Genomic DNA, 115,343 nt, shown 5'->3' on the forward strand with positions numbered 1-115,343 from the left:
TCAAACCTGATTTATGCTTACGGAAGAAACTACAGAGGTGCTGCAGATAATGGCAACTATCGTTTGCCCGATGGATCTCAGAATAAATTCCCCGGATTCCCCTGGGCTGGTAATGGTAGTGCGCAATATTTATACTGGAACACTTACGCCAATAATGAGACTGTTACAAGAAGAAAGCTGATTGGTTCGGCACAGTTAAACTACGAAGCAACAAGTTTTCTTAACCTGATGTTCCGTGCAAGTTTGGATGCGAACAACAATGAAGATAAAGCCATTAACGATCCAACTGATCCCACAGGAACATTGGGCGGAAAATATGCTAACGGCATGACAAGAGATAACGCAACTAACTTTGATTATCTCGCAACATTACACAAGGATAATATCTTTAGAAGCGATATCAATGCTAAGTTTTCTGCCGGTGGTACATTTTACAAAAGATCTTCTTACGGTATTTCCGGAACAACTAACGGTTCCACATATGCAACACCTTACCTCACCTATTTCGGTAACTACAGCGGAACAGTTCAGCCAGGACAGGTTCCTACAGAAAGCTGGTATGATAAAGAGCTGAACTCCGTTTATGGCTTCCTTAACTTGTCTTACAAGAATTTTCTTTACCTCGATGTAACAGGAAGAAATGACTGGTCTTCAACATTACCTAAAACGCAATGGTCCTATTTCTTCCCCTCATTTGCGGCAAGCTTCATATTTACGGATGCATTTCATATTGATCCGTCAGTGTTAAGCTTTGGTAAGTTAAGAGTAGCCTGGGCTGAAGGTGCCGTTGATGTACCGCCATATGCTATTAATACTATCTATAATCCGGGCAGCTTTGCAGGTGTTCCTACATCAAGCCTGCCAGGTGCATTGCCTGCATTTAATTATAAACCGCAGATTAATAAAACCGCAGATTTCGGTATTAATTTAGGCTTCCTTAAAAACAGGATTAATTTAGACTTCCGTTATTATCATGGCCGTTCTATTCAACAATTGCTGAACTCTCCGCTGCCAATTACATCAGGCGTTTCAAGCATTATCGTAAATACCGGTGTGCTGGAAAATTCGGGAACAGAAATGATTGTCAGAGCGAAAGTATTGGACAATCCTTCCTTTGGTTGGGATGTTAGCTTCAATATGTCAAACAACCAAAACAGGTTGTTATCACTTACACCTGGTGCAGACCGCGTAGACCTGAACAATCTTTGGGGCGGAAGTGGTGTGTATATCTCAGCGGTTGTGGGTAAACAGTTCGGAGCCATTTTATCATACGATTATTTGTATGATGCCAATCACCAGAAATTGTTGCAGGATGAAGCAATGATCCAGAAAAATTTTGGTGTTGACGCAGCTACTGCCGCAGCCATGAAAGGAACCATGTACCAGGCAACAACCGCAATTGTACCTATCGGAAATGCAACGCCAAAGTTCAGAGGCGGTATAACCAATACATTTACATTTAAAGGAGGTTTTTCTCTTAGCGCATTGATCGATTGTAAGATTGGTGGCGATATGTGGTCTGGTACTTATGCTGCTACAATGCAACAAGGTACCGCACCGCAAACACTCACCGAAAGAAATGGTGGCGGATTGCCTTACACTTCACCCGACGGTAATACTTCTAATGTTGGTGTAATTCTGCCCGGCGTTTATGCTGATGGCAAGGAGAACAGCACTGTTGTTCATTACTACTACAAATACATGCAGTATGGTGTATGGAGCAGCGGCCCCAATAACAGCCAATGGATACACAGCACAGGCGTGATGAAAGACACGTGGTATAAATTAAGAGAAGTTTCCGTTAACTATAATATTCCCGACAGAATTGTAAAGAAGACAAAAGCATTCCAGGCTGCATCTGTTTCACTGGTTGGTCGTGATTTATTTTACCTGTACAGTTCATTACCAAACAACATTAATCCCGAAGGTTCTAATGGTGCCGGTAATGCACAAGGTATTGAGTTTGCATCCTTACCTGGTGTACGTTCATTTGGTGCACAGTTAAGGCTGTCATTCTAAAAGTTACTTAACTCAATTGTTAACAGAAAAATTGATCATTATATGAATTCTTCTAAAAGAATATTCGCATACATACTGGCAGGGACTTTTTTTGCAAGTTCCTGTACAAAAGACTTCCAGGAACTAAACACAACACACGACAAACCAACTTCAACAACGGTGCAACCGTTAGTGAACCAGGTGATCAGTACATTATTTCTGCGAGGTCAGGAGCAGGCATCTATACACAACGACTATTACTACGTAGCTACGCAGTTGGGTGCAACAACAAGTGTTTCGGGTTATGTACTGTCTAACGGCGTTAACGATATATGGAACGATTACTATAGTACGCTTCAAAACCTGAACCTTGGCATTGACAAAACAAATGAAGTTGATGACAAGGAGACGATGAACAACATAAAGGCTGTGTTGTATATACTCAGAGCATATAAAACATTTCGCGTTACGGATCAGTTTGGTGATATCCCCTATTTTAATGCCGGCAAGGCATATGCTGGCAATGTGGCCAACTTCAGGGTTGGATACGACCCACAACAGCAGATCTATGATTCATTGTTAAATGACCTTAGCTGGGCCGTTAACAACATCAACACAAATGCAGATGCCGTTAGTTCCGGGGGTAATCCTTATATCGTGCTGGGATCATTCGACACATTCTTTAAAGGTGACATGAGCAAATGGTTGGAGTTCGGAAATTCATTGCGTCTTCGTTATGCCATGCAGATGGTGGAAAAGGATCAGGCAAAGGCAACACCGGTTATACAGGATGCCTTAACCAAACCATTGATTGCCGACGGAGAAGATGTAGGTATGTGGCCAGCATCTTTGGGTGGATATGATCTTTGGGTAAGATGGTGGAGCTTTTCTTCCGGCGGTGCGGGCTTTGTACGTATGAGCTCAACCATGTGGAACATGGTTTCTGACGGAACCACAGATGAATCCATTTTTGATCCCAGGGCCAAACTGTTTGTTGAGCCTAACCAGGCCGGCAAATGGGCGCCATATGTAATAGGAAAAAGTAGCGGAGACAATGTGAATGCATATTTCTCCGGTACAGACCCTTCTCAGAAAAATGATTGTCTCTTCTCTCCTTTCAACTGGTACTTGGTTAGAGATGAATGGTATTTACCTGAAGTGATATTTGCGGCATCTGAAGTACATTTCCTAAAAGCTGAAGCATACGCTCGCGGATTGGGTGCAGCGCAAAATATCAACGATGCCCAAACAGAATATAAAGCAGGGATTACATCGTCTGTAAACTTCTGGTATAATATGGTTAAAGGTGCAAACAATGTAAGTGGGCTTACCTGGGCTTCCGCGGCGCCACCACCGCCAACCAGTGCGCAAATGGATGCCTTATTTGCGAACAAAAAAGTGGCATTTACAGGCGCGGCTGCAGATGCTGTAACAAAGATCTACGCACAGGAATGGTTATCTTATTTCAGGCAACCATGGCTTGCTTACAATTTGTGGAGGAGAACCGGTAACACCCCTGTTGATCCGAACAGTGCTCCTTCAGCTACATATAAAACATTCTATCGTTTGCCATACGCCCAGGATGAGGCGGTAAACAATGCCGATAACTACAACGCCCAAATTTCTAAAATGGGCGGAAATAATTCGGATATTAAAGTTTGGTGGATGAAATAATAAGCTTAGTTGTTTTTTTTCTTCGAGGTCGTCTTATTGTTATAAGGCGGCCTTTTTTTTTATAGTTAACGACTAAGTTTTGGAGAAGTACGATTTACGAAGTACGAAGTACCTGGATTTAAGCTGGCTTTATTTTTTGCGCGTTCGTAGGGGGCATTGAGGCATATCATTCAATGCAGTTTTCTTTGAAGTTCGAAGATCTTCTCTGTGCAAGTCTGTGACTTCTCCGTGAAACTCTGTGTAACTGTATTTTCGTTATTAACTGAACGATGATAGCTCCAGCGGTATTTTTTCAAACCAGACTTCTATTTCATAGCCGTCAGGGTCACTTACAAAAGCAAAAGGTTCACCCGACACAAATTCTCCTTTCTCCTTTATTGTTCCTCCTGCTGTTGACACTTCATCTTCCAATTGTTCTATATCCTTCGGATCAACCAGTCTGAAGCCAAAATGGATAATGCTGCCACCGTTGGGTTGAACAAATTCAGATTGTTCAAAAACAATGATATCTTTCGAGCCTGGTGTTTGAACCTGTGCAAAATCTGCTTTTTGATACATGACTCTCACACCAAACACTTGCTGGTAAAAGGAAAGAGATCTGGCGATGTCTTTTACTTTGAGCGCTATATGGGTAAGGCCGTAAGTGGAAATCATAGGGTACAAAGGTAATTTGAAATGGATGATGGTAGCGAGAATGCGTTTTCTACTGCATCTCACAAATGTTCAGGATCCATACCGGATTTCCTAACAGATGCCGCGGTAAATTCCAGAGAACTGCATTTTCACTTTAACATGTTCGCCAGAAAGGTATTTATGTCACTGTCTCTCTGCTGAAGCATCTCTTTTGTTGCAGACACTAAGTATTCCATTGTTTCCGGGCTAGAGTTCGTTGTTTCTGAATGCTCGTCAGTATCTATTGCAAATTTTAACCGTAAATAATTTCCTTCCTCCATGATTTCCTCCATTTCATAGTCGGTTGCCCGATTAACGCCGCGCATCATGATTTCACTTATCTGTTGAGCCCAATAAATTTCTCCTTTGTTTTGCGTATCTGAGTCGCTTACTTTGCCGGTATAACTTCCGGTACCCAGTGAAAGCACAAATACGTTCTTGTAGTCAATCTCTAACCCATCAGGAAAAGATGGCATGTAGTCGTGATGATACTTCGAGAATTCAACCAGGGCAGCCATTGAAGGATTGTTAACGAAAACCCCTCCATCAATACAATTTCTCTTGGGATCCTCAGTGTCATTTGGGTAAACAAATTCATAAGATGGCAGATAGCTTGGGCCGGCGGAAGTTGCCCGACAAACATCAAATAGCAATGCATTTTGCTCGGGATTTTTCCTTGCAGCCCGGGATTTAAAGAATAATGGCAAATTGTTATTTAGGTCGTATGAGCATACCATAATATCATTAAGGCAGTCCAACATTCTGTAATTTTTCAAAACATCTGTAAACACTGCATTTATACCGGAATCGCTAAATTTGGGCTTAAAAAGGTCTTCAGCATCATGAAACAACTTACCCAATCTGGTACGTTCGGGGAATATTTCATGACCTCTGTGAACATACACATCCATGATGTCATCCAATGTGTACAAAGGATTAGCCGGATCAACCGGGTTCTTAATTGACATGGCGGCTGTGATGAGTCCACCCGTTGAAGTGCCCGCAACAAAATTAAATAGCTCGTGTATACGCTTGCCTGTTTTGGCTTCGATCGCTTTCAACATTGTGAGAGGCACCACACCTCTTAGTCCACCGCCATCGATGGAAAGAATGCAATACTTTGCCATAGATTTTTAGTTTGGATAATATGATTTAAGTTGATTTAATTTTTGGAGGTTAACAGACCAGTATTTAATGATATAGACGACCTTGTTTTTCGTGAATAAAAGTTTTTAAAAAGACGTACGGCCTGGAAATAACTGGGATGTAAACCAGCATAATAAGGTATTTCATTCCGATGCCAACTCTTTTTAAAAGATATATGGCATAGCATGATTGGTTCATTTTTTTTTACAAAACAAATTGCTTTAGCAGCATGAAATCAATTTTGAACGCAGCTAATAGGAGAAAGTCAAGACAGGCAAAGGACTCTCACATCAATCTTTATACAGCTTCTTCTATGTTTAAGGTTAAACTGATACTAATTTATTTTTTGTTTTTGAAAATTGCAATTTATTCAAAAAAATAAATTAGCACTTACGTAATATTTAATTTCGCTTTAACATCGAGTAGCCGTGTATGGTTATTGTTTTTCCTTTGGATTATTCAATTGTTGAAATGCGAAAATGAAATAGAATATCAATCTTGACAACCGGAAAAACACTGTATTAGACAGATCGTTTTCCTGTATCTGCAAGAGAAAAACAACCTTTAAGCTTTAAGCTGTTGCAGCAATTAAAAATGTACGCTAGTTTGTGGGTATTATAAACCTTTAAATCTTTTTTATGGACCCTATTAAGAAAATTCCGGGCAAGGATTTTGTCGGCAACAATGTTGTTGATACAGATCTTAATCTTCCTATTCAGGACAATAGCGCAGTTGCCGGCTATGGCTTGCCGATTACCCTTCCTTTATGCAGGCAGATTTTTTCCGACTACGATGCCAACCAACAGCAGATTTCCAGTTTTTTATCGCAGCTGCCGCCCAGCCCACCATTAGATAATATTATCGCAGGTTTAGATCCGTCAAAACAAGTTGCTGCCGGGATCTACGGACGAGAAGCCCTCCTTGATATCCTTAGCCAGGCAGGATGCGAAGGCATTATGTATATCAACTGCATTTATGACCAGCAGGATTCCATTATTCTGTTAGGTGTCGATAGCAATGGGAATCCAATTGGCGGCGCAGCGGCCTTCGCTGCTCCAACCAGAGCGGCTACAGATCCTGTTATTTACGAAGTAAAAGGAGGAGCTCAAACCCGTGATCAGGTTAAAACCTTGCTTGGCATATAAATCCCAAAGTAAAAAATCATTTAAATTATCGCCTCCTAAACCCGATAATACATTACGTAAAATGCCTGCAGTTTTAGACATCATATATTACGTGCTTTTTTTTACTGCATTTTATTTCAGCTTTAAGGCCTCGCCAAAAAATTTGCGGGGCCTTAAAGTTCTTCGTATATTACTAGGAGTAGGAATTTCTTTTGAGTTGCTTCATGATCTTCTTACTTTTTTACCGATGCTAAAAAACAAGCTATACTACCTTTATATGCCGGTTGAATATGCTTTACTTTCTGCTTTTTTTTATGTGTCAGTTAGTAAAAATGGCCTTAAGCGCGCCATCCTGTTTTTTTTCCCGGTTTACCTTGCCCTTGTTACATACTTTTCATTTCACTATTATCATTTTAACGAGTTTCCCTCCCTTGTATACAATCTTGGAGGCTTTTTAAACATCATTTGGGCGACACTGGCATTGTTTAATATTGAAATTGAGATTGAAAGACCAATTTACGAATTGCCAAATTTTTGGGTGTATTCAGCAATTTTGATTTTATACATGGGCATCTTTTTTTATAACGGCGTTTATAATTATTTTTTACAAAGAGAAACTGAATTGGCAAAGTCGCTTCGAAACGTTATTAACTTAAACTTTAATTACCTGTTTTATATTATCCTGATCTATGCATTCATATGTTCGATTCGACTGAAGAAATATATTATTCGCTGATTGCAGGCGTGGCCCTGATGTTTTTTGTCGCGGTCATTTTTGTATTGACCATCATAAAATATCAGAACAGCTTGAACCGGCATCAGCGGGATAAGCTTAAACTCCAGGCACAATTTGCTCAAACCCTGCTACAATCCCAACTGGAAATCCAGGAACAAACACTCCAACAATTAAGCCGTGAGTTGCACGACAATCTGGGGCAAGTCGCCAGTCTTATTAAAATAAATTTGCATACTTTACAACTAAATGATTCTGCTAAAGCAAACCGGAAACTTGAAGACACACGCGAATTGACCAGGCGTTTAATTGGCGACATCAAATCCTTATCAGTAAGTTTAAGTAGCGATAATGTGATGCAGAGCGGCCTTGTTAAAGCCCTCGAAATGGAAATGGAACGGATTAACAGAACAGAATTATTTACGGCAAGGTTTGAAATGAATGAGACTATTCCGGAGATTGACAACAATAAAGCAATCATTCTTTACCGGATGATGCAGGAAACGCTGAACAATGCTGTTAAACACAGCATGGCGCAAAATATACATCTGCACATTTTTACAAGGGGAAATTTTGTTATATTTACTCTGACAGATGATGGCAAAGGATTTAACGTGGAGGAAAGGATGACAGGCGGCGGTGCCGGCTTGTACAACCTTAAAAAACGAGCCACACTGATTGACGCAAACCTGTCCATAAAAAGTACTCCTGGCACAGGGACAAATATAACCATTGAATTTCCTAACATATATGCCCCAAACACCTCAAGTGAAGCTAGCCCTGGTGGATGACCATACCCTTTTCCGCAAAGGCCTTATCAGCCTGATTGAAATGGTTGGCGATAATTACTGTATTTTATTTGAAGCAGATGATGGCAAAGATCTGCAGACCAAGATCAGCAAAGACAATGAACCGGACATTATACTAATGGACATTCATATGCCTAACATGAATGGCTTTGAAACGGTTGAATGGCTCAATGCAAATTACCCCCTCGTTAAAGTTCTGGTAGTGAGTATGATTGAAAAGGAAGATACCATTGTAAAAATGCTGCGACTTGGCGTAAAGGGCTATTTATGTAAAGATGTAGAACCAAAAGAAATGGGTGAAGCGCTTCGTTCGGTTATGAACAAAGGATTTTATTACACGGATTTTATCACAGGCAAACTTGTGCATTCGCTTCAGTTTGAAAATAGTGGAAGTCAGCAAAAAAAGCTACCAGTAGTATTGAACGAAAGGGAAACTGAATTTTTAAAACACGCTTGCAGCGAGCTGACCTATAACGAAATTGCATCTTTAATGTATCTCAGTCCTAAAACCATCGATGGCTATCGCAACACGCTGTTTGAAAAGCTGAATGTAAAGAGCCGCGTTGGTCTTGCTTTGTTCGCTGTTAGAAACGGACTGGTTGAATTGTAAAATGAACTTCATCGCTAAATTCACTTTGATTACTTTCGCATGACAACAACAAATATCTCTAACAGAACGCTTCATAAAAAGGGTTTAGGATCAATTTTTATGTGATTGAAAGTTATTCGGATCACCATATCAGGTTAGGGTTTCTGCCTTTGATATGATAAAGATACTTCTCATAAAAGCGTTTTGTAACAGGAAAAACCCCTGATTTTGCAGAGGAAAACACCTTTAAATTTATGCTATGGTAAACTTTCTGTCGCATCTGGATAGAACCGGATGCGGTTTGCACTTTTAAATGGAGATACGTAAAATGCTTAAACCTCCTTATCCCTCACATTATCAAATTCCAACCCGCTATCCGCTTCGCCCCTTCCAGTATACTTTCTTCTTCCCAACCATGTTATCACACAACCATCTAACCAACGCGTGCGTTGCCAGGTGCGTTCTATGATCGCTCCGCTGCGCGGCACTTCTTCTTCGAAGATGGTGTAGGCGCCCCAGGTGTTTGTAGTGGCATTGTAACCGGTACGCAAAAGTTCAGTACGTGGCCGTACTCTTTCTATTGTTCTGCCTGGAATGATGCGTGGCATGGCTGCGCGGCGAAGTTGTATTTCGCGGCTTGTAACGCTATCTATTCTTTGCGGGATAAAGGGAATCCAGTTTTCGGGAACTGTTGTGCCTAACTGGTATTCGATCGCTGCTGTATTATTTGCAGGCGGCGCAGCGGGTGGCGCTATGGTAATGCTTTGCAGGTATTTGAGCAGGCGTCTTGCGGCATCCCAGCCTTCGATGCCAATACCTTTGCCGTTTGGTATGATGTTTTCTATGCCCCAGACAAGATTGGCCATCTCGTCACGCATCAGGCTGACGGATTCAAGCGGATCGCCTTCCATCACTTTTATTGTTGATGGCGGAATAAATAATCTTGTATCAGCAATGCCGCCTCCGTAATTGCGGCGGAATAAATTAAACATGGTCCAGCGTTGCCAGTCCGTGCTGTCGCCAGCCCCAGCAGGTTGTATGCTGGTGTATTGTCCAAAAACATCTTTTACAGTTATGCTTTGCGTAGAGCAGATGTTTCCTGCGTCAACAGCAAAAGGAAGCAGCATCCAATCGTTGCTATAGATCAGTGCAAACTCTGCCAGTAATAGTTTGGCAGGTTCGGTTGTATCGGGTTTAATTCCACCAAGATCAACTTTGTAATCTTCAAATTTCCACCATCTTCTGTTGGGCATTCCGGGAAATTGAAGATCGCCGGGCAAGACGGTGATCACTTTGCGGCTGATCAGATCCGGCGTATAACCGGTCAACAAGCCTGCGTCGTAATTGCTGCTTTTTGTTTCTATATCAAAATTGTACCAGTCAAGGTGACCAGATGCATATTCATCTGCGGTTAACACTGTCACCGCGGAGTTGCTATCCGGAGCTGATGTATGGAACTGGTATTCCAGTTGTGAAGCATTCCATGCTGAATCAGTCGCGATTGCAGGCTGACTGTAAATACTCTCAAACCATTGCACAAATTCAGTTGCTGTGTTATTGATCAACGTTGTAATAGCCGGCGATGGAGATGTTATAAAAGAATCGGCCGTGGTTCCTGTCTTCAATGCTTTGTAGAGTACATTTCCGTCGATGGCACGTCCGTTAGCCAACGCCGCATACCAATGCAGCATGGAGTTATCGCTGTAAATTTCAGGAAAATTAGTGTTAGGCGTAGGCAGTACAAAATGTAACGAAGCATTTGCTTTAAATCCATTTAAGACAGCTGTTATCATAGCAGGTGCAATGGGTGTTGGATCTGCAGTGAGTTTTGCCTCTAACAGTCTTAGCCAGTGCTTGCCCATTTCTAGTCGTAAAGTAAGGTCAGGCTGTACAACTTCCCGCTCAACAATTGTTTCGAGCGGCTGTTGATTGGTTAAGGGTTTTGCAGGATTTTTATGTAAGGAATATTTGCCGACCGGCGAAGTTTGCATATCCACCCTCATTTCAACCGGTGTGCCTGTATCTTCTGCAGCAAATTCTCCCATCTGCCACTGGCGGCTCAAGATCCACAGTGCATCTCTCATTTCGGCTCGCAATACACGCTTGAAGTTATTTGTTCTTGGCCGAGGCTCAAGTCTGTTCCAGCTCAATACGGCAGGCACATGAAATTCCATACTAGCGCCGGTAGCAACAACATCTACAAACTTCGTGTACATATAATCTGCTGATGCAGTATACGTGGCATATAGAGGATTCTTGGTGCCTTCTCTGAGCATCACGTCTACATCAGTTTTTTTACCGCTGTCCAGGTTGTACAGCATTGATGCACCAAGTATATTATTAACCTGTTTGCTCCGGAAGTCTGCGTTATTGTTATCAAAGCCACCGTCTTTATAATTTCCCAACCCAATGCGTTTCGCAAAACTGTTGTAACTGTTAGCGATAGCTCCTTTGGTATTTGTATAATAATTCAGCAGGTTGTTGCTTATCGTATCCTGCATATTGTAACTCATGCTTAGCACATCAACAAAAGCGGTTATTTTATCTGTGCCGGAATATTGCGCGTAAAAAGTATCTAGTAATGCCGGATTGAGCTTGGGAGGAGGCGCTCCGGGAATTGTCGGAATGGTTGCTTTCTGCGCGAATTGAAAGATTGCCTGCGCAAGTGTTCCCTGGAAAGAGACCAGTTCAAGACTGGAACCTAGCTTTAACCTGGCGTCTGGCGAAGTAATTTCCGGTTTGCTAAACCTTGCTTCAATACAGGTTAGCAAATAGCTGATGTTAACGATTCGATAGCCGATTCTTAAACTTGATGATTTGCGAATTGTACCGGCAGCCTGCGACAATGCGGGATCCGTTAGCCATTCCGGTGGACTTACCACATTTGCAGTTCCGGGAAGTATTCTATCCAAATCTAATTTACCGGATAGTGGTGATGGAACACGCTTATCCATCAGCAACTTTCTTATTGCGGCAATAACGTCAATGCCTTTCAGTCCTCTTTTTGCAGCATCTGCTTCTAATGTAGCAAGCGCCTGGATAAAGGCGTCAAACTCTTTTCCAATTCCTGTCGGAAAGGAATTCTTTTGAAAAGTATCGTTGCGCGTAATATCGTTTTCCATCTTTATTTAATTGAAAAGTGACAATTGACAATTGAAAATGATTGACGCGATTAAAGTGGCCGAAGCTCCATGTACCTTTTTGTTACACAGAGGAATACAGGAGAAGACACAGAGTCGCACAGAGCTTCTCTCCTTGCAATCCATTGTCAATTTTCAAATATCAATTGTCAATTTATAATCGTCCAATTTGATCAAATCCAATCTTCCCGGTTGTGGTTTGGGTACAGCATTGCGTCCGAAATCAAGCGTTGGCGTATCATCAGAACCTGACAATGCAGCCATAATTGTAGGCAGCAATTGCGCAAACGGTGAATTGTTGAGCAGATCGGGATCTACGGCACGTTTCTTCGCCCATGCCAATGTTTCGTCCAGCGTAGACATTAAATCATCCCAAGACCAGGAACCATTCAAATCAGGTGAAACTGCAAGCAGGCAAACATTCGGTGTTTCAGCATTCGGACTGTTATAGTTTACTGCCAGGCCGGTATCAACTCTTGCTATCGGTATTTCTTCCACCCATTCATCTATGATCATTCCTGAATGTGTTGCGTTTGCGTCAAATGATGCAGGATAAGAAAATAATAACGACAAATTATTATCAGGTACATCATAACCGTCTGGTAGTTTCATGCCAACCCATTTTGATTGTACGTTTCCATTTTCATCAACAGGTGTTAACGGAAACTGTGTAACCTTAAACGGATCTTTCTTTTCAACACCAGTCAACACTTCTGCAAATAATTGCCATTGCTGCAATGCATGCATTCTTTTACGCACGGGTGCTAATCCCTGTATCCATTCTTCCACAGCATGCGGACCTGCATTTGTTAACAGACCGGTGTAGGCATTGGCTGCAATAACTGCTGCAGGAGTGTAAAAATTAAAGTCAGGATACAATTTGAATCCGCGGCCAAATATTGCTTCACCGGCTTGCAATAATATCTTCAGCTTTGCATCTTCTGAGGTTTGCGCAGCAACGGACGACAATAACTGCGTTGCGGTCTGATTTTTTTTGCTGAGTATTGTCAATGCCTGGCCTGCCTCTGCCAATAAAACCCTGGCGTCTTCAACACTGTAGCTCAGCGCCGTGGTGGGAATACTTCTAACCACGCCAAAATAGTTTGCATTGAGCATAGCATTTCGTAGCCGGATGTATTGATTCTCATCAAACGTATTCGCAAAGGCTGGTACGTTAGCAGCAAGCGCATTAATGGCGTCGGTTAATTCTGTCACCAATCCTCCCAGACCTTTCTGACCGTTACTCATTGCGGCTCCGGCGACATTCTGCAATCTTGCAAGAAGGCTTGCTGTTTTTAAACCTGCAGTCGGGTTGGCAGCTATTTCAGTATCGGCATCCGTTTCAAGCATAAAATCTCTCGCATCAAGCGGCTTGCCATTTTGCACTACCATCAAAAGTGCACTGGAAAGCGGTTTCAATTCGGCCAATGTAATTTCACTAATGTCTAATCCCGTACGGTCAGCATTTTTAATCCTGATGGTAATTTCGTCCGAATGTGCAACAGCTAACCTGATGTGATAACTGATCAATTCATACAAGTCAGATTCAAGATCATCTTCCAATGAAATATCCATCAGGTAAAGAAGATCTATTGGTTCAATATTCAGTTCTCCGGCATTTAAATTAAAGTCGGTAACAATGCCGGATGTATTGGTGAAGCTGCAATTGATGACGATTTTTTCTTTCGCCGGTAATTCTCCTGCCAGCCATTTGTTTAATTTTGGTTCTGCCCATGATCGCGCTGTACCTATGGTAGTCCAGTTAATTTCTCCGCCAGCAGCAGGATCAAAGATCACTCCTATCCTGTTTGTCAGTGCATGAAAATTGCGGGGAGTTTGTACTACATGCGGTTCAGGCGGAACTGAAGTTCCGGATATGGCATTAAATGCGGCGTTGCTCCGTGCTGTGTTTCCCTGAACTGCCTGGTGGATACATTCAGTCAACAACAGGTCATGAATGGCATCCATGGTGTCCATCAACCGTTGTATGGACTGTTCTACAATTTGTTGATCTGTCGCCGGATTGAACACAACACCATCAGCCCAATGCGGTTGATTGTCGCGGTATGCTTCCATCAATTTCAATCCGTCTACAACATTGTAAGCCTCTGCTTCATTAATATCCTGTGCACCGGTAGATTCGGTTACTCTTGCAGCCACAAATGGATATTTTAATCTTATATCGCGGATGTACTGATCCAGATTTAAATTGAGATCATGCAACTCTCTTTCAAACTGGTAACCAAGTAGCGCCGCCAATTCCTGTCCGTTACGGATCCCTTCAAGGAAGGTCAATGCTCTTCGAACCCGGTCAGAAGACAGATTTACGGCAAATGCATCAGCATTAGAGCCCGGATTAACTTTATGTGATTCGTAGCCTGAGCGCAACAATGCAGCAGTTGATGCGTGGTTGACGGAGGGTGCATGTATGTAGCCCTGGTTAGATGGATCGATACGGGGATTGCTGATAAACTTATCCATTGCACTATCATACGTTACACTACCCGGATCTGCCGAACCAAGATAAATAAAGCCGGGGCCAACGTTCACTATTTCCGGTACATCGAATAAATCCGGAAAGTTTACCAATACAGTGTCCCGCGTTGTATCCAGCACCATGCTGACTCCACCGGAATCTACGATGGGGTTAGTTGCAGCGACCTCACCTTTTTGAAAAGTCATGGCTTTCCCTTTTACAACAGACGGCGGTGCAGCAGCTCTTGCGACTGCTGCGGTATTCTTTTTATAAACAAAGAATGGCGGAACAGGACCCGGCGCCACTGCAGCGGGAAGCTCAATATTTTGCAAAGTAACTTCCTGAATACCCGGGATGGTAAATATGGTTGGCTGAATATCTACTTCACGATATGCAACACCGGGAAATACGCCGGGTACAACATTTTCAAGCCATGAATAAGATCCGATATAAATACCTGTTTGCCGTTGCGTGCCGCTATTCCGTAAGTTTTCAAGACGTTGAGCGGCCAGGCTAAAGAACCATGCATCTAACCTGTAAGACGCAAGATCAACATGTTCACTGAACAAACGTTCCAGGCTGGCTGTGGACAGTTTGCTCAGGCAAGTGAGAGCGTTGCGTAATTCAAGCATATCCTGCAACTCATTATCAACAACAGGCTTTTTAATACCAAGGTCAATATATTGAGCCAGGTTAACAGCATCACCAATAAAGTCATATTTAGTGGCAAGCGTTCCGGTTTTGGAAGTAGTGAACTGAATGGTGTTAATCTCATTTTGCACCAGGGTATTTACGTAGGTATTAAACGCAGGAACAGCCGCAGTTTTCAACTGATTATAATAATTGGTTCTGGCCGTTTGTATAGCTTTCGCATTCATGCCTGCAAGGCTACCTGCATTTGCGCGTTTGATAAACTCTGCCTCTACGTCTGCATTCAGGCGATTATGCAGATCTGTTCCTTCCTTCATTTCTATTCTTGTACGAACGAGACTTTGTATTTCGGGCGAAAGTGTTTTTGTCGCGATATTACCCAGTTCAATATCCAGTATCGCATCGGGAGAAAGCAGCTTTCTGTTAATGAGTGTATTAATGCCGGTATGCACATATTCCAGCAGACAGGAATGACGAAGCATTAAGTACAGCAGTGCTTTCGGCGGAATTATGCCGGCTGCTCCAATATTGCTAAAATCTTCGTTAGAGATTGTTGTGAAATCACTTTTATTTAGCCAGTCAATATAGTTTTCTCCATTGCTCCCGATCATGTTCAGTGTTCGTTTTTCCGAAAAAGGATAGATATCTATAATTGGCCCATCCAGGTGCTTTTCTTTTTCAGAATATACAAAGTTGAATACCCGAGGCGGTGTGGTAAACAGGAAGTTGAGACTATGAAACATGCCCGTGAAATCAAGTATGTTGGCATAGCTAACACTGGTTGGAATGGTAGCAGCCTTTTGTATAAGAAGGCTGTATGAATATAAGTTCCACAGAAAATACGGACCTGTTACATAACGCTGATAAAACTCCACGCTTGCAGGATGTAAACCAAGTATTTCCAAAAATGCTTTATCAGTATTCGAAGTAAATCCCTGGTCAGCATGCTTTACCTGCAACGAAAGGGTGTCCCATGTTACTTCCATTTTTTTCAATACATTGTTCAGCATATTGCCGAGAAATATATTGTTGCCTGTTGCTGCTACAGAGGTGTACGTAAGTTTTGAAAAAGCTGTTGTAGGGAGAATGCCATAAGGCTGATCGTCCACCCTTATTGCCGGCAAACGTCCTCTTCCCAGAACAAAACGGCTAAAATGACTTTTGGTATTCAAAATATCCTGATCAGAAAATAGCGGCTGCATCAGCTGTGATAAATAATAGCCAAGTGTTGTTGGCCATAAAGCCTTATTCATGCAGATGGCTTCTTTAATATCTGTTATGCCTGCATAACGTGTATGCTGCAGTTTTTCATAACCAATACCCAGTGCTTCGGCAAGGCGCTGTCCGTCAGTTTTGTCTTCGTCAGCGGTTAGCTGGGTAAACTGCGGTGCACCCAGCTCTATATTGAACAAGGCATCGTCATCTGCATTATTTGCTGTATAACCAGAAAGGCTATCTTCTGTATTGTTCGTAGGCGTGCCCTGCGGAACGACTGACAGACCACCCGGTTTGTAATGATGATTGTCTACCAGCTCTTCAACCAATTTTTGTGTGGCGTCTTTGTCTGCAGAAGTCTTTACACCAAGCACCAGCAATTTTGTAAACCCTTTTGTTCTTTCGGCAAGGGACAACGGTACCCGGATTGCCATACCAATTTTTTCAGCCTCATCAAAATCCTGCACCCACCACAGATTTTCAGGCAACACCAATTTACCGTCTGTGTTGTCCAGGCCCGAGCCATCATCCTGCGGGTCAAGGCTTACGGGCAATTGATCAGGTATTGATTTACCTGCAACTTCACGGAATGTAGCTCCTGTATATAAGCGCACAATAAAACGATCGGGCATAACCCTTGAATGGGGCGCTTGTGACCATGATGTTGCTTTTTGTGCAGGTGTAGGAAATTGCGGTTGAACTGGCAATGGTTTTGCCCGGTCAACTGGTGCTGTGGGTGCGGATGCCTGGTTAACCGGCGTCATTTGTTTACTGATCCATGCTGCGCGTTCGGGTGTTCTGCCATTTATCAAAACGCGCCAGGCACTTAATCCAAGGTTGTTGTCATTTCCCGCATACCACATTTGTGTCCAGAAAGATTGCCCTGCACTAATTTCTATCTCTGTTAGTTCTTCTTCATGCGTGTGAATGGCAATATCGTCAGGAAAGATGCGGATCCACAATTCGTTGATGTCTTCTACAACAGGTAATGCTGAATAGTTGGGATACAATTCTTTTACGCCGAAGTTTACCGGCTTCTCTACATTCCTCCCTTTAATAACAGTCAGCTTGCCGGGTGTTTTCGGTAGCTTGTCCCTGCCAATCCTGGCTATATGTTTGATTATCATAAAGCGGGTTTCCACTCTAACAGGTAGCAGCAGTACAGGAAACTGATCATCCATAAGGCTCACCTGCGAACGCGGATCTGTATCAATAACAATTTTGCCCAGCAAGTCACCCAGTGAATTCTTGAGCTGGGAAATGCTGTCTTTTATAGCGTCAACTTTAGCATTGACATCTTTTAAGTTACTGGCTTGAGCAGCTAGTTTCTGTTTATCAATTGCCAATGCAGTATCTTTCTTCAACTGTTTTTCAAGCGCTGTTTTTTGCGCAATAGTTTCCTGGAACAACCTGGACTGTTCCTGCAAGGCCGCACGCTGTTTGGAGATCTCCTGTTGAAGATTTGTAAGATTTTTCCTGTTATTGCTTTCCTTGGTATCCATCTTTCAACGAATTATGGTAATACATCATGGCAGCATATCATCCGCATGCACTGCAAGCAACACCGGATTCTGATATAATATTTCCGCCATGTTTGTTGAATTGAAACCCCAGGGTATATGCTTTCCGTTTATTGTATCATCAGTTGGTACAACTGCATTATTGGTTGCATTCAGGTAAGAAAGTCTGAACGCTGCGTTGCCCTGGCTCAGATCATTCCAGGTTCGCGGTGCTGTTGCACTTGTATCAGTATCTAAACCAAATCGTATTTCGCCAGGTCTCTCCTGTATGACAAAGAACCAACCGGGATCAGGTGGCGTGCCATCACGGTTGCCCCTTGCCGCTGCAGCCGTCAGGTCGAATCCGATAAACGTAAGATCTGGTGAGATGTGCGCGCTGAATAACGGATACTTTAAGTCTGTGCCTAACAGTCGCTGGGCTTGCGTATCCGACCCATTGAATGCTGCGCGTTGTGCATAGATAACGGTATCCGGAAAACGATTCAATAACTCGCCCCTTATAACCAGTATCAGTGGGTTAGGCGTACTCATGCCAACCCTTGCAGAATGTGTTCCAAGCGTGGAGTTGGTAGGCCATTCATGAATCTTCTTTATGTCAAGATTTTGCTCAGCCTGCGCAACATCACTCAAACCTCCCGTATTTACTGCATCAGACGAATCCCAGAATTGACGAAAATAACTACCACGCTGATCCGTCGGAAATTCGCGCCACAACAATTCTCTTCCTGTTTCATGATTTAAGCCAACCATAAAGGCTTCTATAAAGCGCTGGTTGCTTTCAACAAGTGTAATCGTATCTTTTGGAATAAGCCCAAGATTCGGACAGAAATAGTCAACACCAAGATCAACTACAGACTGGTAAGTGGGTGTATTAAATACCGGGTAAGCCATTACTGGTACAATCTTATCGGCGGGCGGCATTGTATAACCAGGCATAAACTGTAACTGTCCATACACTTTTGCAGCAATCGTAAATATAGGATTGATTGCTGCAATCACATCGGTAGACAACGCATTTACATCCAATGACGCAACAGCCGGAATCCCTTGCCAATTGGTTGATTCAAAATAATCATTGTATTTCATCACAGCGGTCTGGAAGCGGGATTCACTTTCGAAATCCGCTACTTCTTTAAAGCTAATATTTCCAGGGTTTGTGGGAGCGAACATAGCACTTGCCACTTTATAGTTGCTTACGATCTCTACGTCCACGCTTATTTTATCAACCGTCAAAACAGACTGAAGTGAAGAAACTGTTTTAGGCGCCACCGCAGGAAATACATTGTTGGCAAGATTTATTCTTAATGAATTTTGTTTGAAGATAGTTTTTGCAGGATCCAGCCTCTTCATCACAGGTCCATTCGGCCTTTCTACTTTGCGATAAGCATAAGAGTACAATGCGTCGGGGACGGCGCTGTCTTCCATTTTTTTGAAAGCAGTAACGGAGCCGGACTTTACTTTGCGGAACATTTTATTACCTATTGCTGCTTTCTGCTCTGCCGGTTGATTTTTCAGGTGTTTGTTGTAGCCCGCATTAGACACTTGCTGTGCATGTTGCCCCCATTTTAATTTCCGGTTTGCTTCAATCACTTCACCTAATTGACCCCACGCTTTATCCATTATTTCCTCCTGGCGCTTCTTTACATATTTTACGCCAACACCGGCAACTGCACGGCTTCTTGGATCAAGGTTCAGTTCATATAACCATGAATTGTTGTTATTAAGTGCAGTGTCTGATGCATCCAGTTTTCTTGTGAGCGCATGCCATCTGCCATATAAATCCGGAACAATTAACGGATCATCCTTTATGTCGGGAAGCGGATCGGTATAGCCATACGGATTGGTGGTATATGGTTGCACAAGTGCCGGTGGAAATGTCGCTTCCATCATGTCTTCTCCCAGGTTAACCAATCCCGCAAGCTTCTTACGGTATGCTGTTGATGAGGCTGCAACGCTCCACGGATAAGGTAATCTTGTGTTGTAAGTGCCGGGAGGCAACACCGCTCCCTCCAGCATCAGTATGCCATTATTGAATACAGGACCAGCGCCAAAGTTTACATTCATGCCCGGCTGCTGAATATCCATTTCCCGCGTACCTACTTTCGGATCAACTTCTCTTGGTTTTAGTTTGCGTACGAGTGTTTCAAAATCGCCTTCCTTACCCGTCATGAACTGCCATTGAAAGTAGACCGGGAAATGATCAACATAAGGCAGGTGGCCTTCATCATTTAAATGCGCAATACCGAATGATGGTTCTTGTGCCTTGTGTGTTTGTATAACCGATTCTTCCGCACCCAGACCAGCCAATCTGCCTGTTTCATAGGTTGGCACAAGAAAGCAATAATAAGTAGTGAATGGCTCTAGTTTTCGCGGACAAATAATGCGTGAGTATGCTCTGTCAGGATTTGAATCTACCAGTTGTCTGAATCTGTCCAGCGCTGTATTTACATCGTTAGCGTTATCAGGACTTAAAAGATCAGTTGAATCAAGATCACCGTTTAAATGTACATGTGCCCATGCCCATAATTCAGCAACTGTTGGCAGTGCACCGCTTTGCGCGCCGGTAGTTCCCGAAGGGTCGGTTGCTAAAGGCAATATTTGTATGGAGGGCAATGCGCCCATAATGCCGGTATCATTCTTAAACTCATCTTCCTTCAGCGCCAACAACATGATCCATGGCCTTAGCTGGTGATTGTTTGCCTTGGCCGGACTATACTTCCACGGAAGGTCTTCCTCATAAAATTCTATGTATGGAAAATAGTTGGGAAGGAAATTTGTAATACCATTTTTAGGTTCTGTTTTGACAATAACAGCGGTATTTAAACTGGTTATATCTCCCGGGGCAACGAGCGAAACCTGCTGCGTAACGCTGTCTGCAAAATTTGTGGCCCCCTTGCTGGCAGAGATGTTTGCAACTACATCTACTACCGCACGTTCTATTGTCCAGCCGCCCGCAGGTGGTGTTGCAAAGTTGCCGAGGTTCTCCAGCTCTTCTATTTTTGCAGCAATGCCACGTCTTGCCCATGGAAGAAATGCATACCTGGAAAGTGGATCGCTCATAACAGACAATTAAAAAGATGATACAATATCAAGTTTACCTTCCAATGCAGGATTTGCAGCTATGGCCCGTTTTTGCATGCCCACTGCTTCCGCAACAGAGCCTGCTGTCATACTTCCAAATACAGAAAGATCATCTGTATTTACTACGGAATATTTTTTACCACCAACCTTAACTTTTGGTGGTGACAATGGTGAATCCATTTTTGCTTTTGTTCCGAATTTATTCTTAGCCGCCGCTCCGTTCTTTAAAAATGCATTGAAACGGATGTTGTCAAAAATGCGTTTGGGTAATGTGTTCTTTGGCTTGTCAAAATCATCAATAATGATCTCTTCAAATTCTACATCTCTTTCGCGGAAGTAGTCCGATGTTAAAATGTTAGAGCCATTTGCACTCAGGCCACTGTTGTATTTTTCAAAAGAAGGACGGCTTAATTTTTCAGTCTCTGTAATATCAAAGAATTGAGCAGGAGCAAATTCTTCCTGCAAATCGTTCTTACCCATGTCCGCCAACGCAACCGAGAATTTTGTATAATCAGCAGGCTTCGCAGTGCCAAACAAACTTATTTCTATATCTAACGGTACTACCTTTTGTGAAACGGACAAACTCTTATCAGGATGTGCTATAATTGAATCTGCAGTGTTGGTAATGGTACGTAAGGTTACCATACTGTCGGAAGTAACGGATCCATCTTCAACAGGTGTGATCCAGTTCTCTTTATTACTCAGCGCTTCTTTCAGTTTTGGCAGAACCGGAACATCCGGTATTGCTGTTGTATCGCTATCGCCCCATGTTGTTTCTACGCTTGCACTGATGTTGATGATGAAGATGATCTTGATCTTAACCTTGCCGGCGATATGCCATGGTGTTGGTCCTTCAAGTGAACCGTTGAAGGAAATAGTCATCAACTCTCCACCCCACGCGTAGACAGTTAATCCCGCAGACAAAGTGATCTTGAAATAGAATGGATTAAACTGGAAGAGTGCATCAAAATTAAACCAGCCTTTTATTTCACATGGACCTGCTTTAAAATGAAAATCAACGCCCGCGCCGAATTGTACAGTGTTTGATGTTACCGCAAAATAAGTTGTGATAACGAGCCGCGGATTGCCGGTAAGTAGATTGATGGTAAGCCTTTTCAATTGCGGCAAATCCAGTGGTGGCGGTGCATAATCAGGATGGAAGCCGCCAAGCGTAAACAGGAAGTTGCTGTTGTCACCCCACTTTATACGCAGCGCCATATCCCCTTCCAATGTGAACGTAAGCAGCCTTGAATCGAAAATGGCCGCATCAAAAGTGATGTATTCCGCTTCAAAATCTATCGTACCTACAAAGGCAACTTTTAAACTAAGAATTGCTGCTTCTTCTGTTGGGAGCACCATTTTTATAATACCAATAATGGCAAGACGGATTGGGTTTGGCACTTCCAGCATTAAGCCTATTTCAAGCGAGATCAATGTTGGCGTTCCCCATCCGATAATGCCCATCAGCCCGAATGCATATCTATCCTGCTGCTGCGGAAAAATGCTTTCCAGTGATGAAATAATCTGTGTGGCGTTAGCGATCGGATTGCTGGGAAACATGATATTGTCGATAGCATTGTTTCTTACGCCGTCTCTCAATGCATTCAGTATCATCGTCCGGTTTACACCAATCAAACCTCCCACTCCATTCAATGTAAAACCAAAGCTTAACTGTATCGGCGTAAACTCAGCAGTAATCATCAGTAACATGCTAAAGCCAGGCGAACCATCCGGCGCTTTAGTAGTGATGATAATTACAGCTACTACATTTACTACTTCTTGTATAGACAGTTGGGCAATACCTTCATACCTGCCCTTATCAAACATGAAATTCAGGTATCCGCCGCCTTTAACGATGCCCGCATCAAGTGATAAGCCAATTCCTGATGGCGGCTTAAAGTCGATACCAACATTCATGAAGCTAAGATTGCCCGAGTTGTCTGACGGAAAACTAAAGTTGGCCTGCATGCCCATGTCCTTCACCACCGCCTGGAACGGTCCTAATGACAATCCTATATCAGCGCCGATACCAATTGGAATTGTATCATCCTGAGCCTTGATGGTAAGCGTGAGTGCTGATATTAAAATCGGGCCAATTTGTATGTGCAGCGGGAACTGAATTTCCAAACCTCCTGAACCATCAAAATAAAATCCACGCGCGCTGTCATAACCCATGATCAGTTCAAGGTCTATCACAAAGCCATTTGCAGGAAGTACTGACGCGAGAAAGCCATCAGGGTTACCGGGTTTGATAACGATCTTACCACCTTGCAGCTTGCCTTCGATACCGAATCTGCCTGATGCTTTTCCTCCATCCCAGGTAAGGCCTACTGTTCCTGTAATGCTTAGATCGGTGAACTCAAACCTGCTTGCGTTTGCAGTTCCTATTGCGATAAAAGGTTGACCTGCACCAGCTGTTCCGGGAATACTGAATGTTACGCCAAGATCACCGGTAATGGGAGAAGGATTGCTCAAGGGAATAATGCTTACCTGTAAACCTGGTTGCAGCGTAAGCCCAAATTCCAACGGCAACACGGCATTTGCGGTAACTGTTACTTTGAAATTTGGTGTATTTAAAGCATAGCCTCCATTCAGCCGGAATGATTCAGTGAACAGAAAGTCAATACCGCGCGGAGTAACAGTGGTGTTTGATTTAATCCTGAACATGAACAGTTCCAGCTCCTGCGGCGTATTTAATATCGCGGGAAGGTTAAGGCTTAAAGCAATCTTTTGTAGCTTTTGCAACAATACAATTCCATCAAATGCAGGTGTATCCCATCCATACAATGTCTCCATCAACGCTCCGGGATCTTTAAAAAGTTGAGGGATATTATTAAACTGAACGCGCTTCTTTACATACGGTGTTGGAGGCCCCTGGGTATTGATAGTTGTGGAATCTGTTTTCTCAATAATACCTGCGAACTCAAGTCCCGCGGCCAGTATTGAACTGGCACGTTCAAGATAAACTACTGTAAGATGTTGTAATAAGTTGCTGACAAAATTGGTAAGAAAGGTCTGGACTTCGGCCTGATTAGGCAGCGACATACCTGATAAAAAAGCATTTAATGCCGTTTTTATATTGAGGCAGTCGTCGATGATCTGCGCAACTTTCTCTATCAGTTGCGTTACAATATTTCCACTTGTGTTCCAGTCTTCCGCATTAACAGCATCGATGAGTTGCGAGATTAATGGTGGCAGTTCATATAGCTGATCTACCACATCAGACACTGCATGATTGAACTGGGAATTATTTTCAAGGGAATCAGGAGGATCAATACCTAATTCTGCAAGAAGCAGCATCACTTCTCCCTGCTCAATCCTCTCCTTCAGCGGGTCAAAAACTTTGACCAACTCCATTGAAATTACTTCAAGCGTTCCTGGTGTTTGATTAGTCGGCATGAGCTTCCTGATGAATTGGTTTACCACATTTGGCACAAAGCGGAACTTTCTGCAATGCATCTTTCAAAGAATCAAACCCTTTGAACCGGTCGGCGAAAGTGAAAGCAAATCCACTATAATCGTCCACTGCTTTGGCCAGTTTTATGCTACCATTACGCTCCAGCACTTCGCTCATTTTGATGAGCAGGTTTTGCAGTGAGTATCCGTTGATCTCACCTGGAACTACATGCTGAGGGTCTGTGAAATTCTTAAGTATATGCCCAATATATTCCGGACCATTCATTCTATGCCACGCCACTTTTACTTCCCTGTTATCATTGATAAGATCCATTACTTCATTGCGATGATCCAGGAGTATTTGCAGAAACATTTCTCCCTGGGGTATTGACCTGATCTGTTTTTCAACAACGTTAACATAGCTGCCGGCGCGTATTGGCTTTGCGATAGCTTCGCTGATACCACTCAGCGGGATGGAATTTGGGGTTCCGCTGCTCATCACAGATATGCCAAGGCGATTCTGCACATTTTGAATGGGAAATACGCTCGCCTGTCCACTGGGAACGATCTTTCCATCAGCACCTCTTGTCGCGGGTACTGCAAAAAGCAATGCCACAACCTGGTTTCTACTGTTTACAACCACAGAGCCGGAATCGCCCTCATTTGCCATTAACGGACTTTCCGCAAGTGGTGAGATCCTGGTAATGCAGTTGGCATAGACAATTGTGCCGGACGCAGGATTGGACTTATCCGCTGTAACATTTGCGGTGGAACCAACTGCCTCCACTTTACCGAAAGTTAATCCCGTTGTTCTGCCTCTTTTTCTTACCCTGTCGTTCAGTGCAATGCCGGGTGAGGAACCAAACACGGGACCTATCTCTTCTATTGAGTTGGAAAAGAAAACAGTCTTCGGATCTGTAGCATCCTGTCCCAACAACTTTGCAATAGCTGCGTCAACCAGGTTGGTTGTTCCTTGTCCTGGAGGCAAGGTACCCAGGCTGGAAGCTGTTCCGCTAACATCTCCGGCTTGCCCGCAAAACACTTCGGCTATATCATAACACAAACAGCAACTGCAACCGCTTGGAGATGATGGCTGCCCTACTCTTTGTCCCACCGTGCCTGTTTTACCTATAATGACGTGGTGATTGGATAGCAGGTAGATCTTTTTGCTGCCCTCTGCTTCTGCATCCCTGGTTACAAAACACCCCAGTGTTCCGTTTCCAATGCCGGTATTGATTTGTATGCCGCCTGTTAGCAGGTCATAACCGGATTCATCCGTGGCGTGAAATTCCATTATTTCAACAAGCACATCGGTTGGAACACCTTTTATTTCAGACGGAATAATTTCTTCTGGTTTCAATGCAGACTTGTCAACCTTGGTTTTCACGATCACCCGGAAACAAATGATATCTGTAAGCTCGCCGTTCTTTCTTTTCAGGCCCACCTCCACGCTGGAAACATTCGGATAATTACGCTGCAATTCAGCCTGCACTTCGGGCAACATTGCCAGAAGCCGGTCCGTTGTTGCAATTATTTCTTGTCTTGACTGTTCCATAATACACACTTAACTAAGTGAAGTTTCAGGAGGTAATGCTTTAATCGATTTTAGCTTTTCCAGCACATCATTCAAACTCCCGCATTCATTTATCCATTGCATGATCAGGCTGATATGATCGCTGATGGCTTTTCTTAACGGCGGACTTCCTGCATCCTGTAACGCAGCAGCCATGCGACGTATAAGTGCCGTCTGGGTAACTCCGTTAATTTCCCTTTTCCATTTAATGCCCGGCTCCATTCCACTTTCAAGAAAAGCTGACACAAATGCGGGTCCGTTATTTCTCTGCCATGCCACAATAACCTGCCGGTGATGACCTACCAAAAAGAACACTTCATCTACATGCGCGTTAAATACTTTCAGTAGTTCCGTGCCAGCTGCAGTTTTCCTCAGCGCAATGTCTATCAAGTCAATATCATACGTCATACAGGCTGTGGTGTTGTGTCAGAAAAAAGCCATTCTCCCGTTGCTGCGTCAATAATATGCCGCATATGATTGCGCGCATCGATTGGAATACCGCCGCGTCGCGCCGCATATCCTTCCCCTTCAAGATCAATTCCTCTTGTTTGTATGATCCACACTGCCCTGTCAGAATATCTTATTGTTGAGTGAACAACATAGTAGGCCATTACCTGCCTGGCTTTTTTAGGCGATACCGGCCCGGCAAGATCAAGCTTCTTTAATGCCGTATAAAAATCAACAGACGGTGTGACCGCTGGCAATGCAATAAATTTTTCACCTTTCATCCTCAACTGCTTTTCTTCTTCCGCGGCATTGGGGAATGGTGCAATAGCTGCTTCGTTTTCCGGCCATGCAGAGGCAATTTTTAATATTTGCTGCGTATGCGGATTGGTCACTACGGATAACGCCTTTATGTTCGGAAATCTCGCTCTGCCATTGCGTTGCGTTATGTTTTGCAAATCGTTGAATTGCATGGCAACGGCCATCTCTTCATTTTTAAAGGTCGACTGATCCTCCAGCGATATATTAAAGAACGGCATGAACTGTGAAGCAATGGTTGTCTCTTCAGCCTTTACCGAAGCGTCTTTTACTTCAAAACCCAGATTGGTAGAAACTTTTTGTACTATTGTTTGTTCAACCGCCATAACATAATCTGTTTATGCATTTTTATCCCAGATATCAATCGCACTACCGCTAACCAGGTCAACAGCATCGGCTGTAGCATCATCGATGTCAATATTTCCTGCGGCAAGGCCTGCTGCGACATAAGGACCAGGTGTGCCGACGGGCCTTGATGAAGAGCTGCTCGATGACCTTCCTGAAGAGCCAGAACTGCTACTGGAGTTATACGTTACTACTTTATACATGCAGTTTGTAAAGCTGCATTTGTTGGCAGAGCTTCCCGCCATTCTTGAATCCGGACTTCCGAATACTTCGCCCGTATAGTCAACACGCTGCCCCACATCGAATGCCCAACCTGCATTTGTAAAATGATGAATCACCGCACCGTCATAGGAATAGTCCCATCTTCCCGTCGCCTGATCCAGCGCACATTCAAAATCATGTGTAGTCCCAACTGCGGGAAATGCAGGAAATCCTGCAGGTGGCGTGATGGTATTATCATAATCCGCTGCCGCCGGTCCCGCCTTTGTTTCACACTTAATATATTCTGATATTGCTGCACTTCCGGCGGACCGTCTGCGTGTTAAACCCATTTGGGCCCACTTGCTTATGTCATTTTTTGTTATGCCTGTCCATACAGTACTAAACGTAGAAAATGTGGCATTGGGTTCGCATGCAAGCGTCATCGGATGCCTTTGTATAGTGGCTTTACATGCTATCAGGTTAGCTACTGTTTTTATGGCGCCGGCATGCCGGTAAATAGCAGTTGCTGTACATGAGGCAGAACTCGAACTGGAGCTGGAACTCAATGATGATGATGATGAACTTGAAAGAGCGCTACTATCTGATGATGAACTTAAGCCTGATCCGGAGGATGCACCACTAACTGAACTGGATGAAAGACGGCTGGAGGATGATTGCGGTACTTCCGGCGCGCAATTGGCTGATGGAATGGCCAGTCCACTCGAGTTCTGACCTGCAATTGTAATGCCCAGTGCGCCCATTACCGCACCGATGTGGTTAGCCACGCCTTCCTTTCTGAAAAACGTTCCTGATGAAGAGCTATTCGGGAAATCCATCACATTGCGGTTAGCAGCCCAAATCAATCCAATTACTTTATTCGCAGCATTTAGCAGTACTGCGCCGGAGTCACCAAAATCTGCAAATACATTTGCTCCCGCATCAGGTCTAACAAGTATCTGGCTACCATCAAACACAACTTCTACAACTATTCCTTCAGTTAATTCTGTTGCGGCACCACGTTTCTTTACGTGTTCAAAACACACAGCCTGCGCCACTCCATTTACGCCACCAATGCCTTCAATAAAGTTCTGCATGGAGCTGCTGGAGATATCATCAATAAGATTTTGTTTAAGATCAATCAATGCACAATCAACATTGGCATCTTTCTGTACTTTAAATACTGTACCTATATCTCCGCAAACACAACAACAACAAGTACTGTAAGTTGGTTGCCCAACCTTCATCCCGATTACTGCATTAGGATTTGCAGGAGCAAATACACCTTCAGAGACGACGTGTTGGCAAGTGAGCGCCATTAGTTTACCTGAACTTGAACTGATAGATGTAACCAATGCCCCAATTGTTCCTGCAAGTCTCGGCCTTGATCCATCAACCCTTTCTGTTCTTAGTTGAATGCCTCCTCTTAATGGTCTGTGACGGCCTCTGTCTGAAATATCCAGTATTTCAGATCTGCGAATGACATCTGTTTTGGCGCCGAAAATTTCTGTGGGAATAATATCTGAGGGTTGTAAAGACTGTTTAGCTTTTTTTTCTCTTACATAAACGCGAAAACAAAGATCGTCAGAAAGTTCATTGTTGATCTCCTTTACACCTACGCCTACATGATCTACATTCGCAAGTTGCTTCAGTTGCGATTCGACCATTGGGCGAAGCCTGATAAGCCTTTCCTGTTCCAGCAATATGTCTTCTCTTGTTTGGCGCATACAAAAAGTTTGCGGGGAGAATGCTGCTAAGACCAGGCAATTAGATTCAGAAAATTACATTGAGTGTATAAACTGTTGCCAGAGAATTTATTCCGGGATGGAGAACAAAATAGAAAACTTTTATTTAAGATGCAATAAGAAAAAGTTCGATTTTTTTTATAACTTCTTGCGCAGAAATAATGTCCATACATTTAGGTAAAAATCCAACGGGGTTTAAGCATAGCTGATCTTCATTATCTTTTTCATCGCCATCACCCAACGGCAATACACGTGAACGCCAGCAACCTCCTGTTGCACAGCATGGTAACGCGCCGATTGTATGTATAAACTGATGATTGGGATAAGCCTCCCAATGAACAGGTTCTCTTCCTCCCGCAATAACAACACATGGTCTTAATCTTTGTAGCCCTGGATTTAATTGAACTGCCGCGGCTAAATGCATAGGTAATGAAACGGGTGTAAGTATGCCCACGCTGTGATATACCAATCTTAATAACTGTCGCAGATCTGTTTTGCCACGCAGGTCTATCACATTTTTTAACGGTGGATGATTGTGTAAAGCTTCTCCTACCTGTACAAATTGAATAGTTCCGGCAAAATGATCTACTACTTCCTGATATCGTTTTACATCCCACCATTTGCAGGTGAAATCAAATTTTCCGCCCGCGACAATAATCCAGAATGGATCATCATTGCCTGTGATCTCATGTACCTGCGACATCCAGCTTGTTTCTTCCGGAGTTAAATGTATGTCTCCTTTAAAAGCTGTGGGATAGATGGCCGTGCCCAATTCAAAGTTGAGGTATTGTATAAAACCGTGAATGAAATGGTAAGGCAACGTATTGCTTTGATGGATAAGGGGATAATTCATTTGAATATACTGCACTTCAGGATCGTTATCGTCAAGCGGCGTAATATAAGGATTGTTTTCCCAAAGCATGGGACAATGTGTTCTTACATCTGTAATGTATTGCCCGGGGTATAACAAATGAAGATCCCGCACCGCTGCCGTAAGCATCACAGTATCGCCGGGCGATTGATAATTTTCTAGTATGAGCTTCTTCAAAGTTGTACGTTATGAGTTGTACGTTATAGGAGCCACAAATCATTTTCAAATTTCAACTGTCAATTATCAATTAAATTAACCACAGAGGAAAGGAGTTTTTTCACGGAGTAACACAGGGGTTGCTTCTGTGTAACTCCGTGAAAAAAACTCAGTGTTCTCTGTGGTTTGTATTACGATAATAACTTTCTTTCGCAATCATTTTGAATTCCTTTTCCAAATTTTAACCTTTGTACTCAACAGGCCTTGCGGGAACTTTATGCTTGTTAAATTATGAAATCGTTTTTTATTATTTTATTGATGATGATAAAAATATATTTTAACGATGGTGAAAACGCCGCTTCGGGTGAAATGCAAGCTATAACCGGAAAGTACGAGATTATAGAAACGAGCAATCCGGACTTATGGAGTAAACGGACTTTCTTAATTTCTTCAGATACAGTAACAAACGAAAAAAATACCTATATACTTACAGGATTTACCAATCAGGGGGTTAGTGTGCGCGGAGTTTTATTATACCCGGAAATAACCTTCCAACGTCAATCCGTGTCCGTTATCCCCGAAGGTGGCGGCGGGAAAGTGCAATGGAACATTGATATGGATGGCAAAGGAAATTTTGGCAAAAACTCTTTTACATTAGAATATAAGATTTATCAAAAAGATTCAACAGTTATATCCGGAAAAATATCGGCGGAAAAAATGTGAAAGAATTTAAACCATATAAGGCATATAAGGGATTTAAGGATTATATACGAAAACTCCTTGTATCCATGCTAACCTCAAATCCTGCAATGAATTTTACAGCCCTTATATTTCCTTATATGCCTTCTATACAACTAGTGAATAGTCAATAGTCAATGGTGAAAGTCCGGTCTGGCTAAGTAAATATAAAGTCGTTTAACTGCAATTATTATTGTAGGCAAAATTCTTATATGCTCTTATATGCCTTATATGGTTTAAAAAACTTTGCTTCGGTCAGCTTTGGGCTTTAAGCTTTTCAGTTGTTTACAAAGAAACGTTGGCGCAGCCAACACCTTACTTATATGGTTCAAAAAAAATCTTACTTGTTTAAAAACGGTATTTAGTACTTTATGCAGAGCGGCTATGGTATATATACGGTTGGTGATGATAACTTTTTTGCCGGAATTGTTGCGGCAATTAATGCATTAAAATATTATGGTTACGCCGGGCCTATTGCTGTTATTGACATTGGCTTTGAACCATGGATGAAAAAATATCTCAGGGGGTTCGCAAATGTAACCGTGTTGGATATCGAACCAATAAAAAAACAGGTCCGTTTTACAGATGTCGATTCCGATGAGAGTCCGGTAATGAAAGGTTGGGCTTATAAGGCGTTCGGCATTGTTTATTATGACTTGTTTGAAAAATGGACGTTCATTGACGGAGACTACTTACCACTTTGCAATCTTGAAAAAGAGTTGCTTCCGCTGATAGATGAAGGCTTTGTTATCTCAACTGAAGATGGTACAAATTATTGGGGAAGCGACCATGAATCAGCCACCGGCGTAATTCCTGGAAACTATATGAATATCAATGCAGGATTTCTTAGTCTCGATATGAATGTGCATGGCGCTTTGGTACATGAATGGCGAAATTTGATGACGCGAAGAAAACCATTTGATCTTTGGTATGGTGATCAGGGGGCGTTAAATATTGTGCTGGACAAATATCAAACAGAAAAATTTACACTGGACAAAGTGCTATGGAATCAAACCTGGTTGAATAACGAAATGGCACGTGAAAATCGCTGCCTGTTAATCCGCGAGCCTGATGATATGCATGCATGGTATGAACCAAAGAATGCGCGGATAATGGGCTGGCATGGTGCAGGTTGGTATAAGCTTTGGCACCAGGTGGGTGTCGATCATTACAGAAAGGACAATAGTGAGGAACGGGAAAAGTTTTATAAAGAAAGCCAGGAGAAATCGCCATGGCCGATTGTTGAATTGTTCAGGTACTTTTTATTCCTTGACAAATTTCACACGCCCCTGAAAAAAAATGAATACTTATTAACCCTGTAGTTATGCGAAAAGTTTTTATTGATTGCGGCGTTAGAGAAGGCGATGCAATAGCTGCATTTCTCGGAGATAAAGAAGTTGGCGGCGGCGAATATTATAATCGCCTTTTGCCGCGTGAAGACGCGCATGAATTTTCTTTCATCGGATTTGAGTCTCCCGACTTTAAGTTTAAAGAAGAAACAAAAAAACGCTTTACACATGTTCCCTTTGAATTAAAGGAACAGCTCGTGTGGATCTTTGATGGAGCTGTTGAGTTTGATACTGACGGTGAGTCATACGACTGTCGACTATTGGAAGTAAGTCGCACCGGGGATGCAGAGCCCTGGCGTCATCCGAACCCTCTTTCTGAAATTAAATTGCTGCCTTGTATTGATCTTGCTGCATTTGTGATGAATAACTTCAACCCTGATGATTACCTGATTCTCAAGCTTGATATTGAAGGCGCCGAATATGATGTATTACAGCGCATAATTGAAACCAAGGCCATTAGCTGGCTGAATGAATTGTATGCTGAATATCATTGGTGGGGACGGGCAGAGCTGCGACCACAACTGGAAGATGATATTAAAAAAATAGAAGGGTTGTATTACAGGAATGACTGGCCGTGAGAAGACATCTAAGACCGTAAGACGTGTAAGACAGTAAGAGAGTAAGAGGTGAGAAAGTCAATAAAAGAGTTGTCGTTTTTTGAAAGTATAGAGTTGATGTTTGAGAAGGGTAAGAATAGAACTATTTGGAGTATTAATAGAAAATGAACCGGCCCGCCGTTATTGGTATGGCGTAGGGGGATTATTGGGTAGGGTATCAACAACAGATTAAGAAGTAAAATAGCACTAATGAGTCTGCTTCGAGATGAAGTTTTTGAGTAAGTAATATTCTGTCGAATTGAGTTTCAATTTTACCTGTATTTGATTTCCATCAATATCCACGGACTTGAGTTGAAATCGTTGCAGCTTTAACGCTGGAGATGGCATCACCGTTATGATCCACCCTAAAAAAGATGAAACTAATAAAGGTGCATTTTCGTCGGAAATCATTTCAGTTTCAAAAGATTGTAAAGTGATCTCGTGTGATGGATTGAAAGTCCAGGTAAATGACAATAGTCCAAAAAGATAATATTTCTTTACAACCATGTCTTCTTGTCCTATCGCTATAAATGGAATCGGTAAAAGGGAAAGTACAATTAAAATAATTGCACTCAGAATTACATAATCCGTCAACGAAAATTTTGTCAATAAATAAAACATAGGCAAAATGATGGTAAAGGTTAATCTTACCAACGCGAGTTTTAGTTTTATATTTCGACGGTAAAAGTGCATTTGAGATTGTTCATGAAAAATAATGAAAATTTTAGTTGCTAAGTAAAATAAGCAACATCCACATTACTTTTCCCAAACCGCTCCACTCACTTCTTTTCTTTGCGATAAATTATCGTCGGGGTAAACTACGACCACCCATGGTACTTGCTTGTTTTCGGTTTTATATTTCCATTCAAGTGTTGTTGTTGCGTTTGTTTGAAGTGTGGCTTCTTTAACGTTGTTTGCAGGTGTCAAGTTATTTGTACGCAGCGTAAATTTATGTTTGCCGGATCCGCTTGCTTTAACCGTGATGGTTATTTCTCCATTGGTGGATGTTGTTTTTGATACTTCAAAGTTTACGGCAAGGCCAGTCCGTAATTCAAGTTGATATGTTGTTCCCGGCAGAAAACTTTGAGATTGTTGATTACCATTGCTGCTTACAACATATTTTCCTTCGGGCAACATGATCCTGAAATGCCCGTCAGCGCCGGGCTCAACTGGCGTTTTTTCAGCGGTAGAAACTTCCTTAAATTCAACGGAGCTATTAGCCATACCCTGCACAAGCGCATTTCCACTTACGTCTTTCAATAACCAAACCCAGCGCGCAACCGGGTGTACCCATATCTCTTTGTACGTCCAGGTGTTTTGTACAGGCCAATACGGAGCGTCATCATCTCCCCTGCTTTGGATACCTACCGGCAATGCACCGACCATGTCACCGGACGATGGTGTATATAGTGGAACAAAATCATGTCCCTCTCCCCACATGGTACTTTGTGAGAAAGGATTTTTTCCGATAATCCATTCCAGCTGGTGTTCTGAAAGCTGTGCTGAGGCCAAGTCACCGCGCAACTTTGCTGCGTTTGCCAATGCCTGCGCTTGCGGCAATATGGTACCAAAATGCCCGCGATAATCCATCCATACAGGAAACAAACGCAGGTAATGGCCCTTGCCTAATGGTACGCCGTTTAACACCTGGTTCTTAAAAAAAGGTTTCCTGCTTTCGGGAACGTGCAAATATTCTGTGTCTGAATAAACTGATGCCGGCATTACATTATAGGGTGCAGTATAAGATGATATATTTTTCAGATATTCTGAATAGAGTGTGATGGATGAGTACCATTTCATCCAGTCTGCGTGGTCGGGAAAGGCATTGCAAAGCATCGTAAGCGCCAGCGTTGGCCCTTGTTCCCTGCCGCGATGGCAATAATGCAGCAGGCGATCCTTTTCTGATGTTGTATAATAAAAGCCCGTCATTGGAATATCCCAATCCGTGCGCTCCCTTTGCTGAGCAGCCATGATCTTCTTCGCAAATGCTGCTGCGTTATCTGCATATGCTGCATCGCCCGTTGCACGCCAAAGATCAACGGCAGCGATAACTGCCTGTGACAGTAATTCATGTTCTACATTATCCGAATCAAAAGAACCTCTCCATATCTCTTTTGATTTTTTTATTGAAGGCATTCCTGCTATTGCAAACTTCCAGTCCTGTTTAGCCATCTGCAACGCCTGCGCGGCAAGGCGGGGATCGTTATCTTTTAAAACACGCCAGGCCAAAGCTTCAATCGCAGCGCATTCAAAATTCGTCATTGGGTTGTTGCGTGCAGTAGCTGTAATATCATCATCGTCGCCCATTATATTATTTGTTCTGCGACTGCTGATAGAACCCTGGTTACGAAAACCATCCCCAAAACTTGTTTTCATCACCCAATCCAGTCCCCAGCAAGCTTCTTCAACAACACGCTTATATAAGGCCTCATCTTCTTCTCTCGCGTGAAGCTTTTCTGCTGTACTGAATAAAGCATAAGTGATTTCTCCTGTATTTTCTAATCCCTGGGTAAGATCCCCTGCGTCATGCCAACCACCGTTAATGATCATTCTTTTGTTGTCGTGCACTGCCGTCCAATCGCGGTGACAAGGACCATGCACACCGGGAATATCCATGCCACATCTTTCTGCATAAAAGAAATTCAATGCTTTCCACAGGCTGCTGTTCCAAACATCTCCATCCACTTTAAATGGCGCTGTACTAATCTCTCCCGCTTTCAACACGTACGTTCCGGGTTTCCTTATTTCCGTGAAATCCATCACCTGGAAATTGCCTATATGCGAGCTAACTGATTCAATCGGTTTCGACAAAACAACCTCGCCATTCTCCTGGTTGACCAGCTCGAAATTCTTAGCGTTGATGTTATTGGCTATAGCTGTCTTGTTTGAGCCTGTTTGGTATCCTGCATGACTGTATGAAATGCGTCCCTGCCATACGTCCCAGCCTTCAATTTTATCCGGATCAACCAGTTCAAGATCCATTTGATCAAAATAGAACTTTATAGAATCGGATTCGCCAGCCATATTGCCAGACAACCCGTACGACATTTCAAACGCAGTGATCTTGTCTCTTGCCACATTACTTATTTCCCATACAACGTGGTTCCATTGATGGTTTCTCAGGATGAGTGAAGTCTCTCCTTCCTGCCCAAAAAGCCCCGGCAATTTTTCAACGCCGTCATTATACAAGCGGCAATCCAGAGCGGTTGTGTAAAAACCAGGCAGATCCGGATATATCCAGATTGAAATGCGGTTAAAATGCGTCCAGTCTTCTCCGTCAAAATGCCTTCTTACGCCGGAGCGTCCCCATCCCCGTCCGCTTGACGGAGCAATTCCTGCAAGTCTTACAGGCGTTTTCATTAACAGACTGTGTGTTCCCTTATGCACCTGGTCTTTACTTAATTCCAAAGCAGCAACAGAACCGCTTGAGTCCACAATTTTAGTAACCACCCTCGCGTCTACAACAGCACCTCCGGCAGTAGTAAAACCATGCCAGGTCTCAAGATGCTCCATATCATCTAATACCCGGGTTTCATTAACTTTCTTATTCAACCAGCGATAGGAAGCAGACTGTTTAAAATCCACACTGAGCGGATTTCTTTCGTTTTTAAACTTAAATGCAAGTAAACAGAGACCCGTAACAAGCAGGAAAAGCAGGTATTTCATTTTGGTTTGTTTGAGTGGTTGCGGCTTGCTTAAAATTAAGCAATTATCTGCTATGTTGAGGTCAACTTGAATTGAATGATAAATCAATACGGCCGTCGCAGCATGCCATGATTGGCCCAGCCTTCAACCAGGACGAATTTATTCAGTTGGATTGAAGATGGTATTGTGATGTCGCATGTTCCACGCCACCTTGCGCGGATACAAAGCAATAGGCAATAAATTGCTCATGATGAGAAAAGGATAAGGGCATGCCGGATTTATTATCGTCAATTAGTATATCTGGAATACCGTTCTGGTTTTTGTTGATTTGCAGATTGGCTGAAGGAAAAAGTTCTTTTAATTGCTTTAGCGTAAGTTCTCTTACTTCCAGATGCTGAAAAGCATAATCATAGCTTTTAATACGAGAGATACCCCATTGAATATGCATAAAACCATCTCCGTTGGTGACAACTGAATGAATGAATTCATTACTTACCAATGATCTGCTGCGGAAAGAAATTTCATCATACACAGCAATGCATTCGAATGAATGATTTGGATTAAATCCCTTTGCACTGATCTTGTTTGTGGTAAAAGTAACAACAGGCTGACCTTTTGGAAGATCAACCTGCTCAATGATTATTTTTTTTGGAGAAAAAATGAGTTCTGTATTATTTCTCTTATGACATTTGTAAACCGATTCCTTTACTGACCATAGCAGCCATGCAAAGTGTTCAAAAGGAAGAATTGCAGCAAACGTTTCATCGTAAAGATCAACTTCTTCCTGTGTAAGAAATTTAGAGTAAAACCTTGCCTGCTTTGTCCGCGTGGCGTCTATGCTTTTTAAGCTAATAATATCATTCCCGACACTTATCAACTTTTCTCTTTCATTTTTTCCAGGATGACATCAATGCAGCTTCCCACATTGTGAATTTTTTCTGCAGAGTCCATGTCAATTTCAATATCATATTTGTTTTCGGCATCAATAATAATGTCAACAAGGTTGGCAGAGTTAATTTTCAGGTCTTTTATCAAATCAGTTTCATCAGTAATTGAATTGAGAGCCTCTTTGTTAACCATATAGGGCGATAATACTTTCTTAAGTTCATCCAGGATTACTTGTCTATCCATTTTATTATTTAAATTTTGAAAAAATTAAACATGTGTTCACATCTCCAAAGCCAAAATTAGCTTTCGCCGCAATATTAATCTCTTTATTTATACGCTGGGTAGGCAAAGAATTAACACTTACAATATTTGTAATATCCGGGTTGGGATCTTCTAAATTGATATTTGGGTGAACAAATTTGTGCATGATCTGCAAAATTACGGCAACAATTTCAATAGACCCAGCTGCACTAAGGCAATGTCCGATCATTGATTTTAACGAATTGGTCAATGGAAATTCGTCACCTCTTCTGTTTAATGTGGACGCCCAGCTCTCTATTTCCATTTTGTCAGCAGCTGTCGCGGTTAAATGGCCGCTGATCAGGTCAATCTCCTGAGGCAATACACCAGAATTATGCAGGGCATTTGTTATACAACTCGCTATTCCTTTGGGATTGGGCGCGGTCATTGTACCGCCGTCTCTTTGTCCGCCGGAATTGGTGTCACCACCAAGAATTTCTGCATAAATCGTTGCGTTGCGGGCAAGCGCAAATTCAAGATCTTCAATAACCAAAGCGCCGGCGCCAGATCCGGGAATAAAGCCATTGGCTGTGGCACTCATTGGTCTGGAGGCTTTTTCAGGTTCATCATTGAACTTTCTTGCGAGTACACGCATTGAATCAAAAGCACCGAAAATATAGGGGTCTATATATTCATTGCTACCCACCACCATCCGTTTGGCTATGCCATGTTTAATATATTCGTAGCCCATTAAAACAGCCTGAGAGCCCGTTGCACAGGCAGCGGAATTGGTAATTACCCGGTTTCCAAGGCCTAAAAGACCGGAAATGTAAGCTGTTGCGCCGCTGTTCATGAGTTGTTCCACCATGCGGGAACCAAGTTTTCTCGCCTGTTTTGCATCTACATACGAGATAACCCTTTTCATTGCCTCGGTATCAGCCACACTGTTGCCGAAAACACAGCCGGTTTCCCAACGTATTTCATTCGATTCAAGCGTATTACCTGCATCCAGCCAGGCATCAGCGGCAGCTTTAATGGCATATCCGATTGTACTTGCTTTTAAGCCATACATCGCCACATCTGAAAGATAACCTTTCAGATCCTCCAGTTCAAATGGTGGCACACCGCAAACCTGGGAATTAAAATTCAGCTCTTTGTATTGAGGTACGAATTTTAAACCGGATATGCCGTTTTGTATCGCATGCAAGAAGGCGGGAATGCCCACTCCGTTCGGAGAAACAACGCCTAAACCCGTTACAACCACGCGCCGACTCATATAATATATTTCACTTTTAAACTAACTTTTTTATAATTCCCGCAAACATCCCTCTGGCTATCAATTCCTTGTCTTCGTTATGCATTTCAACATAGCATTTAAGCTTTCCGAAACGAAAATATTCTTTTTTAGAGATTACTGTCACTTTTTGCCCCGGCAATACCATTTTAAAAAAAGAAACATCTGTAGATGTCAGGAGCGGGATCACCTGTTCATTTTCGCTTTTCAGCTCTTTTTGAATAAAGAAAATGCCCAGGACCACCAAGCCAATTTGTGCCATTATTTCAGTTATGATCACACCCGGCGTTACCGGATTGCCTACAAAATGATCCTCATAAAAGAAAGCATCGGGTCGCAGTGTATAGTTGCCAGTAACGCCGTTTTCATCAATAGCCAAAATGTTGTCAACAAATCTGAATGACGACTTATAAGGCAGATAATTTAAAAGGTCATTATGCATGGAAATCAATTATTGAAGACTGAAATTTGAGATTTGAAATTTTATTTAGTGTTTAAAACATTTGATTTTGGCATTCGTATGATATCTAATTTGAAATTTCCAATCTCAAATCCAATAAATTCATTTGCAATGTTCTCCACCGTCAACATGTATCAGTGCCCCATTTATCCATAACGCTTCCGGTAAACATAAAAGATAAATAACGTTTGCAACATCTTGCGGCGTAGTGATCCTTCCTAACGGATTGCGGCTTGACGTAAACTCAGCCAGTTGTTTACTTCCGGGAATCTTTTTAAAAGATGGCGTTTCGGTCACTCCTGCCTGAATAATATTTGTCCTTAGTCCGAAACGTGCAAACTCAACTGCCATATAAGTGGCCAGGCTTTCCAGCGAAGCCTTGGCAACCGAAACCGCAGCATAACTTTCCCAGTATTTATGAGCACCTTCACTGGTTAAACCGATGACTCTGGCGTCATCACTAAAAAGATCTTCTGCGAGGAGTATTCTTGTCCAGTCCAGCAGACTATTACTCATTGCATATGTGGTGAGCTGGAGATCTTCAATAGAGAGCGTTTCACCAGGGTTTCTTTCTTCTGCTGCCAACGGTTTCAGATTACCGCGGGCTATTGAATGCAACAACAGTTTAACTGATTTCTTTGGGAAACCTACATTCTGTAATCCTTTGATAAATGATGTACGCCCATCTTCTGTAAGCGCATTAATGTTATAAGGCAGAACCTTTACATCATTTTTTCCGGCAATATCTGACAGCTGAAGTTTTATTTGTTTTTCGGCAGCATGCGTTTCCCTGTACAATAAAGCAATGTTCATTCCATTGGCAGCAAGTTTTTCAATGGCCGCATAACCAAAGCCGCTGGAGCCACCAAGTATTATTGCCCACTGGTCGGGAAATTGTTTATTCACGTGAACTATTTAAAGTTGTTAGATAATGCGTTCTGCCAAAACAGGCTGCAAGTAAATGAATTTCTTAATATAAAGCTAAAAGAGCTGTGAGCTATCAGCTATGAGCTGTCAGCTTTTCTTCGCACCAGTAGGATAGGTAAGCAATTAAATTGTCATTTCCCCGAAGGTTTTGATAACGTTTGTATTCCCTCTGCGCCTTTGCTTCTTTGCGTGAATTAGCTGTAAGCTATCAGCTATGAGCTATTAGCTGTTCTTCTCACCAATAGGCCTCAACAACTATTGAAAATTATCATTTACCCAGGGGGTTTGATGACATTTGTATTCTCTCTGCGCCTTTGCTTCTTTGCGTAAATCAGCTGTGAGCTATCAGCTTTTCTTCGCATCTGTAGGGATCAGTAAGTAATTAAATTGTCGTCCCTCCTAAGGTTTTGATGACGTTTGTATTCCTTCTCCGCCTTTGCTTCTTTGCGTTCTTTGCGTGAAACTAGCTACGAGCTATCAGCTTTCAGCGATCAGCTATACCACATGTCGAAAGAAACTTGTCAACCATGAGGTAGCCGTCATTCCTGAAGTCGTTTTGATCTCTCCAGTAATTTCGCTGCGTCGCCGCCTCTTCGCGTCCGCTGCGTGAAACAAACTGTGAGCTATCAGCTTTAAGCATTGAGCTTTAGGCTTTAAGCTTCTCTAAAACCTTATATTTGCCACCGATATGAAATGGAAAATAGTTTTATGTTTTTTGCTGGCAGCAGTTTTTTCGTTTAATGCACTTCAGGCTCTTCCGTTGTCACAGGGTTTTGATAAGGCTGCATTTTATCGCACAATGAAAGATGGCAACGTTGATGATATTGACAATGAATTATCACGCGTAGACGCTTCTTCGTTTAGCGAGAAAGATGCTTACAAAGGAACCTTACAGATGAAAAAAGCTGGCATGATAAAAAAGGCAAAGGATAAGATGGACCTGTTTAAAAGCGGCCGTATTAAACTGGAAACCGCGCTGCATGGCGATCCCAATAATACCGAATACCGTTTTTTAAGACTGATGATACAGGAGCATGCTCCAAAGGTTACGAAGTACAAATCCCAGTTAGATGAAGACAGCGAATACATCAAGAAAAACTATAACAAGCTAAGTCCGGATGTTCAGGAAATAGTCAAAGACTACAGCAAGAGCTCAGCTATTTTACATCCTGAAGATTTTTAACCTGCCGCAGATATGCAAAAAAAAGTATTGGCTGTTTACTATTCACAATCCGGACAGTTAGGAGAAATTATTGATAATTTTTGCGAACCGCTTATTCAAGCCGGCGCATCGGTGGAAAAAGTGAGAATCAGGCTAAAGAATGATTATCCTTTTCCCTGGACAGGTAAACGATTTTTTAGCGTAATGCCCGATTGCGTTTTGGGGACCATTGCAGAACTGGAACCTTTTCAACTCCAATCAGCATCCTATGATCTTGTAATCCTCGGCTACCAGGCATGGTTTTTATCGCCAAGTATTCCGTTCAATTCAATGATGCATCATCCTGCGTTACTAAACGTGCTAAAAGATGCTCCGGTTATTACGGTAACTGGTGCCAGAAACATGTGGGTGAACGCATTCGAAAAAATTAAAAAGCTTATCAATAATGCGGGAGCAAAACACGTGGGAACAATAGCCCTGGTAGATAAGCATCTTAATCTTGTGAGTATTTTCACTATTTTTCATTGGATGATTGGTGGAAGGAAAACAAAATATTTGGGCTTTTTTCCCAGGCCCGGGGTTTCTCCAGAAGATATAGCAAACACTAAAATATTCGGCGAAACAACATTGTCTTATCTTCAAAAAAATGAATGGAATGGCCTGAAGGAAGAGCTGATTGAGAAAAAAGCGGTGGTTCCAAAATTCCATTTATTGTTTATGGAATCGAAGGCTGGAGTAATGTTTAAGATATGGGCCAACATTATTGCAAAAAGCAAAAAAAGGGATATATTGCTTGTAGCATTTAAATATTATCTTTTAATTGCGCTCTTTATATTTGCGCCCATTGTATTTATTATCGACCTGCTGTTCTTTAAGCCATTTCTGTCAAGATATGTCAGAAGAAAAAAAGAAGCTTGTCTAAAATTGAATTAATTAGAAATACTATGTCTCTTAACGAGGTTTATATCACAAACACTTCCATTTTTCTACCCAATGATCCGGTCTCCAATGATGACATGGAATTATATCTCGGTTACATAAATGGCAAGCCATCCAAATCCAAAAAGATTGTATTGCGCAATAATGGCATTCAGACCAGGTATTATGCATTAACAAAAGAAGGCAAGGCTACACACACCAACGCTGAAATGACGGCGCAGGCTGTGCGTAATCTTTTTGATAATGATCCGGAGAAGTTGAAAGAAATTGAGCTGCTGTCTTGCGGTACTTCCTCTCCTGATCAGATGATGCCTTCACATGGTGTAATGGTGCATGGCAATCTTCCTGAGACAAGTGCGATGGAAGTAGTGTCACCAGCAGGTGTTTGTTGTGCCGGCATGCATGCTTTCAAATATGCATATATGGCCGTTAAGACGGGCGATGTAAAAAATGCTGTGGCTACCGGGTCTGAAAGATTTTCCGGATCGCTTGTCGCCAATGCATTTGACGAAGAAGCACATAAACTGGAGGCTTTAAATGAAAATCCTTTTATCAGTTTTGATAAAGAATTTTTGCGTTGGATGCTTTCAGACGGCGCCGCTGCATTCGCTATGAGTGATAAACCAAATGAAGAAGGTTTGAGCTTGCGTGTTGACTGGGTTGAAGGTGTTTCCTATGCAAACGAAATGGAAACCTGTATGTACATGGCCGGTGAAAAGCAGGCAGACGGCTCACTCAAAGGCTATCTTGATTTTACGCCCGAGGAAATTATGACCAAGTCCATCTTCAGCATAAAACAGGATATTTCTTTGTTAAGCAACAATATCGTTCCGTTAGGTGGCAAAAAAATAAAAGAAATAGCTGAACGCAGAGGTTTTGATACTGACGATATAGATTATTTTCTGCCACATATGTCGAGCGAATTTTTCCGAAGCAAGATCTTCGACATCATGAGCGTGTTAGGCAAAACAGTTCCCTTTGAAAGATGGTTTGTCAACCTTACTAAAATGGGTAACGTCGGCGCCGCATCTGTCTACTTCATGGTGCATGAGCTTTTCAAAAGCGGCCAGTTGAAAAAAGGACAAAGACTTTTGTTATTGGTGCCGGAGAGTGCGAGGTTCTCTTATATGTATGCGATGCTGACCGTTGTGTAAGATCGTAAGATAGTAAGACCGTAAGATAGTAAGACGCGTAAGACCGTAAGATAGTAAGATGGGTAAGAGAATGATTTGAAATGTGTAGAAAGATGGAGATTGAAGAGTTTTGGTTTTGGGTTTTAAGCTTTGGGCTTTACGCTTCCTTCGTGTTTCTCAGTGCCGCCGTGCCCCCGTGGTTTAAAAACTTGTTATGAAAAAAGAAGATGTTCCGCAAAACGTGAGTTCATTGGGTAAGATAACAACCGAAGTTTGTTATGCTACCGATGCGAGTGGAAACTACACCACGCAGCAAAGCCGTGGTTGGGAGGTTAAGATTGATGCGCTGAACGTAACCTGGGAAGACATACAAAAGAAAGTAGAAGCCGCCAAGCAGCGCGTATTGAATAATGAAGTTAGTCCCATCGCATTCTTTATTGAAAGAAGTGTAATGGATATTAATATTCTCTCAGGATATACAGGGTTTTGGAAATGGCAGATTAAAAGACATCTTAAGCCTGCTGTATTTAAAAAACTGTCGCAAAAAAAATTAGCTAAATACGCCGAGGTTTTCAATGTTTCGGTAGATGAACTAAAAAGCATGGATGTGCATGAACAATAATTTTGAACATATACAGGCTGCACATTGTGAGAGTGGCGTAACAAGAAATTTATTAAAGAACATAGGGATTAATAAAATGACCGAGCCGCTTGCTTTTGGTATAGGCTCAGGACTGTTTTTTGTTTATATTCCTTTTATCAAGATCAACAACGGACCCGCCATTGCTTTCAGGTCTATGCCGGGAATTATTTTTAAGCAAACCTGTCATTCATTAGGGATTCACGTTGAGCGGAAGAAGTTTTCTTCCCGTGAAAAGGCCCAGCAGTTCTTAGATGATCGCCTTGCTGAAGGCAAAGCAGTAGGTTGCCAGGTTGGTGTATACTATCTCCCCTACTTTCCGAAGGAATACCGCTTCCATTTTAATGCACATAATTTAATTGTATTTGATAAGGAAGGTGATAACTATATTGTAAGTGATCCTATTATGGACCAGGTAACTTCAATGACAAGTTACCAGTTGGAGCGTGTTAGATTTGCGAAAGGAGCATTGGCTCCAAGAGGGCAGCTTTACTATGCAGAGACAAATCATGAAGTTACCGACGAGCAAATGAAGAAAGCCATTCAGCATGGCATCAAAAAGAATGTATTTAATATGCTTCGCATCCCCGGGCCTATTGCAGGCGTAAAGGGCATACGTTTTACTGCAAATAAAATAAAACACTGGCGCGACAAATTCGGACTTGAAAAAGCAGGTTTGTACCTGGCGCAACTGGTGCGCATGCAGGAAGAGATTGGAACCGGTGGTGGTGGCTTTCGCTATATATATGCCGCGTTTTTGCAAGAGGCACATGCCTATCATAACAACGACGAATTGCTGAAGATCTCAGAAGAGTTCACCAAATCAGGTGATCTGTGGCGCACATCCGCGGTACAGGCTGCCGGTATTTACAAAGGCAGATTGGGAACTCAGCAGGATTTTAATGTGATGGGCGACTATCTTCTCGAGATAGCAGAAATTGAAAAGCAGGCTTTTGAAGCTTTATCCAAACTAAAATGGCAGTAATGAGCGACTATCCTGCTGTTAAAATATCCGGCCTTGGGTTTACCTATCCTTCTCAATCAGGATCGCTTTTTACTGATCTGAATCTTGAAATTCAACAGGGAGAAAGGTTTGGCTTGTTCGGACCTAACGGTGCGGGCAAAACAACTTTGATGAGCCTGATGACCGGCTTGCTTCCTTTTAATGAAGGTATAATTGAACTAAACGGTCAATCTATTCAAACAAAAGATAAAAAGATCAACCAGCTCTTTGGCTATGTTCCGCAGGATTTTTCTTTCTATGATGAATTAACGCCTGTTGAAAACCTGGAGTTCTTTGGCGCATGGTCCGGATTAAATACAAAACAAATTAAACAACGAACAGCTGAACTTCTCGATGTGATGAACCTTACATCAGTTGCAAACAAGGCCGTCACTAAATTTTCAGGCGGAATGAAACGTCGCGTTAATCTTGCCATTGGCGTTATTCATCAACCTAAAATATTGTTCCTGGATGAACCCACAGTTGGTGTGGATGTGCAAACGAGACATGACATTCTGAATTATTTACTTCAACTAAATAAAAACGGCACAACGCTTATCTATACTTCTCATCAACTAAGTGAAGCGGAAGAATTGTGCAAACGTGTGGCAATGATCGATAATGGAAAAATTGTGGCACACGATGATTTGGATAAATTACTCGTTGATCACGAGCAGGATGGTTTGGAAGGACTTTTCTTAAACCTAACCGGCAAAAATTTTAGTCAGTCATGAAGCTTTGGGCAACCATAAAAAAAGATGTGCGCATTTTGTTGCGGGATAAGGTTGGCCTCACCTTCATGTTTGCCATGCCAATACTATTGGTGCTGGTTGTTACTGCCATCCAGAACAACACATTTGATCTGCTGAGTAAGAATAATATATCCCTATTGGTCAGCAATAAAGATACCGGCAGGTTTAGTAAAGAATTTATGCAGACCGTTGATAAACTGGGTATGTTTAAAGTTGTAGAACTACCCGGCAAATCAAATGATGAAGAAGTGACCACGCAGCTTCGCAATAAAGATGCAGTTGTTGCAGTTATTATTCCGGCGGACTTTTCGGTGCAATTAAATGAGAGAGCAAAAAGCATCACTGATAAGGCATTAAGCTCATTCGGACTGGAAGGAGATTCTACAGCGGCTAAGGTAAACAGCACAAGTGCTTTGTTAATGTACTATAAGCCGGAGATACAATCATCCTTCAAACTATCCATACAAAGCGCGTTAACCAGTGCATTGCAGATGGTGCAAAGCAGGCAGGTGTTGAAGACCTTATATTTTTCGATTAACGAGAAGCCTTTGCCTGATTCACTGGAAGATGAAATGCTGAACAACAGGATGGCTATTGATGAAAAACCACTTACGCGATCTGACAGCAAAGAGATTCCAAATGCATCGCAGCACAACGTTCCGGCATGGACCATTTTTGCCATGTTTTTCATTGTGATCTCACTGGGCGGAAGTATCGTAAGAGAAAAGTCAAGCGGTAGTTTTATCAGGCTTAAAACATTGCCTACAAGTTTTCTTACGGCGCTTTTGTCAAAACAGATCACTTACCTTGTTGTCACAGTATTACAAGCCATATTAATTTTTTTAATTGGCGTCTGGATCTTTCCCTACCTCAGCTTACCTAAATTGAATATGCCTTCCGATATATTGGGATTGTTTATTGTAACGCTGGTCTGTGGCCTGTGTGCGGTTAACTATGCTATATGTATTGGTGTGCTGGCAAAAACACAGGAGCAGGCAAATGGGTTCGGGGCGGTATCTATTGTAATACTTTCAGTCATTGGTGGTCTAATGGTACCATCCTTTGCTATGCCCGCATCTTTTAAAGGTGTTATGATGTTATCGCCTTTACATTGGTGCCTCAAGAGCTATTATGTGCTCTTCCTGGAAGGCGGAAAACTAAAGGATGTTATTATAAATATCCTACCTTTAATTTTGATTACGCTTGTATTTCAGCTAATAACAAGCATCGCACTGCAAAAGAAAAATCTTATTTGAATTTTTATATAATGGAAACAGTAGAATTAAAGCAGCAATTAAAACAGCAGATCATAGAGTTTTTGAATCTTACATCTCTTACGCCTGAAGACATAAAAGATGATGCACCTTTTTTTGGTGCGGATGGACTGGAACTGGATTCAATTGACTCACTTGAACTGATCGTATTGCTGCAGAGAGTGTATGGCATTTCTATAAAAGATCCAAAAGAAGGTCGTAAAGTATTGGTTGATGTTAATACCATGGCTGACTACATTGAAAAACACAGAACCAAATAAATTCATTTTTATTGAGCAGGATTTTTGTTACGGGTGTCGGAATCATCAGCGCCATTGGCAATTCATTGAATGAAAACCATGCTTCATTGTTAAATGGCAAGTGTGGCATTTCATACGTAAACAACTTTCCTTCCAAATATGCATCCGAATTACCGTTTGGAGCAATTCAGACGGGCAATGATGCTTTGAAAGATAAACTCGGGATAAGTAATCCTTCTGTTACACGCACAACTTTACTGGCAATACATGCAGCAAATGATGCTGTTGAGGATGCTGCACTTACAAAGGATGAATTAACTTCTGCTGATACTGCTTTTATTGGCGCTACAACAGTTGGCGGTATGTGTCTGACAGATGAATTATATCGCGATGCAAATGAAAACTATAAGGAGTCTCCTTACCTGTCATCTTACGATTGCGCATCTGTATTTCTTTATTTACAGGAATACTATCATTTAAATGGCATAATCGATACAATCAACACCGCTTGCTCATCTTCTGCAAATGCAATCATGTATGGAGCGAGGCTGATCAAAAATGGATTGGCGAAAAGAGCCATTGTTGGCGGTGCGGATAGTCTTTCAAAATTCACGATTAACGGATTTAATGCACTTCATATTCTTTCAGACGAAGTCTGTACTCCGTTTGATGAGGGGCGCAAAGGCCTGAATCTTGGCGAAGGAGCAGCTTTTCTTGTGCTTGAAAAAGAAGAAGATGTTGCCGGGAAAAAAATCTATGCAGAAGTAACGGGATATCATAACACAAGCGATGCATTTCATCCGTCATCATTGTCAGATAATGGTGAAGGCCCGTTTCTATCAATGCAGGGCGCTTTAAGAAGTGCACAACTGCAACCCAATGATATTGATTTTATTAATGCGCATGGAACAGGAACGGAAAACAATGATGAAGCAGAAAGCCGTGCTATGATCAGGATCTTTAATACGCCACCACCCTTTGCTTCAACCAAATCGAATACAGGTCATACTTTGGGTGCAGCGGGAGCCATTGAATCTGTCTATAGTATTTTGAGTATAGTAAACCAGGAGATCTATCCCGGACTTCATTTTACAAAACCAATACAGGCTACGGGACTTGAGCCCGTTGTTGTTGCCAAACAAATACCTGTAAACCATGTAATGTCCAACTCATTTGGTTTTGGTGGAAATTGTACTTCACTCATCTTTTCTAAAGCCTGATCAACATGTTGTATATCCACGAAGCAAGTTGCATATCACCCCAGCAAACATTCTCAACGATAGATCTTGAGCATGTAACAGACCCGGTGGACAATAAGCTGCATGTTGCAGAACCAGCATACGGAGGCATTCCCAAAAACATGCTGCGTAGAATGGGCAAAGCCGTGCGTATTGGTGTTGGGGCATCTTTGCCGCTGCTGGATAAAATTTCTTCGCTTAATGGTTTTATTATCGGCACTGCAAATGGTGGCATGGAGGAAAGCATTTTGTTTTTAAAACAGATCATTGCTTATGATGAAGGCGTTTTAACTCCCGGAAGTTTTGTACAAAGTACAGCAAATGCTACCGCTGCGCAGCTAAGTCTCTTAACGGGAAACCGAGGTTACAATATTACACACGTCCATCGTGGCCTGGCATTTGAAAATGCGGTGATCGATGCAGCAATGATGGTGAATGAAAACAAAGGCACGAGCTATTTGCTTGGGGGAATTGATGATATATCCAACTATAACTACAAGCTCGACTACATGGATGGCTGGTATAAAGAAGAGGAAATTGACGGGCAATCATTCTATAGCACAAACTCAGCCGGTAGCATTGCGGGTGAAGGTGCGGCTATTTTCCTCGTAAATGATCATGCTCAAAATGCGTTGGCAAAAGTTAAAGCAATAAAGACATTACATTCGGCTGATCCTGATTTGATAAAACGGGCATTTGAAGGCTTTATTAAAGAACAACAAGTTGACCTATCATCCTGCATCTTTTTAAGTGGTGAAAACGGAGACAGCCGTCTTCTTCCTTTTTATACATCCTGCGAGGAAATTCTTGGGACTGATATAACAATCGCCCGCTTTAAGCATCTTTGCGGAGAATATCCAACGGCGTCCGCCTTTGCGTTGTGGCTCTCCTGCCAGTTGCTAAATAGGTTGCAAATGCCGGAGCATATGATTAAGAAGCACGGCTCTGCTAAACAGCCTTCTTCCATTCTTATTTATAACAATCACAAGAATGCGCAGCACAGCTTTATGCTAATTGAAAGTTGAAAATTGACAATTGAAAATTTCAATATCGTTTAGTTGGGATCTGACAATATCAAACGCTCATAGAATATCACAATCAGGTCAATTTCGGGAGACTCTCCTATCGGGCCAATGACAGATTTCACAACAGTGATTGTTTTTCCCGTAGGGAATTAAGCTCCATAGAAATGTGCAAATTGAGAACATCATAGTCCGTTAGGACTTTAACCAACTAAAAAGGGTTAATGTCCTAACGGACAAAAAAGACCTTATATGTTACGGCTTCTATTAAACTTTAAGTCCTACGGACTATAGACAAAAAGTATACTGTCATCTCTTGTTTACAGACTTCTTTGTTATTATGTAGCAGCTATTAGGGCTGCTCTGGTTATTTTTTCTGACGAGCCAGTAGCGTGCATTAAACGCTATTACGCATACATATCAATATAAAGCCTCACTTTTCGTTCATTTGATAAGGGAACTAAAAGTGAGGCTCCTGGGTAAGATTAATTCCCGTAAAAAAAAATTACGGGATATAAAAAAAGGTTACCTGTTTTCTATCTCAATTGAGCCTTCTGCCAGTTGTTCGCTTATAGCATGTACGGTGAACTTGCCTTTAGCTCCACCTTTTGATTTTACAATTACCAATGCCATTCCGTTGAAGGCTGGGCGGTCATGACTTTGAAAAGGAACAAAACTAATGGGGTTGCCATTGTCTGTTGCTACAATTTCTCCCGGGCCTTCAATTGAAAAATGAATGAGCGGATGAGAACGGGGCACCACAAGTCCTGCGTTATCTGTTACTTTAACAGTAATAAAACTCAGGTCATCTTCGCCTGCCTTTATTGCAATGCGATCTGCAGAAAGAACAAGTTTGTTCATTTCTCCCGTAGTCTTTACGATGTCTGTTGCCCACTGTTTGCCGTTTTTATAGCAAATTACTTTTAATTCACCGGGCACATATCGCACACTATCCCAGGTGAGACGAAAATCCTTCCCGGGTGTTTTATGTTTCCTTCCCAAACTTTTTCCGTTTAAGAACAATTCTGCCTCATCGCCCGAAGTATAAACATGCACAGGAGTTATAGAGTCTATTCTTTCCGGCCAGTTCCAGTGAGGAAAAATATGTGCCATTGGAAGATCGGGTCGCCAATGCGCCTGGTAGCTATAGAAACGGTCTTTGGGAAATCCAGCCAGGTCTATAATTCCAAAATAGCTGCTTCTTGAAGGCGGATTATTTTTGCGGATAAACTCCAACTGTTTTTCAAGCTCTTCTTTTTTAGAAGGGTCGGTGCGAAAGTTGAGCAAATTTGTTTCATCTGAATTGTAAGGAGTAGGTTCACCTAAATAGTCAAAACCTGTCCATACAAACTCACCAAGCAAATTGGGGTATTTCGCGTTGGTTCTGAATTGTTCATCAGGCGAGCAACCCCAGCCCGGCTTGGCATTATCGTATGATGATATTTGCCAGTTCTGGTAATCGTTCGATCCAAAATAATATTCACCTCTTGTGCTAACACAGGAAGAGGTCTCGCTGCCAATTGTAGGCATGTTGGCATATCGTGGATCGGCATCCCATTTCGCCTGTTGACCAAAGAAATAATTCACTCCCATAACGCCTAATGCTGTGGCAGCGCCTGAATTGCGACCACCATCAGGATCATTGTATCCGTTTGAAACGGGACGTGTTGGGTCTTCGCGCTTCATAATTTCTGCCAGGTGTTTGGTCAGTTGTACATTTTGCTGCTCCAAAACTTCATTACCAATGGACCAAATGAATACAGAGGGATGATTGCGGTCGCGATGTATAAGCGCTTTCAAATCCTTTTCATGCCACTCATCAAAAATCTTATTGTAATCGTTTTTGCGTTTCCCTTTTTTCCATGCATCAAATGCTTCGTCCCAAACCAGGAAGCCCATTTTGTCAGCTAATTCAAGTAACTCCGGTGCCGGAGGATTGTGTGATGTCCGCAATGAGTTGCAGCCCATGTCTTTCAATATGTTCAGTTGCCTTATCAACGCACTTTCATTAAATGCTGCACCAAGAGCGCCTAGATCATGATGATTGCATGTACCTTGTATCTCAACACGCTTGCCATTTAACAGGAACCCGTTTCGTGCGGTAAATTCAAGTGTCCGAATGCCGAAAGGAGAATTATAGGTATCTACAACTTTACCATTTATTTTAATGACTGTTTGTGCCACATACCTGTTGGGCGCTTCAATACTCCAGCGTTTAGGGCGGGTTATAGTAGCCTGGGATTCTGTAATTTTCTCTTCACCTGCATTCAAATCGATTATCGATTCTTTTGTGGCTGCTACTTTTTTAACCGGCCTGTTCAATACATCCAGTTCATACAATGTTGTCTGAGCAATTGCTGTCGCTGATTTTTGGGACTGATTATTCAAGGTTAATGCAATATTCACCACTGCATCCCGATCGGTTATTTTGGGAGCGGTGATATATGTGCCCCAGTGAGCAACGTGCACAGGCGCTGTTTTTACCAGCCATACATGACGGTAAATTCCAGCTCCCGGATACCATCTTGAGTCCCAGTTTTCTGTATCCAGGCGAACTGCCAGAACGTTTTCTTTTCGAGGCAGGATGTATGGTGTTAGATCCATCCGGAAAGATGTATATCCATAAGGCCAGGTGCCAACATATTTTCCATTAAGCCATATTTTGGCATAGGCCATAGCTCCGTCAAAATCTATGAAAATCTGTTTGCCTGTATCCGTTGCGGGAATGGAAAAATGCTTCCTGTACCAGCCAATCCCCTTCCAGGGAAGCTTGCCGGTAGAGCCATCCAGTTCTATTCTGAAAGGGCCGGTGATGGCCCAGTCGTGCGGCAGTTGTAGTTTTTGCCAACTGGCATCGTTGAGAGCCATATTTTCCAACGCTGCAGGTTCTTCTTTTCGTGTTCCATCGGGTTGAAGTCCATAACGCTGAAAAAGCCAGCCATCATCAAATGATGCCGTATTTGTTGTTCCCATCCGGGTAATGGGGGCAGATTGTGAAAATGCGCCGGGCAAACCGGGAAGAAAAAGTGACGCGAAAAGGAATAATTGAAAAAAACGCTGATAATTCATTTTTTATGTATTGTACTATTATGAAGGAAAAAATCAGCATTCAAAAAAGGCGAATGCAACCTGGGGTACAATGTACATAACTTTAGAACAGAGAAATCTGTAGCAGGCGAGATGTTAGTTTAACAGAATAATCGGGTAAAATTTAGCAAGGGGAACAGGCGAATGCCGGTAGATCACAGCTACAGCAATGTAGCTTTGCATTTGAAACATACGTCTTCATTCTTCAGGATAGTTGCATTGATTTTTACGTGCATGGAATCTGTCAACGAATAATGTATGTTTACTGCCAGCCTATCCTTATCATTTGGGTTTATGATTGAAAGGAACTTCAGGTCATCTGCTTTTATTAATCGGAGAGACCTGCCAATGGCCAACTCTGTCAGTTCTTTGACAATTTGCAATAGACAAGCGCCGGGAACAACGGGTTGGCCGGGAAAATGACCTTGAAAAATGCGGTGAGTGCTGTTTACAGTTAGTGTTGCATGTAACACGTCCGCCTCAACAGATGAAAAAATTATATGGTAAAAATCGTCTTTAAGCATTATTTATTTGTTTCAAACGAAATGCAAATTTAGTCAGTTGCCATTTCAATGGTGTCTGTTAAGAACAGTTTCTAATAACGTTCATCGAAATCTCGTCAAAAGTTTCACGCAAAGAACGCAGAGAAGCTACGGCGCGGCGAAAATGCCTTCGGCATTTATTGATTCAATGAATTTGGATGTAGCAATTTGTAAACATTCCGGCCAAGGAGGAAGAACGCAATAAAAAAATAACAAATCAGTGTGTAGAACAGCTTGCCATCTGTAATGCCAGCTACACTTTGGAGAGGCGTTGGCCGGCAAAACGCCCGGAGGGATCGGGTTTGCCTTGATTTTTTCCTGCCCGATCTGTAATCATTCAGGCGGGGGTTCTTTTGGATCAAGCCAAAAGAACATAAAAAAAGAAAACCTCACACCCGTAATCATTCTTAAGTTTTCCTGTTCTTCCAAGCCTGATTATGGCGGTTGAGAGAATTTCAGAAATCAATGATGTCGCTTAACTAAGCGATATTGAATGATTAATGGATATTTTTTTTAACGTCAGTCGCAGATAGTACCATCACAGAATGATGTATATTTTGAGAATGATTATAAATCAATACTTTTTGGGGCTGTATATTCTTCACTTTATCATTCGCAACAGTGGGAGGAATTTCTCCCGCCTTTAAAATATTCGCGGCAAGCCATAGCGCAAATGATGCGGCAGTCGGATATTCGCCACACAAGTGTTTAAAGTGTAGTGAAGGTTTATTCCGGAAGATGGTTTTCTGCACTTCATCATATATCGCATCGTTTTTTATATCTCCGTTTCGCCCATCAATAATGAGATCAATTTCGTTGAGGTCAACAGATTGAGATTCCAGTGAACGCAGGATTTCCTCTTTTAACGCTTCAATATTTTTTGGTTTGTAAACTATCGACAATGCTTCCAGGCGGGCATAATCTCTATCAGATGGCTGATCTGCCAGAAGAAAAAAAGCAGCCCCTTCTCCCGCGATAGTTCCTTTCGTAGGTACATTAAACAATCCGAAATTGGAAATATCTTCTCTTTTATAAAGGCCGAATCGTTTTAAAATATCATGACTATATTTCGTCAACTCATCCATGCCACCAATCAACACTGTATCGGCTTCATTTTCTTTCAACAACAGTACTCCATCAAGCAATGCGTTTTCAAATGAAAATGCGCCATGCACAAATGTATTGTTGTAATTGGTACATTGAAGCATTAAGGCTATTTGTGCACCAACTGTATTGTGGGTTGACTGAATAAATGCTGTGGGTGAAAGCATTTGCTCTTCTTGCTCAATCATTCTGCTTACAAAAATACCGGTGTCTTCAAGACAACCATAAGCCGTCCCCGTTATGATCGCAGAAGGTTGTTGAACACCCGCATCCTGAAGGCATTGAGATGCAGTGGCAACACCCATGCGAATGATCCGGCTCATTCTACGGATGAGTTTGGCATCTATATAAGTTTTATAATCCGGTTCTATCGCTTTCAGTAAATTATTATTGTATTCAACTGCATCAGCCAGCAATGGCTGATCGCCAAATGTGTTCTGTGGTGATATGGCTGCCGCTGATCTTATATACATTATCATCCTGCAATTTTTGAAAAGACTAAGGAAGAACAATTGCCTCCAAATCCAAAGGAGTTGGACATTACGTGGTTAACCGATTCTCCTTTTAATAAACTTGTTTCCGGTTTAAAGGGAAATTCATGCATTGGCGTTTGCAATCGCAGGTTGGGATAAATCAATCCATATTTTATAGCTAATGCTGAAAATACAGCTTCCACTCCCCCACTAGCGCCTAGTGTGTGACCTGTAAAAGATTTTGTTGAGCTCATTTTTGGATAATGCGGATCGAACAATCGCTGCACAGCCGTTCCTTCAGCAAGATCGTTGTTGTTCGTTCCGGTTCCATGCAGGTTGATGTAATCAATATCATACGGCTGAAGACCACTCATTTGCAATGCAGCACTCATGGCTGCATAAGAACCTCTGCCATCAGGAGAAGATGCCGTTTGATGATAGGCGTCGTTCCTGTTAGCATAACCACTCAGTTGGCAATATGCCCGTTTCGATAAACTGTCAGCCACTTTCTGCGATACCAGCACCACATAACCAGCACCCTCTCCCAGGTTCAAGCCCTGGCGGTTGTCATCAAATGGTTTGCAGAACCCGCGGTCAAGTATCATCAATGTATTAAACCCGTTTAAGGTAAACTTTGTCATTGAATCTGTACCACCGGCGATAACCACATCCAACATATTGTGTTTGATCAACCTCGCGCCATAAAAAATAGCATTTGCAGAAGATGAACACGCTGTACTAATGGTTGATATGTAAGAACGAATTCCCAGCGCATCGGCCGCGATTTCAGTTACCTTACCGCACTCATGATTGACAACATCCCTTAGCCGGCCTTTTTGCGGATCTTTCAAAAAATCAACAAAAAAGTTTTCCGTTTTATCCATGCCTCCAACTGTGTTAGCTGATACAAATCCGGTGCGGAGGCTTTCAATGTTATCAATATCCGCGTCAAGCAAAGCTTCCCTTGCCGCAATCATGCTTAGCAAAGCCGTGCGGCTAGTCTTATTTGATGCACCTGCGACAGCTGCAAGTTCATCGTTGCTCATCTTTACTTCAGCAACAGGAATTTCGCCGCTGTAAAAAGACGAAAGATATTTCATCGGCCCCATTCCGGCATTGCCGCTTTCAAGCGATTGCAGGCATTCCGCCACATTATTTCCTATCGGAGAAATAATGCCGACTCCGGCTATATATACAGGTGTATGTATGTTTGTGTTACGCTCCATTTAGATTTTCTTTCCACTGAATATCTTATCCATATTCGCTTTGTTGAATAAAATCGTATCATCGCCGGCGTTCTCAACCAGAAACAACGTTGCATGATAATCTTCACCCAGGACATCTACCCAACCACAGATGCAAAGTTTTGTGGTTCCACTATCCATTAGACCACCAACGTAAGTTTCCATAAAACCGGCATCAAATTCGTCAAAGATAAAAAATCCGTTTTCGCCCTTAAATCCATTCCTGATGGACATTTCACCGATCATAATATTGGGTAAGGTATATACAAACAAAGCCGGACTTGCAATCTCCTCCACAGTTTTGTAATACTTAAAATCTACGTCCAGGCTTGCATTGGCATTACCAAGAACAATGGCTATTTCTTCGGGAGCATACTTTTTCAGAGACGGTTCGTCTTTTAATAAGATCTCCGATGCCAACCATCCAAGTTTGCTTAATGCATCCATTTTGTAAAACTTTGGGTAATCTATACCCATATGCAGATAAGCATTTACCAGGAAAGCCTGAACATCTCCGTCATGTGCTTCAAACAACCTTGTTCCATTCTTTTCGACAATGCCGTTACTTATGACGCAACTGGCAATGATATGTTTCTCTGAACTCAATCTCTTTGGTTTACTGTTGATCACTTATTCTGCTTTGCTAAACACTACGGCGCCATTACATCCTCCGAAGCCGGATGCAATTTTAAGACAATGTTTTAAATTCTTTTGGATGATTGTATTGGCGGCCACATTCACAGGTTTTGTAACGCCCAACTGTTGAAAACCTTTGGTAGGAATTACCAGGTTCTCTTTCATTTGCTGAAGCGTGATGATAGATTCAATCAAACCTGCGGCGCCAAGTGTATGTCCGTAATAACCTTTCAGGCTGTTGACCGGTGTATGCTCCATCCCGGCGATGGTGATGGCTTTCGACTCCATTTCATCATTGTACATAGTAGCGGTACCGTGAGCCGAAATAAAATCCACGTCGGCATTCTGTATGCCTGCTTCTTTTACTGCTTTTTGTAAAACATGGCTAAGCTCCATTCCTGTTCGGGACGGACCTGAAATATGGTTGGCGTCGTTACCGGTCGCACCGCCTGTTACTTTTATGCTTTTAGCGTCCTGCTTATTGGAAGAGAGAATAATTGTAGCTGCACCTTCCCCAAGGTTAATTCCGGTTCTGTCAGCATCAAATGGCTTACACGGCTCTGCGCTCACTGCCTGGAAAGATTGAAAACCGGACATCACAAATTTGGTGATGACATCAGCCCCTACTACCACTGCATTTTCATAAATACCGGATTGAATCAACCGCATGCCTGTGACAATTCCTAACAAACCGGAAATACATGCGTTAGAGACAATCAAAGGCTTATTAGCGAAATGAAAATGATCGGCAACCAGTTGCGCGGATGTGTGCAATGCCACTCTTTTTCTTAGTGCTTCATTATTTTCCTCAGTTTCAATCAGACTGATATTACCCTTGGTGGAAGAGATGATCAGGATGGTGTTTTTGCTGGTTATATCCAGGTTGGCGCTACTAAGCGTTGCTTCGATGGAGGCAATCAGCAATTGTTCAAAGTGGGTGTACTTGTCACCCATGAAAAGTTCACAACCGGCAGGGAATAAAGACGCGTAAAAAGGTTCGTCAGCGATCTTTTTATCCTCATGCAACTGAACACCTGAAACAGACTGTTTAAGCTGTTGAAAGTTTTCAGCGGTACTGAATCCGAGTGGAGAAATAATGTTATCAGCGATAATAAAAACTTCTTTCATAATGATCCTATGCGGAAATACCAAATAATATCATCCGACGCTACAATTTCCGGTATTCAGCATGGTAAAATGTAGCATGGATTATCCTTCCCCCAGCCGTCATAAGTCAACTATGGGAATTCTAAAAATCAAAAATAGCTTTAATCATACCATTCGAACAAATATTTGGCATCGTGGTCTACTTCAAATTTGTTTAAAAGTCGCAAATATTCATCCTTAAATGATGTTTTTTGATGATGTATTTTCTGATCGCGAATGTATGCGTAGACGCTGCTTAACTGCGAATGGGAATACGAAAATACACCGTAACCTTCCTGCCAGGAAAAATGCCCTGCTACAAATTGGCGTTTATTAATAAAGTTTGCTGAGTTGTTTTTAACATCCCGTGCCATATCGGAGATTAGCATTGAAGGACGCAAGCCAATAAATACATGAATGTGATCCGGCATTCCATTTACAATTATCGATTTTTGACCTTTCTGTGTAATTATTCCCGAAATGTATTGATAAAGTTCGTCATCCCAGTCTTTGTGTATCAAGTTTTGTCTTCCTTTTACAGCGAAAATAATTTGGATATAGATTTGTGAGAATGTTCCGGCCATGCTGGTTAAAGTTTAGGGAGAATAGAAAAATAATTGACGCAAATTAACCTGTTCCCTCTGAATAAATTATATTTTTTTATACTCAACAGTTGTTGAGGAGAATAATGTCACCCCGTCGGGGTTTAACGAGGATGTTGCCGATTGCTATAATAATTTCATCCCTTCGGGATTGGTGCTAAACGCGAGAATTAGAATAGCAAAAACGAACAATAAAACTTTTTAAACATAGGTAACCCTATTTGACATATAGACCTTTAAATTGAAAGGCCACTTAACACCTATGACAGCGTGGAAACAAATCCCGAAGGATGAAATTATTATAGAAGAATATAAAGTGATTAACAAAACCTGAAGGGGTGACATTATTCTTATTTAGATAATAAATTATCCCTGTTCCCAATAAACAGCTTCATCTCATAACTTGTGATGATGGTTTCGTTGAACCAAATTTTACCCTCAATTTATGTCTCCCCGTGGCGGTTTAACGAGGATGTTGCCGGTTGCTATAATAATTTCATCCCTTCGGGATTGGAGCCAAATGCGAGAGTTAGAATAGCAAGAACGAACAATAAAACTTTTTAAACATAGGGAAATCTATTTGACATGTAGACCTTTAGTTGAAAGGTCACCCACACACGACACATTCGAAACAAATCCCGAAGGGATAAAATTATTATAGAAGAACATAAAGTGATTAACAAAACCCCGAAGAGGTGACATTACCCGTATTTCGATAATTAATTGTTCCTGCTCCCCTAGTTTCTATAATAATTTCATCCATGCAGGATTAGAGGCAAACGTGAGAATTAGTAATGTCACCCCGTCGGGGTTTAACGAGGATGATTTCAGTTTCTATAATAATATCATCCCTTCGGGATTAGAGCCAAACGCGAGAATTAAAATAGCAGGAACGAACAATAAAACATTCTAAACATAGGTAAATCAATTTGACACGCAAACCTTTAAGGCGAAAGGTGACTAGACACACGACGCCGTCGAAACAAATCCCTTTGGGATTGGAGCCAAACGCGAGAACTAGAATACCAAGAGCGAATAATGAAACTTTTAACCTAAGTAAACATATTTTACAATGTAGACTTTTAAGTTGAAAGGCCACTAAACACATACGACAGCGTCGATACAAATCCCGAAGGGATGAAATTATTATAGAAGAACATAAAGCGATTTATAAAACCCCGAAGGGGTGACATTATTCTTATTTCGATAAATTAATTATTCTTGCTCCCCAATAAACAACTTCATCTCACAACTTGCGATAATGTTTTCGTTGAGCCAAATTTTGCCCTCAATTTATGTCACCCCGTCCGTGTTTAACGAGGATGTTGCCGGTTGCTATAATAATTTCATCCCTTCGGGATTGGTGCCAAACGCGAGAATTTGAATAGCAAGAACGAACCATAAAACTTTTTAAATATGGATAACCCTATTTTACATCTAGACCATTAAGTTGAAAGGCCTCTAAACACCTATGATAGTGTGGAAACAAATCCCGAAGGGATGAAATTGTTATAGAAGAACATAAAGCGATTTATAAAACCCCGAAGGGGTGACATTATTCTTATTTCGATAAATTAATTATTCCTGCCCCCTATAAACAACTTCATCTCACAACTTGCGATAATGTTTTCGTTGAGCCAAATTTTGCCCTCAATAATTGTAACATTAAATACCTGGTTTTTTATAACAACTTCGGTGACAATCTCATCGTTGATGACAGGCAAATCAAAAACCTCAAAATTTTTAATGGCGCCGATAAACCCCGTTGCAACAGGTTTATTTTCCTGTTGAGCTTTAAATCCCGCTCCGGCAGCGGCTGTCTGGGCAATATTTTCCAGCAGCCCCGGTTCTTTGAAAAAACCATTTTCTACAAATACATTTTCTTCAACAATCCTGAAACTCGTCCGCGCCGTAGTTTCATCCGCTTGCAGTAAGCGGTCTACCATTACAAAAGGTGGAGCTTGTGGTATGAGGGAAAGAATGTCTTGCATAACTGTTTTTTGAGGCGTGAGAAGAAAGGGATGAGGCATGAGGCTTAAGGTGTGAGGTTTAAGGCGGGGCATGAGGTTTGAAACCTTACACCTTAAGCCTCATACCTCTCACCTATCAAGAGTATAGCCCACCGTTAATTGACAATACCTGGGCCGTTATGTATCCCGCATCCGGTGAAGCCAGAAACCCTACAGCGTGGGCAACTTCTTCGGGTTGGCCAAAGCGGCGTGCTGGTACCAATTTCTGAATATCTTTTTCTTCAATGCCTTCAATCATATCTGTTTTAATGAAACCGGGAGCCACGGCATTGACGGTAATATTCTGGCGCGCAACCTCCTGTGCCAGCGCTTTTGTTGCGCCGATAACGCCGGCTTTTGCCGCCGAATAATTGGTTTGACCGGGCAAACCTTTCAGTCCGGAAAGTGACACTACATTAATAATGCGGCCATATTTTTTCAGCATCATACCATTCAGTACCAGGCGCGTTACGTAAAAGAAACTATCCAGGTTTGTTCTAATCACATTATCCCACTGTTCATCCTGCATCCAGGTCATCAATACATCTTCCTTTATACCCGCATTGTTAACAAGCACTTCAATGTATTTATCCTCGTTCACTTCAATCCATTTGGCCAGCACCTGCTGAATCTGCTGCTTGTCAGAAACATCAAACTGCAGCAACTCTCCTTCACTACCAGCCTGGTTTACCAGTTCAAGTGTATTATTTGCTTCACGATCGTTCGACCTGTAATTGATAATCACATAATAACCCATTGCAGCCAGCTTAACACAAATCGCCCTTCCGATGCCCCGGGAGCCTCCTGTTACTAAAGCACATTTCATTGCCGTTAATTATATTGGTTTAAGATGCTTGCTTAGTATTGATTTATTCAGTTTTCGTCGTGCGCTTTAAATGAGATCAGCTCGGCTGAAGATTCCAAAAAGCTCTTCACATTCTTCAGGTCTTTATATTTTGGAAAATCTTCAACAAAACGCGGAAAGACCTCTCTTATCTGTGTGTAAACTTTATGTGTCAGCGGTGACAATTTTTCCTGGCAATTCAGGTAATCAATAGCCTGCATAATTGCCATGATTTGTATACTTAATACAGTATATGAATTGTCAATCACTTTTTTGGCGATCAATGCTGCATTGCTTCCCATGCTCACGATGTCCTGGTTATCGTTATTGTTGGAGATACTATGTACATACATAGGAAACGACAGGGTCTGATTTTCCGCTGTTGTTGAAGTTGCGGTAAACTGCATGCCCTGCATGCCGAAGTTTAAACCTAACACACCCAGGTTTACAAAGGGAGGGAACTTCTGATTGAGCTTATCGTTCAATAAATAATTCAATTGTCTTTCAGAAAGCATACAGAGCTTTGTGATGGCAATCTTCAATTTGTCCATTTCCAGTGAGACATAGTCCCCGTGAAAATTACCTCCGTGGAAAATATTGTAATTAATATGATCAACAACCGGGTTATCATTTACTGAGTTCAGCTCATCCACAACAGTTTTTTCCGCATTAAAAATGGTATCGTAAACTGGTCCCAGAACCTGTGTAACGCAGCGCAGGGAATAATACTCCTGCACTTTGTCTTCAAAAACTTCCTGTAAAATAACATTGTCGCCGTTGTACAAATGCTCAGAACGGTTGCGGATCATTCCGCTGCCTTTTAATACATCCCGCATCATGGTGGCAATGCGGTTCTGGCCTTTGTGGTGTTTTACAATATTCAACTCATAAGAGTAATGGTCATTGTAAGCCTCCACAATTTCATTCATCATTGCAGACAGGATAACGGACCATTCCAGCAGTTTTCTCGCCTGCATAATATTGACCATGCCAATGCCGGTCATTGCAGATGTTCCGTTTAAAATAGCCAGTCCTTCCCTCGCGTGAATACTAAGGGGCTTTATATTACACCTGTTAAATACTTCAATTGTCGGCTGAATCTTGTCTTCATAAACAACCTCGCCTTCGCCTATCAGTACCAGGCCGAGATGCGCCAGTTGTACCAGGTCGCCACTTGCTCCAACACCCCCATGCTCGTAAACACAGGGATAGATATTGTTATTGATGAGTTCTTTAAGCAGGATTACAACATCTATATGTACACCTGAATATCCACGCATAAGGCTGTTCAACCTTGCGATCATCAGCGCCTTGATAAGGTGCGGTTGCAGCAGGTTGCCACTCCCCGAGCTGTGACTCCGGATAAGATTATATTGAAGCTGCAACAGGTTTTCTTCACTCACCTTGTATTGAGCCATTGGCCCAAAACCCGTGTTAATACCATAAATAACTTTATTTGCCGAAAAACTTACCAGGAAACGATAATTGGTATCTACCCTTTCCAGATCTTCTTTTTGTAATACAACTTCCTTTCCGTTAAACAGAATATCAGAAAAATCTTCTAACGAAAGCGTGCCTTGTCCAATAGCTATCATGGGCAAAATTAATTTATCAGGATCGCGGGACGCATAAGCACGAATCAGAAAAGTACGCCATGTGTACTTCCTTCAGGCAATACGTAGCTTAAAGCCCTGGTTTAAAAGCCGCAAAAATATATAAAAGCAGGCAAATTTAGGTTGAGCTGGCTAGTCAACCAGCTTGAATTTTAGCAAAATACGCCTGTCAAACAGATTGGACAAACAATACAGGTGGATTTTGACTTAGCATTGTTAGCCAGATACGATTTACGAAGTCCGCCAGCGCCGGACGCGCATTCAGACGTGTACGAAGTACCCAATTCCCGGCCAACTCATTTTAGCTAACACCCTAAGGAATCATCATTGTATACTAAATCTAAATTTCAAATCCTTTACTAATTCCTTTTGTCGATGAATTTTGTGATCTTTCTGCTGGTTTCTGACACCTGCATTTTATGGAGTTCTTCAGCGCTTGCATACTTCACAAAAGGCGTAACGCGAAGTTTGGCCTGCAGGTAGGCTCTTATCTTGTGATCGCTTTCTTCACTCTTAACTGCAGGAAGCAGGTACAATAAAATTTCGTCAAGCCCCACATCGTTAGTGGATACTTCCACAACATAATCTACAATCTCGTTCATTTCGTTTAGCAGGTCAAACAGCGCCGAGGGGTACAATGTTGTTCCCTTAAACTTGATCATTTGTTTTTTCCGGCCAAGTATGGGTGACAAACGGATGCTTTTTCTGCCACACGCACAGGGTTCATCAAAATACATGCAGACATCGCCTGTTTTATATCTCAATAAGGGCATACCTTCCACACCGAGCGTAGTAACCGTCACTTCACCGGGAACATTGGCAGTTACCGGCTGATCATTCTCATCCAGCAGTTCTACAATCAATAGTTCAGGCTGATGATGTCCGCCCTTACCTTCACTGCATTCAGTAAATGCTGTTTGCATTTCTGTAGAGGCATAAGTTGAATACAATTGGATGTTCCAGGATTCCGTTATTTTACGGCCAAGGATATTTAAGGAACAATCCAGGTTACGGATGTTTTCGCCAATGCAAATTGCTTTTCTAACGGATGATGCGTTTATGTCCGCACCAATACTCTTTACGTATTGGATCAGTTTCAGAATAAAAGACGGAACTGCTACAATTGCTGTCGGGTTTAACCGCTTAATTGTTTCCCATTGAAGTGAAGGTACTCCGGGTCCGAGCCGTATTATACCTGCCCCCATTTTGCGTATGCCTGCATAATAAGCAATGCCAGCCATAAACTGGCGATCGAGCGTGAGCATCAACTGGTAAATATCACTTGCAGAACCGTCGGCTGTTGTGAAGGAATTATACTCATTCTGCGCCAGGCGATTCAGGTCGTTGTCCGTTAAGGCAATTGTAACAGGGCTACCCAATGTGCCCGATGTTGAAGTATATTCGATGATCCTGCTTTTGTCAACGCACAAAAAATCGTTGTTGTATTGTTGCAGATCTTCTTTGGATGTGGTAGGAATTAATGAAAGATCAGCTACTGTTTTAATGGAGGCTACATCAATGCCATGGTTTGAAAACATACGCTTGTAAAAGGGCGAGAAATGGCTGAGGTAAACCAATAATTCCTGCAGCTTTTTGTTTTGCATTGCCTGTATCTTACTCACGGGTTGAGATGTAATTTCCGGTAATATCATATTTATCTTTCTATAATTACGATGGCTGTTGCCATTGATTTTACATGCGACAAAGAAACCGAAATTTTGATGATATTCAAAAATGCCAGGTTTTTCTGCGTTTCTCCCAAAAGCTGCATGATGGGTTTGCCGTTTTCATCATGTATGGTTTCAACTTCGTTAAACTGTGTGCCTTCGGCCCAACCCGTACCAAGCGCTTTAAAAAAAGCTTCCTTGGCTGCAAACCGGGCGGCATAATGTTCAAACCTGTTTTTTTTGCTCTCGCAATAAACTATCTCTGCAGCAGAAAACACATGTTCTCTAAAACCGGAATTCCGGCCAATAGTCCCAGCTATTCTTTCAACTTCTACCAGGTCTATGCCTACGCCTTCAATCATTTTAAAAAATCGGTTATTTTTTTATCAGGCAGCTAAAATACGTCTTTAAGCGTCACCTTATTAATAAGGAAGAAGCCGCCGCATAAATGTTTCTTTGTAAACAACTAATAAAGCTAAAAGCCCAAAGCTGAAAGCTAACCGAAGCGAAGATTTTTAAACCATATAAGGGATGAAAGGGCGTATAAATCGTTAATATTGACTAGAGTAACTTATACTTACTCAACCGGTTTGTGCCCTTCACCATTGACCATTCATTATTCACTAGCGTACAGAAGTATTATGAAAAAGCTGAATTTATGTTGAATTAGCAGTTTTTTTGCAACTATTGAATGTTGTTTTTTGTTAGGCTATAATAACCCCTTAGTATGATCAAGTATTTGCTCGGCCCGCTGTGCCTGTTAGCTACCGCATTGATATCGCATGGTCAGGACGGAGATTCTGCCAGGTACCGGGATATCATATTTTCTGAGGTTAATATTATCAAAGACCTCTCTTATGCCAGGCAGGTTCCTAACGGCGTTAAGAAGGAATATTATTCTTACGACTTGTATCAGTCGTTTGGAGACAGCGTTCGTAAAGGCCGCCCATTGATTATCTGGATGCATGGTGGCGGTTTCAAGTATGAATCGAAGGATGCTGCCGGCATGCAGCTATGGTGCTCCAGTTTTGCAAAACGGGGTTATGTGTGTGCAGCCATAAACTATCGCCTTACTAAAAAGAATACACTGTTTAAGTTTAAGGCATTGGTAAGTGGTTGTGCAGATGGCGTTGAAGACGCCCGGCAGGCAATCCGTTACTTTAAAGACAATGCGAAGAAATTCAGGATCGATACCAACCATATAATTCTTGCAGGAAATTCCGCCGGCGCGATGATTGCATTACAGGCTGCTTACAGCACACCTGCAGAACTGGCCAAACTTGCTGAAGACAGCACACTAAATTTAAAGGAACCCGATCCGGGCAAAATAGCCTGTGTAATTAATTTTTGGGGGGCAATGTTTGATATTGACTGGCTAAAAAATGCAAAGGTTCCGATTGTAAGTGTACATGGAAGAAACGATAATACGGTACCAGTTACCCAAAAGGGATCTAACTTCTATGGAAGCCTACCTATACATAAAGAAGCAGATACACTACACATTCCAAACAAGCTGAAAATTTACAACGGCTATTCACATGAGCTAGAACGTGTTTTTACGCCGTTTTATGCCAGCAGGGCTGCAAAACAACGGTGGCTGGAGGCAGGCCAGTTTGCTGCTGATTTTTTGTATGAGACATTGTTTAAAAGCACTGCCGGTTCATTTTAAATGTTTTAATCAGTGGTACTTAGTTTGGTGAATATTTATGAGCCCGGCAGCAGTGCCACTATTAAACATCCGTTGCGTCGCACACTTGAGCGTTTTGTTCTTTATTGTCCACCCCATATCGTACACCGTACATCATACATTGAATCTATCTGCTTGCTTTTTTTACGGCATCAATGAGCGTCGTCAGATCAAAAGGCTTTTCGATATAAAAATCTGCTAATGCTTCGGATGCAAGTTTTTCCACATTGCTGCTTGCGCTGAAGAAGATAACCGGGATAGTTTTGTGATGCTGTGAAGATTTTATTGTTTGTGATGCAACAATTCCACCGGTCGCAGGTATTTTATTATCGAGTAAAACTACATCCGGCTGATGTTTATCCAGCTTATCGAGAACGTTATCGCAATTCGTTAGTCCTTCCACTTCAAAACCCGCTGACTTCAACGCTATAGTACACACTTCCAAAATATCAATATCATCATCAAATATTAAAACCTTTTTGCTCATGTGACTATTTTGATACAAGATAAATTATCTTTTTCTAGCGGATTCATTTACTTTTTGCTTATTACATTAAATACGTCATCTCCCCAAGCTGACAAATCGCATAATTAAACGGCATCGAATTAACAAATGAGGAATTTATTCCTCGTTCAGGCACATTATTTAGCAACACTTTAATTGCGTCAAACGTAAGATGATTCGGTACAATATCCTGGTTCTCATTGCGATTTAAAATGTATAGCAAATGCTTTAAATTCCTCCGCGATTCCAATCTCAGGATTAATCACAGAAGGAATTATTGACTTCTTTATGGCATGGTTTTCCGGACATCCTCTGTATTAAACGAATGCATACCTAATACCGAACCTTCTAACACTTATAGTTATGACAAACAGGTTTATATCAGACCAGGTGATCGTTATCACAGGAGCCTCAAGTGGTGCGGGACGCGTAATAGCGCTTGAACTGGCAAAATATGGTGGTCCGCTGGTTTTGGCGGGACGAAATACACACGTACTGGACGAAGTCGCGGCTGAATGTCAGCAATCCGGCGCAGAAACGCTCGTGGTGGTAACCGATGTAACAGATGCCGGTGCTGTGGTGCGTCTTGCTGAAACTGCCAACGAATGGAAAGGAAGAATAGATGTTTGGATCAATAATGCGGGAGTATTGGCGGCGGGTGACTTCGACAAAATTCCCATGGACGTTAACGCAAGAGTGGTAAATACAAATTTGCTTGGATATATGAATGGCGTGCATGCGGTGCTGCCCATTTTTAAACGTCAGCAGAGAGGAATTATTATCAACAATATTTCCATCGGCGGTTATTTATCTGTTCCTTACGGGGCCGGATATTCAGCAAGTAAATTTGGATTACGCGGCTTTTCAGAAGCTTTAAAGGGTGAACTGGCAAGCTGGAAAGACATATATGTTTGTGATCTCTATCCCGGTTTTCTTGACACACCGGGTATACAGCATGCTGCCAACTACACGGGCAGGGTTTTAAAACCTACGCCCAGGGTGTATGATCCGCGGCAGTTAGCTGTTGCGATAATTGAGGTAATAAGAAATCCAAGATCCAGCATGTATGTCGGAGGAGCTTCCATTATTTTAAAAGCCGTTCACGCAATTTTCCCTGAATTAACCGCTAAAATAGCCGGCGCTATTATGCGCAGATATTTCAAAAAAGCTAACGGAATCGCAACCACTAATGGCAACCTTTTTGAAACCGTTGACTATAACATGAGCACTAGTGGCGGTTTTCCTATAGTGAAGGCTACCGCTGAAAAAAAAGAATATCTTGCGATAGGGGTATTAACCGGCGTAGCATTAGGGTTGTACCTGTTTGGCTGGCACGGCAAGCACAGTAAAGCGGCGGTAGAATAAGAAGGTTTCTGATGACTATGAATTAAGCACATCGCCGCTTCAGCGTCAATGCAGCCTACGTTGTCCTAACAGAAATGTTCCACATAGGTTTAATATCAACCAACGGCGTTTGGTCCAATACTTCCAGTCCGGATATTTTTATGAATCCGTCTTGTGTGACAGAGTCAACTTTTACAAAATGGATTCCTATCGGATTAGGCCTGTCCGGCGAACGGGTTGAAAAAACGCCGATATATTCTCCATCCTTGTTATTCCGCGGCCTGCATTTTATTGCAGTTCTGTCTGCCACATGAAGCCACGTCAGCAATAAAATTTCGGCACCTTCCTTTATATGTTTGATGCCTTCCATGTATGGCGGAAAAATTTCAAGCATTGCCGATGGCGAATTTTCATTTTCCTGCAATGGGCAATCATCAATGTTTTTCAATGATGAATGAATTTGACCGATGAAGTTGAGTGTTGCATCCATATTGTATAAGTATTACAGCTTGTGGATCTTAGCAAGAATGCCCTGCTTCTCTGTTTGCGTTTTAGCCAGCGAAAAGGCTTTTTCGAAATTTTCCTGCGCTTTACGTTTATCGATATTGCTGTATAGCTCGCCAAGTAACATGAAATAAAAGTGATTATCGCCTGAATAAAGTTTTTCGGCTTCTGTCAACGCAGCATTTGCTCCTTTCACTTTGTATATTGCGAAAATTCTGTTGAGCGCAACACCCGGCGAATAATTGATCGTTAAAAGCTGATCGTATAAATGCAAAATATCTTCCCATTTTTCCTCGCTGTCCTCTTTAATGCAGTGCCAGTATGCAATCCTCGCTTCAATATGATAAGAGCTGATCTCATTTCCACTGAACGAACGGTCAAAGAAGTGCATGCCCTGTTTTATTAGTTCAGCATCCCACAGCTGTTCGTTTTGTTCATCATACAGTATTAATCCGTTATCATCGGTTTGCCGTGCTTCGAATCTTGAAGCATGAAAACACATCAGCGCCATTAATGCATTTGTCCTGGGAAGATTGGTTCTTTCATAATCAGACAGCATCAGTCCGAGCCGCATTGCCTCAATGCAAAGATCTTTGCGAAGCACCTGGTTTTGTGTTTTAGAATAATACCCTTCACTAAACAACAGATAGATAATGTGCAGTACATTGTCCAACCGCTTTTCAATTTCGCCGGCAGGAGGCATTTCCATTTTTATATTTTCAGCACGCAGTTTTTCTTTGGCCCTGAATAATCGCTTGTTAATTGTTTCCTTATTGCTCAAAAAGGCTTCGGCAATCTCGTCTATCCCAAAGCCGCAGAGAATACGCAGCGCCAGCCCTATTTGTGCTTCGCTCGCAATAGCGGGATTACAAACAGCAAAGATCATTTGTAACTGGCTGTCCTTTATGTTCTCTTCAGAGAATATGGTTTCGTCCATTGCTTCTTCACTTTCTTGCGTGGCCTTAACTTGTGGTAATACTTTTTCTTCAAGAATTTTGCTGCGACGAAAATAATAAAGCGTTTTTTGTTTGGCTACGGCATATAGCCATGCGGCAGGGTTTTCGGGCAATCCCTTTATGCCCCATGTTTCTGATGCCAGCAAAAAGGTTTCACTTACTATATCTTCAGCTATTTCAATATGCTGCAAGCCAAAAAGTTTGCTTATTACAGCAACCATTTTAGCAAACTCCTGCTGAAAAAGTTGTTTTAAAGATTCATGCTCTTTCTGCATAATAGAAGATAAAACCTGCCTTTACATTAAGGCAGGTTTGAATTCACATATAATATATTTACCCGACAACCGGTCTTATTTCCACACTGCCACCTGCATCCAGAGCCGGGCAGCCATGCGCAAGGGTTGTAGCATCCTCCAGGCTTTCAGCCTTAACAATAATAAAGCTTCCGAGCCTTTCCCTTATCTCTACAAAGGGGCCGTCCGTTATTACGCCACCGGCTTTGAGTACTTTACCGTCAAGTGCAAGCCTTGCACCATGATTACCGAATTTTCCCTGGGCAACTATTCCGCCAACCCAGTCCTGCCATTTTTTAGATAAGGCCTGCATTTCTGCCGGAGAAGCATTGCTGTAATCGTAGCTGGGCTGTCTGAATATTAGCGCGAAGTCTTTCATAATTTGTTGTTTGTGATAATTGAAAGTATGAATTAAATTAAAATTACAACTATTACCAGCTTAGTTTGCCGGAACAGTATGTGAAGGAACTTTGTAAGATCCTGCCTGAACGCGGAAGGCAATATTGATCCTGTTATAACTATTGATAGCTATTACCGCCATTGTAAGTTCTACCATCTCTTCATCGGTAAACTGCTGTGTAGCCTGTTGGTAAACCTCGTCTGGCACGTTGCCATCTTTGATCTTTGTAACTGCTTCGGCCCATGCAAATGCGGCGCGTTCGCGGTCAGTATAGAAAGGCGTTTCGCGCCATGCATCCATCAGATAAAGGCGCTGTTCGCTTTCGCCCTCAGCACGAAGATCTTTGGAGTGCATATCCAGGCAGAATGCACAGCCATTGATTTGAGAAACACGGAAATACATAAGATTCAACAGTGGTTTTTCAATTGAGCAATTTGCCAGGTAATTATTTAATCCATACATGGCTTTTAACGCGTTTTGTCCTTTTGCATGAACATTCATTCTTTGTTCCATTGTGTTAAACTTAGCGTCTGCCGGCTGGCAGACAGGTTATTTAATGTGTTTACATAAGAATGATGACTGAGTTAAGGGGAATTGGACATGGGAGGACAATTTTTTTTTTAAAAATATTAGTTGCGAAGTTAGTCGCCAAAAATCAATGATTATCAGGCTGTATGTAAAGTAATACCGCTGAATTGTTGCAGTTAGTTTTTGAATTGTTTATATTGATAGAGCTTCGAAAACCAGGAAATGTCAATTAAAAAACAGATTGGTAATTTTTATTCATTAGAGTATTTGCAAGAAGTAGAATTTAACCAGAGTATCTAACCTTTAATCCTTCATATATGAACGATACGCTAAAAAATTGCTGGTCAGATTTGAAATTTTTTCTCGCCATTGCTCTTTTAGCCGCGACACTTATTGTTCCGGCGTGCAAGTGTCATCATAAGAGAGATTATCCCAAAAATGCGGTTTCCTATGAAGTCTTGTTAAAAAACAGAAACTACGATACCAACCAGGTGATCATCTGGCTTAAGCCTGGAATTTCAAAAGATAGTCTTAACAGATGGCTGAAGACTTTTGATAGTACAGGTAAAATAGCAGACACGGTTTTCTGCAAGGGATGTGACGGTTCACTGTTATTATTAAAAGGAACGGGTGCATTGACTCTTATACAATCTGCACGAGGAGGCAATCAAAGTTCTGCATCAAGTAAACCGAGTGGTGATAATGGGCCGTTCTATTATAGTGCGAATTTCCCTGTTAGTTTTAATGATACCATGCAACAGCAGGAAAAACGGGAAGTAGGGCTGGTATATACTGAGCCGGTAAAAAGCCCTGTAGTAGTAGCAGTATTTGATACCGGGGTAAAAAAAGACAGTTTGCAGAGTAATGTCTTTTTCCAAAGCAATGTCACTTCCTGTCTTGGAACTGAGGCAAACTCAGGATGGAATTTTACGCGAAACAACAATGACTGGAATGATGACTATCCCAATATTCACGGAACATTGGTAAGCAAATATATTGTTGACCAGGTACGGCAATACGGATTGAACAATGTTAAAATACTGCCCGTTAAAACACATGACGCGGCTGGTAATGGAAATCTTTTTAGTGTGCTCTGCGGTTTTGCATATGCAAAAGAACGGGGCGCAAAAATCATCAACGCCAGTTTTGGCTATTATGCGCCAAAATATTATATGGATGTAACAGGACAGATAATTCCTGATTCTTCCGCCTTTTTACTTAAAGCCTATATCAATGAATATCTTACAAAGAATAAGATCTTGTTGGTTACGGCTGCAGGCAATATAGATTTTAGCGGTTATGAATCTAAAATTTATCCAACAACCAATGCTTTGGCCCTTCGAAATCTTGACAGCATCTGCTTCTACCCTGCTTCGCTGGCAGGCGAACTGAACAATGTAATTGCTGCAACAACAGTGATGAATGGCAATGTGAGTGCAAATCAGAATTTTTCAAATAAAATTGTCGATGTTGGGGTTAACGGAGATCTTTCTTTTGGAACCAATTTCTATTTCTATAATCCTTTCGTTCCTTTTCTTACCGAGACCGGAAGTTCGTTTGCCGCACCTATAGTTACGGGAAAGATCTGTGCAAATTATGACAGAATATTGCCGGTATTGAACAGCACAAATTTTTCGCAGACATTATTATTTCTGACACTGCAGACCCCACCATCAGTAGTTGTTATTGATAGCCGGTTACATAACAAAATCAGGAACAGTATAGTCACGAACAAACGCAAATAATAATACCTGTTCGAAAAATAGTTACATGAAATATTTCAAATGTTTATTGGCTGTTTTTTTGATAACACTTTGTAATGGTGCAATTGGTCAAAATAACGCAGGTAAAGGCATTTGGGATAGATTATTGCAAACAGAAAAGGACACTACCCTTTCTATTGCTCAAAAAATACAGATCGTTTACGAGCTAAAAAACAATTTTGAAAAGCTGAAAAGAGATCCGGATTCTGTTTATGCGAGGATACTTCACCGCATTGGCTTATATGAATATTTGCTGAACAAGGAAATTCCCAATAATGTATGTATCGCTTATACCCTTTCAGCTGTAAGCATAAACACATCGGGCAAAAGGAATGCATCTCCGGGATTCGCCATTAGTAGTTACAGGAATCTGGCATCATATTATAAAACATTAAAAAAATATTCGAAGGCTATTAAATATTATGACAGTGCAATCATTCTTGGCAAAAGGCTTAACGCGGATCGTGAATCAATGCTGTTATCCGTGGCAAATAAGAACGATCTGTTGTTCCTGACCGGCGACCATCAAAAATGCATTGATGAGTCAACGATCGGACTTAATGAAGCAACGCTAAATCATCTGCCTTCATATGCATTGATATTTTATAATCAAAGAGCGCAGTCGTATTTCTACCAGTCCGAATTGCAACCTGCTATAAAGGATTTAGATTCAGCCTTCGCTTTGGCAACCATCGAAGGCAATACCTATGAACAAGCCGGGGCATTAAAAATAAAGGCCCAGATTGAAGCTGTGCAAAAGAACTACTCACAGGCACAAGAATTATTTTCCCAGGCAATTCAAACAAGGTTGCAAACGAAGGACGATGGACAATTAGCCGATGATTACATTGACTTCGGTGTTTTTTATTTCAATGACCAAAAAAACATAGAAAAGGCTAAAACTTCCTACCGGCAGGCCGCCAAATATGCAATAAGGGCACATGACAATGAGAAGCTCGCGAAGATCTATGCAAATACAGGCGAGCTTTCTTTTTATAACCAGAACTATAAAGATGCAGCAAACTGGTATGCCAGGGCGTTCAATTCGCTGGGACTTGACAGCAGTAAAGATATTTCGTCAATTACATCAACAACCAATCTGGACATTGTTTCCAATACCGATTTGGTGCTGGAAATATTTGATAAAAAGATACAACTGTTGCTTGCATTGTATAAAACGACTCAAGACAAAGCATATTTGTCAGGTACTTTAAGGAATGCACTTACGATGGATTCCGTTATCACCACTATTCGCCATCAGCATTCCGAAGAGCAGAGCAAACTTTATTGGCGAAACAGAACCCAGCACTTTTATGAAAATGCAATCGAAGCATGTTATCTTGCTAACGATGCCGGGCTTGCTTTCTTTTTTATAGAGAAAAGCAGGGCCGTATTATTAGCTGACAGGTTAAGTGAACTTGGTGCTGCTGCCCACTTGCCACCCGCAGAGGCTGCAAATGAAGAAAAACTTCAATTAAACATTGTTGAACAACAGGAAAAACTGGCTGCACTTGACAATAGTTCTCCTGAATATGTCAAGCAACAGATTGCTTTGATTAATGGCAAAGATGCGCTTGAACGCTACCTTAAATCACTGGAATCTAAATACCCTTCTTACTATCAGTATAAGTATGAAGACAGTGTTCCCTCGCTGCGGCAATTACAAACTTTTTTGACCAGGGGAAAGCAATCTTTTGTGCACTATTTTATGGGAGATTCTGCATTGTATATTTTGGCTATAACCCCCTCTTCAACCAAACTAATAAGCGTAAATAAGGACACTGTAAATGAAACTACATTATCTCATTTTCTAAAATTATGCTCCGACAAGAGTGTGCTCAACAAACAATATGCGCAGTTTGCTGTAGCATCGAACAGTTTATACAAGAAGCTTATTGCGCCGTTGCAATTATCTGAAGGAAGGATAATCGTGTGCCCAGGCAGCTTTATGTTGCCATTTGACGCGCTTTGCACCGATTCCAGCGGACGTAATTTTTTACTGGATGATTATTCGTTTAGTTATGTCTATGCGGCACGCTACCTGTTGAAAGAACATGTGTTTGTTAACATCAACGGTCATGGAGATTTCCTGGGTATAGCGCCGGTAAATTTTGCGCCGTACCTGCACCTGGCATCTTTACTGTCGTCAGGCCAGGCATTGAGAAGTACGTCAGCACATTATAAAAGCGCCAGGTTGTTGTTGCTGAATAACGCCACACATCACAACTTTATATCCCACGCAGAAAATTATGCGGTGGTAAATGTCTTCTCACATGCGCGTGCCGATAGCATTAATGAGCCGCTGTTGTATTTAACTGATTCGGTACTTCACTTATATGAATTACAGTTAATTAACAAACCCGCCGTGCAACTAATGGTTTTAAGCGCCTGCCAGACAAATGTCGGTTTAAATGCAACCGGCGAAGGAATATACAGTCTTGCAAGAGGCTTCGCAGCTACAGGAATTCCTTCGGTTTCTGCAACACTCTGGAGTGCTGATGAAGGAGCTATTTATGCTATTTCTGAAAAGTTTCACGAATACCTTGCCGCTGGCATGGCAAAAGATGAGGCGCTGCGTCACGCAAAATTGGAATACCGGCAGGAATATGGCGGCGAAAAATTGTTGCCTTATTATTGGGCAAACATGGTATTGATGGGAGACACTGAACCATTGAAGCTTACCGGCAAGCAAAAAAACAATTTCTGGCCCCTTGAATTAGCAATCGGCGTCTTTGCCCTTGTCGGACTAATAATAATCGTTCTACGACGCAACAGAAAAATCGCGTTATAACATCTACTTCAAACAGCTATTATATTCCACCTTAGATCAATTCCATTATCAACAACATACGGAACAATCCCCCTAATGAGCCTTCTCAAAAATTATTAATTCTGACAGGTAACAATAAAAACACGTGATTGATATATTGTCGTATAGCACAAACCTTTGGATAAGTTATTGGCGTTGGTTTTAAAAAAAGTTAGCCTGGAAAAATATCGCTGCTGCACTAGTTCACATCGTACACCGTACATCGTACATCGTACATTATCGTGAACAAGCACTTGATCAAAGCCAAATTAAAATCGCTTCTTTTATTAACTTTTAAAAAACAAAAATCATGTCATTTAATGCAAAACTTAAATTCGGCGGAAAAGATGGAATCGATGTGCTTTCCTGCGATTATGCATTGCGTCGCGATGTAGATGCGAAGGGAAGACCTGCATCAGGCGTTTATGGAGGAACCATCAATTTGAGTATTGAATCTACAGACGACACTTCTATAGTGGAATCTATGGTGAATCAATACAAACCGGTGGATGGAACCATTACTTTTAAAAAGAGTGAAGAGGATGCCAAGATGAAGGAACTAACGTGGGAAAAAGGTTACGTTATTGCGTTCCAGGAAAGCATTGATGTAAAAGGCTCTAAACCTATGCAGATCGACTTCACCATTTCCGCACAGAAGATCAAGATCGGTAATGCCGAACACAAAAATGAATGGCCTGCTTAAAGCAGCTATGTAACGGTGTTGGCCTTATGCAGGCCAATCTGGTTGCTTCAACAAAGATTCACGATTAATCCCGCCGGATATTTCCTTGCCTGTTTACAGCAGTAGCATATGAGGATCTGTTACCTGTACAGGCAATGAATAGCTGGTTATTGCCTTCAAGTTAGTAATTGTTTTTTATGCAAAACCAGGTTGTTGCTGATATTGAAATAGAAGATCAGAAGATAGCATATTATAGTGCTGTTGTTATACGCCAGAGCTTTAATGCTCATCATGAATTTGCAATTCGCATAAAGTATGATGTGCTGGAAAAGATCGGCTCTTTCAGTTTAAGCAACGCCCAAAAACTTATTGGCAAGTCTGCGGTTATCAAACTAAAGCAGGCGGACAGCCTCGATATTGCTTATGAATTCAGAGGCCTGATCTGTGAGATCAACATGGAGCAATCAGATAACTTTACGAGTGATTTTGTGCTAAAGGGTTTCAGCCCCACCATACTGATGGAAACGGGCCCTAACCTAGCTTCTTTCTATAAAAAGAACCTTAAGCAGATTGTGCAGAAGTTAACACAACCTGCCTCACAAAATTGTAGCGTAAAGATCAATCCTTCGCATTCGGCCACACTCAATTACATTAGCCAGTACAGGGAAAGCACATTTAACTTTCTCAACAGGCTTTCATCAGATTTCAGCGAATGGTTTTACTATGATGGAAAAGACCTGTTCTTTGGCAGGCCTTCCTCCTCTCCTAACATTGACATCACATACGGAGAAGATGTGCATAGCATGCAAATAAAGCTTCAGTTGCTTCCGCTGGCATTTAACAGTTATGCTTATTTATCGAAGGACGATAGTTTTATTAGTAGCGATGCACCTTCTTCTGTAAGTGGATTGGATCAGTATGCAAACCATGCATTACAGGAATCCAACAAGATCTTTGCAGAACCAGTCTCTTTTCCCATTAAGCAACGTGTAGAGAGTAAAAGCGACCTTGATGGTTTTGTAAAGAAGCAGAAAGCAGCAATGGCTGCAGATCTTGAAATACTAAGCGGCTCGGGTGATAACCCCGCGCTTTGCATTGGCGCAATAGCCAATCTGAAAATATCCGCATTGGACAACACCACGGTGAACAAAGATGATGGCGGTAAATTTCTTATCACAGCCATCGAACATCATATCACCGAAAACGGAAAATACTATAACAATTTTGAAGGTATTCCTTCCGGTATGGAAATAATACCCGTTAAGAATATTCAACCTGTCAATGCAGAGCCACAAATAGCTACTGTTAAGGACAATAAAGATCCGGATAACATGGGCCGTGTGCGTGTGCAGATGCTATGGCAACAACCCATCAACGAAATGACGGATTGGGTACGTGTAATGACACCTGATGCAGGCGGCGGTAAAGGCGGGGCTAAAAACCGCGGCCTTGTTGTAATTCCTGAGCCAGGCGACCAGGTTGTTGTTTGCTTCCGCTACAACGATCCTAACCGGCCATTTGTAATGGGCAGTATGTTTCATGGAAAGACAGGTGGTGGTGGCGGACAGGGGAATAACAGCAAAAGTTTAAATAGCAAAAGTGGACATACTTTATCTTTTGACGACGGCAAAGGGATTTCAATCATCGATAAAACTACCAATAACAAAATTGAGATAGATGGTACAAATACCATCACCATAACGGCGGCGCAGAAAATTGAATTCACAAATGGCAAATCTACCATTACAATGGATGGCGATACCATCACTATTTCTGCTGCACATATTGATTTGGGAGGCTCTGATGATGTCTCTGTACATAGTGGTGATAACGGTATGTCTGCAGCAAAAGGCGGCGATGTGTCGTTAAGTGGCAAAAAGACAACTGTATCCGGTTCTACTGAAGCCAATTTAACCGGCGCAAAGTCAACCGTTAACGGCGACACCGAAGCCACTCTTAACGGCGGCGGCACCACAACAGTAAGCGCGGGCGGCAAAGTGGCTGTACAGGGTGCTATTGTCGCGCTTAACTGATATTCATTTCAAAAATATTTTCTCTTGAAACATAGCAATCCTATACAGCAAAGAATGGACCTATTCGTGGAAAAATGGGAGGCAGTTGCAGCGCAGACCGGAGTAAATATTATTCGCATCCACGCGCTGGAAAATGAAAAGGATATGGTTGATGCATTTTACAATTACCTGCTTGGTATCGACACCCCGAATCACGATATCCCGATTATTTTCGAGACTATTTTTCATGATGAACACCAATACACAACGGCATTGTTGGATGAATTGAAGGAGATGATCGACTTATGGAACAATGCCGACAGATCGGAGCTTTCCATCGAAACAAAAAATCTTGACTGGTCACCAGATCTACAGTTAAAAGTCAACGGCAATCCAACTAAATTGTTTGTCGAAAATTTGAACAGCCTTGCAACGCACCTTCAATTACCTAAGGGTATTTTTCTTGTTGTAATCTTAAAAGCATCCTTTGTTGAATCAAAAAGATTTTGTGGTTGGCTTGAACATGCAGTGGAAGCTGGTATGGATGATAAGTTTAAGATTATAATTGATGACTCTGTAGCTCACCCTTTCTATAATGATTTCGCAGATAAACATCCGGGCAGTGTAACCACACTCAAACCCGACCTGAATATGGATAAGGCAATGGAGCAGGTAGCTGCAATGGGCAATCCGAATGACGCGGCTGTGCAATACCGCCAGGCTTTTTTAAGGATGACACAAGGCATTGAGCAACGAAATGAAAAAGAAACAAAGAAATATGCAGCAATATGTATTGAGATTGCTGAGAAAAATTTAGAAAAGAACGTTTATTGGATTGGACAGGTTATAGCTGTATACGCAGCCCTGGCAAACGACCAGGTTGGTTATAAGAATTTTAAGAAAGCAATTGAGTTTGCAACCAGCGGAGTTGAGGTGGCTGAGCGGGCAAAGGAACTAATAACAGACGAATTTATTTACAGAAAGTTTTACGCTCAGGCAATTATGATGCGTGCGTCGCTGTATGCTGCGAATAAAAGCTGGCAAAAGGCAATTGATGATTTCGACATTGCATGCGAACACTATTTCTACACAAATGATGTTATCCTGGCAATGGAAGCTTGTCGCATGACAGGCTATTGTCACAAAAAGAGCGGCAACAACGATGCAGCATGTAAAGCACTAACAGATGCCTTAACATTTGTTCAAGACATGCCAAAAGACATCATCAGATACACCACATTCCCCGGAATTATTGAGTTGCTTTTACAGATAAACAACCAGAAATACATAACAAACGACGAGGTGCATGAGACGGCGCGATCAGTTTATGGAAACGATTGGCTAAAGGAAATATTGAACTGGAAAAATCCGCACTACGAACAGGTAAGTGACCCAACGAAAGTAATGATATGAGCTAATAGCTCTAAGCTATCAGCTTTTAGCTATTAGCATTAGGAATTTCCATCAAAAAAAAGAATGTCTATCTATAAAGATCCATACTGGAAATAGCCATGGATAAAGTAAATGAAAACAGGAAAATAGCTATGGCTGCAGAGCGTTCTGCAAAGCAGGCACAGAAGGCATCTGAGCACGCGGAGAAAAGCACGGCTGACAAGGCCATTCACGCTGCGAATACTGCATTGGCTGTTTACGGTGATGTTATGGGCGCTTATGGAAAGGTAATGGGTGCCACCGGAGCGCTAGCAGAAAAAGCAGTTGTCGCAGTTTTTTCCAAGCTGAAATTCATGCAAGGGTTAGCCTGTTTACCTGCATCTTCTCAAATGGATCCTGTGATGGGCATTGATGTTCATTTTGTAATGATCCCTCCCTCCCCATCGCCTGTTCCCATGCCTCATCCTTATATCGCGATGATCTTCGATCCGAAGGATTGGATCGCTTGCGCTGTCATGACTGCAAAAGCAATGGTGCCTCCTCCTCCACCCAACAGTGAAGGATTACAGTTGGCTTCTGCTGTTGGCAATATGGCGTTTAGCATGGTAATGGGAAAACTTGGATTAGGCGCATCAGTAAAGCTAGGCGCCGTTACACCGAGAACAATAAGTGGTGTAAAAAATAAAACCATTCCTCACTTTCCAATGGGTGCAAGTTTTGCGCCAGTACCTGTTTTGAAGAACTCGGGCCATGCGCAGTTCGGAAGCTTATTTCTCCTTGCTGATGGAGAACCATTCACTGGCATGATGCATTTAAATAATGATTGCTGGGATGTTGGCATTATGCAGCTTATGCGGAAGAAAGCTTCACCTGAAGCGCAGCATTTGTTTATGCCTACCGGTTTTGTAATGGCTATCCCATCCCATAACGTAATTGTAAATCCTGTTCCCACACCTATAAATCCAATTGCGGCACTTACAAAGTTGCTCAATTTTGGCATTGCCAAACTCTTACACAAATTAATTAATAAACTGCCTGGTGGTCGTCTCAGCAATGCGTTACACAAAGCAGTTTGTCACGTAACCGGTCATCCGGTTGATGTGGTTAGTGGAATGCTTTTCACCGATGAAGAAGATTTTTCATTGCCGGGAGTTATTCCTCTTTCATGGGAACGTACATGGTACAGTGACAGCATATACAAGGGTCCGTTAGGCCATGGCTGGTATCACAACTATGACGTGGCTTTTGCAATAGACGAAAAAACAAACCAGGCTGCATACCGTATGAATGATGGCAGGATGGTTGGCTTTGAATTGCCTCAGCCAGGCAAGTTCAGCTATGACCGGAAAGAAAAACTGTTCCTTCATTGCCATCCGGAACTCAATTACTATTACATCACAGATAGTGATGGACTTAACTACCATTTTACAGATCAGGTATATAAATATGAAGATGGCAACAGACCTTACCGCCTGCTGAAAAGCATTTCAAACAACAACGGTTATTCTATTCAATTCAAATATAGCACGCACGGATATCTTGAAAAAATAACAGACAGCGCTAACCGCATACTTCTTGTTACGAATGACGAAGACGGTCGCATAATGGACATCATTGCTCCACATCCCACTGATGCCGGCCAAACCTTTGTAATAGCGCATTATGATTACGATGAGCGAGGCAATATGATCTGTCATACCGATGCGTTAGGTCAGCAAATGAAGTTCGAATATGAGCATCATTTGTTGGTGAAGGAAACCTGGCGCGATGGCATGCAATGGTATTTTGAATTTGAAGGAATAGAGAATGGCGCAAGATGCATACATACATGGGGAGATGGCAACATTTACAATCACAAACTTACGTACTTAGAAGGATGCACGCTTGTAGAGAATAGCCTGGGACATGTAACAAGTTACTATCACCAAAACGGTCTTCTATACAATAAAGTTGATGCCAATGGCGCCGAATGGGGCTACCGATATAACCGCTTTAACGAGTTGGAGTGGGAAACAGACCCTTTGGGCAATCAGCAAAATTATTCACATGATGACTGGGGGAATGTTATTTCAAGTACTGATCCCGCAGGCGGTTTTGAGAGCACAGAATATTATAATCCGTGGTATCCTTTGCTACCAACAGCAGCGATGGATGCAGCGGGTGGTAAATGGAAGTGGGAGTATGACCGGCAGGGAAATTTGATAACAAAAATAAATCCTCTCGGCGCTAAGACAGTTTATGAATATCAAGATGGGCTTCTAGAAAAAACAATAAACGCTGCAGGTGCAACGACAAAATTTGTATATGATAGAGAACAGAATTTAGTTTCAATACAAACAGATGATGGCGCTGTAACGAGTTATGACTATGACACGCTTGGAAACTGCTTGGCAGTCATCAATCCTAACAACGCAAAACAGAAGCGTTTTTTTGATTTGAACGGAAGGATAGAAAAAGTAATCGACTTTGATGGCAATGTCATCAATCTCGAATATGATGGAATCGCCAATATAATAAGCTATCGAGATAACCATAAAAAAATTGATTACACCTACAGAGGATTATGGAAGTTAACGAGCTGTCGGGAAGCAGGTGCCACGATAATTTTCAAATATGACACAGAAGAGCAATTAACAAAAGTTATTAACGAGCATGGATTATCGTACCAGTTCGTTCTGGATTCCGCTGGAAATGTGATTGAGGAAATTGGATTCGATCAAATAACACGCAAGTATGAACGAAATTCTGCAGGTTGGGTTACTCGTCTATTAAAACCGGGCAATAGGGAGACCATATATGATTATGATGGTTGCGGACGTGTTACAAAAGTGTCGTACAGCGATACCAAGCAAGAGACCTACAAATACCGGCAGGATGGAGAATTGATGCAGGCGATTAACGAGTCCGCTGTTGTTCAATTTGAAAGAAACCTATTAGGCGATATTATTAAAGAAACGGTCAACAATGAATGGATAAAAAACGATTATGACCTGTTGCAAAATCGAATTAAAATAACTAGTAGTCTTGGCGCCAACATATCCCATACATACAACAAGATTGGTAATGTTTTACGAATGGAAGCAAACGGTTGGCAAGCCGGGTTTCGCTATGACAACCTTGGTTTAGAAATCGAACGTTTTTTGCCAGGCAATATCACTAACATCTGGCAAAGAGATGGTATCGGTAGGCCAGTTGAGCAAACTGTGGGGCATACAGCAGCCAATGTATTCAATACGAAAAAGAAGAAACAATACCATTGGGATGTTAATGACAGGTTGAAAAAAATTAAGGACGAAAAAGGCATCACAAAATTTGAACATGATCAATGGAGCAATCTTGCAAAAACTATCTTTTCGGACGGTGAAGAGCAGTTTCGCAACCCGGACGCCGTTGGTAACCTTTATAAAACGAAGGAAAGAAAAGATCGCGTATATTCCAAGGGTGGTCAGTTAAAAAAAGCAAATGGTTGGGAATACAATTATGATATCGAAGGGAATTTAGTAGAAAAGAAACACGTAGGTGGCGATGTTTGGAAATATGAATGGAACGACGCGGGCGTACTAACCTGTGTAACAAGACCAGATAAGGAAACTGTAACCTTTGAATACGACACGCTTGGCAGAAGATTAAGCAAAAAATATAAAAATACAATTACTAAATTTGTTTGGGACGGCAATGTACCACTGCATGAATACAAGGAACATGCGATAACCGGAGAAAAGTTAAGTGAAATATGTATTGGTGAAAACGGTATTGTTACGTGGATCTTTGATGCAGATACCTTTACTCCAGCAGGCAAAATAAAGGGTAACAAACAATATTCCATAATTACTGACCACCTCGGCACACCGAGCCAGATGTTCAACGAAGATGGCTCTTTGTTTTGGGAATGCGAGCTAGATAGCTATGGTAAATTGCGGATGGAAAAGGGGCAATTGGGAAGTTGTAGTTTTAGATATCAGGGCCAATATGAAGATGTAGAAACAGGTTTATATTATAATAGGTTCAGATATTATTCGCCTGACGAAGGTATATATATTAGTCAAGATCCCATAACTATCGAAGGGGGGAATGCCTTCTACGCTTACGTCGATGATCCCAATCTTAATGTAGATTTATTTGGATTAGCCGCGTACCATAAAAAAAATGGGCAATTTGGTAAAAAAAGAGGGCGCCCAAGAAAGCCTAGTGCGCATGGGAATGCTCACTCTTCTAAAGCTAAAAATTATCTTTATGCAAAATTTGATAAAAACGGAAAATTCCTTAAGTGGGGAAAAACAAAAGATCTTAACGGAAGGTATACGTCCAACAACCTGGCAGGTGGTAAATTAGTTCCTGTGGCTTCCGGAAATATAAAAAGTATAAAGAAAGTAGAACGAGAGCTTACTGAAAAAAGACCGGGACCAGATAATAAAGAACCATGGGCAGGCGCTCAAGCAGGACAACCGCTTAGCCCAGCTGCGCAATCAGCAGCAGACAAGGCAATTTTTTAAAAAAAACAGTTCATGAATAAATTCACGATTTTCTTTAGTTCAGGCGGTGGCGATCAGTTAAAGATTGTTGATAGCTATTGGAAGAAAATTTCGCAAATTTTTGATAAGCTATCGAAAAAAGAATATTCTTCAGAAATTGAAAATTTTCATATTGCACTGAGGGTGGATGGAGAATTTATATCATTTGGAGATCCAGAAGGATGCTCTAATTTGAGATATTTAAAAACCAAAAAAACAATAGCAAATACGATATCATTTGGAAAGAAAATATTGAAGAATGAAGGTATACTAAAGAAATTTATGGCAGAGAATCTGGTAAAAGCATTTGAACAAATGACTGGTAAACTTCTTAGAGAAAAAATCAATATTGAAAAAGATGACTTAATGAATGATCTAAAAACTTTAATTGACAAAGAATTATAGGTTTGCAAGATGCTTATAAATCGCACGAAGAAGTTTTCTTCTTTTAACATTTAAACCCAATCCCATGCTTCAAAAAGTTCGTTTTCACAACGTAAAAAAATCCCAGCGTGTCTTGCTTTCAAAGGATCTTCCCATTGCCCAGGGCTTTGGAAATAAGTATCGGGTTAAGGAAAACTCAAGGGGAGATATCAAGTCTGATGGCTTTGAAAATGGCCGTCTTAAAGTGCAGTTCTATTCTCATTTTAACGGATATGAAAACGTGGAGTTTAATGAGTTAAGTGCAGCGAATTATTTGCTGGTGGATATTTATTAAGATCGGCGCCTCTGTGTATTTGTCCTACACTTTTAAAGTGTAGGACAAATACACAGAGAAAGCAGCCACAACATTTACCTGCTTGCTGCTATAAGCGATTCAGCAAAAGCTGCAGCAGCAACCTCATCGCCAGGGATTGGATCTATAGCGGCAACAATAATTAAGGCGCCTCCTGCAACAATGGCCAATCCTTTTACCCAATCGGAAACATCATCATTATCTCTAAGAAATTCGTAAGCGCTATTGTCAATAGTTTTAAGCTTATGCATTGCGCTTCTTGCCCTTTCTTTAAAACGTTGCGGCACACAAACGGGCTTCGGTTGCACTACATGGATCTCATACAATATAACACCATTAGGCGCGGCCCTTCTAAATGTAGGTTGATAACAGATATATCGCTGCCTCATTGCGTTCAGTTCAAGAAGTCTGTACATTTGGCCCGCTCCCGGCCGCCAGCTGGATGGCCGCCAATCCACATGCAATTTATGAATCCGGTTAACGGTTCTTGTGAGGATGTCAATCTTTGAATTAACCTGTGTGATGGCAGATAACTGGTTTTCCGCGGTGGTAACTTCCAACAATTCTGCCGTAAGCCCATCATCTGCAATACCGAGAATATCACATTTGCGATAATCATTTTTCTTAACCCAGCGCCGGAAATCATGAGATAAAGCGTCAAGGATTTCATTTATTCTTGATTTACCGCGAATACGTAGTGGTGTTGGTGTTGCTGATGGAAAAGTGGTTCTGCCCATGTACTCTAGTTCTGAGATTACAATGCCGTCAGGATGACGACTTAAAAAGTCTGCTTTAAAAAAGTCGCGGACATGTAATTGAGCAGCCTCCGAATCAAGCGGCCCAGGCGGCATTTGTGGATGACCGATGCAGTTCATAAAAGTTATACGTTGTAAGTTTTACGTTGTACGTTTTAGCCCCCGAAAGAACTTCTCGGTTTCAGGCAGGCTCTTTATTTATCTTTGTGCCACTGAAGCACTGAAACACAGGTTTTTTACCACAGAGTGCTCTGAGTTTTTTTTCACGGAGTTTCGCAGATATAATTCTTGCTCCTTTACGCTTTTGGATGACCTAAATCCATCTCCTTCAGACTACACTGATTATGGCATTTTTTATCCATCATTTTCGATTTTCAAATTTCAATTGTCAATTATTCTTTGTGTCCCTTTGCGGCTTAGCGTGGCACCAATCGTAGTGTTTCGCTATGTCGTCGTGTCTCCGTGCCCGCCCGTGCCGGACCGGACGGGGTTTAAAGCCAGGTGTCGGCGCCCAACACACTATTGAGTTTTCCCTCCGAATCAGCGAGTCTTGTTAAACGATATTTTTCCTCCACAATAAATTCTTTCACTACATCCATATGCACGGGCAGCAAATAATCGCATAACAATTCCAGGATCTTTTCATTTCTTCTTCCATCCATAAATTGATGACGCATTTCGCTGCTTACCGGGCCTATCGTAACAATTATCTCGTCGATACCTTCGTCATACACGCGGCTTCCGGTGGTAAGATCGATGCCGAGCCTGCTCTCTCCCATTAACGATAATATCGGCTCTGCAGGATGCTCAGGAAGGCGTTGACACAATTGTATTTCAACCGGCAGTTCAAAGATTGTTTGCAGTATTTCTTCAATTGAGTCATGCATATCTCTTACATCATGCAATATGGGTATGAGATGCAGAAAGATATTTGACTGACGGGAATCGAGGTATTGAAAGATCTCCCATTGGTCTTTGAATATATCCAGTAGCTCAGTATAATGAGACCGTTTATCCAGCTTGTTCTCATACATAGCCATCAGCATCCTCAGATGATTGATCGTAGCTTCAAATGGCAGAAAGAATTTCCTTGCATTCAATTCTTCCGCCCGGCGCTGCTTCATCATCTTTATTACATCTTTCTCTGATCGCAGGCTTCTGGGTGCAGCATGTTCATGAAACAACCCTTCAGGAAGCATATCGTAAATGCCCTCTCGTGGCGTTCTTAGTAATGTATATTCTTTATGGTCGTATTCTGATATCTCTTCTTCAACACCATCCACATCTTTTCTAAAAGATCTTTTTAAAGCACCCGCCATCAATATAAGAATACGGTCAGCCGGAGTTCCATGCTCAACCATTTCGGCAGCGATTACTTCCGCTTTAAAATCATTATCAAAGTTGCTAAAAGCCGTGGCGGGAAGATTCGTCATAGAAGTTGTACGTTATAAGTTTTACGTTGTACGTTTAAGCCCTTAATTCCTTCTCGCGGCGATCGCAGCGGGGTAGCGATTACGCGGCGCATTATACTTATTTACTTATTCATTGGTGCAGATATCTGTACATTCACATTTGCATATTCGCACATTTGCACATTTACCCATCCGCCCATTTTCAATTGTCACCTTTCAATTGTCCATTACCACCCTATAGTATCCGCTCGTTCCAGATCTTACTTTCAGCTTAGCCAATAGTTGATCGCACAGTGTATGCCAGGTATCTTTGTCCAGGATGCCTGTGCCTGACGGAGTCAGCTTAATATCGATTGTTCTTCTGAACGCCTCCTTTGTATGAGTACTTAGTTCAAATCCCCTTTCAATATTCACTTTGCTGATTCTGTCGCCGAGTTCATAAAAACAAAAGTTGCGAATATCCTCTTTTGTTATGATGCGATTGCGGGTCATGATACCATAACGCAACGCATTCAGTCGTTCTTCTGATTTAAGCCTGCTCTTTCCACCTGTAGTTGTTGTCATCATAAAGACCTGGTCCTTAAAATTCTTGTCCTGCTTAACGCCTGCCCCTTTCATCAATTGCAAAGGAGTACCGGCACGGAGATTGTTTGCCATTTCAGCAAGTGTCGTCCAATACTCAGCATACATCATATCCTCGTTTTCGAATGGCTTTACAATAATATAGTTGGGTATTTCTGCGGCGTTGCTGGCGTAGCCTTTTGTCTTTTGTTCCATTAAAGCCATTTTTTGGTTCATCTCCTTTAACGTTATTGCTATATAGTCATAACCGTAAGTTGAAAAAGCGGCGCTTTCGCTGCGCAATAGTTCAAGCAGGTAGCCAATCAGCTCACGCGCGTTCCTGTTATCGAACCGCTCCACACCACCTGTACGTAACGTATAAGTACCGTTTTCTTCCTCCTGCTTGTTTCGATAGGGAACGGACCTGTATTGACGAACACTGTCAGCAAGGGACTTAACTGATAAAAATTGTTCCTGTAAACCAGTCTTAAGAGGAATAATATTGCTACCGCCTTTCAACCGGAACTTCAGATCATTTGCATGCCTGTTGATTGCGGGGAATGTGTTTGGATAGATATACAGTTCGTCCAGGTATTCCTGTTGCATGGCTACCGGGAAAAGGATCTGTATCCATAACAATTTTTCAGTAAACTTCTGCAAATCACTCTCCGGAAATATTTGGGTGAAGGAAGGCGGATAGTATTGCAGTTGACGCTGCAAGTTCATTTGCCTGCGATCTGCAATATGCAGGTATTTATGATGATAGTATTGACGAATATCTTTCTCCAGCAATGCTGCGAGGTCATAAGATGAGAAAATATTGTGAAAGCCGTCGTTCTTTTTCGTCGTCAACTCAGGCAATCCATCACGTATCTGCAATTCTTCGTCATTGATGAGCCATCGTGTAAGTGGCAGCAGTTGATAGATTCGCTGTGCCAGTTTAGGCTCTATGTTTTTCCAATCGAAGCAAAAGAACAGATTTTCTAAAGACGCTATATTCGGATTGATCCTGATGCCCAGCCATAATGCATTTGCTGTTGAAGTTTTTTGCTTACCCTGCGCTGCAATTTGTTTCGTCAAAACACTATCGTGCGAGAAAAGTTTGCCTCCCGTCACTGTATGCAAGATCTGAATGTCAAACAAATCAATATCACTTACAGGTGTAAATTGAATGTCTAATGTTGTGTCAAGCACATCATTTTGATTAGATGATATTTTGCGCTGACAGGAAAATGCGGTTGCCTGGCTTAACAACTGAACAGGTTCCGCAGGACTGGCATACAACAAGGTATGTGCAGGGACCGGTGCTGTCAGGAAATCGGGAGAAAGCAGGTTGGCTACTTTTTCAAGAATACGAACCTGGGTGTCTTTAATTTCGTTGCCAAGGTTATACAATTCAGACGACAATGCCTCCAGCATTAACTTAACTGCCGGATCAATATCCTCAGTATTACTAATGCCCCAGTAATTAAGGGCGTGCTTTAACATCCTGTTCTTAATGACTTCTTTTGAATTGTTGTTTTCTCCGAACATGTTAAGTTAATTGACAATTGAAAAGGGAAAATTGACAATGAACACCGTATATATTATTTCTTAAGATTGATTACCAGTAAGTTTACACCTTACGCCTCATACCTCATACCTGAAACCTGAAACCTGATACCTGGCACCTGCTACCTCTCTCCTCACTCCACCGACAACGGGCTCAAAAACATATTCGTGTGAAATGCAAAAGGTTCACCTGTTTTACGAATGGTGCCAGTTATATGTATGTCAACACGTTTTTTTTGCTCCGTAAAATTTTTGAATATGTTGAACTTCTCAATATCAGTAATAACCACAGTAGCTGAGACATCGGCCAACCTGAGCTCATGCGTAGTAATTGATTTTAAAAGCGATTGTCTGAGCTTTTCTTCCCACCGGCTGGTGCTTACAATTAATTCAAAGTCCATTTCCCAGATCTCGCAACCGAAATCAGGATCACTCCTGTGTTCGCCGAACCGAGTAGTGATTATTAATTCCAGGTTCTTTTCTATTGAGTGCCTCAGGCTACAGACCGGAAGTTCGCTACCTTCAACCACAGCTCCCAATTGCAATGGAATTTTATAATAGATATTGCTCACCTCTTTTAATGTTTAAATGAATATAACGATGCCGGATTTGCTTAGCACACTTTATTAGAGCTTATTGTTATACATTTTGTTACCCCTTAATTTTTCTCATTTACAATTTTTTATTTCAGGAATGTGTTGCCAACGCCGTTTCATTAAGAAAGCTAAGATTTATCAAGTACGATTTACGAAGACCGCCCGCGCCGAATGCGCATTCGGACGGATACGAAGTACCCGATTCAAGGCTTGCTTTGCTTTTTGTAACCTCTTCAGGAAACGACATTGAATGTGTTATGGTATCCTGTCCAACCGACAGAATCGCCTGATTCAAACCTAAAACACGCTCAAATCGTCCGTTTGTCACAAAAAACGAGTCAGCGGGTAACAAATAGCCGGAAAAAAGTATTTATAACCGTACATGCCTGTGCCTCAGTATGAAATTTGATGAGCAGGCTGACAGTCAGTACATAGTTGCATAAATCCGGCAGGGTTATGCTTTAATAAACTGTTCAAATTAATTACATGCCTACACTTTCCCTGAATGAATCTCTGAAGACTGCCGTTGAAATAGCCCGGTCTCTCGCTAAAGAATATCAGAATGAATATTTCTCTCCGGCACATTTGTTGCGTGCCATGCTGCATAAAGATGTCGGCCTGGCAAGCTTCCTGGAATCAATAGGCAAAGATGTTCCGTATATATTGGAGTGGGCGGAAATACATATGGATGAATATCCCAAAGTTGCCAAAGCAAAGGACAATGTTACCGGCGATGAAAAAATAAAAGCCGTATTTGAAGAGGCTGACAATATTCGTTTAAAACTTGGTCTTGACTATATAACACCCATATGTGTGTTGGTCGCCATTGCAAAGCCAGGCACAGCTTTTTCCGGAGAACAAATGAAATCGTTTCCTGTAAAAGAAAAGGAAGTACTGGAGATCTATTTTAAGGAGGATGGGATTCAACACGCCGTCAATAATACCGAAGCCAAAAATAACGCAGCACCTGCGGCTGCCCTCCACAAATATTGTATTGAACGCACAGCTTTAGCAAAGGAAGGTAAGACAGATCCCATCATTGGTCGTGATAAGGAAACCCGGATGATGATGGAGATCCTTTGTCGCAGAACCAAACCAAATGTTATAATAACGGGAGAAGCCGGCGTCGGCAAAACTGCACTAATTGATGGCTTTGCACTTGATATTGTGAATAATAAAGTTCCCGCTCAATTGGCAAATTCATTGGTTTTTGAACTTGATCTCGGTGCATTAATTGCTGGTGCATCTTATAAAGGCGAAATTGAGGACAGGTTAAAAAACATTATTAAGGAAGTTAAACAGTTTCCAAAAGCCATCATATTTATTGATGAGATCCATGTACTGCTTGATAACAAGAACGGCAGCATTGGTGGCGGCGCAGCTAATCTGCTTAAACCCGAACTGGCCCGCGGAGAAATTACCGTTATTGGTGCGACAACCAACGAAGAATACCGAAAATTTATCGAAGCAGATCAGGCATTCGCGCGGAGGTTTGAAGCGCTGCCCGTTGCTGAGCCTGACGAAGCAACTGCAGAAAAAATGCTGATAAAACTAGCGCCCAAGTTTGAAGAACATCATCAGCTTAAAATCGAAAAAGATGCGCTGAAAGAATGTGTCCGCCTGTCAAAAAGATATCTCAAAGACAGAAGGCTGCCTGATGCTGCAATTGATCTGCTCGACAGAACCATGGCTGCTATTAAGCTGATGGTTGATACCAACAAACAAGATCTGGAGGAGCTAAAAGCGAGCTTATTGAAAATAACCTCAAACGGTACAGACGTTGCATGCAACGTCCCTGCATGTACAGACGTTGCATGCAACGTCTCAACATCACATTCATTAGAATTACTCACTGAATTAAAATGGCTGAATACCACCCTCCAAAATAAAATAAGCCCGGTATTACTCGGCAAGCTTGATGACCCAGCTCAGACTGATAAGTTTGAAACCCACGAGGAGTATGAAACATTCCTTACACAAAGCCTCGATACGTTAGATGTTCTGGCTGGTGATAAAAAGACATCAGTTAATAAGGACGATATCGCCTCAGTAATTTCTTACAAAACCGGTATTCCGCTTGGCAAGATCCAGGCGCAGGAAAAGGAAAAACTCCTGAACATGAATGAGTACCTGAAAAGAAGAGTTGTTGGTCAGGATCATGCTGTAAAAGCAATTTCTGAATCCATACTCGAATCAAGAAGCGGATTGAATAAAAAAGGCCAGCCAATAGGCTCCTTCTTTTTCCTCGGTCCTACCGGTACAGGTAAAACAGAACTGGCTAAATCTGTTGCGGAATTTCTGTTTAATGATGAAAAGTCCATGATCCGGTTTGACATGTCGGAGTTTAAGGAAGAACATTCCGCCGCACTTTTATACGGTGCCCCTCCCGGCTATGTTGGTTATGAAGAAGGAGGCATGCTGGTGAACAAGATCAGACAAAAACCTTACTCCGTACTGCTTTTTGACGAAATAGAAAAAGCGCATCCCTCAGTGTTTGATACCTTCCTCCAGATCCTGGATGAAGGTCATATGCACGACAGGCTTGGCAAAGAAGGTGATTTCTCCAACGCCCTGATCATCTTCACATCCAATATCGGTAGTGAATGGATAGCTGAACAATTTGATAAAGGAAACATTCCAACGTCTAACAAGTTAATGGAGATCATGACGAAATATTTCCGGCCTGAATTTCTTGCAAGACTCACAGAGATCGTGCCCTTCGCTCCGATCAGTGAAAACAATATTGTGCGCATTTTCGAAATACAAATGAAGAGTTTGCTGGAAGCTTTGGATAAACAAGGAATTGGATTTGATATAGCTGAGGACGCAAAAAAATATCTCGCAGTAAACGGCTTTACGCCTAAATACGGTGCGAGACAAATCTCGGGTGTAATACGTAACCAGTTAAGACGCCCCATATCTAAATACATCATTTCAGGAGAGTTGACGAAAGGCAGTAAAATAACCGCAGAGCTGGACAACGAAGCCATTTCCTGGAAAATTCAATAATTTTTTTCACTTAAATACGGAACAAATTTTTGTTTCTGCTGATTTATATACAAATACATCATTCATTTTAAAGCGTTTATTATGCCACAAGCTAAACCAGGGATAGCAACCACCATACTTGCTCCCGATCCTGTTGGTGAAGGTTTTGTTGAAATATCTCCTAATAAAACCTTGTTTATTCAAAAGCTTACTTCAGAAGATCCTATCCGTCCTGAAATTGTTGAAGATCTTCAAACAGTTGAGCAGGTTTTTGATTATTTCAAACCGGAATGTAATGTTGAGCTTGACAAAGAAGATGGTTCTACATTAAAAGAAAACTTCCGCTTTGCAGGTCTTGGCGATTTTGATACAAAAAACCTGACCAATCAGAGTTCTTACCTGAAAAATCTCAACCTGGAAAATGATGCTTATTTAAAGATCATCAAACAACTTAAAAGCAACACATCACTCAGAAAGGTTATCGAAAATCCTGAAACAAAAGAAGCCTTTGTTAATGCGTTAAAGGCACTGGCTGCAGAACTGGAGGAAGAATGAGGTGTGAGGCGCAGGTGTAAGGTATCAGGTTCCAGGCTCCAGGTATGAGGTTTCAGGTATGAGGTAATATCACCGGTAACTATTTTTTGGTTTTAGGCTTTGAGCTTTAGGCTTTAAGCTCTGGCTCAAAACTTTCTTTTCAAACAAGCTAAAATTATCGATATGTCAACAGAATTAAACGAAGCTGCCGTACAGCAATTCAAGCAGGAAGAGAAGCTTGCGGTAAATGGTTTTCCTGCACTTTCTGAATCGCTAAACACGCTGGCAAAAGTTGGCGGATATGATTTTCTTGAAGGCATTGTGGATGGAGCAGATAATCTGAATCCCGTTCGCAAAGCAAAAAAGAACATCTTTTTAACGGATGGCAATAAAAAAGAACAACGCAAGGAATTGAAAAAGAAAATTGAGATGTGGACCGCGTTGTTGAATGAACATAACTCAGTAGCTGAAATGGTGGACAAAGCAGTTGAAAGAGCCGACACGGCGGAAAAATTGTTGAAAGGCAATCTGAAAAAAGTACTGAACCATACAAAGCAGCTGGAACAATCATACCGTTCTATTCATTTATTCTATAAGAATACTGAATCTCCGAAGTTAAAGAATGTAGTGTTGATGAATGCGCCGATGAGCAAACTCACCGACCTGGATGAACCGCGGTTTATTGAGTTTGTCGCAGCTGAACTCAAAAATAAGTACGACAGACTGGATCTGCGTGAAAACTATTCCATGCTGGTGATTCCTGGTTATCTTAAATCAAATACGATTGTAGATAAATGGGCCAAAATGGCTTACAACAACAAGGTAATGCTGGTAACAGATTTCGAAAATATAGAAACTCCTGACGATGTGCTGGATATGTTTACTGATGCCAATCTTACCAGCGGTGATCCACATAAAGCCAACGTCGTTATGACTTGCAACTACATTGTTGGAAGAGGCAAGAAAACCGAAGTAGGTGAAGAAGAAGATGTTTATGTTCCTGGCTCTGCCGCACTGGCCGGGAAAATGTATTGTACCAAACTTTCTCAACCTGTCGCCGGCAAAACTTACGGCAGTATTGATGAAGTTGATACAGTTCGCTTTGACCAGTTAAAAGGAGATATCTCCGAACTGGAAAATGTAGGTCTTGTTCCTTTGGTTGGTTCCTGGGGAAGAGTAATGCCGTTTTCAGCAAAGACACTCTTTACCGGTGATAACATTGGTATGCAGACTTACTCCGTTGTGCGTGTATTTGATTTTATTGCGAAAGTGCTTTCCGACTTCCTGAACAGACGCGCCTTTGAACTGTGGAACGTAAAAATGGAAAAGAACCTTCGTTCCCAGATTGTAAAATTCCTTGATGGTATTCAAGGCCCCGACAAGCTGATTGAAAAATTCCAGATCATCCGCTTTGAGAGAGATGAAGATCAAAAAGATCACATCTTCCTTGATATCCATATTACACCATTCTTCCCCGCCAAGAGCTTCCTTGTTAAACTGGATGGCTACAAAGGTGATGATGGTGAAGAATGGAAGGCACAGTTTAAACAGCAGTAGAAGACAGTAAGACCGTAAGATCGTAAGACCGTAAGATAGTAAGATAGTAAGACGTTTAAGATAGTAAGATGGCTAAGAGAGATTTGAGAAAAAAGGGAAGATGATTGCATTAAATGGCTGAAAGCTGAGAGCTGAGAGCTGACAGCTCATAGCTAAAAACCTGATACCTGACACCTGATACCTATACATATGTTGCTCAAATATTTCCTGATGTATGTTGGCGTTTTCCTAGCTTTATCAATAACCCTGTTTGCGGTGGTTGGTAAATTCTCTGAGAATTTTGCAGCAAGCGGTAAAAAGCCGGCAGTGTATGGCACGTTTTCCGCAGTGGTAGCCTCCGTTGCGGCATACGCCGTATCACTTGTTTCTGAACATTTATTTGCCATTTACTGGTTGTTGTCAGGCCTGTATTTATTGTTCGGAATCATACATCTCTTATGTGTTCATAAAAAGTATTTTTCAACAGGAAATTACAATAACAGTGACATTGTTATTGGTGAGATATTTTTCGGATTGTCTATCATCTTTTTTTCTATCGTTGTGTTTTCGGCCTTAAAATACTTCATAAAGGAAGGCGGCAAAAACGTAGACTATCTCTTCTACCCTATGCTCTTCAGTACGTTGTCGTTCTTTATTCCTTTTTTATTCATGCACACATTTGAAGCAGCCTACAATATTCCGGCGGCAGAGTTTAAAACCTGGCAATATCCATTGCAGCCAATTGATCTCCCGGATGAAAACCCAAAAGAAAAAATACTCATTATGGGTTTTGAGATCGCAAAAAAGACATCGGACAAAAACAAAACATTCTTTCGTGCAAGAGGACCGGAAGGCATGTTGCTGGGTGATCTGTATTATCACTTTATGAACGATTACAACGAAGAGCAAAGCGAAACGCCTATTGAATATGCTGCTGACGATTACGAACCGCATGTCTGGTGGTTCCGGCTAAAACGAAGATGGTACCAGTATTCAAAAATATTGAATCCGGAAATTTCTATGAGAGAAAATGGCGTCAAAGAAAATGCGGTGATCATTTGCGAAAGAATTGAAAAGCGATTATAATACTTTGTTATGAGGGACAATCAAAAATATTTTCCTGTAAACTGGATAGATGGAATGAAGATCAATAAAGATCATTTTATTGCGCAGGACAATGCTTTCCGCAATGCACTGAATGATCTGGCTTCGTTATCCGTTTCACCGATAAGATATGGAGTATTGCCTTCATCTTATGAGGGCGAAAATAATTTTAACGTAAAGATTGCCCTTGATAACCAAAATGTGCTACGTGTATCCGTATTAAACTGCCAGGCGGTAACACCCGGTGGCATTAGAATTAGTCTTCCAGTTTTGTCCGGAAGCGGTGTAACAGACACAGATGGCGTTCCCGCTGTATCTTTCCAGTTTTCAGACAACGGAAACAATGCCGTATGGTGGGTTACATTAACAGTGCATCCATACAACAGACTTCCTGCAGGCAGCCCCGATCTTTCTGAAAATCCTCCCAGATTTCCTTATGTGATTCCTGCATATTCTGTACAGGTAGTAAACGAAAGCCAATATGATCAATACGCAAACAATCCTTATTCGCTTATCGTGGGAAAGCTTGTAGCAAATGCCAACGATATAAGAATAGATCATGACTATATTCCGCCCTGTTATTCAACCAGTGCATACCCTGATCTTGTTAGCCTGCATTCGGAGCTCGACCAGTTTTTTTCCACGCTGGAAACCAGGTGCCTTGCCATCGTGCAAAACATCTTCCAGAAAAAACAGCAAAATGAAATATCTGAACTTGTACAGTTCCTGTGCGACAGAATGATGCTTTATCTAAGCCAGGCAATAACCGAGATACGTTGGACCGCTATACATGAATCACCGGCAGTGTTGTTTTCCGGCATAGCCAACCTGGCAAGGGTGATGAAGAATGCCATTGATATGCGTATCGGTTCAGGGAAAGAAGAAATGATGAACTACCTGAGTGAATGGAGCGACATGAAGCAGGGCGAATTGGAAGCCCTCCTGGTTAGCCTTGCGAATATCAGGTATGATAATAATGATATCAACAAAAATATAGGAAGGGTCACCCTGTTTGTTAAAGTCACAACAAGACTCTTTGACACGTTAAGCAAACTCGAATTTATTGGCAAACGCAAAACTGAAGTAGTGAAAGCACTCACTGAAGATCGCTTCGGCTTTGCAGAGAAACAAGCCGTAGCTGTACCACCGCCACCCAGAAGACGTTTCTTTGGATAAGTACGCCTGGCCGGTAGCAAAGATCAAATCGAACTTTATTTAAAAACTTACTATAAACGATTCATTTATGAAGCCTGGTAATCACGAAGAAAGAAAAAGAGCATTTATAAACTTTTTACTGTTCTTTATTATAACCGTCGGCATTATACTCGCCACAGTATTTTTCAGCTTTAAGGTACCGCTGAGAGAAAATGCTCAACTCAGAGCAGAAGCTATACGAATGAATAATGAAAGAATGATCCTTTCCCGTTTTGAAAAGAAAATGCAGGAAACAGTAATGATGCTGGATAGCATCAATGAGTCCGGGAACCAGGTTCCTATCATTGATAACCAGATAAGCAGGAATATTTCAGAACTAACGAATTTGATATCTGATTCCCTGACTGCAAAAAGTTTCTATGAAAGTCTCGTGGCTAATCTCGATAATGTTCAGAAATTAAAAAGACAGTTACGGGATGCCAACGCTAAAGAAGACGAACGGGCTCAATTGAAGGAACAAATCGCAGCACTTAAAGCAGATATTGACAGATATCGAAACCAGGCCCAGTTAAACGCACTGTATCGCAAATAGACACGTAAAGCTACTATAATGAAAACATCGGGCATTTTTACACACAGAGCTTCGGGACTGGACAGAAAGGTATGGCTTACTATGGCCGTTACTGTACTACTCTCTTTTGCCCTCGCTTCTTACAGGCTGATTACAGGCGAAAAAAGTTCAGCCTGCCAGCCGCCACTTATCTTCATTGACGGCCTTAAGGACGATGGCAGCAGAACATCTCTAACCGGGGAACATGTTTGGTTTAAAACGCCGATAGCATCCAGTGGAAATGCTGTTTGGGACTTTGGTGACTCGACAAAACGTTCAGAAGGGTTTAACGTTGGTCATACTTATACGCACGAAGGAATATTTCTTGTTACGGTAACGTTGGACGGCGGATGTGTTACGAGAACAAAATTTATGGTTAACGTCCGTCAGGCAATCGTTGTAGACAGTGCAGGAAATATTGTTGAACATATTATTGGCAGTGACCAGGTAGCACCCGGAAAATATAATTTTTCAACTCCGGATACCGCAAGTAGTTATAAATGGGCAATTGAAAATGACAATAATTTTGACCCTCAATATTCCAGGGCTGGTATTTACACATTCAGAACTGAAGGACATTATACGCTTAAGCTTGTATTGAATAACGATAGAAACAGGATTTACCGCAAAGAAATACTAGTAGTTGATCCATCTGAAAAAAATAACAGACAGGCAAAACCCAGCCGGGGTGATGAAGATATTGCACTTGTGTTACCTCCTGGCCCCACAGCACCACCGATACAGGCACCGGGAACTTCATCTGACACTGTAAAGTCTGTTGCGCCCGCACCGGTGGCACCCAAACCACCGCCTGTGATAGGGACGAGCCCGCAGACCTTCAAAAGCTACCTGCAATCCCTCGTATGCGGAGATATGGATGTAAAAGAACTCTATAAATACCTCGCCGATCAGGGTGCAACTAAAGTTATTGCCAATAAGGCTTACACCACCTTCGATGCTTTTTGTAAGGAGATAAAAGGCAAAAAGTTAGAGATTGAATCAGTTGAGTTTAAAAAAGAAGGCGACCGTATTACCGAGATAAACGTTGGATATGATAAAAAGGGCCGGCTTGCGCGAAACCCGTGCAAAGGGTGACATTAATTGAAAATGGAGAATTGAAAATTGAAAATGAACTGCAACGAAGGGTTTTAAACCCCGTCCGATCCGGTACGGGCGGGCACGGAGGTTTTTGTTTACCACGAAGACGCAAAGACGAAAAGAAGCACAAAGATTCTTGAACCACGGAGGCACGAGCGACACAGAGAGGCACGAAGTTTTTTTGTTTGCCACGAAGACGCAAAGGCAAAAAGAAACACAAAGATTTTTGAAACACGGAGGCACATGCGAAACAGAGAGTCACGTTTTTTTTGTTGTCACAAAGACTTTGGAAGCACAAAGGAAGATCTCTGTGTAACTCTGCATCGTCTCCTGTATTTCTCTGTGTAACAATAACTTTTCATCAGCCATGAAGACTCTAGGGAGAAAAGGAATACATAGATTTCAATAAGACAGGTTAAAGTTCTTTCATTTTCAATTTTCAACTTTCAATTATCAATTAAAAAAAACTGTCAAACCTTAAACCTCATGCCTCACACCTAAAGATTGAATCATGCGTACTACTCACCATCATCTGTTTACATTGTTCATAATGCTAATAAGCATACAGTCAGCATTTGCGCAGAATATTAACGGGAAAGAGATTGCTTTGTCAACAGTATATGAAGTGCGCCTGACATTCCATTCAAAGATTGAAAACTACAATTTCACCGAATCCGGTGCCGACACTTTATTCGATAAGCCAAATGTAAAACAGAATAAAAGTAACAGCTCATTTACTATCATGGCAAAGGTTGAGGGTTTTCCTTCTACAACGCTTACCATTGTTGAAGGCAAAAACAAGCACCGGTTTGTGCTCGTGTATAAGAAAGAATTAAATGCGGACTCATTGTTATTCTATGATTTTTCAGATAGCAAAGTGCTGGCAAAAGTTGCAAAGGAACAAGATGAGAAAAACAAACAATTGGCCCAGCTCCGCAATGCTGCGCCTGTCACCTCAAATACAACCCAAAGCAATAATGCAAGTAACAATACGACAACAACACCATCACAGAATAATCCGGTAACAGTTAGTGTACAAGCAAACAACGCCGGCAAAACGACACCTGCGCCGGCTGACAAAACCACTGAATTTACTGCACTGGTGCTTGCCGGTCAGCGTGCTTTTATATCAGGCAATTACGATGAAGCAGAAGTAAACTTTAAAAAAGCGGCAGACATTGATCCAAAAGAGGAATATGTACAAAAGAAACTTGCTGATATCAAAGTAAAAAGAGCTGAAAAAGAAAATCAGGATAAGAAAGCCATTGCAGACAAGTACCAGGAACTGCTAAAGAATGCTGTTACAGCCTACAATGCGGGCAATTATGATGAGGCTGAAAAACTGTATCAGCAAGCTTTGGCTGCCAATCCTGCTGATCCATGGCCGCAACAGCAGCTTAGGCGCATTGAAGGAAAGAGGGCTGAGGCTAAATTAACGGAAGAAAACAAAAGACAGGAAGAACTTTACCGGGGCTATCTTGCTGCTGGAGCAAAGGCATTGGCAGCAAAATCTTATGATGAAGCCCGGTCAGATTATCAGCAAGCATTGAACATTAAACCGAAAGACGCAATAGCACAGTCAAAATTAAAAGAGATAGACAAGAAGCTTGCGGACCAACAACTTGAAGAGGATAACAAAAAGAAGGACACCTATTTTTCTAACTTCATAACACTTGGCAATGAGGCACTTTCTAAAGGCTCCTATGATGAAGCAGAAAACGCATATAATGAAGCATTAAAAATAAAACCAGGCAATGCAGAAGTGCTGAAGTTACTTGATAACATAAAGAACAAGCGGGCACAAATAGCCGAAAAGGAGAACCAGGAGAAGCTTGCAAAAGAGCGGGATGAAAAATATACTCAGCTAATCGCTCTTGGGGATAAAGCTTTATTAACAGAATTATACGAAACTGCAAAGGAGTATTATACCAAAGCTAACCAGTTAAAACCCGGCGAACCATATCCGTCACAAAAAATTGCGGAAATAGATAAACAGCTTTCAAGCCAGGCTGCAGAAAAAGACAAACATGCCAAAGACTCACTGCTGACAGTACAATATAATATGGCTGTCGACAAAGGAGAAAAAGCGCTTACTGCCGCAGATTTTAAAAATGCCAAAATCGCTTTTCAACTGGCAGCAGGACTTAAGCCGGATGAACAATATCCTAAAAACAAATTGCAGGAAATTGATATCCGCCAACAGGAATTAACTACACAGAAAAAAGCTGAAGCAGATAGCCTGCAAAAAGTGGCGCAAGCAGACAAGCAATACAAAATGATCATGAGTCAGGCTAATGCAGCCTTCGCAAAAAAGGATTATGAGATTGCTAAGAAAGGCTACACCGAAGCAAGTAACATAAAACCAAATGAGGATGGAGCTAAAGAAAAACTGGCAATAGTTACCGGCAAACTCGACTCCATTCAATTGCTGAAAGAAAATGATGAAAAATATGAGACGTCAATAGTTTCTGCGGACAGCCTTGCTTTTGTTACCAAAGATTTTGTGGAAGCCTTAAAGTATTACCGCCAGGCTGCAGAACTTAAGCCATCAGAGAGCTATGCACAAAAACAAATTACTTACCTGCAATCCGAACTGAACCGTAAGGCAAAAGAAGAGACAGACGCTAAGGAGGAAGAAGAACGTAAAGCGAAGTTTACAAAGGGAATGGTCTCATACGATAGTGCTATCGCCGCAACAAGAACTTTGCGATTTGAAGAGGCACGTAACTTTTACAGGGATTTTCTTACATATGTAGATAGTTCTGAACTCAACAAATATCAATACGGGTATCAGGCATTGATAAAATCCGCTGTTGACAAGATCAAGGATATTGATGAATATCTGGCGCGTACAAAACCTAAACAAGTTACACAGGTTTCCGAACCTGTTCCCGCCAAAGTAGATGATGGCACTAAAAAGAAGAAGAAAAAAGCCTAACAGGATTATTACAATTAAACGATACTATACCACAGCTGGCCTGGGACGTACCATAAGAAAGCTTTTCTTCCGGTTGAAACAAAATCAAAACCTCCCGCAAATTATATATCCGCGGAAGGTTTTGATTTTGATCAGTTTAAGCAACAGCAACTGCAGCGGGCAACACTTTTGTAAACACAACATCTACAACCATATTCAACACACTCATTGAAAATTGTTGAACACGGATTGCCGCAAGGCCCGATGTTTGAAGGGCCTTCATCTGCACAAGATCTTTTTCGCTGTTAACCAATATCTCAAATTCTTTTGTGTCAATTCTTTTATTGGCCAGGAGGTCTGTCCAACGAATTAGATCTTCTTTCATGCTTGCAACAAGAGCATTGGCGTCTGCTACCGCCTGGTCGCGGTATTTGCTCACTGTGTTTTCCGCCAGTTGTTTTATCTGGCCGCCTATCTCGTCGAATATTTGATTATAATCTGGCATGATTGCTATTTTAAGGACAAATAATTAGTTTATTTTTTAATCTTGAAGTTCTCGTACTGCGGTATTATTCCAATTATGGCATCCACCCTTTTCTGGTATTCTTCAATGATGGTGCTACTCAGCTTGTCTTTGGTTTTCCAGTCTGCCAAAGCCTGGTTCAGGAAACTGTTATCTGCCTGCAGGCTTTTCCACATGTTAACGCTTGCAGCATTAGATTTGGAACCTCTGGCCGTTTCAGCAGCAACAGCATCGTTGATATGTGTTTTTAAAGTAGCTACTTCTCCTTCATGGGCCGAATAGCTTTCTGTTGCTTTGCCAAACAGCGCTTTAGCTTCAGCCACTATATTGTTGCCCCTGTCATATGATGCCTGGTCAAAGTATAACCCTTTATTACAGGCAACCAAAATGAAAACAATTGCAACCAATAAAAATTTGAAAAGTGATTTCATGGCATAATGTTTTTTGCCTACTCTTTCAACCCTTTTCGGCTTATCGGGTGCTTACTATTTTGCAGGGTGTTCAGCAATTGCCCTAAACTGTAGAAGAGTTAATGCTGTGCTTAAAAACTCAGGCTATAGGCACACCGTGTGCATTTACGGGTTGCGATAAATCCCAGTTATTATTAGTCATCTGATCCATAAAGCATCTTGTACGGTAAACGGTGTTTCGCAGCAGTTGATCTGAGCTGGTAGCAAGCCAGTTATCTCTTGCTTTTACATAATTGGTGATCCATTCTTTTTCGTCACCACCCTTAACCGGTACCACTGTTTCAAATTTGTTCCTCAAGAATCCCAATATCCCACCGGAATGTATCTGGCTGTCATATATTACAAGCATGCTTAATGGTAATGTAAAGCCATTCCTGGTGAACCAGTTTTGTGCCGGCTGATAGTATTCTTTTTCAAACAACTTGTCCTGGCACACTTTCATTATCGGATCATTTTTGCCGGCATTAATCAAAAAGTTACAGAAGCCTGCATCTGTTGCCAGGCTTGGTTTAACGCCAATGCGGTTCAAGTACGGACGGAACTGTTCGGCGAACACACCGTTGTTCATCACATAGTCCTGTATTAAGGCTTTCAAATGACTGAACTCGGTTGTCTGAGAGCGACCATAGGTTATCTGCACTATCTTTTCGCCGGTTTCAGGATCTCTGTAATCCCGCATTTTATCAAGCTCAGAATAATCTCCTTCCGCCGACCCGGTTTCAAAGGCATTTACGATCTGTTCAATTTTTTGTTTAAGAACAGGTGTTATTGCTGTTGATGGTTCAATAACAGGTGGCGGTGTTAAGGGAACTGTGGGAGTTGTAGGCGTAGGTATATCAGCCGGTTGATCTTGTGGAGGCACCTGTTCAACTACTGTTAAGCCACCCGCCCAGTAAAAATAATTATCCCGGTCTTTATACCACTTGCCCAGCGCAGGATTTGGAACGCTGCTTACCTCTTCTCCCTGGAAACGGAATCCGTTTTTTACAACACCAATAATGCTATCCTTCTCGGCAAAACTTGCCGGTATGCGGCTGCGCTTGTTCAGGTTTTTTACGTTTACTTCAAGTAACATAATTTATCCTACGGCCTCCTCTCCTGTTTGTGCGTTGTTTACATTTGCAGGTTGGACAGGTTGGGCTGCGGGAGCAGTTGCCGGGGAGTTGTCACCGGCTGTGCCTCCTTCCTTTTTACCAGCCGCACGCAGATTGACAATTTTATTCAACAGGTCAAACCAGAAAGGAGCGCCTAATAATAATGCAAAGGATGTTAGTAGTAGGCCGGCTATCTTTCCAACCCACCCCAGGAAAGTGCAATCAGGCCTGTTTTCTTTGGCCCATCCGATGGGAATACCAGTACTTTTTAGCGTGAGAACAGTTCTCCTGATATCTTCCTTACGGAAGGTTATTGAATCTCCGTTACGTTTCGGATCAGCAACAGTTGAGTCACCGGTATGGATCCTTGATGACATCACCACTGTTTTACCATCAGGCGAGTTGAAACTATAAATGCCGGAAGAATCTTTAATCTGGCTGATGGAGGTCTGTATATTATCTGCAGTCTGCTTTAGCGCATCAGGGTCATTCCATAATGTCATGGCTATGTTGATCGTATCAGCATTCAGAAATACGGTGAGTACAAGTGCAATAACGAAGATGGCTTTTTTGGTTGAACGGATATAACTGCCTGCAAGCCGGTCCATAGCCGTATTAAAATAACTTTCAAGATTAGCCTGAAACTGCATTAACTGTCCGTTAGATCGTTCAACCAGACTTAACAATGTTCGTCGCAACTCACCTGTAATTCCATATTTGGCAGCAAGCTCATCATTAGTGAGGATATTTTGAATCTGCGTAACATCCAGCAGGTTGCTGTTGGTTCTGAACTGATCGATAATTGCCAGTGCAAAATTTGAGTTGGGAATATAAGAAGGAAATGACTGGGGGCTGTTATTCTTACGCAGCACGTCAATATGCACGCTGGTCATTAGCTTTTCCTGTACAAATTTCTTCCAGTCACCATCAAGAAAGAGGCACTCAATTGATTGCTTAAGAAACCGGGCGCGCTTAGGTTCTTTTTGCATGACAACAGAGTAGATAAATTCGTGAATGGTACTTACAATAAGTCCTAAAAGAAAATAAGTGAATGATAGGGCAATGACAAGATCTAAAATGGGCGAATTAAACATACTGCATAGATTTTCCCAGCCTGGTTTGTGAACTTCAGGCCTTAAGGTTTAATTAATAAGTTTAGTGTTCAGCGGCAGCAGGATACGTCTAAATAGCAAACAACCATTCTAACAATCAATGCCAGGTTCCTAATTCATTGGGTGCATATACATTAAAAAAACTGAGGAAAAACATGCTGCCAGTCAAGAGAGATAGTCTCAAACATATTGAGATCGTTATACGAAAATTATAAACTGAAATCCACAAATGCAAGTGTTTCAGGCATTTTTTTAGAAGTGTCAAACATCGTCAGTAGCGATCGGATCAAGGTTAGAAAGATCTTTCCAATCCTGCTAATGACGTATTTTAAAGCAGTAACAATTTTTCCCGTAGGGAATTAAGCTTAATAGAAACGTGCGAATTGAGGACTTCATAGTCCGTTAGGACTTTAACCAAATAAAAAGGGTTAATGTCCTAACGGACAAGAAAGCCCCTATATGTTAGGGCTTCTATTAAGCTTAAAGTCCTACGGACTATCGATGAAAAGTATACTGTCATCTCTTTTTGATTATGGTTAGCCAAATTCTTCTGTCGAGGTTGCCGATGCGGCTGCAGATTTTCGCTTTATTACATACTCGTTATTAGTGCTGCTGTGATCAATTTTTTCCGATGAACCAGGGTCATCATCAACGACAGAAGACATCCCAAAGTTGTCGATGCTTGCTTAACTAAACGATATTGAATGATGGAGCAACGGTGCCGGCTTTGTGTAGATTAACAAATTATTCTTTGAGTAGAAAGGCCTGGTAGGCCGCCTCTGTTTGTTGAAACGGTTGTCCGAATTCAACCAGTGCCTGTTCAACACCCGGACAGGCTGGCCAGCGATAATCATCCAGTACAATTATGCCTCCAGGCACAAGCCGCGGCCAAAACCATTCCAGGCATGCTTTCACTGACAAATAAAAATCAGTATCAATGTGAACGAAGGCAAAAGTTTCTTGCTCCTGTAAGCTTGCAGAGGCAGGGAAAATACCTTTCACAAGATGTACGTTACTTTTGTATTCGCCAAGAAATTCAGTAACAGCTTCCTGCGATGTATCACCAAATTCGCCGGGCCGATGCACTTCTGTATCTGTCCAATAGGCTATCGGCAATCCTTCAAAAGAATCAAAACCAAAGACACACCGGTCAGGGAAAGTCATTGCCAGTAGCATGAGTGAGCCGCCTTTGTATACACCTACTTCAGCAAAACAACCCTCCTTTGGTGCCTGTGTTGCAAGACGGATCAAAGCCTCCAGCCTGTCGTTTGTAATTAGCGTGTTGTTAATGTAGATTTTTTTTGAGTTGAAGTGAGTCGGGGAAATTTTAATGGCAGGCATTAACCTGCATAAATGCACCCGCGTTATGTCACTGTTGGTTCAGAAAAAGTAAATTGAGTTCATTTTTATCCGACGACAAATTGAACAAATTGAGTGTAAATCCTTCCCGGATGATATAGAGAAACATTTTTACAGGGATCGATTAAATCCCTTCGGGCAATGTCATTAAGTTAGAGTTTTCATATCAAACGCTTATAAAATATCACCATCAGTTCTATATTCGGGAGACCTCTCCCGTCGTCGACGTGACGTTGAGGTTGCAGACTTGCTCATTATTCTGTACTTGGTATTGATGCTGTTGTGATTACTTTTTCTGATAAGCCAGGATCGTCATATCGACGATAGGAGATATCTCCCAAAGTTAAAGATGTCTGTGCTTAACTTAATGACATTGCCCGAAGCCCCCCTGCCCGTCCGGTCAGGCGGGCTTCGGGATTTCATCAAGCAAGCTTAATCATCTGGAAAAACTAAACCGTCTGCTTCACACTTATAGATATCTATTTATTCCGCCAGTATTCATGATTACAAAAGTCCACATTCCTGCAAAAGAGTGAAAGTACACGGGGCTTTTCCCTGCCGGAACTTATCCAGAACTCACATCCCAGCCGTTTACTGTGAAATGCATCCCAGATCTGGTAAAGCGGGTGTTCATAATAATAATTGAAATCGGCAAGTTTGCGCAGGTATTTTACGGAGGCATACCAAAAATTACCGCAGAAGTGCGAAGTAGGATGCATCTCTCTCCAGTTAACACCAATGGCATCATAGTTGGGCAATTGGAGCATGCAATACTCCCAATTCTGAACAAGTTCCTTCATCATAAGCCGGCGCCACTTTGCTTTGGTGCCATCGTCGGGATTACTCACCCCTTTACTATGAAGATAGAGTATGTATCCGTGCTCATTTTTCCTGGCATAGTCTTCAATGGCCAGAATAGCTGGCTTTTCAAACCAGGTCAGATCATCTGCATGAAAGATAATATTGGGTTTTACTCTATACTTAGCACATGTATCCTGAAGCGCAGCGAGATCATTTTCCGTTCCAAGAACTGTCAGATCTATTTTATAAAAACCATTTTGTTTCAACTGTTGTACCTGTTCGTCAAAAACATCTTTCCAGTTGCCCATGCAGGCCACATGATAAAATACTTTCACCTGCGCACGTAAGTATTCGGCAACAGACTGTTTGTATTTTAACAGCCAGGGATAATGTAGTTCGTATTGAAGATTCAATGGAAGAACCCTGTGCCTTGGAAGCTGCGCCTGCGCCGTATCAATTATGCCGCACCCCCAATCAGTATCAAGCAACGTACATTTATAGCCAGAAGTATTGAAAGTTCTCAGAACAGCCTTCCAAACAGTTCCGTTCCAGTTTTCGCCGCTGCGGTATTTGTCAGCCTCACGTTGATGCCACGCATCCGGCGGCATGCAATCATGCAAAATAATGATACCGCTATCAGCAAGGCATTGAAATGAGTGATGAATATCTTTTAACACCTGTTCTTCAGAATGAAATCCATCGATGAAGATAATATCGAACTTGTCGCGGTTGGTAATAAAGAACAGATCAGATGATGCCGGGTAGTTCGATTTTTTATAGCTGCACTGGATATATGCAAAAGTGTTCTGCTTATCGTGCACACAAATTTCCAGGTAGTTTTTTGCATTGCGTTGAGCAGCCAGGTAATTGATTAGCCGGATTCGATCCATCTTGAAATAATTTCAATCATAAAATAGTTAACGAATTACTCGTTGTCACAAGTAAAAATGTATAACTTGATTGAAGGATAGATGCTGCACTTAACTGTTAATGACTAAAATTCATTTGCTCATGACAAGTTTTATATCCGGCATTTTTTATGCAGTGATAAAACCATGAATGACACCATCTAATTAATATTGTTTCTATGACGCTTCTGTACTGCAAGGACGGGCTAATTGGAGATTTCCTGGGATTTGTTCCTGTAATAACTGAGCTTGCAAAGCAGGACGAATTACACCTTGTTATTCACCCTGAGTCCGCGGCAATTTTCTCATTGATTCCGAAGAAGCTTAACATCAGTCAACAACAGCCGGTACACTACAACAGAATTCTGAAATTAGATGCATATGAGGCATGTAAAATTTCACACATCCACAATTATTACATGAGCCAGGCGCATTTTGCATACCTGGGAATGCCTGTTCCATCGATACCGCCAAAGGCTGAACTTGAATATGAAGCAGTGGATGTAGCACTATTTGATTATATCCTCGCACCATTTTCCCGTTCATTGCCTTCTGAACAACATTGGCCTAAAGAACAGTGGCAAAAACTTGTCGATCAGATGCCCCAATATTCGTTCTGCATTATTGGACATGAAAGAGATGATCATCATTTTATTGCAGGAAACAATGTTACAGGTATGTTCAACAAGCCCATTGTTCAAATAATTAATGTACTAAAAAGAGCAAGGCGGGGTTTAATAAGCATAGTATCCGGCCCATCACATCTGGCCTTTCATCTGGGCGTAAAGAATTATCTGCTTACCAATCAGCAAATGACCTGGGGCAACAATCCGGATGCTATCCAGGTTAGAGATTATTTACCTGCGCTTACTGCAGAAAGGCTTAGCACGATACTGCAGACATTCTGAGTTATGCTATGGCGAAGTCGCCGGTGGACAAGGATCGAGGGCTGTTTCCACCTGGTTAGGACCGAGAAAGATCTCTCTCAATGCGTCAGCATGCGCCTCAAGCTCAGTTTTTCTTTTTGCCTGTTCCGCGGCTGCAACATCTGTACTACGTTTAGCAAACTGCACTTCAACGGTTATTATACGCATAGCAGGCCTGTTAGTAGCGGGCTTTGACGGATCGCATATTGCAGTGGATCCCCATCCCCCCAACGAATTACCCTTACCAGTTTCACGCTTCTGTTTTTTGCCTGCTGCCGCGGCGGCCGGATCCAGCGGATAAATAGCGTTGGTTGGTTGTTCATCTTTAAACTTATTGCCGGGAATATTTGCGCCGCCTGACTGAGCTTTGCCCGCCATTGATTTTGCTAAAGCTTCATCTGTATCAAATCCTAACGCAATGCCTGTGGAATCTGTTCTCGGATCTGCATAAATGCCGGCTTTATCAAGATCGTGATTGGAATGAACCGATGCTATTCTTGCCGGTCTGAATCTGTCAATCAATTCAAGTAATATAATATTTTCAGGTTCGATTGCTCTGCCTTTTGCATCTTGTTTCGTGGATGGATCGTACGCTTTTCCAAATTCAGGAAATTGCCTGTTGGGATCTGTGCTGTGCTTTGTTGATTCAGTTCCTGAAGAATAACGTCCAACATTCTCACCTGTTTCTATTTGCTTGGGTTTTGATTTGGCAACTGCTGCATTATCCGGAAACAGGCTCGGTACAATAATGACAGTGTAATAAGGTCTGGGGCCTGTCTTCAATTTTTCTATCAAAATTTCCACTACTTCTGTGCCCGACAATTCAGACCCATGCACACCCGCTATGATCAACGCGTGATTATCTGTTTGACCAGGGAAGTAGAAGGAACGAACGCTTTGTCCGCCCGCGGTTGTACCAAGTGATCCCTCGGCAAAATTCCATTTATTCCTGATTGATTTTGAACGAAGCTCTGCTGAAAGTGCTGGTGGCCAAAGTGCTTCAGGCCCGTACTTAAGCAAGTTTGTAGCCAACCAGTAATCATCCGTACCCTTTTCATACTTTTCATCAATGAGTTTTTGCAGATAGCTGTTATCTTTTGTACCGGGAAAACCATTTCGCATAATATCGAAAAGGTGTTCCCGCATTTCCGCGGTGTCCTTATCGTATTCCTCCTGCTCCGGTGTAGAGACAAAACCCAACGGCCTGCCATATCTGTCCGTCGGCAAAGGTTTTCTTCTAATGCCTGGCAAGTGTTGTGCAATATGTACAAGCTCATGCGCCAGTAAATGTCTGCCTGTTGTCGTTTGCGGTTGAAATTGTTGTTCATTAAAATAGATATCATTACCAACAGTAAAAGCCCTGGCGTTAATTCGGCCGGTCATTTCTTTTGCTTCATCATCCGTGTGAATCTTTATCTTGCTGAAATCTGCTCCAATCCGGCCAGACATAAAGACTTCTGTTGATGCATCAATTTTATCTCCCTTTCCCTGCGAGTTTATAATGTTGTGAGATAAAGATTCGTCAACTTCCGTTTTAGACTCATGCTCATTCCTAAAAAACAGTCCGGTTTGTTCCCTTCCCGAATTATAAGGTATCAGATCATTAAAGTGATGTTGCGCATTGTCACCCGAATGATCTGCAAATCTGCTTTTCTTTTGAGCTTTCAGGTTTTTAGATGCGGAATTTTTGTTGTTGTTTTTTGATGATGAACGACTCTGTTGTAGAAATGTTTGCATGAACTATTTTTTGCCGCAAAGACAGAAAGGCGGACAAAGAATTGAAAATTGATGATTGAAAATTGAAAATGATTGCAACTAACCAGGGTGGCCGAAGGGCTTAAACGTACAACCTAATATGTACAACCGGAACTCACTCCCACATCGTACATCGTACACCGTACATCTTACATCTTACATCCTACACCGCACACCGTACATCTTACATCCTGCATGCTCATTCCATCTTATACGGCGCCGGCGCCTCAGTTGGCAGATCAGTCACATTAACGCCTGAAGGCGGATCTACGGGCCACTTTAAATTCCACTTAGGTGTTTTTAGTTCGCGATGTATCATGTCAGCTTCATTGGTGTCCCATTTTTGAGACGTGGAGACAGATTCAACTGTTTTCTTAATGAAATGATCTGCATCTGCGCAGTCGCATTTACATCTTAGATCTTTAACAATGCCACTAATATCTTCAGACCCGTTCTTCACCCAGTAATTAAACATGTTGTAGAACTCTTTAAAGCGGTCCTTGCCTGGCTTTGCGAGTGCAGCTCTGTAAAATACATGCATCTCACTTAAATGAGCCGCCATTTCGGAAAGATTGTGTTTATGATCATCGAATTTGCATGTAGATGATGATGACGGTGAGGGCAATGGTGCTCCTGTATTAAACCGTGCATGTTCGGTTTCATGTGTTAACGTACCCAGGGTTGATGTAAGCCAGTCCTGACGGGTTTTTCCGCCAATGCTGGCATTGCCTGCGAGATACAATTTTCCTTGCGCCTCCAGAACATCCGGAACAAAAGTGCACTGCCCGCCAGGTTTTGGCGGAACAAAGGCTCCGCAGCTATATGTCACTGCTGCATATGAAGCAGGCATATCTTTATCTACATAAATACCTGTGATATAGCCAAGCCTTGATTTATAATTGGTATTTAGTATTGACGTTAGCGCCGTTGCCTGCGATCCATGACCATCTGAAGTACATGCCGGATCAGGAGGAACTTTACTACATGCCTTTTTACGCTTATCTGCTTTTGAGATATTTTCCGGCTTATTTTCAGTTTCCTGCACAAAATTTTCCAGTGTTGCCTGCGGCGCTGCACATTCCGCGGCTGGTAGACATGCACGCTGAATTTGGGTCTGAGTTCCACCCTGCTGTATGGTATGCACCAGCTCGTGTGCAAGAAGCTTTTTGCCTTCTTCACCCGAAGGATTGTATTGCCCGGTATTAAAATAGATATCCTTACCTACAGTGAAAGCCCTGGCGTTCAATTGCCGGTTCATGCTTGCCGCATCATTGTCCGCATGAATATTTACTTTACTGAAGTCAAATCCCATACGGCTTGACATAAACGTCTGCGTATGCTTATCTAACGCCCTCCCGTTGCCTTGAGACGCAGTAATATGATTGGCAACCGTTGAAGTATTGGCTAATGACGACACAGAACCGGCAGTTACCGCTTTTCGTTGCAAACCTTTCTCTTCTTCTTCACAGTGGGCACATTTACGCTGAACGTTCTTTTCCTCTTCTTCGCAAGCGGAACATTTTCGCTGTGCACTGCCGGGTGAATGAAGAAAATTAAGCGGCTGAAGACTGCTTTGTTCATTCATGCTGATCACTTTATCAGCAATAGCATCCGCCTCCCGCTCATAGGCATCGTTGGGCTGGTTAACTGATAGCTTTGGCTGGATAACAATCGGTGGATGCAATGATAACTGATCAAAATGATGCATTTCTTCCTGTGCAGCCAGGTATGCATCGGAATGTTCACCAATGCTTTTATTCACAGGCGAACTGTTCAGATCAGACTGATTGGATGCAACGGTTTTATTCACTGCTTTTGCGTGCATCAAAATAATTTTGTGGATGGTGATCTATGCTCTGCGTACCTCTGTGTCTTCTCCGTGAAACCCTGTGTAACTGCATTTTGCTCTTGTTAAAAATTGTACATTAACCCGGCCCTGGCCGTGAACACCAGGCTATTCACGGGATCGTATGACAAAGAAAAATCCGCACCAAAGCGAATTCTTTTTTTACCAGCCTCGGTAATGTCTTTCGCTAAATCTACAGATTTGCTAACATTTTCTATATCGTCTTTATGTGCTTTATAGTAAGCAAGCGGATCATCTAACCCACCGGGCAATCCGGTCAACATACTACCAGCAGAAGAACCGCCAGCCATAAAAGTGCGCCCCATATCTGATGGCGGCGGCAGCAACTTGTCCCCCAACCTTAATCCCAAACTATATTTATCCTGACCCGGCGTGGCCGAAAAATTAGCACCAACGGGACCATGTGACAAACCCAGGCTTAACTTGTTATCTCCCGGTTGCCATCCAAAACTACCGGTAGTTCCACCTCCCTTTAAACTTAACGTCAAGGCACCTCCGTATTTGTACGAAAGACTTGGTTTCAGACTTTTTGTTTCAAGATCCAGTTTTACCTGGCTGGTGTTTGCTTCAAAAAGAAGGTGCCAGAACCTGATCTTTAAATCCGGTGGAAGCGCATCGAAATCAACAGAAGGCTTGTTGTCTTCCGGCTTCTCTTTATCATCTTTTTGAACGCGCAACTGCTTGCCGCTTTGTTGTATGGTATGTGTTAACTCGTGCGCGAGCAAATGTTTTCCCTGTTCTGAAGATGGCTTGTATTCCCCGGTATTGAAGTAGATATCATTTCCTACAGTGAAGGCTCTTGCTCCTAGTTGTCTGCTCAGGTCTGCTGCGTTGTCATCTGTATGAATCTGTACGTTCCCGAAATCAACGCCAAAGCCGCCAGACATAAAAGCCTGCGTTTGATTATCCATCGTGTTACCTCTTCCCTGCAAAGAATTAATCCTGTTGCTTATACCATTATTGGAGATGATACCATTGGAGGCGCTCACGGGCGTCGTATTGACGGAAGCGGATTTACGTTGCGCTTTCTTTTCTTCATCCTCGCATTCCTTACATTTTCTTTGCAAAGAAATGTTCTTGCTGTTCACTGTCGCAGATTTCCCGTTGGTTGATTGTTCCGCTGCGTGTACAACCTTATCCGCGATGGCATCAGCTTCCTGCTCGTAAATATCGTTGGGTTGGTTAATACTAAGCTTAGCCTGAATGACTGGAGCTGATACATTCATATTGACGAATGAATGATGACCACCTTCAGACATAAACAGAGTCTGAGTTGGCTTATCTTTTGAATAATTTCCAAACGCTGGTGATACATTCGTTTTTAAGCTACTTTGACGGCCTTTGTTTCTCTGTGATGCGTAAGATTGCATATTGGAAAATCACTGAGTGAAACTAAATGCATAAACGCGGTACCGTTAACCGATGCGCTCAAAATGAAGCATCGGCAACCCTGTCTGCGTTTTTTCGATTGTAAAAACGAGTGACCTGTCTGTCCCCAATAATTGCAGCAGGTGATCTTTAAGCTGACCTGTGTTTGCTAACGTTATCGTATCAGTATAATCCGGTGAATCCGGATCTCCCTTGATAGCAGGCGGCTGAATATGAATATGATACTTTTGAATAAACGAAAGATATTCCTCGACAGCATTTATCCTTGGCGTGTTTTTGATATGAATACCACTGATTTCTTTTCTCCACATGGAATCTGAAGGGAATACAGTATACTGACTTTTCGCTTTGACAAAATCATACTGGCCATCCCTGGGCAGAATGTTTTCAAAAAAGATATCGGGATCATCCGTGAACGGCTCGTCAACATCCGGCTTTTGATTTGCTTCTATAAAATTTACACGAAAACCGGCTCTCCGGAGATGATAAACGAAATCTTTAATTGTACTCATATCAGATGTCAGTAGAATTTAAACGCCTTCTTGTAGATTATGTTCGATCAACGGTTGCAGAACACGTGCCTCCCGATTTGGTAAACTTAAATGTTATTGTTCTTGTCTCTGCAAGAACGCCTCCTACAAATAACTTCTGTGTATATATTTCTGTACAGCCGCCCTCCTTGATGTTTGCCGCAGAAGTGCAGAACGCATATGTATCTGTACAGTTTTTCACCTCACCATTATCTCCTATATCGCAACCTGCCCCGGTTTTTACACCGCCCGGCGTGCAGCCATTATCTGTTGTTACTGACTCTGTTACTTTAAGCCCCTTCAATGAAGGACAACTTGCACCTGTAGCTTCTACCTTGCTAACATCATAGATTATCTTTGCACCGCATTTATCAGCGGCGCATCCGGGTTTTTGTATATTGGAATAAGTTATTTTGTAGGTACATGTATCATCTTTCATTGGTACCGGCGGTGGTATAGAAGGTAGTGGAACGCCAGGGGCCGGAGCGGCAACGTTTGACGTTGTTTCTTGTGCAAGCTTTGTCTCATCCTCGTTGGCCAGATCTGCCGGGCTGTCTGACAACATTCCACCTTTAGCAAAAAAAGGATGACTGACACTTTTTATATCGGCAACCCATTTCATGCCGGAATGCGGAACGGCGCCTTCAAGCTTTTGATTGGATGTGTGACTGGCTCCGCTAGGTGTTAACTCCGGTTGCTCTTTGTTATAAACATTTAGATTGCTAAACTTGTGACCGGATAGCCCTGATGCATTAAGATTGTCTGCAACATTTTTTGCTATGGCACTATGTTGTTTCTCCTCGCGTTTTTTCTTACACTCGGCACATTCACCTCCTTTGGTAATTGGCTTGCCGCAACTGCATTTGTGCTGACCTAAACCAGATTGCTTATTTTCCTGAGAAAGATTGCTTTTCTTTTTTAACGAGGAGGTAAAAACATAACGCTTGTTTTAAGACAGACTTAATTAGTAGCGCCATACCTGCAGCAATAGCCTGTTCAAAGTTACTGCTTTGTCTTATTTCTTCATTAGGACAATCAAACTATCATTCTTTTGAACTTTACAATATTTTCCACCGCTCAATAACTCATCAACAAAAGTTGTAACGCCGGGAAAATATCCTGCATAATCATGAAAAGCAACATAACCGTCCTTTATAAGAAAGGGTGCAAAATGGCTAAAATCCGATGACACATTTTGATAGTCGTGCAAGCCATCTATAAACAATAAAGAAATAGGCTGCTGCCATTGTACATTAGCTGCACGCTCCTGGATTACCTCGACAATCTCCG

88 protein-coding genes (2 of these 88 running past the window's edge) are annotated in these 115,343 nt (G+C 41.9%); 37 read left to right on the top strand and 51 right to left on the bottom strand.

Going from position 1 to position 115,343, the window contains the following annotated elements; translation table 11 throughout:
• Positions 1-2,019, top strand: the 3' portion of a protein-coding gene (locus QTN47_RS11305) for a SusC/RagA family TonB-linked outer membrane protein (RefSeq protein WP_369329479.1). 1,353 nt of this gene lie to the left of the window's left edge; the window shows 2,019 of its 3,372 coding nt (coding positions 1,354-3,372); the start codon falls outside the window, past its left edge; the stop codon is at positions 2,017-2,019.
• A gap of 42 nt (positions 2,020-2,061) precedes the next feature.
• Positions 2,062-3,672, top strand: coding sequence for a SusD/RagB family nutrient-binding outer membrane lipoprotein (locus QTN47_RS11310; protein WP_369329480.1), 1,611 nt, complete (start codon positions 2,062-2,064; stop codon positions 3,670-3,672).
• A 258-nt stretch (positions 3,673-3,930) separates the two neighbouring features.
• Here the strand turns inward: QTN47_RS11310 and QTN47_RS11315 are convergent, their stop codons facing one another.
• Together QTN47_RS11315 and QTN47_RS11320 are read right to left on the bottom strand one after the other, a co-directional pair.
• Positions 3,931-4,326, bottom strand: coding sequence for a VOC family protein (locus QTN47_RS11315; RefSeq protein WP_369329481.1), 396 nt, complete (start codon positions 4,324-4,326; stop codon positions 3,931-3,933).
• Positions 4,327-4,454: 128 nt separating this feature from the next.
• Positions 4,455-5,471, bottom strand: coding sequence for a patatin-like phospholipase family protein (locus tag QTN47_RS11320; RefSeq protein WP_369329482.1), 1,017 nt, complete (start codon positions 5,469-5,471; stop codon positions 4,455-4,457).
• Between the two features lie 657 nt (positions 5,472-6,128).
• Here QTN47_RS11320 and QTN47_RS11325 point away from each other — a divergent pair.
• From QTN47_RS11325 to QTN47_RS11335, 3 genes are all read left to right on the top strand, one after another.
• The gene (locus tag QTN47_RS11325) at positions 6,129-6,635 is read left to right on the top strand and encodes a hypothetical protein (protein WP_369329483.1); all 507 of its coding nucleotides are present in this window, start codon (positions 6,129-6,131) and stop codon (positions 6,633-6,635) included.
• A 678-nt stretch (positions 6,636-7,313) separates the two neighbouring features.
• The gene (locus QTN47_RS11330) at positions 7,314-8,138 is read left to right on the top strand and encodes a sensor histidine kinase (protein WP_369329484.1); all 825 of its coding nucleotides are present in this window, start codon (positions 7,314-7,316) and stop codon (positions 8,136-8,138) included.
• Entirely contained in the window at positions 8,116-8,766 is a 651-nt protein-coding gene (locus tag QTN47_RS11335) for a response regulator (RefSeq protein WP_369329485.1), read from the top strand. The genes QTN47_RS11330 and QTN47_RS11335 overlap by 23 nt, the downstream gene beginning before the upstream one ends.
• 311 nt (positions 8,767-9,077) lie before the next feature.
• Here the strand turns inward: QTN47_RS11335 and QTN47_RS11340 are convergent, their stop codons facing one another.
• The 9 genes from QTN47_RS11340 to QTN47_RS11380 all read right to left on the bottom strand — a co-directional run bounded on the left by QTN47_RS11340 (position 9,078) and on the right by QTN47_RS11380 (position 29,895).
• A complete protein-coding gene (locus QTN47_RS11340; RefSeq protein ID WP_369329486.1) occupies positions 9,078-11,867 on the bottom strand; it encodes a hypothetical protein in 2,790 nt (929 codons plus the stop codon).
• Positions 11,868-12,020: 153 nt separating this feature from the next.
• Complete coding sequence (locus tag QTN47_RS11345) at positions 12,021-17,729, bottom strand: hypothetical protein (protein ID WP_369329487.1); 5,709 nt, start codon at positions 17,727-17,729, stop codon at positions 12,021-12,023.
• 24 nt (positions 17,730-17,753) lie between these two features.
• Positions 17,754-20,807, bottom strand: coding sequence for a hypothetical protein (locus tag QTN47_RS11350; RefSeq protein ID WP_369329488.1), 3,054 nt, complete (start codon positions 20,805-20,807; stop codon positions 17,754-17,756).
• Positions 20,808-20,816: 9 nt separating this feature from the next.
• Complete coding sequence (locus QTN47_RS11355) at positions 20,817-24,227, bottom strand: DUF6603 domain-containing protein (RefSeq protein ID WP_369329489.1); 3,411 nt, start codon at positions 24,225-24,227, stop codon at positions 20,817-20,819.
• Positions 24,217-25,779 (bottom strand): chymotrypsin family serine protease, encoded by a 1,563-nt coding sequence (locus QTN47_RS11360; RefSeq protein ID WP_369329490.1) that lies wholly within the window; start codon positions 25,777-25,779, stop codon positions 24,217-24,219. Before QTN47_RS11360 ends, QTN47_RS11355 begins: the two co-directional genes overlap by 11 nt.
• Before the next feature lie 9 nt (positions 25,780-25,788).
• The gene (locus tag QTN47_RS11365) at positions 25,789-26,205 is read right to left on the bottom strand and encodes a hypothetical protein (RefSeq protein ID WP_369329491.1); all 417 of its coding nucleotides are present in this window, start codon (positions 26,203-26,205) and stop codon (positions 25,789-25,791) included.
• Positions 26,202-26,885 carry a hypothetical protein gene (locus tag QTN47_RS11370; protein ID WP_369329492.1) on the bottom strand — a complete coding sequence of 228 codons (684 nt, stop codon included), beginning with the start codon at positions 26,883-26,885 and terminating at the stop codon, positions 26,202-26,204. Before QTN47_RS11370 ends, QTN47_RS11365 begins: the two co-directional genes overlap by 4 nt.
• Positions 26,886-26,897: 12 nt before the next feature.
• The gene (locus tag QTN47_RS11375; RefSeq protein WP_369329493.1) at positions 26,898-28,829 is read right to left on the bottom strand and encodes a hypothetical protein; all 1,932 of its coding nucleotides are present in this window, start codon (positions 28,827-28,829) and stop codon (positions 26,898-26,900) included.
• A 124-nt stretch (positions 28,830-28,953) separates the two neighbouring features.
• Entirely contained in the window at positions 28,954-29,895 is a 942-nt protein-coding gene (locus tag QTN47_RS11380; protein WP_369329494.1) for a glycosyltransferase family 9 protein, read from the bottom strand.
• A 270-nt stretch (positions 29,896-30,165) separates the two neighbouring features.
• On the opposite strand from QTN47_RS11380, the gene QTN47_RS11385 reads away from it, so the two are divergent.
• The 3 genes from QTN47_RS11385 (at position 30,166) to QTN47_RS11395 (ending at position 32,539) form a co-directional block, all read left to right on the top strand.
• Positions 30,166-30,597, top strand: a complete 432-nt coding sequence (locus QTN47_RS11385; protein ID WP_369329495.1) for a hypothetical protein — start codon at positions 30,166-30,168, stop codon at positions 30,595-30,597.
• A gap of 386 nt (positions 30,598-30,983) precedes the next feature.
• Positions 30,984-31,934 carry a glycosyltransferase family protein gene (locus QTN47_RS11390; RefSeq protein ID WP_369329496.1) on the top strand — a complete coding sequence of 317 codons (951 nt, stop codon included), beginning with the start codon at positions 30,984-30,986 and terminating at the stop codon, positions 31,932-31,934.
• A gap of 2 nt (positions 31,935-31,936) precedes the next feature.
• Positions 31,937-32,539: an FkbM family methyltransferase gene (locus QTN47_RS11395; RefSeq protein ID WP_369329497.1), complete on the top strand. Its 603-nt coding sequence runs from the start codon at positions 31,937-31,939 to the stop codon at positions 32,537-32,539.
• 225 nt (positions 32,540-32,764) lie between these two features.
• Here the strand turns inward: QTN47_RS11395 and QTN47_RS11400 are convergent, their stop codons facing one another.
• The 7 genes from QTN47_RS11400 to QTN47_RS11430 form a co-directional block, all read right to left on the bottom strand.
• Positions 32,765-33,250 carry a hypothetical protein gene (locus QTN47_RS11400; protein ID WP_369329498.1) on the bottom strand — a complete coding sequence of 162 codons (486 nt, stop codon included), beginning with the start codon at positions 33,248-33,250 and terminating at the stop codon, positions 32,765-32,767.
• Positions 33,251-33,313: 63 nt separating this feature from the next.
• A complete protein-coding gene (locus tag QTN47_RS11405) occupies positions 33,314-36,223 on the bottom strand; it encodes a glycoside hydrolase family 9 protein (RefSeq protein ID WP_369329499.1) in 2,910 nt (969 codons plus the stop codon).
• Positions 36,224-36,365: 142 nt separating this feature from the next.
• Positions 36,366-37,079, bottom strand: a complete 714-nt coding sequence (locus tag QTN47_RS11410; RefSeq protein ID WP_369329500.1) for a 4'-phosphopantetheinyl transferase family protein — start codon at positions 37,077-37,079, stop codon at positions 36,366-36,368.
• Positions 37,076-37,333 (bottom strand): acyl carrier protein, encoded by a 258-nt coding sequence (locus tag QTN47_RS11415; protein ID WP_369329501.1) that lies wholly within the window; start codon positions 37,331-37,333, stop codon positions 37,076-37,078. The genes QTN47_RS11410 and QTN47_RS11415 overlap by 4 nt, the downstream gene beginning before the upstream one ends.
• Positions 37,334-37,337: 4 nt before the next feature.
• Positions 37,338-38,606, bottom strand: a complete 1,269-nt coding sequence (locus QTN47_RS11420; RefSeq protein ID WP_369329502.1) for a beta-ketoacyl-[acyl-carrier-protein] synthase family protein — start codon at positions 38,604-38,606, stop codon at positions 37,338-37,340.
• A 16-nt stretch (positions 38,607-38,622) separates the two neighbouring features.
• On the bottom strand, positions 38,623-39,066 hold the full coding sequence (locus tag QTN47_RS11425; protein ID WP_369329503.1) for a 3-hydroxyacyl-ACP dehydratase FabZ family protein: 444 nt from the start codon (positions 39,064-39,066) through the stop codon (positions 38,623-38,625).
• Positions 39,067-39,186: 120 nt separating this feature from the next.
• Positions 39,187-39,990, bottom strand: a complete 804-nt coding sequence (locus QTN47_RS11430; protein ID WP_369329504.1) for an SDR family oxidoreductase — start codon at positions 39,988-39,990, stop codon at positions 39,187-39,189.
• Between the two features lie 709 nt (positions 39,991-40,699).
• Here QTN47_RS11430 and QTN47_RS11435 point away from each other — a divergent pair.
• The 10 genes from QTN47_RS11435 to QTN47_RS11480 all read left to right on the top strand — a co-directional run bounded on the left by QTN47_RS11435 (position 40,700) and on the right by QTN47_RS11480 (position 49,416).
• On the top strand, positions 40,700-41,194 hold the full coding sequence (locus tag QTN47_RS11435; protein ID WP_369329505.1) for a hypothetical protein: 495 nt from the start codon (positions 40,700-40,702) through the stop codon (positions 41,192-41,194).
• A gap of 12 nt (positions 41,195-41,206) precedes the next feature.
• Complete coding sequence (locus QTN47_RS11440; protein WP_369329506.1) at positions 41,207-42,106, top strand: hypothetical protein; 900 nt, start codon at positions 41,207-41,209, stop codon at positions 42,104-42,106.
• Between the two features lie 11 nt (positions 42,107-42,117).
• Positions 42,118-43,266 (top strand): dialkylresorcinol biosynthesis protein DarB, encoded by a 1,149-nt coding sequence (gene darB / locus QTN47_RS11445; RefSeq protein WP_369329507.1) that lies wholly within the window; start codon positions 42,118-42,120, stop codon positions 43,264-43,266.
• 193 nt (positions 43,267-43,459) lie between these two features.
• A complete protein-coding gene (gene DarG / locus QTN47_RS11450) occupies positions 43,460-43,867 on the top strand; it encodes a flexirubin biosynthesis protein DarG (protein WP_369329508.1) in 408 nt (135 codons plus the stop codon).
• The gene (gene darH, locus QTN47_RS11455) at positions 43,857-44,870 is read left to right on the top strand and encodes a BtrH-related acyltransferase DarH (protein WP_369329509.1); all 1,014 of its coding nucleotides are present in this window, start codon (positions 43,857-43,859) and stop codon (positions 44,868-44,870) included. Before DarG ends, darH begins: the two co-directional genes overlap by 11 nt.
• On the top strand, positions 44,870-45,622 hold the full coding sequence (locus tag QTN47_RS11460; RefSeq protein WP_369329510.1) for an ABC transporter ATP-binding protein: 753 nt from the start codon (positions 44,870-44,872) through the stop codon (positions 45,620-45,622). Before darH ends, QTN47_RS11460 begins: the two co-directional genes overlap by 1 nt.
• On the top strand, positions 45,619-46,896 hold the full coding sequence (locus QTN47_RS11465; RefSeq protein ID WP_369329511.1) for an ABC transporter permease: 1,278 nt from the start codon (positions 45,619-45,621) through the stop codon (positions 46,894-46,896). The genes QTN47_RS11460 and QTN47_RS11465 overlap by 4 nt, the downstream gene beginning before the upstream one ends.
• Positions 46,897-46,907: 11 nt before the next feature.
• Entirely contained in the window at positions 46,908-47,174 is a 267-nt protein-coding gene (locus QTN47_RS11470; RefSeq protein ID WP_369329512.1) for a phosphopantetheine-binding protein, read from the top strand.
• An 11-nt stretch (positions 47,175-47,185) separates the two neighbouring features.
• Positions 47,186-48,373, top strand: coding sequence for a beta-ketoacyl-[acyl-carrier-protein] synthase family protein (locus tag QTN47_RS11475; RefSeq protein WP_369329513.1), 1,188 nt, complete (start codon positions 47,186-47,188; stop codon positions 48,371-48,373).
• Between the two features lie 5 nt (positions 48,374-48,378).
• Complete coding sequence (locus tag QTN47_RS11480; protein ID WP_369329514.1) at positions 48,379-49,416, top strand: beta-ketoacyl synthase chain length factor; 1,038 nt, start codon at positions 48,379-48,381, stop codon at positions 49,414-49,416.
• 522 nt (positions 49,417-49,938) lie between these two features.
• Here the strand turns inward: QTN47_RS11480 and galB are convergent.
• From galB to acpS, 12 genes are all read right to left on the bottom strand, one after another.
• A complete protein-coding gene (gene galB, locus QTN47_RS11485) occupies positions 49,939-52,482 on the bottom strand; it encodes a beta-galactosidase GalB (protein WP_369329515.1) in 2,544 nt (847 codons plus the stop codon).
• A 179-nt stretch (positions 52,483-52,661) separates the two neighbouring features.
• Positions 52,662-53,024, bottom strand: coding sequence for an ApeI family dehydratase (locus QTN47_RS11490; RefSeq protein WP_369329516.1), 363 nt, complete (start codon positions 53,022-53,024; stop codon positions 52,662-52,664).
• Between the two features lie 515 nt (positions 53,025-53,539).
• Positions 53,540-54,619 (bottom strand): beta-ketoacyl synthase chain length factor, encoded by a 1,080-nt coding sequence (locus QTN47_RS11495; RefSeq protein WP_369329517.1) that lies wholly within the window; start codon positions 54,617-54,619, stop codon positions 53,540-53,542.
• Between the two features lie 2 nt (positions 54,620-54,621).
• Complete coding sequence (locus QTN47_RS11500) at positions 54,622-55,845, bottom strand: beta-ketoacyl-[acyl-carrier-protein] synthase family protein (protein WP_369329518.1); 1,224 nt, start codon at positions 55,843-55,845, stop codon at positions 54,622-54,624.
• Entirely contained in the window at positions 55,846-56,469 is a 624-nt protein-coding gene (locus QTN47_RS11505; protein ID WP_369329519.1) for a hypothetical protein, read from the bottom strand. It abuts the gene before it with no gap.
• Positions 56,470-56,493: 24 nt separating this feature from the next.
• Positions 56,494-57,627, bottom strand: a complete 1,134-nt coding sequence (locus tag QTN47_RS11510) for a beta-ketoacyl-[acyl-carrier-protein] synthase family protein (RefSeq protein ID WP_369329520.1) — start codon at positions 57,625-57,627, stop codon at positions 56,494-56,496.
• A 140-nt stretch (positions 57,628-57,767) separates the two neighbouring features.
• Positions 57,768-58,229, bottom strand: coding sequence for an IS200/IS605 family transposase (tnpA, locus tag QTN47_RS11515; RefSeq protein ID WP_369329521.1), 462 nt, complete (start codon positions 58,227-58,229; stop codon positions 57,768-57,770).
• Positions 58,230-59,821: 1,592 nt separating this feature from the next.
• Positions 59,822-60,238: a hotdog family protein gene (locus QTN47_RS11520; RefSeq protein ID WP_369329522.1), complete on the bottom strand. Its 417-nt coding sequence runs from the start codon at positions 60,236-60,238 to the stop codon at positions 59,822-59,824.
• 115 nt (positions 60,239-60,353) lie between these two features.
• Positions 60,354-61,082, bottom strand: a complete 729-nt coding sequence (gene flxB, locus QTN47_RS11525; RefSeq protein WP_369329523.1) for a flexirubin biosynthesis SDR family reductase FlxB — start codon at positions 61,080-61,082, stop codon at positions 60,354-60,356.
• Between the two features lie 47 nt (positions 61,083-61,129).
• A complete protein-coding gene (gene flxA, locus QTN47_RS11530; protein ID WP_369329524.1) occupies positions 61,130-62,695 on the bottom strand; it encodes a flexirubin biosynthesis tyrosine ammonia-lyase FlxA in 1,566 nt (521 codons plus the stop codon).
• Positions 62,696-63,072: 377 nt separating this feature from the next.
• Complete coding sequence (flxY, locus tag QTN47_RS11535) at positions 63,073-64,365, bottom strand: flexirubin biosynthesis putative acyl-CoA ligase FlxY (RefSeq protein ID WP_500683530.1); 1,293 nt, start codon at positions 64,363-64,365, stop codon at positions 63,073-63,075.
• 2 nt (positions 64,366-64,367) lie between these two features.
• On the bottom strand, positions 64,368-64,742 hold the full coding sequence (gene acpS / locus QTN47_RS11540) for a holo-ACP synthase (RefSeq protein ID WP_369329526.1): 375 nt from the start codon (positions 64,740-64,742) through the stop codon (positions 64,368-64,370).
• Positions 64,743-65,107: 365 nt separating this feature from the next.
• Between acpS and QTN47_RS11545 the strand changes: the two genes are divergently transcribed.
• Positions 65,108-66,049 carry an alpha/beta hydrolase gene (locus QTN47_RS11545; RefSeq protein WP_369329527.1) on the top strand — a complete coding sequence of 314 codons (942 nt, stop codon included), beginning with the start codon at positions 65,108-65,110 and terminating at the stop codon, positions 66,047-66,049.
• Positions 66,050-66,194: 145 nt separating this feature from the next.
• Here the strand turns inward: QTN47_RS11545 and QTN47_RS11550 are convergent, their stop codons facing one another.
• Positions 66,195-66,554 (bottom strand): response regulator, encoded by a 360-nt coding sequence (locus QTN47_RS11550; RefSeq protein WP_369329529.1) that lies wholly within the window; start codon positions 66,552-66,554, stop codon positions 66,195-66,197.
• A gap of 381 nt (positions 66,555-66,935) precedes the next feature.
• Here QTN47_RS11550 and QTN47_RS11555 point away from each other — a divergent pair, with 381 nt between their 5' ends.
• Positions 66,936-67,937, top strand: a complete 1,002-nt coding sequence (locus tag QTN47_RS11555; protein ID WP_369329530.1) for an SDR family oxidoreductase — start codon at positions 66,936-66,938, stop codon at positions 67,935-67,937.
• 55 nt (positions 67,938-67,992) lie between these two features.
• On the opposite strand, the gene tsaA is transcribed toward QTN47_RS11555, so the two are convergent.
• From tsaA to QTN47_RS11575, 4 genes are read right to left on the bottom strand one after another with little or no spacing between them, the layout of a single operon-like run.
• Entirely contained in the window at positions 67,993-68,406 is a 414-nt protein-coding gene (gene tsaA, locus QTN47_RS11560) for a tRNA (N6-threonylcarbamoyladenosine(37)-N6)-methyltransferase TrmO (RefSeq protein WP_369329531.1), read from the bottom strand.
• Between the two features lie 12 nt (positions 68,407-68,418).
• Entirely contained in the window at positions 68,419-69,651 is a 1,233-nt protein-coding gene (locus tag QTN47_RS11565; protein ID WP_369329532.1) for an RNA polymerase sigma factor, read from the bottom strand.
• 58 nt (positions 69,652-69,709) lie between these two features.
• Positions 69,710-70,048, bottom strand: a complete 339-nt coding sequence (locus QTN47_RS11570; protein ID WP_369329533.1) for a YciI family protein — start codon at positions 70,046-70,048, stop codon at positions 69,710-69,712.
• A 60-nt stretch (positions 70,049-70,108) separates the two neighbouring features.
• Positions 70,109-70,582 carry a carboxymuconolactone decarboxylase family protein gene (locus tag QTN47_RS11575; protein ID WP_369329534.1) on the bottom strand — a complete coding sequence of 158 codons (474 nt, stop codon included), beginning with the start codon at positions 70,580-70,582 and terminating at the stop codon, positions 70,109-70,111.
• A 332-nt stretch (positions 70,583-70,914) separates the two neighbouring features.
• Here QTN47_RS11575 and QTN47_RS11580 point away from each other — a divergent pair, with 332 nt between their 5' ends.
• The 8 genes from QTN47_RS11580 to QTN47_RS11615 all read left to right on the top strand — a co-directional run bounded on the left by QTN47_RS11580 (position 70,915) and on the right by QTN47_RS11615 (position 84,484).
• Entirely contained in the window at positions 70,915-72,342 is a 1,428-nt protein-coding gene (locus QTN47_RS11580) for a S8 family serine peptidase (protein WP_369329535.1), read from the top strand.
• Between the two features lie 25 nt (positions 72,343-72,367).
• Entirely contained in the window at positions 72,368-75,151 is a 2,784-nt protein-coding gene (locus tag QTN47_RS11585) for a CHAT domain-containing protein (protein ID WP_369329536.1), read from the top strand.
• Positions 75,152-75,479: 328 nt separating this feature from the next.
• Positions 75,480-75,872: a type VI secretion system tube protein TssD gene (gene tssD, locus QTN47_RS11590; protein ID WP_369329537.1), complete on the top strand. Its 393-nt coding sequence runs from the start codon at positions 75,480-75,482 to the stop codon at positions 75,870-75,872.
• 176 nt (positions 75,873-76,048) lie between these two features.
• Positions 76,049-77,884, top strand: a complete 1,836-nt coding sequence (locus QTN47_RS11595; protein ID WP_369329538.1) for a type VI secretion system Vgr family protein — start codon at positions 76,049-76,051, stop codon at positions 77,882-77,884.
• Between the two features lie 54 nt (positions 77,885-77,938).
• Positions 77,939-79,276: a hypothetical protein gene (locus QTN47_RS11600; RefSeq protein WP_369329539.1), complete on the top strand. Its 1,338-nt coding sequence runs from the start codon at positions 77,939-77,941 to the stop codon at positions 79,274-79,276.
• A 98-nt stretch (positions 79,277-79,374) separates the two neighbouring features.
• Entirely contained in the window at positions 79,375-83,748 is a 4,374-nt protein-coding gene (locus tag QTN47_RS11605) for a DUF6531 domain-containing protein (RefSeq protein WP_369329540.1), read from the top strand.
• Between the two features lie 12 nt (positions 83,749-83,760).
• Complete coding sequence (locus QTN47_RS11610; protein WP_369329541.1) at positions 83,761-84,171, top strand: hypothetical protein; 411 nt, start codon at positions 83,761-83,763, stop codon at positions 84,169-84,171.
• Positions 84,172-84,235: 64 nt separating this feature from the next.
• On the top strand, positions 84,236-84,484 hold the full coding sequence (locus QTN47_RS11615; protein ID WP_369329542.1) for a hypothetical protein: 249 nt from the start codon (positions 84,236-84,238) through the stop codon (positions 84,482-84,484).
• 74 nt (positions 84,485-84,558) lie between these two features.
• Here QTN47_RS11615 and QTN47_RS11620 read toward each other — a convergent pair whose 3' ends face one another.
• From QTN47_RS11620 to QTN47_RS11635, 4 genes are all read right to left on the bottom strand, one after another.
• Entirely contained in the window at positions 84,559-85,377 is an 819-nt protein-coding gene (locus tag QTN47_RS11620; RefSeq protein WP_369329543.1) for a hypothetical protein, read from the bottom strand.
• A 371-nt stretch (positions 85,378-85,748) separates the two neighbouring features.
• Positions 85,749-86,690, bottom strand: coding sequence for a type VI secretion system baseplate subunit TssG (locus tag QTN47_RS11625; protein ID WP_369329544.1), 942 nt, complete (start codon positions 86,688-86,690; stop codon positions 85,749-85,751).
• A gap of 195 nt (positions 86,691-86,885) precedes the next feature.
• Positions 86,886-88,763, bottom strand: coding sequence for a type VI secretion system baseplate subunit TssF (locus tag QTN47_RS11630; RefSeq protein ID WP_369329545.1), 1,878 nt, complete (start codon positions 88,761-88,763; stop codon positions 86,886-86,888).
• Between the two features lie 152 nt (positions 88,764-88,915).
• Positions 88,916-89,353, bottom strand: coding sequence for a GPW/gp25 family protein (locus QTN47_RS11635; RefSeq protein ID WP_369329546.1), 438 nt, complete (start codon positions 89,351-89,353; stop codon positions 88,916-88,918).
• A 510-nt stretch (positions 89,354-89,863) separates the two neighbouring features.
• Here QTN47_RS11635 and QTN47_RS11640 point away from each other — a divergent pair.
• From QTN47_RS11640 to QTN47_RS11675, 8 genes are all read left to right on the top strand, one after another.
• Positions 89,864-92,386: an ATP-dependent Clp protease ATP-binding subunit gene (locus QTN47_RS11640; protein ID WP_369329547.1), complete on the top strand. Its 2,523-nt coding sequence runs from the start codon at positions 89,864-89,866 to the stop codon at positions 92,384-92,386.
• Between the two features lie 81 nt (positions 92,387-92,467).
• A complete protein-coding gene (locus QTN47_RS11645) occupies positions 92,468-92,920 on the top strand; it encodes a hypothetical protein (RefSeq protein ID WP_369329548.1) in 453 nt (150 codons plus the stop codon).
• Positions 92,921-93,082: 162 nt separating this feature from the next.
• Positions 93,083-94,456: a type VI secretion system contractile sheath protein TssC gene (locus tag QTN47_RS11650; protein WP_369329549.1), complete on the top strand. Its 1,374-nt coding sequence runs from the start codon at positions 93,083-93,085 to the stop codon at positions 94,454-94,456.
• 189 nt (positions 94,457-94,645) lie between these two features.
• The gene (locus tag QTN47_RS11655; RefSeq protein ID WP_369329550.1) at positions 94,646-95,521 is read left to right on the top strand and encodes a TssN family type VI secretion system protein; all 876 of its coding nucleotides are present in this window, start codon (positions 94,646-94,648) and stop codon (positions 95,519-95,521) included.
• A 9-nt stretch (positions 95,522-95,530) separates the two neighbouring features.
• Complete coding sequence (locus QTN47_RS11660) at positions 95,531-96,715, top strand: hypothetical protein (protein WP_369329551.1); 1,185 nt, start codon at positions 95,531-95,533, stop codon at positions 96,713-96,715.
• Between the two features lie 67 nt (positions 96,716-96,782).
• A complete protein-coding gene (tssO, locus tag QTN47_RS11665; RefSeq protein ID WP_369329552.1) occupies positions 96,783-97,286 on the top strand; it encodes a type VI secretion system TssO in 504 nt (167 codons plus the stop codon).
• Positions 97,287-97,304: 18 nt separating this feature from the next.
• Positions 97,305-98,399, top strand: a complete 1,095-nt coding sequence (locus QTN47_RS11670) for a PKD domain-containing protein (RefSeq protein WP_369329553.1) — start codon at positions 97,305-97,307, stop codon at positions 98,397-98,399.
• Positions 98,400-98,913: 514 nt separating this feature from the next.
• The gene (locus QTN47_RS11675; protein ID WP_369329554.1) at positions 98,914-101,340 is read left to right on the top strand and encodes a tetratricopeptide repeat protein; all 2,427 of its coding nucleotides are present in this window, start codon (positions 98,914-98,916) and stop codon (positions 101,338-101,340) included.
• Between the two features lie 136 nt (positions 101,341-101,476).
• Here the strand turns inward: QTN47_RS11675 and QTN47_RS11680 are convergent, their stop codons facing one another.
• The 6 genes from QTN47_RS11680 to QTN47_RS11705 form a co-directional block, all read right to left on the bottom strand.
• Positions 101,477-101,824, bottom strand: coding sequence for a hypothetical protein (locus QTN47_RS11680; RefSeq protein ID WP_369329555.1), 348 nt, complete (start codon positions 101,822-101,824; stop codon positions 101,477-101,479).
• 29 nt (positions 101,825-101,853) lie between these two features.
• A complete protein-coding gene (locus tag QTN47_RS11685) occupies positions 101,854-102,273 on the bottom strand; it encodes a hypothetical protein (protein WP_369329556.1) in 420 nt (139 codons plus the stop codon).
• 118 nt (positions 102,274-102,391) lie between these two features.
• A complete protein-coding gene (locus tag QTN47_RS11690; protein WP_369329557.1) occupies positions 102,392-103,387 on the bottom strand; it encodes a chitosanase in 996 nt (331 codons plus the stop codon).
• 3 nt (positions 103,388-103,390) lie between these two features.
• Positions 103,391-104,500 (bottom strand): hypothetical protein, encoded by a 1,110-nt coding sequence (locus QTN47_RS11695; protein ID WP_369329558.1) that lies wholly within the window; start codon positions 104,498-104,500, stop codon positions 103,391-103,393.
• 762 nt (positions 104,501-105,262) lie between these two features.
• Complete coding sequence (locus QTN47_RS11700) at positions 105,263-105,859, bottom strand: TylF/MycF/NovP-related O-methyltransferase (protein ID WP_369329559.1); 597 nt, start codon at positions 105,857-105,859, stop codon at positions 105,263-105,265.
• A 497-nt stretch (positions 105,860-106,356) separates the two neighbouring features.
• Complete coding sequence (locus QTN47_RS11705; protein WP_369329560.1) at positions 106,357-107,568, bottom strand: class I SAM-dependent methyltransferase; 1,212 nt, start codon at positions 107,566-107,568, stop codon at positions 106,357-106,359.
• A gap of 197 nt (positions 107,569-107,765) precedes the next feature.
• Between QTN47_RS11705 and QTN47_RS11710 the strand changes: the two genes are divergently transcribed.
• The gene (locus QTN47_RS11710; protein WP_369329561.1) at positions 107,766-108,494 is read left to right on the top strand and encodes a glycosyltransferase family protein; all 729 of its coding nucleotides are present in this window, start codon (positions 107,766-107,768) and stop codon (positions 108,492-108,494) included.
• A 6-nt stretch (positions 108,495-108,500) separates the two neighbouring features.
• On the opposite strand, the gene QTN47_RS11715 is transcribed toward QTN47_RS11710, so the two are convergent.
• From QTN47_RS11715 to QTN47_RS11740, 6 genes are all read right to left on the bottom strand, one after another.
• The gene (locus QTN47_RS11715; protein ID WP_369329562.1) at positions 108,501-110,249 is read right to left on the bottom strand and encodes an eCIS core domain-containing protein; all 1,749 of its coding nucleotides are present in this window, start codon (positions 110,247-110,249) and stop codon (positions 108,501-108,503) included.
• A 217-nt stretch (positions 110,250-110,466) separates the two neighbouring features.
• The gene (locus tag QTN47_RS11720; protein WP_369329563.1) at positions 110,467-112,092 is read right to left on the bottom strand and encodes an eCIS core domain-containing protein; all 1,626 of its coding nucleotides are present in this window, start codon (positions 112,090-112,092) and stop codon (positions 110,467-110,469) included.
• A gap of 86 nt (positions 112,093-112,178) precedes the next feature.
• Entirely contained in the window at positions 112,179-113,360 is a 1,182-nt protein-coding gene (locus tag QTN47_RS11725; protein ID WP_369329564.1) for an eCIS core domain-containing protein, read from the bottom strand.
• Positions 113,361-113,549: 189 nt separating this feature from the next.
• A complete protein-coding gene (locus tag QTN47_RS11730; protein ID WP_369329565.1) occupies positions 113,550-114,035 on the bottom strand; it encodes a hypothetical protein in 486 nt (161 codons plus the stop codon).
• 37 nt (positions 114,036-114,072) lie between these two features.
• Positions 114,073-114,675: a hypothetical protein gene (locus QTN47_RS11735; protein ID WP_369329566.1), complete on the bottom strand. Its 603-nt coding sequence runs from the start codon at positions 114,673-114,675 to the stop codon at positions 114,073-114,075.
• A gap of 393 nt (positions 114,676-115,068) precedes the next feature.
• Positions 115,069-115,343, bottom strand: partial view of a glycosyltransferase gene (locus QTN47_RS11740; protein WP_369329567.1) — the end only. The gene runs 1,948 nt beyond the window's last position; the window shows 275 of its 2,223 coding nt (coding positions 1,949-2,223); the start codon falls outside the window, past its right edge; the stop codon is at positions 115,069-115,071.

This window comes from Danxiaibacter flavus (assembly GCF_041060425.1).
GTDB classification, from domain to species: Bacteria; Bacteroidota; Bacteroidia; order Chitinophagales; family Chitinophagaceae; genus Danxiaibacter; species Danxiaibacter flavus.

Bases quoted from the DNA above. Each gene is read 5' to 3' on its own strand.
- QTN47_RS11400 (WP_369329498.1), bottom strand. From the start codon at position 33,250: ATGCACTTTTACCGTCGAAATATAAAACTAAAACTCGCGTTGGTAAGA.
- QTN47_RS11735 (WP_369329566.1), bottom strand. From the start codon at position 114,675: ATGAAATGGGTTGCCGATATAAAAAGTGTCAGTCATCCTTTTTTTGCT.
- QTN47_RS11670 (WP_369329553.1), top strand. From the start codon at position 97,305: ATGAAAACATCGGGCATTTTTACACACAGAGCTTCGGGACTGGACAGA.
- QTN47_RS11585 (WP_369329536.1), top strand. From the start codon at position 72,368: ATGAAATATTTCAAATGTTTATTGGCTGTTTTTTTGATAACACTTTGT.
- QTN47_RS11415 (WP_369329501.1), bottom strand. From the start codon at position 37,333: ATGGATAGACAAGTAATCCTGGATGAACTTAAGAAAGTATTATCGCCC.
- darB (WP_369329507.1), top strand. From the start codon at position 42,118: ATGTCTCTTAACGAGGTTTATATCACAAACACTTCCATTTTTCTACCC.
- QTN47_RS11465 (WP_369329511.1), top strand. From the start codon at position 45,619: ATGAAGCTTTGGGCAACCATAAAAAAAGATGTGCGCATTTTGTTGCGG.
- QTN47_RS11375 (WP_369329493.1), bottom strand. From the start codon at position 28,829: ATGCGCCAAACAAGAGAAGACATATTGCTGGAACAGGAAAGGCTTATC.
- QTN47_RS11360 (WP_369329490.1), bottom strand. From the start codon at position 25,779: ATGGAACAGTCAAGACAAGAAATAATTGCAACAACGGACCGGCTTCTG.
- QTN47_RS11655 (WP_369329550.1), top strand. From the start codon at position 94,646: ATGTTGCTCAAATATTTCCTGATGTATGTTGGCGTTTTCCTAGCTTTA.
- QTN47_RS11580 (WP_369329535.1), top strand. From the start codon at position 70,915: ATGAACGATACGCTAAAAAATTGCTGGTCAGATTTGAAATTTTTTCTC.
- galB (WP_369329515.1), bottom strand. From the start codon at position 52,482: ATGAATTATCAGCGTTTTTTTCAATTATTCCTTTTCGCGTCACTTTTT.
- QTN47_RS11365 (WP_369329491.1), bottom strand. From the start codon at position 26,205: ATGACGTATGATATTGACTTGATAGACATTGCGCTGAGGAAAACTGCA.
- QTN47_RS11690 (WP_369329557.1), bottom strand. From the start codon at position 103,387: ATGTTACTTGAAGTAAACGTAAAAAACCTGAACAAGCGCAGCCGCATA.
- QTN47_RS11605 (WP_369329540.1), top strand. From the start codon at position 79,375: ATGGATAAAGTAAATGAAAACAGGAAAATAGCTATGGCTGCAGAGCGT.
- QTN47_RS11425 (WP_369329503.1), bottom strand. From the start codon at position 39,066: ATGCATAATGACCTTTTAAATTATCTGCCTTATAAGTCGTCATTCAGA.
- QTN47_RS11480 (WP_369329514.1), top strand. From the start codon at position 48,379: ATGTTGTATATCCACGAAGCAAGTTGCATATCACCCCAGCAAACATTC.
- QTN47_RS11730 (WP_369329565.1), bottom strand. From the start codon at position 114,035: ATGAGTACAATTAAAGATTTCGTTTATCATCTCCGGAGAGCCGGTTTT.
- QTN47_RS11355 (WP_369329489.1), bottom strand. From the start codon at position 24,227: ATGCCGACTAATCAAACACCAGGAACGCTTGAAGTAATTTCAATGGAG.
- QTN47_RS11710 (WP_369329561.1), top strand. From the start codon at position 107,766: ATGACGCTTCTGTACTGCAAGGACGGGCTAATTGGAGATTTCCTGGGA.
- QTN47_RS11720 (WP_369329563.1), bottom strand. From the start codon at position 112,092: ATGCACGCAAAAGCAGTGAATAAAACCGTTGCATCCAATCAGTCTGAT.
- QTN47_RS11675 (WP_369329554.1), top strand. From the start codon at position 98,914: ATGCGTACTACTCACCATCATCTGTTTACATTGTTCATAATGCTAATA.
- QTN47_RS11625 (WP_369329544.1), bottom strand. From the start codon at position 86,690: ATGACGAATCTTCCCGCCACGGCTTTTAGCAACTTTGATAATGATTTT.
- acpS (WP_369329526.1), bottom strand. From the start codon at position 64,742: ATGATTGAAGGCGTAGGCATAGACCTGGTAGAAGTTGAAAGAATAGCT.
- QTN47_RS11650 (WP_369329549.1), top strand. From the start codon at position 93,083: ATGTCAACAGAATTAAACGAAGCTGCCGTACAGCAATTCAAGCAGGAA.
- QTN47_RS11500 (WP_369329518.1), bottom strand. From the start codon at position 55,845: ATGGAGCGTAACACAAACATACATACACCTGTATATATAGCCGGAGTC.
- QTN47_RS11725 (WP_369329564.1), bottom strand. From the start codon at position 113,360: ATGAATGTATCAGCTCCAGTCATTCAGGCTAAGCTTAGTATTAACCAA.
- flxB (WP_369329523.1), bottom strand. From the start codon at position 61,082: ATGAAATGTGCTTTAGTAACAGGAGGCTCCCGGGGCATCGGAAGGGCG.
- QTN47_RS11315 (WP_369329481.1), bottom strand. From the start codon at position 4,326: ATGATTTCCACTTACGGCCTTACCCATATAGCGCTCAAAGTAAAAGAC.
- QTN47_RS11565 (WP_369329532.1), bottom strand. From the start codon at position 69,651: ATGCAGAAAGAGCATGAATCTTTAAAACAACTTTTTCAGCAGGAGTTT.
- tnpA (WP_369329521.1), bottom strand. From the start codon at position 58,229: ATGGCCGGAACATTCTCACAAATCTATATCCAAATTATTTTCGCTGTA.
- QTN47_RS11405 (WP_369329499.1), bottom strand. From the start codon at position 36,223: ATGAAATACCTGCTTTTCCTGCTTGTTACGGGTCTCTGTTTACTTGCA.
- QTN47_RS11520 (WP_369329522.1), bottom strand. From the start codon at position 60,238: ATGCAAGACATTCTTTCCCTCATACCACAAGCTCCACCTTTTGTAATG.
- QTN47_RS11570 (WP_369329533.1), bottom strand. From the start codon at position 70,048: ATGAAAGACTTCGCGCTAATATTCAGACAGCCCAGCTACGATTACAGC.
- QTN47_RS11490 (WP_369329516.1), bottom strand. From the start codon at position 53,024: ATGCTTAAAGACGATTTTTACCATATAATTTTTTCATCTGTTGAGGCG.
- tsaA (WP_369329531.1), bottom strand. From the start codon at position 68,406: ATGGATGCAACACTCAACTTCATCGGTCAAATTCATTCATCATTGAAA.
- QTN47_RS11385 (WP_369329495.1), top strand. From the start codon at position 30,166: ATGAAATCGTTTTTTATTATTTTATTGATGATGATAAAAATATATTTT.
- QTN47_RS11630 (WP_369329545.1), bottom strand. From the start codon at position 88,763: ATGTTCGGAGAAAACAACAATTCAAAAGAAGTCATTAAGAACAGGATG.
- QTN47_RS11330 (WP_369329484.1), top strand. From the start codon at position 7,314: ATGTTCGATTCGACTGAAGAAATATATTATTCGCTGATTGCAGGCGTG.
- QTN47_RS11345 (WP_369329487.1), bottom strand. From the start codon at position 17,729: ATGGATACCAAGGAAAGCAATAACAGGAAAAATCTTACAAATCTTCAA.
- QTN47_RS11495 (WP_369329517.1), bottom strand. From the start codon at position 54,619: ATGTATATAAGATCAGCGGCAGCCATATCACCACAGAACACATTTGGC.
- flxA (WP_369329524.1), bottom strand. From the start codon at position 62,695: ATGATAGCTATTGGACAAGGCACGCTTTCGTTAGAAGATTTTTCTGAT.
- QTN47_RS11575 (WP_369329534.1), bottom strand. From the start codon at position 70,582: ATGGAACAAAGAATGAATGTTCATGCAAAAGGACAAAACGCGTTAAAA.
- QTN47_RS11550 (WP_369329529.1), bottom strand. From the start codon at position 66,554: ATGAGCAAAAAGGTTTTAATATTTGATGATGATATTGATATTTTGGAA.
- QTN47_RS11685 (WP_369329556.1), bottom strand. From the start codon at position 102,273: ATGAAATCACTTTTCAAATTTTTATTGGTTGCAATTGTTTTCATTTTG.
- QTN47_RS11715 (WP_369329562.1), bottom strand. From the start codon at position 110,249: ATGCAAACATTTCTACAACAGAGTCGTTCATCATCAAAAAACAACAAC.
- QTN47_RS11615 (WP_369329542.1), top strand. From the start codon at position 84,236: ATGCTTCAAAAAGTTCGTTTTCACAACGTAAAAAAATCCCAGCGTGTC.
- QTN47_RS11620 (WP_369329543.1), bottom strand. From the start codon at position 85,377: ATGAACTGCATCGGTCATCCACAAATGCCGCCTGGGCCGCTTGATTCG.
- QTN47_RS11440 (WP_369329506.1), top strand. From the start codon at position 41,207: ATGCAAAAAAAAGTATTGGCTGTTTACTATTCACAATCCGGACAGTTA.
- darH (WP_369329509.1), top strand. From the start codon at position 43,857: ATGAACAATAATTTTGAACATATACAGGCTGCACATTGTGAGAGTGGC.
- QTN47_RS11545 (WP_369329527.1), top strand. From the start codon at position 65,108: ATGATCAAGTATTTGCTCGGCCCGCTGTGCCTGTTAGCTACCGCATTG.
- DarG (WP_369329508.1), top strand. From the start codon at position 43,460: ATGAAAAAAGAAGATGTTCCGCAAAACGTGAGTTCATTGGGTAAGATA.
- QTN47_RS11610 (WP_369329541.1), top strand. From the start codon at position 83,761: ATGAATAAATTCACGATTTTCTTTAGTTCAGGCGGTGGCGATCAGTTA.
- QTN47_RS11350 (WP_369329488.1), bottom strand. From the start codon at position 20,807: ATGAGCGATCCACTTTCCAGGTATGCATTTCTTCCATGGGCAAGACGT.
- QTN47_RS11700 (WP_369329559.1), bottom strand. From the start codon at position 105,859: ATGCCTGCCATTAAAATTTCCCCGACTCACTTCAACTCAAAAAAAATC.
- QTN47_RS11420 (WP_369329502.1), bottom strand. From the start codon at position 38,606: ATGAGTCGGCGCGTGGTTGTAACGGGTTTAGGCGTTGTTTCTCCGAAC.
- QTN47_RS11695 (WP_369329558.1), bottom strand. From the start codon at position 104,500: ATGTTTAATTCGCCCATTTTAGATCTTGTCATTGCCCTATCATTCACT.
- QTN47_RS11395 (WP_369329497.1), top strand. From the start codon at position 31,937: ATGCGAAAAGTTTTTATTGATTGCGGCGTTAGAGAAGGCGATGCAATA.
- QTN47_RS11370 (WP_369329492.1), bottom strand. From the start codon at position 26,885: ATGGCGGTTGAACAAACAATAGTACAAAAAGTTTCTACCAATCTGGGT.
- QTN47_RS11320 (WP_369329482.1), bottom strand. From the start codon at position 5,471: ATGGCAAAGTATTGCATTCTTTCCATCGATGGCGGTGGACTAAGAGGT.
- QTN47_RS11640 (WP_369329547.1), top strand. From the start codon at position 89,864: ATGCCTACACTTTCCCTGAATGAATCTCTGAAGACTGCCGTTGAAATA.
- QTN47_RS11435 (WP_369329505.1), top strand. From the start codon at position 40,700: ATGAAATGGAAAATAGTTTTATGTTTTTTGCTGGCAGCAGTTTTTTCG.
- tssO (WP_369329552.1), top strand. From the start codon at position 96,783: ATGAAGCCTGGTAATCACGAAGAAAGAAAAAGAGCATTTATAAACTTT.
- QTN47_RS11600 (WP_369329539.1), top strand. From the start codon at position 77,939: ATGGACCTATTCGTGGAAAAATGGGAGGCAGTTGCAGCGCAGACCGGA.
- QTN47_RS11460 (WP_369329510.1), top strand. From the start codon at position 44,870: ATGAGCGACTATCCTGCTGTTAAAATATCCGGCCTTGGGTTTACCTAT.
- QTN47_RS11340 (WP_369329486.1), bottom strand. From the start codon at position 11,867: ATGGAAAACGATATTACGCGCAACGATACTTTTCAAAAGAATTCCTTT.
- QTN47_RS11470 (WP_369329512.1), top strand. From the start codon at position 46,908: ATGGAAACAGTAGAATTAAAGCAGCAATTAAAACAGCAGATCATAGAG.
- flxY (WP_500683530.1), bottom strand. From the start codon at position 64,365: ATGATATTACCGGAAATTACATCTCAACCCGTGAGTAAGATACAGGCA.
- QTN47_RS11660 (WP_369329551.1), top strand. From the start codon at position 95,531: ATGAGGGACAATCAAAAATATTTTCCTGTAAACTGGATAGATGGAATG.
- QTN47_RS11510 (WP_369329520.1), bottom strand. From the start codon at position 57,627: ATGAAAGAAGTTTTTATTATCGCTGATAACATTATTTCTCCACTCGGA.
- QTN47_RS11680 (WP_369329555.1), bottom strand. From the start codon at position 101,824: ATGCCAGATTATAATCAAATATTCGACGAGATAGGCGGCCAGATAAAA.
- QTN47_RS11325 (WP_369329483.1), top strand. From the start codon at position 6,129: ATGGACCCTATTAAGAAAATTCCGGGCAAGGATTTTGTCGGCAACAAT.
- QTN47_RS11555 (WP_369329530.1), top strand. From the start codon at position 66,936: ATGACAAACAGGTTTATATCAGACCAGGTGATCGTTATCACAGGAGCC.
- QTN47_RS11595 (WP_369329538.1), top strand. From the start codon at position 76,049: ATGCAAAACCAGGTTGTTGCTGATATTGAAATAGAAGATCAGAAGATA.
- tssD (WP_369329537.1), top strand. From the start codon at position 75,480: ATGTCATTTAATGCAAAACTTAAATTCGGCGGAAAAGATGGAATCGAT.
- QTN47_RS11645 (WP_369329548.1), top strand. From the start codon at position 92,468: ATGCCACAAGCTAAACCAGGGATAGCAACCACCATACTTGCTCCCGAT.
- QTN47_RS11705 (WP_369329560.1), bottom strand. From the start codon at position 107,568: ATGGATCGAATCCGGCTAATCAATTACCTGGCTGCTCAACGCAATGCA.
- QTN47_RS11310 (WP_369329480.1), top strand. From the start codon at position 2,062: ATGAATTCTTCTAAAAGAATATTCGCATACATACTGGCAGGGACTTTT.
- QTN47_RS11390 (WP_369329496.1), top strand. From the start codon at position 30,984: ATGCAGAGCGGCTATGGTATATATACGGTTGGTGATGATAACTTTTTT.